General features: G+C 60.3%; 101 protein-coding genes, 3 pseudogenes and 3 riboswitches (2 of these 107 cut by a window edge). Of the genes and pseudogenes, 49 read left to right on the forward strand and 55 right to left on the reverse strand.

Annotation, left to right across the window (positions count from 1 at the left end; all coding sequences use genetic code 11):
- The 3 genes in view from EDF75_RS13690 to EDF75_RS13700 are tightly spaced (at most 14 nt apart) and all read left to right on the forward strand, a layout consistent with a single transcriptional unit that may run on beyond the window.
- Nucleotides 1-838 carry the 3' portion of a protein-disulfide reductase DsbD family protein gene (locus EDF75_RS13690; protein WP_133599801.1) on the forward strand. Its footprint begins 395 nt before the window's first position, so the window shows 838 of its 1,233 coding nt (coding positions 396-1,233); the start codon falls outside the window, past its left edge; its stop codon occupies nucleotides 836-838.
- A gap of 14 nt (nucleotides 839-852) precedes the next feature.
- On the forward strand, nucleotides 853-1,407 hold the full coding sequence (locus EDF75_RS13695; protein ID WP_045855342.1) for a sigma-70 family RNA polymerase sigma factor: 555 nt from the start codon (nucleotides 853-855) through the stop codon (nucleotides 1,405-1,407).
- On the forward strand, nucleotides 1,394-2,023 hold the full coding sequence (locus EDF75_RS13700) for an NrsF family protein (RefSeq protein WP_133599802.1): 630 nt from the start codon (nucleotides 1,394-1,396) through the stop codon (nucleotides 2,021-2,023). The genes EDF75_RS13695 and EDF75_RS13700 overlap by 14 nt, the downstream gene beginning before the upstream one ends.
- On the opposite strand, the gene EDF75_RS13705 is transcribed toward EDF75_RS13700, so the two are convergent.
- From EDF75_RS13705 to EDF75_RS13750, 10 genes and pseudogenes are all read right to left on the reverse strand, one after another.
- Nucleotides 2,020-3,339: a type II toxin-antitoxin system HipA family toxin gene (locus EDF75_RS13705; RefSeq protein ID WP_133599803.1), complete on the reverse strand. Its 1,320-nt coding sequence runs from the start codon at nucleotides 3,337-3,339 to the stop codon at nucleotides 2,020-2,022. The genes EDF75_RS13700 and EDF75_RS13705 overlap by 4 nt on opposite strands.
- Nucleotides 3,339-3,611, reverse strand: coding sequence for a type II toxin-antitoxin system antitoxin HipB (hipB, locus tag EDF75_RS13710; RefSeq protein ID WP_045855339.1), 273 nt, complete (start codon nucleotides 3,609-3,611; stop codon nucleotides 3,339-3,341). Before hipB ends, EDF75_RS13705 begins: the two co-directional genes overlap by 1 nt.
- Nucleotides 3,612-3,803: 192 nt before the next feature.
- Nucleotides 3,804-4,364: an RNA polymerase sigma factor gene (locus EDF75_RS13715; RefSeq protein ID WP_123708426.1), complete on the reverse strand. Its 561-nt coding sequence runs from the start codon at nucleotides 4,362-4,364 to the stop codon at nucleotides 3,804-3,806.
- A gap of 5 nt (nucleotides 4,365-4,369) precedes the next feature.
- Nucleotides 4,370-4,804, reverse strand: a complete 435-nt coding sequence (locus EDF75_RS13720) for a hypothetical protein (RefSeq protein ID WP_133599804.1) — start codon at nucleotides 4,802-4,804, stop codon at nucleotides 4,370-4,372.
- A gap of 139 nt (nucleotides 4,805-4,943) precedes the next feature.
- The gene (locus tag EDF75_RS13725; protein ID WP_133599805.1) at nucleotides 4,944-5,900 is read right to left on the reverse strand and encodes a hypothetical protein; all 957 of its coding nucleotides are present in this window, start codon (nucleotides 5,898-5,900) and stop codon (nucleotides 4,944-4,946) included.
- A 110-nt stretch (nucleotides 5,901-6,010) separates the two neighbouring features.
- A pseudogene (locus EDF75_RS13730) lies at nucleotides 6,011-7,042 on the reverse strand (GGDEF domain-containing protein); the annotation flags it as partial.
- 232 nt (nucleotides 7,043-7,274) lie between these two features.
- A pseudogene (locus EDF75_RS27635) lies at nucleotides 7,275-7,460 on the reverse strand (sensor domain-containing diguanylate cyclase); the annotation flags it as partial.
- Between the two features lie 170 nt (nucleotides 7,461-7,630).
- A complete protein-coding gene (locus tag EDF75_RS13740; RefSeq protein ID WP_133600002.1) occupies nucleotides 7,631-8,737 on the reverse strand; it encodes a DUF4056 domain-containing protein in 1,107 nt (368 codons plus the stop codon).
- 54 nt (nucleotides 8,738-8,791) lie between these two features.
- Entirely contained in the window at nucleotides 8,792-9,751 is a 960-nt protein-coding gene (locus EDF75_RS13745; protein WP_166646178.1) for a hypothetical protein, read from the reverse strand.
- A 14-nt stretch (nucleotides 9,752-9,765) separates the two neighbouring features.
- Nucleotides 9,766-10,893 (reverse strand): BamA/TamA family outer membrane protein, encoded by a 1,128-nt coding sequence (locus tag EDF75_RS13750; protein ID WP_133599807.1) that lies wholly within the window; start codon nucleotides 10,891-10,893, stop codon nucleotides 9,766-9,768.
- A gap of 302 nt (nucleotides 10,894-11,195) precedes the next feature.
- Nucleotides 11,196-11,297, forward strand: a riboswitch (TPP riboswitch).
- A 65-nt stretch (nucleotides 11,298-11,362) separates the two neighbouring features.
- Here EDF75_RS13750 and EDF75_RS13755 point away from each other — a divergent pair.
- From EDF75_RS13755 to EDF75_RS13780, 6 genes are all read left to right on the forward strand, one after another.
- Nucleotides 11,363-12,058 (forward strand): TenA family protein, encoded by a 696-nt coding sequence (locus tag EDF75_RS13755; protein ID WP_133599808.1) that lies wholly within the window; start codon nucleotides 11,363-11,365, stop codon nucleotides 12,056-12,058.
- A complete protein-coding gene (locus EDF75_RS13760; protein WP_123707887.1) occupies nucleotides 12,055-12,783 on the forward strand; it encodes an ABC transporter ATP-binding protein in 729 nt (242 codons plus the stop codon). Before EDF75_RS13755 ends, EDF75_RS13760 begins: the two co-directional genes overlap by 4 nt.
- Nucleotides 12,780-13,520, forward strand: a complete 741-nt coding sequence (locus tag EDF75_RS13765; protein ID WP_041145478.1) for an ABC transporter permease — start codon at nucleotides 12,780-12,782, stop codon at nucleotides 13,518-13,520. The genes EDF75_RS13760 and EDF75_RS13765 overlap by 4 nt, the downstream gene beginning before the upstream one ends.
- Before the next feature lie 27 nt (nucleotides 13,521-13,547).
- Nucleotides 13,548-14,483 (forward strand): ABC transporter substrate-binding protein, encoded by a 936-nt coding sequence (locus EDF75_RS13770; RefSeq protein ID WP_133599809.1) that lies wholly within the window; start codon nucleotides 13,548-13,550, stop codon nucleotides 14,481-14,483.
- A 306-nt stretch (nucleotides 14,484-14,789) separates the two neighbouring features.
- On the forward strand, nucleotides 14,790-16,175 hold the full coding sequence (locus tag EDF75_RS13775; protein WP_041145476.1) for a diaminobutyrate--2-oxoglutarate transaminase: 1,386 nt from the start codon (nucleotides 14,790-14,792) through the stop codon (nucleotides 16,173-16,175).
- A 9-nt stretch (nucleotides 16,176-16,184) separates the two neighbouring features.
- Nucleotides 16,185-17,666 carry a pyridoxal phosphate-dependent decarboxylase family protein gene (locus EDF75_RS13780; RefSeq protein ID WP_166646179.1) on the forward strand — a complete coding sequence of 494 codons (1,482 nt, stop codon included), beginning with the start codon at nucleotides 16,185-16,187 and terminating at the stop codon, nucleotides 17,664-17,666.
- Nucleotides 17,667-17,776: 110 nt separating this feature from the next.
- On the opposite strand, the gene EDF75_RS13785 is transcribed toward EDF75_RS13780, so the two are convergent.
- The gene (locus tag EDF75_RS13785; RefSeq protein WP_133599811.1) at nucleotides 17,777-18,286 is read right to left on the reverse strand and encodes a DUF4865 family protein; all 510 of its coding nucleotides are present in this window, start codon (nucleotides 18,284-18,286) and stop codon (nucleotides 17,777-17,779) included.
- 105 nt (nucleotides 18,287-18,391) lie between these two features.
- On the opposite strand from EDF75_RS13785, the gene EDF75_RS13790 reads away from it, so the two are divergent.
- A complete protein-coding gene (locus EDF75_RS13790) occupies nucleotides 18,392-19,273 on the forward strand; it encodes a LysR substrate-binding domain-containing protein (protein ID WP_133599812.1) in 882 nt (293 codons plus the stop codon).
- Between the two features lie 18 nt (nucleotides 19,274-19,291).
- Here the strand turns inward: EDF75_RS13790 and EDF75_RS13795 are convergent, their stop codons facing one another.
- A complete protein-coding gene (locus EDF75_RS13795) occupies nucleotides 19,292-20,074 on the reverse strand; it encodes an SDR family NAD(P)-dependent oxidoreductase (protein WP_133599813.1) in 783 nt (260 codons plus the stop codon).
- Nucleotides 20,075-20,192: 118 nt separating this feature from the next.
- On the opposite strand from EDF75_RS13795, the gene EDF75_RS13800 reads away from it, so the two are divergent.
- A complete protein-coding gene (locus tag EDF75_RS13800; protein WP_133599814.1) occupies nucleotides 20,193-20,747 on the forward strand; it encodes a TetR/AcrR family transcriptional regulator in 555 nt (184 codons plus the stop codon).
- Here EDF75_RS13800 and EDF75_RS13805 read toward each other — a convergent pair.
- Complete coding sequence (locus EDF75_RS13805; protein WP_133599815.1) at nucleotides 20,744-21,484, reverse strand: glutamine amidotransferase; 741 nt, start codon at nucleotides 21,482-21,484, stop codon at nucleotides 20,744-20,746. The two genes, EDF75_RS13800 and EDF75_RS13805, sit on opposite strands and share 4 nt — an antisense overlap.
- Nucleotides 21,485-21,676: 192 nt before the next feature.
- Between EDF75_RS13805 and EDF75_RS13810 the strand changes: the two genes are divergently transcribed.
- Nucleotides 21,677-22,243, forward strand: coding sequence for a TetR/AcrR family transcriptional regulator (locus tag EDF75_RS13810; protein WP_133599816.1), 567 nt, complete (start codon nucleotides 21,677-21,679; stop codon nucleotides 22,241-22,243).
- Between the two features lie 66 nt (nucleotides 22,244-22,309).
- On the forward strand, nucleotides 22,310-23,056 hold the full coding sequence (locus EDF75_RS13815) for an SDR family NAD(P)-dependent oxidoreductase (protein ID WP_133599817.1): 747 nt from the start codon (nucleotides 22,310-22,312) through the stop codon (nucleotides 23,054-23,056).
- 36 nt (nucleotides 23,057-23,092) lie between these two features.
- On the opposite strand, the gene mrdA is transcribed toward EDF75_RS13815, so the two are convergent.
- From mrdA to EDF75_RS13860, 9 genes are all read right to left on the reverse strand, one after another.
- Nucleotides 23,093-25,018, reverse strand: coding sequence for a penicillin-binding protein 2 (mrdA, locus tag EDF75_RS13820; RefSeq protein WP_166646180.1), 1,926 nt, complete (start codon nucleotides 25,016-25,018; stop codon nucleotides 23,093-23,095).
- Between the two features lie 185 nt (nucleotides 25,019-25,203).
- Nucleotides 25,204-27,000, reverse strand: a complete 1,797-nt coding sequence (gene atzF, locus EDF75_RS13825; protein WP_133599818.1) for an allophanate hydrolase — start codon at nucleotides 26,998-27,000, stop codon at nucleotides 25,204-25,206.
- Nucleotides 26,997-30,602 (reverse strand): urea carboxylase, encoded by a 3,606-nt coding sequence (gene uca / locus EDF75_RS13830; protein ID WP_133599819.1) that lies wholly within the window; start codon nucleotides 30,600-30,602, stop codon nucleotides 26,997-26,999. Before uca ends, atzF begins: the two co-directional genes overlap by 4 nt.
- A 168-nt stretch (nucleotides 30,603-30,770) precedes the next feature.
- A complete protein-coding gene (locus EDF75_RS13835; protein ID WP_133599820.1) occupies nucleotides 30,771-31,406 on the reverse strand; it encodes an urea amidolyase associated protein UAAP2 in 636 nt (211 codons plus the stop codon).
- A gap of 10 nt (nucleotides 31,407-31,416) precedes the next feature.
- Nucleotides 31,417-32,145: an urea amidolyase associated protein UAAP1 gene (locus tag EDF75_RS13840; RefSeq protein WP_133599821.1), complete on the reverse strand. Its 729-nt coding sequence runs from the start codon at nucleotides 32,143-32,145 to the stop codon at nucleotides 31,417-31,419.
- Nucleotides 32,146-32,149: 4 nt separating this feature from the next.
- Nucleotides 32,150-32,929 carry an ABC transporter ATP-binding protein gene (locus EDF75_RS13845; protein ID WP_133599822.1) on the reverse strand — a complete coding sequence of 260 codons (780 nt, stop codon included), beginning with the start codon at nucleotides 32,927-32,929 and terminating at the stop codon, nucleotides 32,150-32,152.
- Entirely contained in the window at nucleotides 32,926-33,741 is an 816-nt protein-coding gene (locus tag EDF75_RS13850) for an ABC transporter permease (RefSeq protein WP_133599823.1), read from the reverse strand. The genes EDF75_RS13845 and EDF75_RS13850 overlap by 4 nt, the downstream gene beginning before the upstream one ends.
- Before the next feature lie 24 nt (nucleotides 33,742-33,765).
- The gene (locus EDF75_RS13855; RefSeq protein WP_133599824.1) at nucleotides 33,766-34,824 is read right to left on the reverse strand and encodes a putative urea ABC transporter substrate-binding protein; all 1,059 of its coding nucleotides are present in this window, start codon (nucleotides 34,822-34,824) and stop codon (nucleotides 33,766-33,768) included.
- 57 nt (nucleotides 34,825-34,881) lie between these two features.
- Nucleotides 34,882-34,980, reverse strand: a riboswitch (guanidine-I (ykkC/yxkD leader).
- A 185-nt stretch (nucleotides 34,981-35,165) separates the two neighbouring features.
- Entirely contained in the window at nucleotides 35,166-35,798 is a 633-nt protein-coding gene (locus EDF75_RS13860) for a LysE family translocator (RefSeq protein WP_133599825.1), read from the reverse strand.
- Between the two features lie 19 nt (nucleotides 35,799-35,817).
- Nucleotides 35,818-35,898, reverse strand: a riboswitch (ZMP/ZTP riboswitch).
- Between the two features lie 358 nt (nucleotides 35,899-36,256).
- Between EDF75_RS13860 and katG the strand changes: the two genes are divergently transcribed.
- On the forward strand, nucleotides 36,257-38,434 hold the full coding sequence (gene katG / locus EDF75_RS13865) for a catalase/peroxidase HPI (RefSeq protein ID WP_133599826.1): 2,178 nt from the start codon (nucleotides 36,257-36,259) through the stop codon (nucleotides 38,432-38,434).
- Between the two features lie 50 nt (nucleotides 38,435-38,484).
- Here katG and zapE read toward each other — a convergent pair whose 3' ends face one another.
- Nucleotides 38,485-39,510: a cell division protein ZapE gene (gene zapE, locus EDF75_RS13870; protein ID WP_133599827.1), complete on the reverse strand. Its 1,026-nt coding sequence runs from the start codon at nucleotides 39,508-39,510 to the stop codon at nucleotides 38,485-38,487.
- A 126-nt stretch (nucleotides 39,511-39,636) separates the two neighbouring features.
- Nucleotides 39,637-40,530: a LysR substrate-binding domain-containing protein gene (locus EDF75_RS13875; protein WP_133599828.1), complete on the reverse strand. Its 894-nt coding sequence runs from the start codon at nucleotides 40,528-40,530 to the stop codon at nucleotides 39,637-39,639.
- Nucleotides 40,531-40,672: 142 nt separating this feature from the next.
- On the opposite strand from EDF75_RS13875, the gene EDF75_RS13880 reads away from it, so the two are divergent.
- The 7 genes from EDF75_RS13880 to EDF75_RS13910 all read left to right on the forward strand — a co-directional run bounded on the left by EDF75_RS13880 (nucleotide 40,673) and on the right by EDF75_RS13910 (nucleotide 48,423).
- A complete protein-coding gene (locus EDF75_RS13880) occupies nucleotides 40,673-41,215 on the forward strand; it encodes a sugar ABC transporter (protein ID WP_133599829.1) in 543 nt (180 codons plus the stop codon).
- Nucleotides 41,202-42,044, forward strand: a complete 843-nt coding sequence (locus EDF75_RS13885) for an MBL fold metallo-hydrolase (RefSeq protein ID WP_133599830.1) — start codon at nucleotides 41,202-41,204, stop codon at nucleotides 42,042-42,044. The genes EDF75_RS13880 and EDF75_RS13885 overlap by 14 nt, the downstream gene beginning before the upstream one ends.
- A gap of 178 nt (nucleotides 42,045-42,222) precedes the next feature.
- The gene (locus EDF75_RS13890; protein WP_133599831.1) at nucleotides 42,223-44,346 is read left to right on the forward strand and encodes a TonB-dependent receptor; all 2,124 of its coding nucleotides are present in this window, start codon (nucleotides 42,223-42,225) and stop codon (nucleotides 44,344-44,346) included.
- An 8-nt stretch (nucleotides 44,347-44,354) separates the two neighbouring features.
- The gene (locus EDF75_RS13895) at nucleotides 44,355-45,377 is read left to right on the forward strand and encodes an ABC transporter substrate-binding protein (RefSeq protein ID WP_133599832.1); all 1,023 of its coding nucleotides are present in this window, start codon (nucleotides 44,355-44,357) and stop codon (nucleotides 45,375-45,377) included.
- Between the two features lie 151 nt (nucleotides 45,378-45,528).
- A complete protein-coding gene (locus EDF75_RS13900) occupies nucleotides 45,529-46,047 on the forward strand; it encodes a ClbS/DfsB family four-helix bundle protein (protein ID WP_133599833.1) in 519 nt (172 codons plus the stop codon).
- Nucleotides 46,048-46,380: 333 nt separating this feature from the next.
- Complete coding sequence (locus EDF75_RS13905) at nucleotides 46,381-47,790, forward strand: MFS transporter (protein ID WP_133599834.1); 1,410 nt, start codon at nucleotides 46,381-46,383, stop codon at nucleotides 47,788-47,790.
- A 207-nt stretch (nucleotides 47,791-47,997) separates the two neighbouring features.
- A complete protein-coding gene (locus EDF75_RS13910; protein WP_133599835.1) occupies nucleotides 47,998-48,423 on the forward strand; it encodes a hypothetical protein in 426 nt (141 codons plus the stop codon).
- Nucleotides 48,424-48,506: 83 nt separating this feature from the next.
- Here the strand turns inward: EDF75_RS13910 and EDF75_RS13915 are convergent, their stop codons facing one another.
- Nucleotides 48,507-49,388, reverse strand: coding sequence for a LysR family transcriptional regulator (locus tag EDF75_RS13915; protein WP_133599836.1), 882 nt, complete (start codon nucleotides 49,386-49,388; stop codon nucleotides 48,507-48,509).
- A gap of 202 nt (nucleotides 49,389-49,590) precedes the next feature.
- Between EDF75_RS13915 and EDF75_RS13920 the strand changes: the two genes are divergently transcribed.
- Together EDF75_RS13920 and EDF75_RS13925 are read left to right on the forward strand one after the other, a co-directional pair.
- Nucleotides 49,591-50,394, forward strand: coding sequence for a helix-turn-helix transcriptional regulator (locus tag EDF75_RS13920; RefSeq protein WP_133599837.1), 804 nt, complete (start codon nucleotides 49,591-49,593; stop codon nucleotides 50,392-50,394).
- Between the two features lie 80 nt (nucleotides 50,395-50,474).
- Nucleotides 50,475-51,095 carry a LysE family translocator gene (locus EDF75_RS13925; protein WP_133599838.1) on the forward strand — a complete coding sequence of 207 codons (621 nt, stop codon included), beginning with the start codon at nucleotides 50,475-50,477 and terminating at the stop codon, nucleotides 51,093-51,095.
- A 48-nt stretch (nucleotides 51,096-51,143) separates the two neighbouring features.
- Here the strand turns inward: EDF75_RS13925 and EDF75_RS13930 are convergent, their stop codons facing one another.
- From EDF75_RS13930 to EDF75_RS13955, 6 genes are all read right to left on the reverse strand, one after another.
- Nucleotides 51,144-53,444, reverse strand: coding sequence for an FdhF/YdeP family oxidoreductase (locus EDF75_RS13930; protein WP_133599839.1), 2,301 nt, complete (start codon nucleotides 53,442-53,444; stop codon nucleotides 51,144-51,146).
- Between the two features lie 225 nt (nucleotides 53,445-53,669).
- Complete coding sequence (locus EDF75_RS13935) at nucleotides 53,670-54,587, reverse strand: bestrophin family protein (protein WP_133599840.1); 918 nt, start codon at nucleotides 54,585-54,587, stop codon at nucleotides 53,670-53,672.
- Between the two features lie 242 nt (nucleotides 54,588-54,829).
- The gene (locus tag EDF75_RS13940) at nucleotides 54,830-55,705 is read right to left on the reverse strand and encodes an oxygenase MpaB family protein (RefSeq protein ID WP_133599841.1); all 876 of its coding nucleotides are present in this window, start codon (nucleotides 55,703-55,705) and stop codon (nucleotides 54,830-54,832) included.
- A gap of 152 nt (nucleotides 55,706-55,857) precedes the next feature.
- The gene (locus EDF75_RS13945) at nucleotides 55,858-56,289 is read right to left on the reverse strand and encodes an OsmC family protein (RefSeq protein WP_041145444.1); all 432 of its coding nucleotides are present in this window, start codon (nucleotides 56,287-56,289) and stop codon (nucleotides 55,858-55,860) included.
- Between the two features lie 94 nt (nucleotides 56,290-56,383).
- Entirely contained in the window at nucleotides 56,384-56,863 is a 480-nt protein-coding gene (locus tag EDF75_RS13950) for a GNAT family N-acetyltransferase (protein ID WP_133599842.1), read from the reverse strand.
- Between the two features lie 34 nt (nucleotides 56,864-56,897).
- Nucleotides 56,898-57,788 carry a LysR family transcriptional regulator gene (locus tag EDF75_RS13955; protein WP_133599843.1) on the reverse strand — a complete coding sequence of 297 codons (891 nt, stop codon included), beginning with the start codon at nucleotides 57,786-57,788 and terminating at the stop codon, nucleotides 56,898-56,900.
- Nucleotides 57,789-57,901: 113 nt separating this feature from the next.
- On the opposite strand from EDF75_RS13955, the gene EDF75_RS13960 reads away from it, so the two are divergent.
- From EDF75_RS13960 to EDF75_RS13985, 6 genes are all read left to right on the forward strand, one after another.
- Nucleotides 57,902-58,753, forward strand: coding sequence for a Vmh family MBL fold metallo-hydrolase (locus EDF75_RS13960; protein ID WP_133599844.1), 852 nt, complete (start codon nucleotides 57,902-57,904; stop codon nucleotides 58,751-58,753).
- A gap of 158 nt (nucleotides 58,754-58,911) precedes the next feature.
- On the forward strand, nucleotides 58,912-59,052 hold the full coding sequence (gene sra / locus EDF75_RS13965) for a stationary-phase-induced ribosome-associated protein (protein ID WP_004861775.1): 141 nt from the start codon (nucleotides 58,912-58,914) through the stop codon (nucleotides 59,050-59,052).
- Between the two features lie 172 nt (nucleotides 59,053-59,224).
- On the forward strand, nucleotides 59,225-60,922 hold the full coding sequence (locus EDF75_RS13970) for an NAD-dependent malic enzyme (protein ID WP_041145440.1): 1,698 nt from the start codon (nucleotides 59,225-59,227) through the stop codon (nucleotides 60,920-60,922).
- A 258-nt stretch (nucleotides 60,923-61,180) separates the two neighbouring features.
- Entirely contained in the window at nucleotides 61,181-61,750 is a 570-nt protein-coding gene (locus EDF75_RS13975) for a M15 family metallopeptidase (RefSeq protein ID WP_133599845.1), read from the forward strand.
- Between the two features lie 149 nt (nucleotides 61,751-61,899).
- Nucleotides 61,900-63,036 carry a hypothetical protein gene (locus EDF75_RS13980; RefSeq protein WP_133599846.1) on the forward strand — a complete coding sequence of 379 codons (1,137 nt, stop codon included), beginning with the start codon at nucleotides 61,900-61,902 and terminating at the stop codon, nucleotides 63,034-63,036.
- 408 nt (nucleotides 63,037-63,444) lie between these two features.
- Entirely contained in the window at nucleotides 63,445-65,157 is a 1,713-nt protein-coding gene (locus EDF75_RS13985) for an ABC-F family ATP-binding cassette domain-containing protein (protein ID WP_133599847.1), read from the forward strand.
- A 55-nt stretch (nucleotides 65,158-65,212) separates the two neighbouring features.
- Here EDF75_RS13985 and EDF75_RS13990 read toward each other — a convergent pair whose 3' ends face one another.
- Entirely contained in the window at nucleotides 65,213-65,812 is a 600-nt protein-coding gene (locus EDF75_RS13990; RefSeq protein WP_133599848.1) for an inorganic diphosphatase, read from the reverse strand.
- 256 nt (nucleotides 65,813-66,068) lie between these two features.
- On the opposite strand from EDF75_RS13990, the gene adhP reads away from it, so the two are divergent.
- A complete protein-coding gene (gene adhP / locus EDF75_RS13995) occupies nucleotides 66,069-67,079 on the forward strand; it encodes an alcohol dehydrogenase AdhP (protein ID WP_133599849.1) in 1,011 nt (336 codons plus the stop codon).
- Nucleotides 67,080-67,121: 42 nt separating this feature from the next.
- On the opposite strand, the gene EDF75_RS14000 is transcribed toward adhP, so the two are convergent.
- Nucleotides 67,122-67,691 carry a hypothetical protein gene (locus tag EDF75_RS14000; RefSeq protein WP_133599850.1) on the reverse strand — a complete coding sequence of 190 codons (570 nt, stop codon included), beginning with the start codon at nucleotides 67,689-67,691 and terminating at the stop codon, nucleotides 67,122-67,124.
- A 293-nt stretch (nucleotides 67,692-67,984) separates the two neighbouring features.
- Between EDF75_RS14000 and EDF75_RS14005 the strand changes: the two genes are divergently transcribed.
- The 6 genes from EDF75_RS14005 to EDF75_RS14030 are packed head-to-tail and all read left to right on the forward strand — an operon-like array spanning nucleotide 67,985 to nucleotide 75,098.
- Nucleotides 67,985-69,607: a TIGR04028 family ABC transporter substrate-binding protein gene (locus tag EDF75_RS14005; protein WP_123707839.1), complete on the forward strand. Its 1,623-nt coding sequence runs from the start codon at nucleotides 67,985-67,987 to the stop codon at nucleotides 69,605-69,607.
- A gap of 10 nt (nucleotides 69,608-69,617) precedes the next feature.
- Nucleotides 69,618-70,562, forward strand: coding sequence for an ABC transporter permease (locus tag EDF75_RS14010; RefSeq protein ID WP_133599851.1), 945 nt, complete (start codon nucleotides 69,618-69,620; stop codon nucleotides 70,560-70,562).
- Entirely contained in the window at nucleotides 70,559-71,410 is an 852-nt protein-coding gene (locus tag EDF75_RS14015; RefSeq protein ID WP_133599852.1) for an ABC transporter permease, read from the forward strand. The genes EDF75_RS14010 and EDF75_RS14015 overlap by 4 nt, the downstream gene beginning before the upstream one ends.
- Nucleotides 71,407-73,011, forward strand: coding sequence for a dipeptide ABC transporter ATP-binding protein (locus EDF75_RS14020; protein ID WP_133599853.1), 1,605 nt, complete (start codon nucleotides 71,407-71,409; stop codon nucleotides 73,009-73,011). The genes EDF75_RS14015 and EDF75_RS14020 overlap by 4 nt, the downstream gene beginning before the upstream one ends.
- Entirely contained in the window at nucleotides 73,008-73,997 is a 990-nt protein-coding gene (locus EDF75_RS14025; RefSeq protein WP_133599854.1) for a putative FMN-dependent luciferase-like monooxygenase, read from the forward strand. The genes EDF75_RS14020 and EDF75_RS14025 overlap by 4 nt, the downstream gene beginning before the upstream one ends.
- A gap of 9 nt (nucleotides 73,998-74,006) precedes the next feature.
- Nucleotides 74,007-75,098, forward strand: a complete 1,092-nt coding sequence (locus tag EDF75_RS14030) for an alkylhydroperoxidase domain protein (RefSeq protein WP_133599855.1) — start codon at nucleotides 74,007-74,009, stop codon at nucleotides 75,096-75,098.
- Nucleotides 75,099-75,140: 42 nt separating this feature from the next.
- Here the strand turns inward: EDF75_RS14030 and araJ are convergent, their stop codons facing one another.
- Nucleotides 75,141-76,292 (reverse strand): MFS transporter AraJ, encoded by a 1,152-nt coding sequence (gene araJ, locus EDF75_RS14035; RefSeq protein ID WP_133599856.1) that lies wholly within the window; start codon nucleotides 76,290-76,292, stop codon nucleotides 75,141-75,143.
- Nucleotides 76,293-76,630: 338 nt separating this feature from the next.
- Here araJ and ppk2 point away from each other — a divergent pair, with 338 nt between their 5' ends.
- Nucleotides 76,631-77,449 carry a polyphosphate kinase 2 gene (gene ppk2, locus EDF75_RS14040; RefSeq protein ID WP_133599857.1) on the forward strand — a complete coding sequence of 273 codons (819 nt, stop codon included), beginning with the start codon at nucleotides 76,631-76,633 and terminating at the stop codon, nucleotides 77,447-77,449.
- A gap of 147 nt (nucleotides 77,450-77,596) precedes the next feature.
- Nucleotides 77,597-78,028, forward strand: coding sequence for a VOC family protein (locus EDF75_RS14045; RefSeq protein ID WP_041145426.1), 432 nt, complete (start codon nucleotides 77,597-77,599; stop codon nucleotides 78,026-78,028).
- Between the two features lie 48 nt (nucleotides 78,029-78,076).
- Here EDF75_RS14045 and fdnI read toward each other — a convergent pair whose 3' ends face one another.
- Genes fdnI through fdnG form a run of 3 tightly spaced genes read right to left on the reverse strand, consistent with a single transcriptional unit; the run spans nucleotide 78,077 to nucleotide 82,669 of the window.
- The gene (gene fdnI / locus EDF75_RS14050; RefSeq protein ID WP_133600004.1) at nucleotides 78,077-78,733 is read right to left on the reverse strand and encodes a formate dehydrogenase-N subunit gamma; all 657 of its coding nucleotides are present in this window, start codon (nucleotides 78,731-78,733) and stop codon (nucleotides 78,077-78,079) included.
- Nucleotides 78,726-79,610 (reverse strand): formate dehydrogenase subunit beta, encoded by an 885-nt coding sequence (gene fdxH / locus EDF75_RS14055; protein ID WP_128878248.1) that lies wholly within the window; start codon nucleotides 79,608-79,610, stop codon nucleotides 78,726-78,728. The genes fdnI and fdxH overlap by 8 nt, the downstream gene beginning before the upstream one ends.
- An 11-nt stretch (nucleotides 79,611-79,621) precedes the next feature.
- On the reverse strand, nucleotides 79,622-82,669 hold the full coding sequence (gene fdnG, locus EDF75_RS14060) for a formate dehydrogenase-N subunit alpha (protein WP_133599858.1): 3,048 nt from the start codon (nucleotides 82,667-82,669) through the stop codon (nucleotides 79,622-79,624).
- A gap of 225 nt (nucleotides 82,670-82,894) precedes the next feature.
- Between fdnG and yddG the strand changes: the two genes are divergently transcribed.
- Complete coding sequence (gene yddG, locus EDF75_RS14070; RefSeq protein ID WP_133599859.1) at nucleotides 82,895-83,773, forward strand: aromatic amino acid DMT transporter YddG; 879 nt, start codon at nucleotides 82,895-82,897, stop codon at nucleotides 83,771-83,773.
- Here yddG and benD read toward each other — a convergent pair.
- The 7 genes from benD to EDF75_RS14105 form a co-directional block, all read right to left on the reverse strand.
- Complete coding sequence (gene benD / locus EDF75_RS14075) at nucleotides 83,770-84,543, reverse strand: benzoate diol dehydrogenase BenD (RefSeq protein ID WP_133599860.1); 774 nt, start codon at nucleotides 84,541-84,543, stop codon at nucleotides 83,770-83,772. The two genes, yddG and benD, sit on opposite strands and share 4 nt — an antisense overlap.
- 9 nt (nucleotides 84,544-84,552) lie before the next feature.
- Nucleotides 84,553-85,569: a benzoate 1,2-dioxygenase electron transfer component BenC gene (gene benC, locus EDF75_RS14080; RefSeq protein ID WP_133599861.1), complete on the reverse strand. Its 1,017-nt coding sequence runs from the start codon at nucleotides 85,567-85,569 to the stop codon at nucleotides 84,553-84,555.
- A gap of 9 nt (nucleotides 85,570-85,578) precedes the next feature.
- Nucleotides 85,579-86,064, reverse strand: coding sequence for a benzoate 1,2-dioxygenase small subunit (gene benB, locus EDF75_RS14085; RefSeq protein ID WP_133599862.1), 486 nt, complete (start codon nucleotides 86,062-86,064; stop codon nucleotides 85,579-85,581).
- Nucleotides 86,064-87,446, reverse strand: a complete 1,383-nt coding sequence (locus EDF75_RS14090) for a Rieske 2Fe-2S domain-containing protein (protein WP_133599863.1) — start codon at nucleotides 87,444-87,446, stop codon at nucleotides 86,064-86,066. Before EDF75_RS14090 ends, benB begins: the two co-directional genes overlap by 1 nt.
- 135 nt (nucleotides 87,447-87,581) lie before the next feature.
- The gene (gene catA / locus EDF75_RS14095; RefSeq protein WP_133599864.1) at nucleotides 87,582-88,508 is read right to left on the reverse strand and encodes a catechol 1,2-dioxygenase; all 927 of its coding nucleotides are present in this window, start codon (nucleotides 88,506-88,508) and stop codon (nucleotides 87,582-87,584) included.
- A gap of 75 nt (nucleotides 88,509-88,583) precedes the next feature.
- On the reverse strand, nucleotides 88,584-88,874 hold the full coding sequence (catC, locus tag EDF75_RS14100) for a muconolactone Delta-isomerase (RefSeq protein WP_041145415.1): 291 nt from the start codon (nucleotides 88,872-88,874) through the stop codon (nucleotides 88,584-88,586).
- A 19-nt stretch (nucleotides 88,875-88,893) separates the two neighbouring features.
- Nucleotides 88,894-90,012, reverse strand: coding sequence for a muconate cycloisomerase family protein (locus EDF75_RS14105; protein ID WP_133600005.1), 1,119 nt, complete (start codon nucleotides 90,010-90,012; stop codon nucleotides 88,894-88,896).
- A 252-nt stretch (nucleotides 90,013-90,264) separates the two neighbouring features.
- On the opposite strand from EDF75_RS14105, the pseudogene EDF75_RS14110 reads away from it, so the two are divergent.
- Nucleotides 90,265-91,151, forward strand: a pseudogene (locus tag EDF75_RS14110) (IclR family transcriptional regulator domain-containing protein).
- Here EDF75_RS14110 and EDF75_RS14115 read toward each other — a convergent pair.
- The gene (locus tag EDF75_RS14115) at nucleotides 91,146-92,645 is read right to left on the reverse strand and encodes an MFS transporter (RefSeq protein ID WP_133599866.1); all 1,500 of its coding nucleotides are present in this window, start codon (nucleotides 92,643-92,645) and stop codon (nucleotides 91,146-91,148) included. The pseudogene EDF75_RS14110 and the gene EDF75_RS14115 overlap by 6 nt on opposite strands.
- 120 nt (nucleotides 92,646-92,765) lie before the next feature.
- Between EDF75_RS14115 and EDF75_RS14120 the strand changes: the two genes are divergently transcribed.
- From EDF75_RS14120 to narI, 6 genes are all read left to right on the forward strand, one after another.
- A complete protein-coding gene (locus tag EDF75_RS14120) occupies nucleotides 92,766-93,365 on the forward strand; it encodes a TetR family transcriptional regulator (RefSeq protein ID WP_133599867.1) in 600 nt (199 codons plus the stop codon).
- Between the two features lie 282 nt (nucleotides 93,366-93,647).
- A complete protein-coding gene (locus EDF75_RS14125; RefSeq protein WP_133599868.1) occupies nucleotides 93,648-95,036 on the forward strand; it encodes a NarK family nitrate/nitrite MFS transporter in 1,389 nt (462 codons plus the stop codon).
- A gap of 68 nt (nucleotides 95,037-95,104) precedes the next feature.
- Nucleotides 95,105-98,845: a nitrate reductase subunit alpha gene (locus EDF75_RS14130; RefSeq protein WP_133599869.1), complete on the forward strand. Its 3,741-nt coding sequence runs from the start codon at nucleotides 95,105-95,107 to the stop codon at nucleotides 98,843-98,845.
- A complete protein-coding gene (gene narH, locus EDF75_RS14135) occupies nucleotides 98,842-100,368 on the forward strand; it encodes a nitrate reductase subunit beta (protein ID WP_133599870.1) in 1,527 nt (508 codons plus the stop codon). The genes EDF75_RS14130 and narH overlap by 4 nt, the downstream gene beginning before the upstream one ends.
- A complete protein-coding gene (gene narW, locus EDF75_RS14140; RefSeq protein ID WP_133599871.1) occupies nucleotides 100,368-101,063 on the forward strand; it encodes a nitrate reductase molybdenum cofactor assembly chaperone in 696 nt (231 codons plus the stop codon). The genes narH and narW overlap by 1 nt, the downstream gene beginning before the upstream one ends.
- Nucleotides 101,060-101,740 carry a respiratory nitrate reductase subunit gamma gene (narI, locus tag EDF75_RS14145; RefSeq protein WP_133599872.1) on the forward strand — a complete coding sequence of 227 codons (681 nt, stop codon included), beginning with the start codon at nucleotides 101,060-101,062 and terminating at the stop codon, nucleotides 101,738-101,740. Before narW ends, narI begins: the two co-directional genes overlap by 4 nt.
- Before the next feature lie 65 nt (nucleotides 101,741-101,805).
- On the opposite strand, the gene nhoA is transcribed toward narI, so the two are convergent.
- The 4 genes from nhoA to EDF75_RS14165 all read right to left on the reverse strand — a co-directional run bounded on the left by nhoA (nucleotide 101,806) and on the right by EDF75_RS14165 (nucleotide 106,132).
- The gene (gene nhoA / locus EDF75_RS14150; protein ID WP_133599873.1) at nucleotides 101,806-102,651 is read right to left on the reverse strand and encodes an N-hydroxyarylamine O-acetyltransferase; all 846 of its coding nucleotides are present in this window, start codon (nucleotides 102,649-102,651) and stop codon (nucleotides 101,806-101,808) included.
- A 79-nt stretch (nucleotides 102,652-102,730) separates the two neighbouring features.
- On the reverse strand, nucleotides 102,731-104,383 hold the full coding sequence (locus EDF75_RS14155; protein ID WP_133599874.1) for an ABC transporter permease: 1,653 nt from the start codon (nucleotides 104,381-104,383) through the stop codon (nucleotides 102,731-102,733).
- Nucleotides 104,384-104,462: 79 nt separating this feature from the next.
- Nucleotides 104,463-105,431, reverse strand: coding sequence for an ABC transporter substrate-binding protein (locus tag EDF75_RS14160; protein WP_133599875.1), 969 nt, complete (start codon nucleotides 105,429-105,431; stop codon nucleotides 104,463-104,465).
- Nucleotides 105,428-106,132 (reverse strand): ABC transporter ATP-binding protein, encoded by a 705-nt coding sequence (locus EDF75_RS14165; RefSeq protein WP_166646190.1) that lies wholly within the window; start codon nucleotides 106,130-106,132, stop codon nucleotides 105,428-105,430. Before EDF75_RS14165 ends, EDF75_RS14160 begins: the two co-directional genes overlap by 4 nt.
- A gap of 211 nt (nucleotides 106,133-106,343) precedes the next feature.
- Between EDF75_RS14165 and EDF75_RS14170 the strand changes: the two genes are divergently transcribed.
- Complete coding sequence (locus EDF75_RS14170) at nucleotides 106,344-106,925, forward strand: flavin reductase family protein (RefSeq protein ID WP_045855270.1); 582 nt, start codon at nucleotides 106,344-106,346, stop codon at nucleotides 106,923-106,925.
- Nucleotides 106,926-107,176: 251 nt separating this feature from the next.
- Here the strand turns inward: EDF75_RS14170 and EDF75_RS14175 are convergent, their stop codons facing one another.
- From EDF75_RS14175 to EDF75_RS14190, 4 genes are all read right to left on the reverse strand, one after another.
- Nucleotides 107,177-107,617 (reverse strand): hypothetical protein, encoded by a 441-nt coding sequence (locus EDF75_RS14175; protein ID WP_241721546.1) that lies wholly within the window; start codon nucleotides 107,615-107,617, stop codon nucleotides 107,177-107,179.
- Nucleotides 107,618-107,854: 237 nt separating this feature from the next.
- On the reverse strand, nucleotides 107,855-108,085 hold the full coding sequence (pptA, locus tag EDF75_RS14180; protein WP_133599877.1) for a tautomerase PptA: 231 nt from the start codon (nucleotides 108,083-108,085) through the stop codon (nucleotides 107,855-107,857).
- A 68-nt stretch (nucleotides 108,086-108,153) separates the two neighbouring features.
- On the reverse strand, nucleotides 108,154-108,771 hold the full coding sequence (locus EDF75_RS14185; RefSeq protein ID WP_133599878.1) for a glutathione S-transferase family protein: 618 nt from the start codon (nucleotides 108,769-108,771) through the stop codon (nucleotides 108,154-108,156).
- A gap of 78 nt (nucleotides 108,772-108,849) precedes the next feature.
- Complete coding sequence (locus EDF75_RS14190) at nucleotides 108,850-109,854, reverse strand: LacI family DNA-binding transcriptional regulator (RefSeq protein WP_133599879.1); 1,005 nt, start codon at nucleotides 109,852-109,854, stop codon at nucleotides 108,850-108,852.
- Between the two features lie 304 nt (nucleotides 109,855-110,158).
- On the opposite strand from EDF75_RS14190, the gene EDF75_RS14195 reads away from it, so the two are divergent.
- Together EDF75_RS14195 and EDF75_RS14200 are read left to right on the forward strand one after the other, a co-directional pair.
- A complete protein-coding gene (locus EDF75_RS14195; protein ID WP_133599880.1) occupies nucleotides 110,159-111,355 on the forward strand; it encodes an L-talarate/galactarate dehydratase in 1,197 nt (398 codons plus the stop codon).
- 201 nt (nucleotides 111,356-111,556) lie between these two features.
- Nucleotides 111,557-112,867 carry an MFS transporter gene (locus EDF75_RS14200; RefSeq protein ID WP_133599881.1) on the forward strand — a complete coding sequence of 437 codons (1,311 nt, stop codon included), beginning with the start codon at nucleotides 111,557-111,559 and terminating at the stop codon, nucleotides 112,865-112,867.
- A 65-nt stretch (nucleotides 112,868-112,932) separates the two neighbouring features.
- On the opposite strand, the gene EDF75_RS14205 is transcribed toward EDF75_RS14200, so the two are convergent.
- Both EDF75_RS14205 and EDF75_RS14210 read right to left on the reverse strand, forming a co-directional pair.
- A complete protein-coding gene (locus EDF75_RS14205; RefSeq protein ID WP_133600007.1) occupies nucleotides 112,933-113,802 on the reverse strand; it encodes a transporter substrate-binding domain-containing protein in 870 nt (289 codons plus the stop codon).
- A 20-nt stretch (nucleotides 113,803-113,822) separates the two neighbouring features.
- Nucleotides 113,823-114,265 carry the 3' portion of an amino acid ABC transporter ATP-binding protein gene (locus EDF75_RS14210; protein WP_041145377.1) on the reverse strand. 337 nt of this gene lie beyond the right edge of the window, so only the last 443 of its 780 coding nucleotides appear in the window; its start codon lies off the right edge, out of view — the gene reads right to left on this strand; it ends in the stop codon at nucleotides 113,823-113,825.

Genomic DNA, 114,265 nt, shown 5'->3' on the forward strand with positions numbered 1-114,265 from the left:
GGCGATCGTCGTCGCCACCCCCTGCGCCGCGCCCTTTATGGCCAGCGCGATTGGCTACGCGCTGGTTCAGCCGCCGGCGGTGTCGTTAACCATCTTCCTCGCGCTGGCGTTCGGCTTCGCCGCGCCCTTTACCCTGGTGTCGCTCTTTCCGGCGCTGGCCAAAATACTGCCGCGCCCCGGCCCGTGGATGGATATCCTGAAACGCGCGCTCGCCTTTCCGATGTTTGGCGCCTGGGCCTGGCTGGTGTGGGTTCTGGCGCAGCAGGCCGGTAGCGCGGCGCTGGCCGCCCTGCTTGCCGCCTCGGTGGTGCTCAGCTTCGCCGCCTGGCTGTACGGCATTGCGCAGCGTCGCGCCTTCCAGGGCAAGGGGCACCGGGCCCTGTTTGCGGTTACCGCCGCGCTGGTTGTGGCGGTCATTGCGCCGCTGCCGGGGCTGGTTAAACCCGCCGCCTCCTCGCCGGATGCCGGGCAAACGGCGGAGGTGTCGTCCCAGCGCTGGACGCCGCAAACCGTCGCCGCCCAGCGCGGTCACGGTAAGGCTATCTTTGTGAACTTTACCGCCTCCTGGTGTATTACCTGCCAGGTGAATGAGAAAACGTCGCTCTCCACCCAGGCGGTGAAAGAGGCGCTGGTAAAAACCGATACCCTCTATATGGTGGCGGACTCGACGAAATTTAATCCGGACGTCGACGATGCGCTCAACCAGTTCGGCCAGGGCGGACTGCCGCTGTACGTGGTTTATCCGGCCGACGGCGGGCCGCCGAAGGTCCTGCCTCAGGTGCTGACGCCGGGGATTGTGGTCAATGCCCTGACCCAGGCCGCCGGCAAAAAAGCGTAATAACAAGGCGGACTATGCAAACAAACGATAGCGCGCGCGAAAGCTGGCCCGCGCTAATGGAGCAGGCCCAGGCGGGCGACAGGCTCGCCTATACCCGCCTGCTTAAGGCGCTGGTGCCGACGATCCGTTCGCAGGTGCGTAAACGGATCGCCGACGAGGCGCTGGTGGAAGACGTTATCCAGGATGTGCTGCTCAGCGTGCATCGGGTGCGTCACACCTACGATCCGGCCTTTCCCTTTCTGCCCTGGCTGCTGGCGATTATCTCGGCCCGCACCGTGGACGCGCTGCGGCGACGCGGGCGCTATCAGCACTGGGAAATTTCTGACGAGGCGCTGCCCGAGGCGGCAGCCGCCGACCCGCCGCGCCAGGAGAGCCGGGAGGAGCTGGCGGGCTACCTGCGTCAGCTTCCCCTGCGCCAGCGTGAAATTGTCGAGCACGTTCATCTGCGCGAAATGAGCCTGGCGGAAGCGGCCACCCATAACAATCTCAGCGTGGCGGCGGTGAAATCGCTGCTGCATCGGGCGCTGAAAAACCTGCGCCGATTTGGAGCCCACCATGACCGATCATAATCTGCTTATTGAAAAACTCGGCCGCGAAATGCGCCCGGTCAAACGTCCGTGGCCGACCGGCTGGCGCGTCGCCGGCTGGCTGGCGGTGGCCCTGCCGTGCGCCTGTGCCGCCAGCCTGCTGGTACCGCGCGGCCTCACCGACTGGTCGCAGCCCGGCGCGCGGCTGGCGATGGTGCAGCTGGTGCTGGCGTTTCTGCTCGGAACGTTAACCATTCGCCGCGCCTTTACCATGAGCATTGCCGGGCGCCGGAGCATCAGCTGGAAGGCCCTGCTGCCCATCGGCCTGATGTGGCTCGGCCTGAGCATCAGCAGCATTCCCGGCGACGCGCCGCCGCTGCACGATGACGACAGCGTCAGCTGCTTTACCTTTTTGCTGGTCGTCAGTACGCCGATGATGGTGCTGACGATCGCCAGCCTGCGGCGCACCCGGGCGCTCTATCCGGCGCGCAGCCTGGCGATGGCCGGACTCGGCGTCGCCAGCCTGGCGGTGAGCCTGCTGGCGTTTTGCCATCCGGTGCATCTGCACCTGCTCGATTTTGCGCTGCACCTGGCGGCGATCGTCACCATCGTCGCGCTGACGGTGATGGTTGGCAGGCGTTGGGTTAGCCTGAGCTAACCCGCTAGCCCGCTCTGCAGGCGGGCATGGTTTCTGAGGGTATGCGAGATAATGGCCTGGTAAACCGTCGGGGAAAAATCCTCCGGCAGCGACGCGCTGACCGCATCGACCGCCCGCGGCAGGTTATCGGCAAAATAGCGCAGGATCTCCAGCATCTGCTGCTGCGCAAATCCCACCTCTTTTGCCGTGGCGAGGAAATGACGCGGATAGATGGTCTGAATCTCCGTTTTCCGCCCTTTCGACGCTTTCAGGCTCATCGACAGCTTAAGGTCGCTGATATGCAAACCCGCGCCCCCCAGCACAGGAAACGCCGAGATAATGTCGTAGAACGGCGTCAGACGGTAGCTGCCGCCGGGCTGCAGGAAAACGGAAAAATTCTTCGCATGACCGTCGGTGGCGCCGATCAGCCATTGAAAAACGATGAACTTCATAAAATCGGCGCGATCCCTCAGCGCCTCGCTGGAGCCGAGCAGAAACGCCATGATGCTGGCGATCCCCGGCCCGCCGTCCGACTCGTACTTCATCGAGGAAGGAATGCCGAACGCCTGGCATAGATCCTCCTGCGGCAGGCGCAGCAGCCGCGTGTTTTCCTGCGCCCAGCGGCGGTCAAAGCGCTCAACGGCCAGCGCCCGGATGCTGCGGGTGGTGATAATTTCCGCATCCGGCACGGCAAAGCCCAGCGCCCGCGCAAGGGCCAGACAGAGATATTCGTTATCGACGCTTTCGCTGAGATCCAGCACCGCGTCCGGCTGCCGTATCTCGCCGATCGGCAGCTTAATAATATGCGTCGTCGGCGTTGTTGCCGTCGGTATGCACCAGCGGTCGCCCATCTTCAGCAGCGCCGTTTTCTCCTGGGCGCCGGCGACCGATATTCTGAACGCCTCCTGGCCGTTAATCATGCCCAGCGGAATATCCGCACGGTAGGCCGTCAGCAGCGCGTCAAGCCGGGCGTCGTCGAGCGCTTCCCAGGTCAGGGCACCGGTGGCCGGAGCGGCGCCCTCGGGCAGAAGAGTGACCGCCCCGACGCTGTCGCGCCCCACCTCGGCCAGCAGATCGAAGGGCTGCTTCGAGCGGGCCTGATAGCGCTTAACAATACGGTCACGCACCAGCGGACTGTCGGGCAGCAGGTTGTCGAAGTAGTTAAACACCGCATCCGAAGTGATGTTGCCGAACTGCAGCGGCAGCGACAGGGAGAGCGGGCGGGCGCGCGGGTTTTGCAGCCAGCGCGGGTCGTAGCGGAACTGATGCGCGCCGTTGGCCAGCTTGACCAGCTCCCCGACGCGTTCATTGTTCATCCACGTCACGAGCGTCGCCATTACCACTCCAGATCCCGTTGGCTATCCTGTTGCTCAGGACCCGACGTCGCGCCCTTTTCGCACACCACCATCGTCATTTCAAGAGATTGTAAAATCTTGAACAGCGTGGTGAGGGTGGTTTTGTCCGGATGGTTTTCGAAGTTCGAGATCGTCGCCTGCTTAATGCCTATCCGGCGGGCCAGATCGCTTTGCGTCCACTGGTTTTTTTGCCGCACCAGCTTGATATGGTTTGCCAGCTGGGCCGGACTGTAGATCGTCGGGGGCGTTATCATGGTCTTATCTATCCTCTTGTGGGGATAAGACCCTATTTATACCCTGATGAGGATAATGTCAACTTTTAGCCGGGATATCCCCGTAAGGGGATAAATGTGTCAATATCCTCTGGTGGGGATAAGGCGTCCAATATCCCCTGTTGCGGATAATGAGTGCGGCCCGATCGCCGCGCTCGGCGATCGGGCGAGGATCTACCCGCTCATCAGCTCATCATAGAGGACGCGCAGGCGCGTACGCAGGTAGAGCACGGCTTTATGCTTGCGCGATAGCAGGGCCTGCTCGCTGGCCCCGCACTCTGCGGCCAGCTCTTTGTAGCTGTAGCCCAGCAGCTCGGTCTTTTCGAAGACCTCCCGCTGGGCGGCGGGCAGTTCGGCTAGCGCCTGGTTCAGCTCCTCCCACAGCAGCTCCTTCAGGTACTCGTCCTCCGGCGTTTGCGGCACCCCGAACAGGGTCTCCGCCAGCTCATCTTCCGGGAACTCACCCTCCTCATCCCCGGTGAAGTAGTCCGCCAGCGGCAGCTCGCGCTTTTTGCGCGCCCGGTCGGTCATTTCGTTGCGCGCGGCGCGGAACAGCCAGGCAGCAACGTTCTCCACCGGCTGCTCGACCGTCATCAACTGCCAGGTCACTTCCTGCAGAATATCGTCAGCCTCGTCGCGTACCGAGGTGCGGCCGCGGATAAAGGCCTTCAGCCGGGATCGGCAGGCGTTGAGCGCCGAAACAAGCAGTGACTCCCCCGCCGCTGCGCCTTTCATTTCGCTCACTCGCTCGGCGTCGTTTTAGACGCATCGTCTGTCGGCTCTGCGGGTTCACTGCGGCGATCGCGCCAGCCGCAGTGCCTGCGATGGTCGCGGCGGTCGCGGTGACCAAAGCGCTGCATAAACTCTTCGCGCTGCTCGGGATTCATCTGCATCCAGCGTTCATGCATGCGCCGACGCTCGCGTCCCATGCCGAACATTCCCGGGCGGAAGCCAAGGCCGCCGAAGAGGATCCGCGACAGCGCCAGCAGACCTAAGGCCTGCCAGAAGCCGATGCTTTTAACGCCAATAATCGCCGGCAGCAGCGCGTTCCACAGCGACATCACCACCAGCCCGAGTAGCGCGACGATCGCCACGCCAACGATCAGCGGTTTGCCCATCCGATGGTGGCCAAAGCCGTAGTGACGGCGGTTTTCATGCATATCAAAATCTCTCATCCTGTTGCTACCTCATGATTGTCGTGAATAGGGACTGCTGATGAGGTAGACGAATGAGCCGGAGAAATATTGCTAACAATTTTAAAAAAGTGGCTAAATATATTCATGCGCTGAATTTTTGGCAGCGAAGTGGCGCGCGCTAAAAGCTCATCGCCAGGCCAACGCCGTAGCCCTGGGTATTCTCACCAAACATATAGCGCGCCACGAGGCGGGTGCGGCTGATAAAAAAGTCATATTTACTGCTATCCAGCTCCAGGCCGATCCCCAGCGAGCTGAGGCCGTTGAAGCCCAGCTGCCCGCGCTGATCGCCCAGATACTCGGTATGGGCCCCTTCGAGGACGTAGCGCACCGGGCTTTTCAGCAGCGTCCAGTCGGCGATCGGCGCCCTGCGGCGAACGTAGAGCCCGAGGTTTTCGGCGCTAGCCTGGCCGCTGACCGCCTCGGGCGTATTGCCGAAGGTCTGCAGGCTCATGGCCGAGTAGCGAAGTTCGATATCAATATCCTGGGCGGGAGAAAACAGCTCGTAGTCCAGCATCAGCGACCCGCCCAGGCCGTAGGCGTTGAGCCTGCCGCCGTCGAGGAATTGAAAATCGGCGTCCCTGCGCCGCTCAATCGCCCAGCTGCCGATACGCACGTCGCTGGCCATCGTGCCGAGCATCACGTTAACGATGGGCCGCAGCACCAGGCTGCCGCCCCACCGGTCTTTATACAGCCGGAAATCCCAGCCGACGCCGCCGGTGGCGGTGAGGCTGTTCCAGCGGGTCGGTATTTTGCGGCTGTCGCTGCCGTCGCTGAGCACAAACTGCGGATCGTAGCGGCTGTAGCCCATCGTGCCCTCAAGGTAAATCGGGACGCTTTCGCTCATCGTCGCGCCGCCGCCGAACTGGGTAATCGACAGCTTGTTCTTCTCGTTGGTGCCGGAGCCGATATTGAGATCGCTGGCGGTAACGTCGGGGACGACGGTATAGCTCATCAGCATTAATACCGCGTTCGCCCGCTGCTTTAAATGGCCGCCGTCGACGGCGAAGGCCGGCAATGAAGCCAGTGCCAGAGCGGCAGCCAGCGTGGAGAAGGTGCGGAATAAGGAAACGCTCATAGCTTAGTGGTCACCTCGTCCGCCGATTAGCGATTAGCCTGACCCAACGGGCCCGTTTGCTATCCAGTATAGCGGCACTCCGGCGCCGCCGGGCGGCATTGCGCCACGCCTCAATATTTTTCAACCAGATACAGCCGCACCTGGTTTCGTCCCTCTTTCTTCGCCGCATACAGCGCCTTATCGACGCGATTGAACAGCTGGTCGATCTCTTCGTCATCCTGCCGGTCGGCGACGCCGATGCTGACGGTCACCGGGCCGGGGTGACCCGCCAGCTGATAGCCGCTAACCGCGAGGCGGATGCTCTCCGCCATCTGCAGCGCCATCTCAATGGACCGCTCCGGCAGAAAGAGCAGAAACTCCTCGCCGCCCCAGCGATATATTTTGTCCTGATGCGTCACCGTCGATTCAAGGATCCGCGAAATAGTCAGTAAAACCTCATCGCCTTTCTGATGACCGTAGCTATCGTTAATGGCCTTAAAGTTATCGACATCAACCAGCAGCAGGCAAAAGCCGGTGGGTTTAAACGAGGCCGAATCCACGATGCGATAAAATTCGCGCCGGTTAAGCAGGCCGGTGAGCGGGTCGTGCGAGGCGGAAAACTCGAGCTCTCTTCTTAAATGCACCTCTTCGGTCACGTCGTGCACGATACAGAGCATCAGGCGAATATTGTAGAGCACCACCGGACCGGCGTAGGTTTGAACGTGGCGAATGGAGCCGTCAGCAAGAATATGGGTGAAGTTGAGCGGCTTATGGCCGCCGGGCAGGCTTGCGACGTTGCGCATGATCGGCAGAACGTCCCGGCCGAGGGTATTAATCTGCCAGGTATGCTTCGCCCGCATCTCATCCGCGGTGTAATTATAAAAGCGCAGCGCGGCAATATTCGCGTCAATAATTCTGCCGTCGCGGTGAGGATCGATTAATAGCATGGGCGCAGAGTTGGTCATAAAAAAGCGCGAGAAAAACCCGTTGCTGCGCCGCTGATAATGCCGGGAGGCGGTATTGACTGATTCATTTTGCTCAAGCAGCTTCACCGCCTCGAATAGAATCAGGGTGTCATACTCTTCTGATTTAATCAGCGTGGTTTTACAATAAATCGAGGTCTGGCCGTCGAGGGAGTTAATTGTCCAGACTTCAAAAACCTCGGCAATATTTTTGAAGTAAGCGCGAGAAAAACCCGTTGCTGCGCCGCTGATAATGCCGGGAGGCGGTATTGACTGATTCATTTTGCTCAAGCAGCTTCACCGCCTCGAATAGAATCAGGGTGTCATACTCTTCTGATTTAATCAGCGTGGTTTTACAATAAATCGAGGTCTGGCCGTCGAGGGAGTTAATTGTCCAGACTTCAAAAACCTCGGCAATATTTTTGAAGTAATAGAGATAATTCTGCAGGCTGACTTCCGGGCAGGTGGAGAATGTCCCTTTGCGCATCTGGTCCAGCGACATATCGCCGCTGAGGGCTCTGGAGGCCGGATTGCCGTAAAGTATGCGCTCTTTAAAAGGATGAACCACCCAAATAGGGGTGGCTAACAGGTCGAAAATAATTAATTCTTTTAATAGCATGCCGCCCTCCACCTGCCATACATCGTCAATCTGAAATCCAGTCACATGAGCATTCATCGCCTGCCGGCGAAAATAAAGCAAATTAAGCAGAGAGTTCAAAGGGATGACGCAGAAGCGCCAATTATAGCCGCATTTTTAATAGCAAACGGTGTCTGAGCTGGCAAAAAACGCTATTTTTCTATGCGCTCAAGCTGGGTTTTATCCGCCCGCGCGGCGCTTTCCGCCAGCCCCTGAAACTGCTCCGGCGTATAGAAGCTCTGCGGAACCGGCAGCGACTGCATATCATGCCCGGGGTGGATCTGCAGCTGCCCGAGGTCGGCAAGCGCAAACCCGGCCACCTTCTCCGGCATCGTCAGCCGATAGGGCTCGGCGCGCTCGAAAGGTACCGGCGTGGGCAGGCGATTGGCGCGCAGATCGTAGTTACGTTTTAACACCAGAAACTTATCCGGCACCCGGCGATGGCTGTTCCACCAGTCGCCGTCAAGCTGGCGGAACATCTTCTCCGTTTCGCTCCTCGGCGCGACCATCAGCTTGACCAGCACCTTTTTCAGCGCGTCGGTCATCGCCCGGTTGTAGTCGTCAACCGACCCGGCACGCCCCTGCAAAATGACGTCGATCGCCAGCCGCGCCCCGAGCAGATTGGAGTAGAGATCTTCCGGCGAAAATGCGGAGATCTCCTCCGAAAAGCCGGGCACCGACTGGAAGCCGTACCACTGGGCGATCTCATGCCACTGGGCAATTTCATACGCCAGATGTCCCGCCAGCCAGGCGGCGATCGTCACCCGCGCGGAAACTGACGCCGGCGGCATAAACGCGTTGAGCTGCACGCGCCTGACGCCAAGCTCCTCGCTATAGAAAATGCGCCCGGACTGCCCGAGGTTAGGGTAGATCCGGCTGTAGAGATAGAAGGTGTAGTCGGCGGTATCACGAACGTGGGCGATATCAATAAAGCCGCCGCGGCGGGTATAGATCAGCCCGTTTTTTTCCTCACTCAGGCCCACCAGGTTTTTCACGGCACCCAGCGCGCTATCGTTGTAGTGATGTTCACCGAGGGTATCGAGGGTCAGCACGTTGCCAATCTGATAAACCGGGATCGGTACGCCAATGGCCCTGACCTGCAGGTCGTAGCCAAACGCGCAGCAGGGTCGCAGAGACTCCGGCGGCGCCAGCTGGCCCGCCACCGGCGTCACCAGAGGATGGGTGATGGTCGGCAGCAGAGGATCTTGCGCGCACACGGAGAACGCCGCCGCCAGCAAAAACAACCAGCCATTACGCATTAACATCGTCTCCAGAACATAAAGCACGCTCGCGGCAAGCGGCAGGTTGAGAGGCTAAAAACGGTACTCTCCGGCAATAAAGAAGCTATTGCGTTCGTTGAAACCAATCTCGGTTAACAGGTTAAAATTCTGCGTGATCTCATACTGGGCGCCTATCAGCATGTTCCACGGCGAAGAGAGCCGCTGCTTAACGTCGAACTTGCCCTGGTCATCTTTATTCACCGCGGCAATCAGCGGCTGCAGCTCGGGCGGCATATGCAGATCCGACAGGTTGCCCTTAAACTCCTGCTGCACGTCCTGATACATGCTGCCGACCCAGATGCTCAAATTCGAGGGTCCGGCGATCCCCTGCATGCTGAAGCGATAGCCCACCCGCGGCGATACGGTGATGGCCGAGATCTTGCCGTCAAGGATATCGAAATCGGTACGGGTATAGTTGGTGTCCACCAGGCCAAACCAGTTGCCGTATCCTCCGGCCAGCGTAAAGCCGGTGCCCCAGGTAGTGCCTTTAAAGTCGAGCGCAAAGTCGATGTTCTGCAGCTGGCCGCTGTCGTGCAGGCGGTGGACGGAGCCGGCAATGATTCGGTCGATACCGGTGTACTTTGACGGGTCGGCATCCACGGAGACGTTGGAAACCGACGAGCCGCGGGTGTGGCCGGCTATCCCGTAGATATTTAAAAATGGAAAGACCCACATATCGAGACGCAGATTCTCGGTCTTACTTTTCTGCCGCGTGTGGCCGGCATCAATGGCAAACATATCGCTCGGAATAAGGTGATTGCCGAGCTTGAGCCCGGAAAAGCTGATGCTGTCGACCAGGATATCCTGACGAATATTCATATAGCTCAGGTTGATCCCAAACGGCAGCGGGATCGCATACCCGCGCGCCCTTGCCTCATCGCCCCAGATCGGAAAGTAGCTGTCGCCGTCGCCGGAAGCCGCGTCACCGCCGCTGGCTCCCCAGGCGCTGCCGGAGGTCAGCAGTAGCGTTATTATGGCTTTAGTCCATCTCATTTTTTCATCTGACCTTAAAGTCCGGAACCCACATTAAAATAGACCGCCTGCTGGTGCTCGCTGAAGGCGACGTCAATGCCCGTATGTAAGCCGTACTGCCGCGCTATCAGGTAGCGAAACCCCGTCCCCCACGCGGTTTCCGTCTGTTCCCACAATCCGTGCGCTTCATCGGCGGCGCTGCCGATACCGACAAACCCCTGCAGGATCCAGCGCGGCCGAAACTCCCAGGCGAGCTGAGTTTGCACCGTGCTGACATAGTCGCCCTGATAGCGATAGCTGGCGATCCCGCGTAGCGCAATATAGGGACGCGCCATCGGGGTGAGATGGCGGTCATGGTGCGTGAGGGACTGATAGTCCCCCGCAAAGGCCAGGGTTAGCGTCCGGCTCAGCGGCATAAAGTATTTACCGTTGAGTGAAAACTGGTTGTACTGATAGTCACCCCCGAGCATGGAACGGTAAAAACGATACTCGCCCTGCAGCGATAACCCCTTTTTAGGGTAGAAAAAGTTATTGGTGGTGTCATATTCCGCCACCACGCCCAGCGCCGACGAGGTGCTCTGCTGGCCCAGTACCCGCTGCCAGACCCGATTGACCAGCGGGCTGTCGTTGGAGATATCGGTTTTGGCGTAGACCTGCGAGGCGCCGACAAAAACCGGGGAATCGCCGACGCGGAACAGCAGCTTTTGCAGGCCGCCGTAGCCTTTGGTCCGCGTACTGATGCTGCGGTTTTGGCTAAATCCCGCCACATCGCCGGAGTAAATATCGAGGTTGATATCGGCATAGCCGAGCATCACCAGGTAGCGAATACGATCGTGATTCCAGCTATGACGGTGGCCGCCGCCGACAAACCAGGTGCCGTTCTGCGTCCCGCCGCCGCCAAACGCCGTCATCGGCGGCGGAATGTAGTTCTCGCCTTCGCGGGTGCCTTTACCGTGCAAAAACAGGCCGAAGAGTCCCCCGCCAAAGCCCACGGCAGGTTCAGTAATCACCAGCGGTACCGGCAAAAATCCGTAGGGGTTGTCCTGCAGATACTGGCTCATATCCAGCATGCTATCTTCAGGATCGAAAAAGTCCCCCGCCGTGGCGGGCGCGGCAAGCGGCACGATCAGCGCCAGCAGCAGCTGGGGGGATAACGGCTTCATGCACTCTCCAGGCGATAAGGGGTTTTAATACCCAGGTCACTGAAGAATAATGGCTTTCAGCTTATGAAAATATATAGTACGCGCCGCGGAAGTACCAATTGCCGGCGGCCGATTTTTTCCTTAATTTTGGATAAAAAAGCGTGCTAAATCACACTAATTACCTATAAAAATTTTCCGGATCCTGCTCGCCGTTCGCTTTTCAGTCTGGCTCCTCGTGACACCGTCACTTAAACCGCGCCAGCGCCGCCGAAGCAATGAGCCGCGGCCGGGATTGTAATCAAAAAGTGAATGTCGTATAACATGGCCCTACCGAGGGGTGTCCCGTGAGGGCTGAGATGGCGTAAGCCGAACCCTTTGAACCTGATCTGGGTCATGCCAGCGAAGGGACGGGTCGGCAATTTTGCCAGTTTTCCGCCATTGCCTGTTCATACTTCTGCACGCCCGGATCTCCCCTTAATCAGGAGGTCCTGTGATTCTTCCCGCATTTACCCAAGGCATCTACGGTCGTCTGCGCCAGCAGGCGGGACGCGACTGGCAGCACTACGTCGCGCATCCCTTTTTACACCAGCTGGCTGACGCCACCCTGCCCGAACCCGCGTTCCGCCGCTATCTGACGCAGGACTATCTGTTTTTGATCCACTTTGCCCGCAGCTATGCCCTGCTGGTCAGCAAGCTGCGCACCCTGCCGGAGATGCGCGCCGCCGCGGCCTCGATGAACGCCATCCTCAGCGAGCTGCCGCTGCACGTCGGCTACTGCGCCGGCTGGGGGCTGGATGAAGCGACTATGGCCGCCGAGCCGGAGGCGTCTGAGACGGTCAACTACACGCGCTACGTGCTGGATATCGGCCACTCCGGCGACGCCCTGGATCTGCTGGCCGCGCTGATGCCCTGCGTGGCCGGCTATGCGGAAATCGGGCTCGGGCTGCTGCACGGTGCGCAGACCCGCCTGAACGATAACCCCTACGCCTCGTGGATCCGCAACTACGGCGACGAAGGCTATCTTAACGGCGTCAACGCAGCGATCGCCCTGCTGGAAACCCTCTGGCAGCAGCGCGGCGGCGAGTCGAGATTCGCTGAGCTCAGCGCCATCTTCACCACCGCCACGCGGCTGGAGGCCAACTTCTGGCAGATGGGGCTGAACGCGGTAACGGAGGCGTCGGCGTGACGCCCCCGGCCATCCACGTCCGGGAACTGGGTTTGCGCTTCGGCTCGCGGGTTGTTTTTGCGGATTTGTCGTTCGATATCCCCGGCGGTCAGTGGGTCTCTCTGCTGGGAGCCAGCGGCGCCGGAAAGACCAGCCTGCTGCGCATCATCGCTGGCCTCGCGGCGCCGACGTCCGGCCAGGTGTACGCCAGCGACGGGCAGCCCGTCGCGAAACGGCTGGCGTGGATGGGCCAGAAGGACTTGCTCTATCCGTGGCTGAGCGTGCGCGATAACGTCGCCCTCGGCGCGCGCCTGCGCGGGGAGCGCGTCGACCGCGCGCGCGTGACAACCCTGTTGCGTCAGGTGGGGCTGGAGCAGTGCGCCGACGATCGCCCGGCGTCGCTCTCCGGCGGCATGCGTCAGCGCGCGGCGCTGGCCCGCACGCTGTATGAAGACCGCCCCGTAGTCTTAATGGATGAACCCTTCTCCGCCCTCGACACCATCACCCGCACGCGTATTCAAACCCTGGCGGCTGAACTGCTGGCCGAGCGTACCGTGGTGCTTATTACCCACGATCCGATGGAAGCCTGTCGCCTGAGCCACCGCCTGCTGGTGCTTTCTCCGTCTGCGGGCGGGATCGACGATTCGCACCATCTGACCGGCCTGCCGCCGCGCGCGGCGGACGATCCCGCGCTGCTGACCAGCCAGGCGGAGCTGCTGCAGCAGCTAATGAGGGCCGACGGATGAGGGGCAAGCTCTTTCGCGGCGCGGTGGTATTTAGCGGCCTGCTGCTGGTCTGGTGGCTGGTGACCCGCAGCGGGATCCCCGCCTTCCTGCTGCCTTCTCCCTCGGCGGTCGCCGGCGCCCTGTGGCTCAACCGGGCGTATCTCGGTTGGCATACCCTGGTGACGCTGAGCGAAATTGTCAGCGGGCTGCTGCTCGGGGTCCTGCTCGGCGTGGTGCTGGCGCTGTGCATGATTATCTCGCCGCGGCTGCAGCGCTGGCTGATGCCGCTGGTGCTGACCAGCCAGGCCATCCCGGTGTTCGCCCTCGCCCCTCTGCTGGTGCTGTGGTTTGGCTTCGGGATGAGCGCCAAGGTGATGATGGCGGTGCTGGTGATCTTCTTCCCCGTCACCTCCGCGTTCTTTGACGGCCTGCGGCGGGTCAATCACGACTATCTCGATCTGGCCCGCACGATGGGCGCCTCCTTTGGCGCCCAGCTGCGCCACGTGCGGCTGATGGCCGCGCTGCCGGCGCTGGGGTCCGGCCTGCGGATGGCCGCCGCCGTCGCGCCGATTGGCGCCATCATCGGCGAATGGGTGGGCTCAGCCGAAGGGCTCGGCTACGTCATGCTCAACGCCAACGCCCGGCTGCAGACCGACATCTGCTTTGCGGCCCTCTTTATTTTAGTGCTGCTGACCGTCCTGCTGTGGCTGGCGGTTGACGCTTTCTTGCACCGGCTGATCGACTGGACGCCGGAATAATGACCTGTACGGATAATAAGGAATACCATGAGTAAACGTATTTTTGCCGGGATGGCCCTTAGCGCGCTTATCAGCGGACACGCCGCGGCGAACGAGAAGCTAACCCTGGTGCTGGACTGGTACATCAACCCGGATCACGCGCCGATTATGGTGGCGGAACAGATTGGCGCCTTTAAGGAACAGGGACTCGACGTCAAAATCATTCCGCCATCCGACCCGGCGCTGCCGCCGCGGCTGGTGGCCGCTCGCCAGGCCGACCTCGCCATCACCTATCAGCCGCAGGTGCATTTTTTCGCCGATGAGGGGCTGCCGCTGGTGCGCGTCGGGACGCTGATTAACTCGCCGCTCAACACCATTATTGCGCTGGACAAGGACATCAAAACCCCCGCCGACCTGAAGGGGAAAAAGGTGGGCTACTCGGTGAGCGGCATCGAGCAGGCGACGCTGGCAACCATGGCGCAGTCGGCGCATATCGACCCGCAAAGCATCAAGCTGATTAACGTTAACTTCCAGCTGACCAGCGCCCTGCTTGCCGGCCAGGTCGACGCGGTTATCGGCGGCTATCGCAATATTGAGGCGCTGGAGCTGAAGCTGCAGGGCAAAGATCCGCAGGTGATGAACGTCGAGGATTACGGCGTGCCGGCCTACGACGAGCTGGTGATTGTCGCCAACCGCGATGAAGCGCACGCGGAGAAGATCAAAAAATTCCTCGTTGCGCTGCAAAAAGGCGTGACCTGGCTGCGCGCTCACCCGCAGGAGACGTGGCAGGCCTTCGCCGCCGCTCACCCTGAGCTCAATACCGAGCTCAACAAACAGGCGTGGCTCAAAACGATCCCGCTGTTCGCCAGCGACCCCGCGGCGCTGGATAAGCCGCGCTACGAAGCCTACGAACAGTTTTTGTTTAACAACAAGTTGGTTAAAAAAATCACACCTTTATCGCAGTACGCTATCGAACTGCGTTGAGTAACCTTACCGCTGGCGGAACTATTTCCGCCAGCGGCGTCAGCGAAGCGGTAATAAAACAGGGTAAAATCCTACACTAATAATTACACTTTTTATGGTTTTATGAACGTTAAAATAACGGATAAAAATCAGCCATTTATCATTAAATTTAACAATGTAAAAATAACGTAAAAATAGCGCAATAAATAAAACGTTGAATGCGGATTTAAAAAGCCATATATTGTGCGCGCTTTATGAATGGCGATTCATTTTCTTAAACCAATTATTCAACCAGGGTTCAACCGTAACGCTGGTTGTGGGAGTGATATGATGACGGATAAAGTCCGTATTGATACTTTAAGTGCAGATTTATTGGACGCAAACAACGAAACCTTTTTGGCCCGTCAGGCCGAATTCGAATCGAACGTCAGGAGTTACCCGCGCAAGCTGCCATTGGCCATTACCAAAGCGGAAGGCGTATGGCTGACCGATGCGGATAACAAACAGTACCTGGACTGCCTTGCCGGTGCTGGAACCCTGGCTCTTGGTCATAACCATCCTGACGTGCTGCAGAGCATCCAAAGTGTCATTACCAGCGGCTTGCCGTTACATACCCTCGATCTGACAACTCCGTTAAAAGATCGCTTCTCCGAATACCTGCTCTCTTTATTACCGGGCGAAGGTAAAGAATACTGCCTGCAGTTCACCGGCCCGTCCGGCGCTGACGCCGTTGAAGCGGCGCTGAAGCTGGCGAAAAAATACACCGGCCGTTCTTCGGTGATCAGCTTCTCCGGTGGCTACCACGGGATGACCCACGGCGCGCTGTCGGTGACCGGTAACCTGTCACCGAAAGAAGCGGTTAACGGCATGATGCCGGAAGTGCAGTTTATGCCGTACCCCCATCAGTACCGCTGCCCGCTGGGTATCGGTGGTGAAGCCGGCGTGAAGGCGCTGACCTACTACTTCGAAAACCTGATCAACGACGTTGAAAGCGGCGTACGTAAGCCTGCGGCGGTGATCCTTGAAGCCGTTCAGGGCGAAGGCGGCGTGAACCCGGCGCCGGTCGAGTGGCTGCAGCGCATCCGTAAAGTGACCCAGGAGCACGGCATTCTGCTGATTATCGATGAAGTCCAGGCCGGCTTCGCGCGTACCGGCAAACTGTTTGCCTTCGAGCACGCGGGCATTGAGCCGGACATCATCGTGATGTCCAAAGCCGTAGGCGGCGGTCTGCCGCTGGCCGTTCTCGGTATCAAGAAGCAGTTTGACGCCTGGGAACCAGGTCACCACACCGGCACCTTCCGCGGCAACCAGCTGGCAATGGCAACCGGCCTGACCACCCTGCGTCACCTGAAAGAGAACGACATCGCCGGTAAAGTCGCGGCCCAGGGCGAGTGGCTGAAAGGCAAGCTGGCCGACATGCAGAAACGCTACCCGGTCATTGGCCACGTTCGCGGTCTCGGTCTGATGATCGGCATCGAAATCGTTAAGCCGAACGAAGCTCAGGATCATATGGGCTGCTACCCGGCAGACGGCGCGCTCTCTGCCCTGCTGCAGAAAAAATGCTTCGAAGCGGGCCTGATCCTTGAGCGCGGCGGCCGTAACGGCTGCGTCCTGCGCCTGCTGCCGTCGCTGCTGATCAGCAACGCTGAGCTGGAAATTTTCTTCGACAAATTTGAACAGGCCCTGCTGGCCGCCGGCGTAAAACCGGTCTGAGTGGAGTAAGTGACCGCCATGTCCCAATTGAATCCGATCCTTGCCGGTTCGCCGCAGAGCATTGAGGCGTATCAGCAGGTTATCGCTCAGACCAGCCAGGCCGTCGCGCAGTGGCTCAAGCAGCCTGAGATGTATCAAGGCAAAAGCGTCGCCGAGCTGCGCGAGCGCATTACCCTTGAGTTCACCGAACAGGGTCTGGGCAACCAGGCGGCGATTGAACGTGCGATCGAGTACTTCCTGAAAGACAGCCTGTCGGTGCATCACCCGCAGTGCGTGGCGCATCTGCACTGCCCAAGCCTGGTGGTAAGCCAGGCGGCGGAAGTGCTGATTAACGCCACCAACCAGAGCATGGACTCCTGGGACCAAAGCCCGTCCGCCACCATCATTGAGATGAAGCTGATCGAGTGGCTGCGCGCCCGGGTGGGCTACCGGGCAGGCGACGCTGGCGTATTTACCAGCGGCGGCACCCAGAGCAACCTGATGGGCCTGATGCTGGCGCGCGATGCATTCTTCGCCCGCCAGGGTCACTCGATTCAGCAGGATGGCCTGCCGGGCGATATCCGCAAGTACAAAGTGTTCTGTTCTGAAAACGCCCACTTCTCGGTGCAGAAGAACATGGCGCTGATGGGCCTCGGCTACCGTTCGGTCACGCTGGTCAAAACCGACCGCTTTGCCCGCATGGACGTCGAAGATCTGAAGGCGAAAATTGCCGAAGCGCAGGCCAACGGCGAGCAGATCATGGCGATCGTGGCGACCGCAGGCACCACCGATGCGGGGGCTATCGACCCGCTGCGCGTGATTGCCGGCATTGCGGCGGAGCATCAGATCTGGCTGCACGTGGATGCGGCCTGGGGCGGCGCGCTGCTGCTTTCCGAGCACTACCGCGATTATCTGGACGGCATTGAGTGCGTGGACTCCATCACCCTGGACTTCCACAAGCAGTTCTTCCAGACCATCAGCTGCGGCGCGTTCCTGCTAAAAGACGCGCGCCACTACGAGCTGATGCGCTATCAGGCGGCCTACCTGAACTCCGAGTTCGATGAAGAAAACGGCGTACCGAACCTGGTATCCAAATCGCTGCAGACCACCCGCCGCTTCGACGCCTTGAAGCTGTGGATGGCGCTGGAAGCGCTGGGGCAGAAGCAGTACGCGGCAATTATCGATCACGGCGTGACGATGGCGAAAAACGTCGCTGAATACGTTGCCAGCCAGCCGACGCTGGAGCTGGTGATGAAGCCGCAGCTGGCAAGCGTGCTGTTCCGTTCTCGCCCGCAGCAGACCGCGGGCAGCGACGATGCCGCCATCGCCCTGCTCAACCAGCGCATCGGCGACGCGCTGCTGGACTCCGGTCGCGCCAACGTCGGCGTCACCGAGCACAACGGCGTCACCTGCCTGAAGCTGACGCTGCTGAACCCAATCGTCACCCTTGATGACGTGAAGGTGCTGCTGAACCTGGTTGAACGCACCGCCCAGGAAGTGCTGGCAAAGTAAGCTGAACGCCCGGATTACGGCGCCTGCGCCCGATCCGGGGTTACGCCCCTTGCCGCCCCGCCCGGGACGTTAGCCTCCCGAAAGCCGATAACTCACCTTATCGGCTTTTTTTACGCCTCTCCTCGCGCCACGTAGCCGATGCGATAGCTCTCTCCTGCCGCCGACGGCGCATCGCCAAAGCTCACCTCCATCAGCTGCCAGCGGCTCACGTCCCATGCGCAGAGCGGCCCCTGCAGCTCGAGGCTTGCCAGATCGCTAAACGGCGCAATGGCGCGTTTTTCAACGCTCAGCCAGGACTTATCCATCACCTCCGCGACCTCCGGTACCCGCAGCGCCAGCCAGCTTTCAATGCGCGGCCAGCCAAAGTTCTCGCACAGGCGGGCAAAACCGGGACTCTGCAGAAAGCGCGCCATCGCCCCGGCGTTTTGCCAGACGTACAGCGGCGCGTAGCGGTTCTCCGCCGCGGGCATCGCGCGGTCATCTCGGCGGGAATAAAGATAGGTTTTAAATACCAGGCCGGGAAAGCCGTCCAGCTTTGCGCCGCCGTCGGCAATGCGGCGCTCAATAATCGACATGTCGTAGTCGGCGGGCAGCGTAAAACGGTATTGCATAACGATCATGGTCACTCCGGAAGGTAATATTGACGTTGGGGCCAGTGTGGTGCCACAGTACCTTCCTGAAAATCGAATAATTCAGGAGTCATCGTCCTGAATAAGAGGATAATTATGGAAAAGCTCACGCCGGCGCTGGATCTCGATGCGCTACGTACCTTTGTGACCGGGATCGAATGCGGCAGCTTTGCCCAGGCGGCGGTGCGCCTGTCGCGCTCCACCTCAGCGGTCAGCGCTCAGCTTAAGAAGCTGGAGATGCAGTGCGAGGCCGGGCTGGTGGTGAAACAGGGTCGCCACCTGGCGCTCACCGCCGAGGGAGAAAAGCTGATGGGCTATGCCCGGCGCATGCTGGAGCTCAACGATGAGACCCTGCGCGCCCTCAAAGGCGAACGGCTGAGCGGCGAAATCCGCATCGGGATGCAGGAGGATTTTGGCGAATCCCTGATGCCGGGGATCCTCGGCCAGTTTAAGCGCCACCACCCGCAGCTGCGGATCGTCGCCAGGGTGGACCGCAATCTGCCCCTGCGTCAGGCGCTGGCCGAACGCACGCTGGATATAGCGCTGCTGTGGCAAACCGACAACGCCGGGCACACCTTCGGCCAGTGCCCGCTGGAGTGGATTTATCATCCGGATCTCGACGTCGCCGCCCTGCTGGCCGCCGGCGAACCGCTGCCGCTGGTGATGTTTGAAAGCCCGTGCCTGATGCGCTCAAGGGCTATCGCCGCGCTCGATGCCGCGGCCATTGCGTGGCAGGTGATGTTTGTAAGCCATAGCCTCAGCGGGGTCTGGGCGGCGGTGCAGGCCGGATTAGGGCTGACGGTGCGAACCAAAATCGGCATGCCGCAGAACCTGCGTGCCGCTGGCGGGCTGCTGCCATCGCCCGGCAGCCTGGCCATCGGCCTCGAAGAGAATCCGCTGCAGGCGCGCAACGCCCCCGCCTGCGCGATGCTCGGACAGCTGATGGCGGAGGCGCTGAGCGGGCTAACGTTCAGGTGACAACGTCACGAAAAGGCGTCAGGCGCGGTAGCGCGGTGCCGGTTCCGACTGCGCGAAGCCGGGCAGCATCGCCTGGCGCGCCGCATTCATGGCGCTCCACTGCGCTTCGTCATGCAGCGGCGGAATAGTGACTAATTCGCGGCGATCGAAACCCGCCAGCGCCGCATCCACCAGTTTATCCACCTCCATCAGGCCGGGAATGGTATCAACGTCTTTGCCGCTGCGCTGCCAAATCTCGGTGCGGGTTGCCGCCGGCAGCACCGCCTGAACGTAGACTCCCCTGGCGGACAGCTCCACGTCGAGCGCCTGAGAGAGAAACAGCACAAAGGCTTTGGTTGCGCCATACACCGTCAGGCCCATTTCCGGAGCCAGTCCGACAACCGAGGCGATGTTGACGATCGCCCCTTCCCCCGCGGCCGCCAGCCGGGGAGCGATAGCGTGGGCCAGGCGGGTCACCGCCGTTACGTTGAGCGCAATCAGCCGGGAGATCTCTTCCCCGTTCTGGTTGATAAAATCGCCGGGAATGGCGGTGCCGGCATTGTTAATCAGAATGCCGATGCGCGTATCTTCCCGCAGATGCTGCTCGACGGCGGCAACGTCGTCATCGTTAGTCAGATCGGCGGTTAAAATGTCGACCTGCACCCCGGCCTCGCTGCGCAGACGCTGGGCCAGCGCGGTAAGGCGTTCGGTATTGCGCGCGACGAGAACCAGATCGTGGCCGCGTTGGGCAAAGCGTTCGGCGTAGACTGCGCCAATCCCGGTCGATGCGCCGGTTACCAGTACGGTTGATTTGCTGCTCATTCGGTACTCTCCTGGATTTATACATGATGGTCGTCATGAATAATGTCACAGGCTGGGTATGCTGTAAATAATGTTATATGATGGTCATCATAAATAATTTTCAGCGCGAGATAACGCCATGAGAGTGAGCAGAAAACAGGTCGAAGAGAATAAGCAGACAATCCTTGCCGCCGCCGGTCGTCTGTTTCGCGAGCGGGGTTTTGATGCGGTCACGGTCACCGATATCATGAAATCAGCGGGTCTTACCCACGGCGGATTTTACGGCTACTTCAAATCGAAGGATGAGCTGATCGCCCTGACCCTGGCGGAGCTGCAGACAGCGAGCGGCGCCGTTGAAAACGGCAGCGCGCCGCAAATCGAACGCTACCTCTCTCCCGAACACCGGGATAATTGTGCCGGCGGCTGCCCGCTGGCGGCGCTGGCGGCGGACACTATCCGCCAGTCGGAACCGGCGCGGAGCGAAATGACCGCCGGGCTCAAGCAGCAGATAGCCAATCTGAGCAAGACGGTTAACGGGGAAGATGACGCGGCGAGGCGCCGCGCGGCCGTCGGCAGCTGGTCGGCGATGGTCGGGGCGGTGATTCTGGCGCGAATGACCAGCGATTCGGCGCTCTCGGACGAAATTCTTCGCGAAACGGCGGCCTGGCTGCAGGAGAAAGCGCCGCAGGCTTAAGCCGTTCGGCGATCCGGGGTCAGATAGTGAGCGACAAAGCGGGTCAAAATCGCCGAGGCCACCGGGCTCTCCTCAACCGCACCGCTCAGCCTGTCCGGGTCAATCCCCTCACTGCGCAGCACCGCCTGGCGGTAGTAAATCAGCGAGCGGGCAATCTCCGGGGTGATTTCGGGGTGGAACTGGGTCGACAGCGCGTGGGCACCGTAGCGAACGATCTGATGCGGATCGTGCTCGGACGAGGCCAGTACCGTCGCCCCCTGCGGCAGTTTGATCACCGTTTGCAGGTGCGTCAGGTGGGCGCTGAAGGGCTCGGGATGGTCGGCAATCAGGCTATCATCACGGCCAGCGGCCGAGAGCGAAATGGTTTTGCTGCCGGTTTCGCGCCCGGCCGGATGGTAATCCACCTCGCCGCCCAGCGCGTGGGCCATCAGCTGATGACCGTAGCAGACGCCAAACAGCGGCATCTCGATGGTCATCGCGGCGCGGATCCACTCCGCGGTCATCTCGCTCCACGCCAGGCGTTCCGTCACCATATCCCAGGAGCCGGTGATCACCGCCACCGTATCGTTATCCGGTGCCGGAAGCGGCTCGCCGGCAAATACGCGCACCGCGCTGATCTGCTCCCGCCACGGCGCCAGCAGGTCGGCGAACCATCGCGGCAGGTCGCCGTGATCGGCGACAATCTCCTGCGGCGGCGTGCCGGTCTGCACAATAAGCAGCTTGTTTCTCAATGCCATTACCTTTTTCCCTCAATGCTTACCCCGACGCTTCACTATGGAGAAAAGCGGCGGTTTCGGCAAATAACCAATATCTATGAGTCACGCCGTGCGGGAATAAAGGTGGCGGATGGCCTACCCCAACCGGAGCCGCACAAAACGGCAAAGCATCATTCTTGACCGTTCAGTCCGGAAAGAACTACAGTGGCGGCTATGGCGAGAAATAAAGCATTCGATGAACACGAGGTGCTGGATCAGGCGATTAAGGTATTTGCCGATCGCGGATTCAGCGGAGCCTCTACAGATACCCTGCTCAAAGCGATGGGCATTAGCCGTCAGAGCCTCTATGACACCTTTGGCGACAAACGTCAGCTCTATCTGCGGGCGCTCTCACGCTATACCGACGATAGCGTGAGCGACATTATCCGCAGCATGGCGCAGGTGACGTCGGCAAAGGCGGCGTTGGCCCATGCGCTGGTTACGTTCGCCCGGCGTCCGGCTGAAGAGGGCTGCCTTGGCGTCAGCGCGATCTGCGAATTTGGCATCAGCGACCCGGACATCGTGGCCACGGGCGAGTTGGCCTCGCGCCGCTTGCTGGCTGCGCTGGAGGCGCGGATCCATCAGGGGCAACAAAGCGGTGAGATCGACGCTCATCTTGCGCCGGATGCTGCAGCCCGCTATCTGGGCACCCTGTTGAACGGTCTGAAGGTCAGCGCCCGCGCCGGCGCGCCTGCGGAAAGCCTGCGACAAATCATCGATATCGCCCTGCGGAATCTGTAACCGCTCCCCTGCGGGGAGCTTTTTTTGGCCCAATTCCGGACTAATCAATCCAGAAAGGAGTAAGTGATGAAAACAGCAGCACTCAGCGGCAAAACGGCGCTGGTCATTGGTGGTTCACGCGGTATTGGCGCCGCCATCGTAGAGAAGCTGGTTGCCGACGGCGCCGCGGTCGTCTTTACGTGGATTACCCCTTCCGCGCAGGTTGAGCAGCGGCTGGCGGATTTTCAGCGGGCGGGGAACAACGTGCAGGCTCTGCAGGCCGACAGCGCCGACCCGGCCGCGCTCGCCGAAGCCGTCAATCGCGCGGCGGCGATCCTCGGCGGGCTGGATATTCTGGTGTACAACGCCGGGATGTTGAAAACCGGCACCATTGACGACTTTTCGCTGAGCGATTTTGACCGCATGTATGCTGTCAACGTTCGTGGCCCGTTCGTGGCGGTGAAGGCCGCCCTTGCTCATCTGCGCCGCGGCGGGCGCATTATCACCACCGGCAGCATTGCCGGCGCAAAAGCCGGGGCGCCGGGCTCAACGGTCTACGGTTTGACCAAAGCGGCGGTGGCGCGCATGGTCAGGGGGCTGGCGTGGGATTTAGCCGAACGCGGCATTACGGTGAATGACGTCCAGCCAGGGCCGGTTATCAGCGATATGACGCCGGGTACCGGCGCTATCGGCCAGTGGCTGCGCGACGCGAACCCACAAAAACGGCTCGGCACCCCGGAGGAAGTGGCAAATCTGGTCAGCTGGCTTGCCGGCCCCGGGTCCTCCTACGTTAACGGCGCCGGACTCAAAGTTGACGGCGGCTTTACCGCCTGAAGTCGCGCCCGGCCGCCGCGGCGGCCGGGCCCTGTCCTACTGCGCGTCGGCGCTATCGACCTGAGGAACGTTAGCCTCTGCGCCACCCTCTGCCGCCGCCGGCGCGTTAGCCGGGTCGAAGATATGGTCAAGAATGGCGCGTGCCGTAGGGCCTGCCACCACGCCGTCGCCGCCGCCGTTCTCAAGAATCAGCGCCATCGCCACCCGCGGATGCTGATACGGGGCAAACAGGGTATAGAAAATGTGGTCACGCAGCCTGACCGGGATCATTTTCGCGTTGTAGGTCTGGTTCTCCTTCAGGCTGAAGACCTGCGAGGTCCCGGACTTCGCGGCAATCTGATACGGCGCGGTATGGAACAGCTTGTAGCCGGTGCCGTTTGGCAGGTTGGCCATGCCGTACATCCCGTTGCGCACAATCCCCCAGTACGGCGATTTCGGATCGCCCACCTGCGCCGCGTTTTGCGGCGGCTGATAGCGCTCAACCTTATTGCCGCGCTTCATGGAGTAGAGCAGATGCGGGTTCTTCACCTTGCCGTTGTTGATCAGCGTCGTCAGCGCTTTCACCATCTGAATCGGGGTGGCAATCCAGTAGCCCTGGCCGATGCCGACCGAGATGGTATCCCCTTGATACCACGGCTTCTTATGAACCCGCTGCTTCCATTCCCGGCTCGGCAGCACCCCGGAATACTCTTCGTTGAGGTCGATCCCCGTCGGCTGGCCGTAGCCAAACTTGCTCAGCCAGGTGTGAATCCGGTCGATCCCCATCTCAAAGGCCACCTGGTAGAAGAAGGTATCCGCCGACTCTTCAATGGCCTTGGTAACGTTGAGCATGCCGTGTCCGGTTTTCAGCCAGTCGCGATAGCGGCGCTGGGTGCCCGGCAGCGTCCAGGTCGGCGCGCCGAAGAAGGTGGTGGTGGGCGTAATCACCCCGGCCGAAAGCGCCGAGAGCGCCATATAGGGTTTAACCGTCGAGGCCGGCGGGTAGAGCCCCTGGGTGACGCGGTTAATCAGCGGCCGGTCGGCGTTATCGAGCAGCGAACGGTAGGCCTGATAGCCAATGCCTTTCACAAAGGGATTGGGATCGTAGCTCGGGCTGGAAACCATCGCCAGCACCCCGCCGTCGCGCGGATCGACCGCCACCACCGCCGCACGCTGCCCCTTGAGCACCGATTCAATATACTGCTGCAGATGCAGATCGAGCGTCAGATAGATATTTTTGCCGGCGACCGGCGGCACCTCTTTCAGCAGCCGCACCACCCGCCCGTGGTTATCCACCTCGACCTCCTGGTAGCCGGTGGTACCGTGCAGCTCCTGTTCGTAATAGCCTTCAATACCCTGTTTGCCGATATTGTGGTCGGCGGCATAGTTCTCGGCCTCGCCGTTTTTGGCCAGCCGCTGCAGATCGCTATCGTTAATTTTCGAGACGTAGCCGACAACGTGCGCCAGCTCGGCGCCGTAAGGGTAATCACGCTGCTGGTAGTTCTCCACGGTTACGCCGGGGAAATGGAATTCGTTCACCGCGAAGCGCGCCACTTCGACGTCGCTGAGCGCGGATTTTAGCGTAACCTCTTTGTAGCGGCTGTTGTGCAGCATATCGTCGCGGAAGCCGGCGATATCATCGGGGGTTAAATCAACGATCGGCGTCAGCTGCTGCAGCAGCGCCTTCATGTCGGCGATTTTGCTGGGGATCAGCTGCAGGCGATAGAGGGTGATGTTCTGGACCAGCGGAACGCCGTTGCGATCGAATATCAGCCCGCGGCTCGGCGCGATAGGCAGCATTTTAATATCGTTCTGGTTCGAGCGGGTCTGATAGAAATCGTGCTGTTTGACCTGCAGCCGATAGAGGTTAACGATCAGAATGCTAAAGCAGACCACCACCAGGATAAAAGCCACCACGGCCCGGCGAATAAACAGCATCTCTTCCGCTGAGTGATCGCGAATTTCATCTCTCAATAGAGTCATTGGCGGTAATTCACCTGAGTTTCAATAAGAAGCCAAAAAATTAAAAGCGGGGAAGGATAGCCTTATCGGCGCGGTAGCCCTACGGAAAGGTTGCTAATGAATTGGCAGAAATGTTTCAGCATGTGAGTAGCGCCGGCCCAGGGCGGGCCGACGCGATTTTTTTCGGGATAATGTGACACCGTCACCTAGCGCGCCAGCCAGGCCCGCCATCCGCCGTAGGCCGTAATATCGGTCGCCCCCTGCAGGCCGTACCCCTCGCAGATAAAGCCGCTGAGCCAGCGCCCGTCCGCCAGCTCCACTTTACCCAATCCCAGCGGAGCCGGAATCGCCGCCAGGAGCGATCCCAGCTCGGCGGAGGGCAGCTCCCACACCTCCACCGCAATGGCCGCCCCGCCGCTTTCGTCCCGCACCATCCCCGGACGCCTGCCGTCGGCCAGCGCGTAGAGGCGATAGCAGGCCGCGCTTTCCGTTGCCGCCAGCAGGCGTCCGCCCCGCTCCCGCAGCTGTCCGTTCAGCGCCAGCCCGTCGAGATGTGCGCCGCACACCACCAGCGCCTGGCGATCGTGGCTGGCTACGCTCGCCGGCGGCGCAGGCGCTATCTGCGCCCCGCCGGCAAGCGGCAGCGGCTGCGCCCGCTGGAAGGCATCGGCCAGCCCGAGGAGATACTGGTCGGTAAACGCCCGGCCAAAGAGCGTTACGCCGGAAGGCAGACCGTTCGCCAAAAAGCCAGTCGGCACGCTGACGGCCGCATAGTCCAGTAAATTCATAAAGTTGGTGTAATAGCCCAGATCGGCGTTGCGCTTCACCGGCTCCGCTTCCAGCTCCGCAAGGGTGACCGGACGCGGATAGGTCGGCGTCAGGACGCAATCCACGCCGTCGAGCAGCGCGTCGCCCTGCGCTTTATAGGCCTGCAGCTGATACATGGCCTTAAACGCGGCGACCGCATCGGCCTGCGGCGCCTTCGCCAGCACGTCGCGGATCACCGGCAGAACCGCCTCCGGCTGCCGTTCAATTAGCGGCCCCGCCACCGCGTAGCGCTCCGCCACCCAGGGCCCGTCGTACAGCAGGCTGGCGGCGGCGAGAAACGGCGCCATATCGATATTCACCGCCACGCCGCCGAGGGCCTGCAGCCGCGCTTTGGCCTGTAAAAACAGCGCTTCACTCTGCGCGCAGCCGAGGAAGTTGAGCGTCAGCGGAACGCCGAAGCGAAAGCCCGGCGCCGGCGCGCCGAAGGCCTGCTCCCCGTTCCACTGCGGATTGCGTCGGCTGTAGGCATCGCGCGGATCGACGGCGGCGGTCAGCGCCAGCAGCCGGCTGGACTCGGCGGCGGTGGCGGTAAAAAAGGTCGTGCAATCGAGCGTCCTGCAGGCCGGCACCACCCCGGCGGTAGAGATCAGCCCTTTGCTGGCCTTCAGCCCCACCAGGTTATTTAACGATGCCGGAACCCGCCCGCTGCCGGCGGTGTCCGTACCGAGCGCAAAGCTGGCGACGCCGAGCGCCACCGCCAGCGCCGAACCGGCGCTCGAACCGCCCGACGGATACGCCGGGTGCACGGCGTTACGACAGCGTCCGTACGGCGATCGCGTGCCGTTGAGGCCGGTGGCAAACTGGTCGAGGTTGGTTTTACCGACCGGAACCGCGCCCAGCGCAATCAGCTGAGCCACAATCGTCGCGTCCCGCTCGGCGGTATAGGCGAACGCCGGACACCCGGCGGTGGTGACGATCCCGGCGAGATCGATATTATCCTTAATCGCAAACGGCACGCCGTACAGCGGCAGGGTCTCCGGCGCCACGCCGTCCAGCGCCGCCAGCCAGGGCTCCTGCTCCTCTGCCGTCAGAATATGAATAAACAGCTGATACTCTGGATTGAGCGCGCTGGCGCGCTGGCGCAGCTCCGCCATCAGCGCCCGGGGCGTCAGCCGACCATCGCGATAGCCCGTCGCCAGGGTACTCAGGCGTAAATCAAAACTGTGCTGATTCATACGTTTTCCTCCATTATTACCGCCACCCGCTGCCCGGCACGAACCGAGGCCCCCGGCTGAACGTTAACCTCGGCGATCACCCCGTCGCAGGGGGCCAGCAGCGGAATCTCCATTTTCATCGACTCCAGCACCAGCAGAACGTCCCCGGCGCGCACCCGGCTGCCCGGGGCGGTTTGCACCTGCCACAGGTTGCCGGAAACGGGGCTTTCTACCCCCTGCTGCCCGTGCTGCAGCGGCGCGTCCTCACCCTCTTCGATCGCCGTCTCCTGGCTCTCGAAATGCGCCTGGCCGCTGGCTATCCAGCGATCGCGCTCCTCATTAAACGCGCGCTGCTGGTGCTGGCGGAAAGCGTCAATGCTCGTGGCCTCGCGCGCAAGGAACTGCTGATACTCCGCCAGCCGCAGGGTGCTGTGCTCAATGCGCAGCGGATAGCGGCCGAGCGGAAAATCACGACGGATCTGCAGCAGCTCTTCGGCAGAGACCGGATAGAAGCGCAGCTGGTCGAAGAAGCGCAGCAGCCAAGGCTTGCCGGCAAAATCAGCCACCTCGTGATAGCGATTCCACATTTGCAGCGTGCGGCCGACAAACTGGTAGCCGCCTGGACCTTCCATGCCGTACACGCACAGGTAGGCGCCGCCAATCCCGACCGAGTTTTCCGCCGTCCAGGTGCGCGCCGGGTTGTATTTGGTGGTCACCAGCCGGTGGCGCGGGTCGAGAGGCGTAGCCACCGGCGCGCCGAGATAGACATCCCCCAGCCCCATCACCAGGTAGCTGGCGTCAAACACCGTATCCCATACCGCCCGTTCGTCGGGCAGATCGTTAATCCGCCGGATAAATTCAAGATTGCTGGGGCACCAGGGCGCGTCGCGGCGAACGGTGGTCATATATTTATCGATCGCCTTGCGGCAGGCCGGATCGTCCCACGACAGCGGCAGGTGCACCACCCGCGTGGGAACCTCAAGGTCATCGCTGACGCACACCGTCGCCCATTCCGCGCGCACCCATGCCAGCAGCGCATCGAGGGGCAGAGTTTCCGGCTGGAAGTGAACCTGTAAAGAGCGGATCCCCGGCGTCAGGTCGATGACGCCCGCCCGGGCCTGGCCCTCCAGCGCCTGCATCAGCGCGTGGATGCGAAAGCGCAGCACCAGATCCAGCTCAGCCTCTCCGGCCTCCAGCAGCAGATGGGTATCGCCGGAGAGTCGCGCCACCAGCCGCTTATTGGCTTCCCCGCAGGACATCACCACCGGCGACGCCAGCGGCGCAGGCTGCCAGGCGATAGCCGCGGGCTCAAGGGTTGCCAGCTCTTCGCGGCGGCCCTGCGCCAGGCGACGGGCGGTGGCTAAATCGACCGCCACAAAGCGCACCTTATCCCCGGCTTTCAGCTGGCCGAGCTGCCACAGGTCGGCCTCAATCACCGTGACCGGGCAGACAAAGCCGCCGAGGCTCGGGCCGTCCGGGCCGAGGATCACCGGCATGTCGCCGGTAAAGTCGACCGCGCCGATAGCATAGGGATTATCGTGAATATTCGACGGATGCAGCCCCGCCTCACCGCCGCTGTCGCGGGCCCACAGCGGCTGCGGGCCAATCAGCCGCACGCCGGTACGACTGGAGTTGAAATGCACTTCCCAGTCGGTGGCAAAAAAGGTGGCGATGTACTCTGCGGCAAAGAATTCCGGCGCGCCGTGGGGGCCATAGATGACCCGCAGCGTTCGCACCGCGTCCAGCGAGGTCTGCAGCGCGGCGGGCAGCGCAGCGCCGACGCTGTCCGCGCTGCGGGAGGCCAGGTGCAGAACGTCTCCGCCGCGCAGCGCGCGTCCGGCGTGGCCGCCAAACTGTCCGAGAGTAAAGGTGCTTTTACTGCCTAAATAGTCCGGCACCTGAATACCGCCGCGCAGGCAGAGATAGCTGCGCACGCCCGCGCCGGTCACCGGGCCTATTTTCAGCGTCGCGCCGGCGGGAATAGTGAAGACGCGGTTCATCGGCTGAGCCACGCCGTCGAGGGTCACCGCAGCCGCTGCGCCGCATATCGCGGCCTGGGCGAGACAGTTAAACTTCAGCGTTGGCCCGCTGAGGGTGATTTCCAGCGCCGCTTCGCCCTCCGGGTTCCCAAGTAGCCGGTTACCCAGGCGCAGCGCCCGGTCGTCCATCGGCCCCGAAGGCGGTACGCCCACCGCCCAGTATCCGAGGCGCCCCGGATAGTCCTGAACGCTGGTCTGGGTCCCGGCGCTCAGGACTTCGACGGTCGCCGCCTGATAATCCAGCTGCTCAAGGCAGCGGGTCCAGGGTTCGCCGTCGGCAAAGGGGGCGAAAGCCAGAATCTGCTGCAGATAGAGACGATTGGTTTCCACGCCGTACAGCCAGGTTGCCGCCAGGGCTTCGCCGAGGTGGGCAATGGCCCGATCGCGGTCTGGCTGCCAGGCGATGGTTTTTGCCAGCATCGGGTCGAAGAACGGCGGCACCTCGCAGCCGGCCTCCACCCAGCGGTCAATCCGCAGGTTTACCCCATCCGCCTGCGGGAAGATCGCTTCGCTGAGCAGCCCCGGCGACGGCTGGAACTGACGGCCGGGATCTTCGGCGTAGATCCGCGCCTGAATCGCGTGGCCGCGCGGCTGCAGATCCGCCATCAGCCGGGAGAGCGGCGGCAAATCCCCCGCCGCCAGGGCTACCATCCAGCGCACCAGATCGACGCCCCAGACCTGCTCGGTCACCCCGTGCTCAACCTGCAGGCGGGTATTAACCTCAAGAAAATAGAAGCGCTGCGCCAGGCTATCGTAAACAAATTCCACCGTCCCGGCGCTGCGGTAGCTCACCGCTTTGCCCAGGGCGATTGCCGCCTCGCACAGCGCCTGCGCCATCCCCTCAGGCAGGTTGGGGGCCGGCGTCTCTTCGATAACCTTCTGGTTACGTCGCTGAATCGAACAGTCGCGCACGCCGAGGGCGATAACCTCCCCCTGCCCGTCGCCAAAGATCTGCACTTCGAGGTGACGGGCGCGGGAAATATATTTTTCGACGAACACGCCGGCATCGCTAAAGTTGTTCTGCCCGAGGCGGCGAACGGTTTCAAAGGCCTCCGCCAGCTCGTCGGCATCGTGACACACCCGCATGCCGATCCCGCCGCCGCCGGCGGTGCTTTTCAGCATCACCGGATAGCCAATCTCCTGCGCGGCGCGGCACGCCTCGGCGCTATCGGCCAGCAGCCCGGTGCCTTCCAGCAGCGGCAGGCCCTGCGCTTTAGCCAGCGCCCTGGCGGTATGTTTAAGGCCAAAGGTCCGCAGCTGCTGCGGCGTCGGGCCGACGAATACCAGCCCGGCGGCTTCGCAGGCTTCGGCGAAGGCGGCGTTTTCCGACAGGAAGCCGTAGCCGGGGTGGATCGCCTCGGCGCCGCTTTGCCGCGCGGCGGCGATGATTTTCTCCACCACCAGATAGGTTTGCGCCGCCGGGCCGTCGCCGAGGCTAAGCGCTTCATCGGCCTCGCGGATATGCAGGCTGCTGAGATCGGCATCGGAATAGACGGCGACGCCTTTAACCCGCATAGCGCGCAGCGTGCGCAGAATGCGGCAGGCGATAGCGCCGCGGTTGGCAATAAGTAGCGTGTTAAACATAAGCGGGACTCACATCAGGGCGGGTCGTCCCGCAGCAAAATAGCGTTCTTCCCGGGGTCGTCCCCGGGGCGCATCGGCGTCAGAATTTGCGCGACGGCGTACCGTTCAGACGATCGGCACGGACGGCAAACAGGCGATAGGCCATCAGCCGCCAGCGCTGCCAGCGGGTCAGTTCCATACCAGCACCTCTGCCGGGGTTGGATTCCAGCCGTTGCAGGGGTTATTCAGCTGCGGGCAGTTGGAAATCAGCACCATCGCGTTACACTCCGCGCGCAGCTCGACGTATTTCCCGGCGGCGGAGATACCATCTTCGAAGGTCAGCCCGCCTTCTTCCGTCACCGGCACGTTCATAAAGAAGTTGATATTGGCGCCGATATCGCGCTTGTGCAGGCGGCCGTCGTGCAGGCAGGCGCAGAGGAAGTTGTCCCGGCAGCTGTGCATATAGCGCTTATCCGCAGCGTAGCGCACGGTATTGCTCTCCTGGGCGCAGGCGCCGCCGAGGGTGTCGTGGCGCCCGCAGGTATCGGCAACGATGGTCAGCAGCGGCCGACCGAGATTGGAGAACAGCACGCTGCCGGTCGTCAGATAGGCATTCCCCTGGCGACGCAGCGTGCGCTGCGGATCGTAGCGTTCACGCGGGTTATCGGCGTTATAAAACAGGGTATCGATAGCCTGGTTGCCTTCAAGATCGAGCAGCCGCAGGGTTTGCCCTTTCTTCACTTCGAACAGCCAGGGTTCGCCCGCCGGGATCACGTGACGATAAACGGCATCAGCCGGGTTGCGGGGACTGGTAACAAGGCTCATGATCGGCTCCTCAGAGGGCAAAAAGTTGGGTATTGGCAAACGCGCGCTGGTTTTCATCGCGGGTCAATAGCGAGGCGACCGCCGCCGCTTCATCATCGGCCTGGTACCAGCTCAGCTGGACCGGACGCGGCGCATATTCCGTGGCGGGGTCCTGCGGATGCGGCAGCGCGGTGAGGACAATCAGCACGTCCATCGGCGCGAACAGCTCGACGTAGCGCCCGGCGCTGGAGGGTGCGGCGCAGAAATGGAAGCTGCCGTCGGCGGCGACGGTGACCTTGCTGAAGAAGTTGACCACCATCAGCAGATCTTCCAGGCCCAGATCCCATTTGCCCATTTCAACCAGCAGGTTATCGACGCCGTTGCGGTAGTAGCCGTTACGCAGCTCCTGGTAGCGTCCCGCGCCGTACTTTTCTAAGGTCTCTTCGGCGTTGAGCACCCCACCGAACGGATCGTGCCAGCCGCTGCTATCGGCGACGATCCCGGCCAGCACGCGGCCCATATCGGAGTAGAAACAGTGCCCGGCCGTCAGGCGCGCGGTATGCTGACCTTTCAGCGTATCCGGCAGGTTCAGGCGTTCGCTCTTTTCATGCGGATTGAGCATCATCATGCTGACGTTGGCATCGCCGTCGATATCGGTCAGGCGCAGAATTTGCCCGCGGCGCAGAATAAACGAGGTATGGCCGCCGCCCGGGACAAGCTCTTCGCGCAGGCTCGGTGCGGAGTGAAAAAGTGGCTTCATCTGACTATCTCCTTAATGCATAAACGTTGTTATCGCTGCCGGTACCGAGCATCTGCGACATGCGGGATTCGTTAAGCGGTATGTCGTAGGTTATGCGCGCGCCCCAGGCGTTGGGCGCCTGCGGGTCGTGGCGCACCTTGTCAAAGACCAGCAGCCGGGTCCCGAGATTGAAGCCCTCGGCCAAATCGTGGGTCACCATAAAGACCGTCATCCGCGTTTCGCTCCACAGCTGCAAAAGCAACGCGTGCATATCCTTGCGGATACCCGGATCGAGCGCGCCAAACGGCTCATCAAGCAGCAGGATGCGCGGCTGCATCACGAAGGCCTGGGCGATAGCCAGCCGCTGCTGCATGCCGCCGGAGAGCTGCGCCGGGTACTTATCCAGCGCGTGGGAGAGGCCGACTTTCTCCAGCATCTGCGCCGCCCGTTCGCGGGCGTTGCGCCTGCGGGCGCCAAAAAGACGGCCAAGCAGCGGCGAGGCCGGCAGCTCGAGGCCCACCGCAACGTTATCCAGCACGTTGAGATGCGGAAATACCGAATAGCGCTGGAACACCACGCCGCGGCTGCGGTCCGGCTCGGCGGCCAGCGGCTGGCCGTCAAGGGTAATTGCGCCGCGGGTCGGTTTTTCCTGGCCCAGCAGCAGGCGCAAAAAGGTCGATTTTCCGCAGCCGGAGGCCCCGACCATTGAACAGAACTCCCCCTCTCTGACCTCGAGATTGATGCGCTCCAGCACCACGTGGTCGCCGTACTCCTGCCAGATATTTTTAATAGCAATAAAGCTCATGCCCGGCCTCCTTCCGCCCACGGGAAGCAGGCTTTGTGCAGCTGCCGCAGGGCCAGATCCATCAGCCAGGCCAGCAGGGTTATCCAGATGACGTAGGGGATGATGACGTCCATCGCCATGTAGCGGCGGACAAGGAAAATGCGGTACCCGAGACCGGCGGTGGCGGAAATGGCCTCCGCCGATATCAGAAACAGCCACGCCGAGCCCAGCAGCAGGCGCAGGGAGACGATCAGGCGCGACAGCAGCTGCGGCAGCACCACCCGCAGCACCAGCGTCCAGCTGTTGGCGCCGAGGGTCTGCGCTTTAATAAACAGCTCCGCCGGAATTTCCCGCGCCCGCTGTTCCAGATCGCGCGCCAGCATTGGCGTCACGCCGATCACAATCAGCATCACCTTGGAGAGCTCATCGAGACCAAAGACGATAAACAGCACCGGCAGGATCGCCAGCGGCGGGATCATCGAAATCACGGTCATCAGCGGCGACAGCGCGGCGCGGTAGAGCGGAAAAACGCCGGCGGCGATACCGATGCACAAGCCAATCAGCGAGGAGAGCGCCAGCCCGGTCAGCAGGCGCCCCAGGCTTATCAGGGTGTCGGCCCACAGCAGGTACTCGCCGCTGCGTTTGTCCGGCGTGAACGCCATTCGCTCGATGGCCGCAACCATTTGCGACAGTCCGGGCAGCAGCTTGTCCTGCGGATTGGCCTCCAGCCGCACCGCAGAGCCGATAACCCAGGCGGCGATCAGCAGCACGAAGGGCATCAGCATCAGCATCATTCGCATGCCCTGCTGCGGATGGCGGTTAATTTGTCGCATGGCGTTGACTCCCGTCAGCAATCATTACAGCTGGCCCGCAGCGGCCATCTTCAGGTAGCTATCGTCGAAACGCAGCCTGACGTTCCCCGCGTCGCCGACGGCGACCTTGCCCGGGAAGCTCATGCCGATAAAGTCGGCGCTCTGGGCGTCCTCGCCCAGCAGCCCTTTATCGAAGGAGAATTGCGCCACGCGCTGCATGGTTTTTGCCAGATCGGGGCTGGAGATGAACCTCAGCGCGTCGGCAGCGGTCCAGAACAGATGGGTGGTTTTCAATTGCCCCTGATAGCCGGCGAGGTCGGTGCCGGAATCCGCCGCCATCGCGCTCAGCGCCGGCTTATCTCCGGCCTGCATTTTGCTCATCATTTCAAACCACGCGCCGGTCAGCGCCTTGCCGAGCGCCGGGTTGTCCTTGAGGGTTTGGCTGTTGACCACCATCATGTCGATGATCTCGCCAGGTACCTGGGATGAACTAAAAACTTCGCTGGTTTGTGGGGTATTTTTGATAACCGACAGCTGCGGGTTCCACGCCACGGCGGCGCGCACGCTGCTGGTGCCGAAAGCGGAAACGATATCGGCGTCAGAGGTATTGACCACTTTGACGTCCCGCTCCTGCAGCCCGGCCTTTTCCAGTCCGCGAACCAGCAGATAGTGGGAAACCGACAGTTCCGGGAGGTAAACCTGCATCCCTTTCAGGTCGCTCAGCTTTTTGTCCGCGCCCTTCAGCACCACGCCATCGTTGCCGTCAGAGTAGCTGCCGGTAATCAACGCGGTGGTATCCACCCCGCCGGCGGCGGGAATGGTCAGGGCATCCATATTGGTCATGGTGCAGCCGTCGAACTGGCCGGCGGTATACTGGTTAATCGATTCGATGTAGTCGTTGAGCTGCACGATATTGATCTTGATACCGTACTTACTGGCCCATTTATCGATGATTTTTTCGTTGCTGATGGCGCCCCAGGGCATCCAGCCGGCATAAATCGTCCAGCAGACGTTGAACTCTTTTTTCACCGCGGCAAAGGAAGGGAAACTGGCCAACAGCGCCAGTGACAGAACAAAAGAACGGAGTAGTGGCGATCGCTTCATGATGAACCTCTGGTTGGCACAAAAAACAGGAGCAGCGCGACACCTACTGGTGCTGCTGTCTCCCGGGCTTTTGTCCCGCCGTGTAACCTCGCAGAGGTCGCCAGCTCTCGGACCAGTCATTCACCTGGGTGAACCGGAACCCTAGCCAGCTATTTGATCGTCTAAATTGTATGGTGCGCTGCCTTCTGTTTTTATCTTGCAAAGCATATGCCAAAACAATAATTAGCATAAAATCAAAAGGATGGAATATTTCCCGGCGCCAGCACACCAGGATGGGGAGTCGTTTTGGGGCAATGCGTAGATTTGGTGCAGAAGAAGGCAGGCTCGCGCCTGCCCGGGCGCTATTTACGCGTCTCAAAGGCGATTTTAACCGCCATCCCTGCCAGCACCGTCGCCATCAGCCAGCGCTGAAAGCGCTGCCAGAGCGGACGAGCGGTAAGAAACAGCGAAACCTCACCGGCCATCACCACAATCAGCGCGTTGACCGCCACGCTGATCAATGTCTGGGTGAAGCCGAGCACCAAAGACTGGCTGAGAATGCTGCCGTGGCCGGGGGAGATAAACTGCGGTAAGAGCGACAGATACATAATGGCGATTTTAGGATTCGCCAGGTTGGTAATAAAGCCCATCAGAAAGAGCTTACGGCCGCTGTCTGCCGGCAGGTCGCGCACGGCAAAGAGCGAACGACCGCCCGGTTTTATCGCCTGCCAGGCCAGGTAGAGTAAATAGACGACCCCGCTGATGCGCAAAATATCGTAGGCATAGGGCACCGCAAAAATCAGCGCGGTAATCCCCAGGGCCGCGCACAGCATATAAAAGACAAACCCTAGCGCCACGCCGCCTAATGAGATCAGGCCGGCGCGTTTGCCCTGGCAGATCGAGCGCGAGGTCAGGTAGATCATATTCGGCCCAGGGGTCAGCACCAGCCCCAGGGCAACGAACGCGAATGTCATTAACGAGCTCAATTCAGGCATAGCTTATCTCCACCAGACAAAGTTATGCCCAGGCGCGCGGCGGTCGCGACCATGCTCCCCGACAGTATTCTGTCTCAAGGCGCCAGTTACATGGCCATGAATAGTAATAGCCTGTCGCTCACCGCTCAGCAACCCCTCAAATTTCGCCGCTGATGCCCGGCTTCGCGTCATGGGTAATGCCCATGTTGCCCGCCGCCGCTGATGCATAAGATTTTTGCTGGTGGACTGGCGCTTTTATCGCCAAACGTGCCGCGACGATTTCCTAAACTAATACGTTAATACTATGGTTAGTAAGTCGCTTTTACGTATTTTGCGCTTTAACCACAAATAACATATGGATTTCTTTATCACCCGCTGTTAAAAGGATATAACTATTAATTCCGTAGATTTATTCAAGTATCGCTTATTGGAAGCAGTGTATATCGTAATGGCATTCACAAAAGTAAACGGAGCCTGATATGAGCACGTCTAACGATTCATCTAACAACGCGTCCGCAGGGAAGTGTCCTTTTCATACCGCGACGCCCACGCAAAGCGCCGGCGGCGGCACAGCTAACCGAGACTGGTGGCCAAACCAGCTGCGTGTGGATCTGCTGAACCAGCACTCCAGCCGCTCCAATCCGCTGGGTGAAGAATTTAACTACCGGGAAGAGTTTAAAAAACTCGATTACTCCGCGCTAAAAGCCGATCTGAGAGCCCTGCTAACCGACTCCCAGGAGTGGTGGCCGGCAGACTGGGGCAGCTACATTGGGCTGTTTATTCGTATGGCCTGGCACGGTGCCGGTACCTACCGTACCGTTGACGGGCGCGGCGGCAGCGGCCGCGGTCAGCAGCGTTTCGCTCCGCTGAACTCTTGGCCGGACAACGTCAGCCTGGATAAGGCCCGCCGCCTGCTGTGGCCGGTCAAACAAAAATATGGCCAGAAAATCTCCTGGGCCGACCTCTATATGCTGGCGGGTAACGTGGCGTTGGAAAATGCCGGTTTCCGTACCTTTGGCTTCGGCGCCGGACGTGAAGACGTGTGGGAACCGGACCTCGACGTTGACTGGGGGAATGAAAAAGCCTGGCTTGAGCACCGTCATCCGGAAAGCCTGGCGCAGCAGCCGCTGGGCGCAACCGAAATGGGCCTGATTTACGTCAACCCGGAAGGCCCGAACGCCAGCGGCGAGCCGCTCTCTGCGGCGTCGGCGATTCGCGCCACCTTTGGCAACATGGGGATGGACGATGAAGAGATCGTGGCCCTGATTGCCGGCGGCCATACGCTGGGTAAAACCCACGGCGCGGCGGTCACCAGCCACGTGGGCGCCGAGCCGGAAGCGGCCGGCATCGAGGCTCAGGGCCTTGGCTGGTCCAGCACCTACGGCAGCGGCGCCGGGGCGGACGCGATCACCTCTGGCCTTGAGGTTGTCTGGACCCAGACGCCGACCCAGTGGAGCAACTACTTCTTCGAAAACCTCTACAAATATGAGTGGGTACAGACCCGCAGCCCGGCCGGCGCCATTCAGTTTGAAGCCACAGACGCGCCGGACCTGATCCCCGATCCGTTTGACCCGGAGAAAAAGCGTAAGCCAACGATGCTGGTTACCGACCTGACGCTGCGCTTCGACCCGGATTTCGATAAGATTTCCCGCCGCTTCCTCAACGATCCGCAGGCCTTTAATGAAGCCTTTGCCCGCGCCTGGTTCAAGCTGATTCACCGCGATATGGGGCCAAAATCCCGCTACCTCGGACCGGAAGTCCCGAAAGAAGATCTGATCTGGCAGGACCCGCTCCCGGCTGCTGTCCACAGCCCGAGCGAGGCGGATATCGCCACCCTGAAAATCGCCATTGCCGATGCGGGCCTGTCGGTGAGCGAACTGGTTTCCGTTGCCTGGGCTTCGGCTTCCACCTTCCGCGGCGGTGATAAGCGCGGCGGGGCCAACGGCGCGCGTCTGGCGCTGGCGCCGCAGAAAGACTGGCCGGTCAACGCCATCGCGGCGAAGGTTCTGCCTACCCTGCAGGCGATTCAAAAAGCCTCCGGGAAAGCATCGCTGGCCGATATTATCGTGCTGGCGGGCTCGGTCGGCGTTGAGCAGGCCGCCGCTGCCGCAGGCGTAGCGGTCACCGTACCGTTTGCGCCGGGCCGCGTGGACGCCCGTCAGGATCAGACCGATATCGAATCCGTCGGTTTGCTCGAGCCGCTGGCGGATGGTTTCCGCAACTATCGCCGTATTGAAGGGGGCGTGTCTACCGAGACGCTGCTGCTGGACAAAGCCCAGCAGCTGACGCTGACCGCGCCGGAGCTTACCGTGCTGGTCGGGGGGTTACGCGTGCTGGGGGCTAACTTTGACGGCAGCCAGCACGGCGTCTTCACCGACCGCCGGGGCGTTCTCAGCAACGACTTCTTCGTCAATCTCCTGAGCATGGCGACCGTCTGGAAAGCCACCGACGAACGGGGCGAACTGTTTGAAGGCCGCGATCGTAAGAGCGGCGAGAGCCGGTTCACCGCCACCCGCGCCGACCTGGTGTTTGGTTCTAACTCGGTGCTGCGCGCGCTGGCAGAAGTTTACGCCAGCCAGGATGCGCAGCAGAAGCTGGTCACCGACTTCGTGGCGGCCTGGACCAAAGTGATGAACCTCGACCGTTTCGATCTGTAATCACCCACCCCGGCAGGCTTCTCGCCCGCCGGGGCTTCTCTCTTCCCGCCCTATTCTTTCCTCAGCTGCTGCAGCCGACTGTAGGTTCGCTGAATATCTTCCCGCTCAACTCCCGCGACCAGCTCGGGTAATCCGCATTCGCTCACCAGCACCAGCCGACACTGCTTCTCATAGAGCACATCCACCAGGTTGATAAACCGCTGCTGCGCCGCCGGTCCCGCGTGACCCAGAGGCGGCACCGCGTCCAGCAGCCAGCATGAATGGCTCTCGCATAGCGTCAGGTAGTCCATCACCGACGTCGGGCCCTGGCACAGCTGGCTAAAGGTAAAATGTAAGAAAGCCGCCGGCGCGGAGGCCACCTCAAGGGTGCGATACCCGACCGGCAGCGTCAGCGCCCTGGCGGCGGGCTCGGGTAAAGCATGCCGCCTGCGGGTGTGGTCCGACGGCTGGACCAGCAGCAGCCCCTGGCAAAACGGGCTCTCCGCCGGCGCATGGCGCGCCCGGTAGTCCTCTTCGCCGTCGAGCGCGACCACCGTCATATGCTGTTTAATTAACGCAATCGAGGGCAAAAAGCGCGCATGGTATAGCGGATCTTCCAGCAGCCGTTCCGGGGGGTAGTTGGAGGTTACCATCAGGACGACGCCGCGCTGAAACAGCTGCGCCAGCAGCGGCTTAACCAGCATCGCATCCGCCGGATCGTGAAGATGGAACTCGTCAAAACAGATCAGCCGGCAGCCGTCGGTCATCTGCGCGATAGCCTCCGGCAGCGACGGCGAAGTGGGCGCGTTCAGGCGCTGATGCAGTTCGCGAAAAAAGGAGTGGAAGTGCACCCGGCGCCTGGCCGCCAGCGGCAGGCCGGCAAAGAAGCTATCGACGAGCAGGCTTTTGCCGCGCCCGGTGCGTCCCCAGACGTAAAGACCTTTGCCGGGAGCGGCGCTTTGCGCCAGCAGCCTCTGCCCCAGCGCATCAAGCCGCGCAACCAGCGCCTGCTGGTCGCTATCAAGGCTCAGAGCCAGCTCCCGGGCGCGCTGCGCCATCAGCGCGGCAAAACTAAAATCGCTCGTTCCTTGCGTCATTATTGTCTCTTCCCAGGGTCAGCGGCGGCGGTTCAACGACGGCAGTGTAGGCACAATTACCGCCGTTGACCACTCTACGATCGGCGAAAGCGCGTTAACCGCACCGGCGGCAAAAAACGGCGCCCGCTATGCCGGTTCGCCGCTGATTTCCGCCAGCAGCCAGCGCTCAAAATCCTCTAATGCGCTTTCGTTAATCCCCGTTTCAACCGGCTTGACCAGGCAGAAATTTTTGTTCAGCCGCGCGGAAACCGGCCAGGGGGCAACCAGCGCCCCGCTGCGGAGCTCGTTTTCGACGTACACCTGCGGCAGCAGCGCAACGCCAAGCCCGGCCTGCACGGCGGAGATGGCCATCTCATGCAGATCGTAGCGCACGCCCCGGGACGGATTGTCCAGCGCGATGCCGCTCTCCTCGGCGTAGCGCTGCCACGCATCCGGATTTTGCCGCCGGTGAATACGCGGCAGCGCGTTCAGCTGCTCGCCGCTGTCCCGCGCGGTCAGCAGCGAGGGATGGCACACCGGGACCAGCTTTTCCTGGAGCAGAAAGCGGATACGCATTCCGGCCCACGCCGGGTGCTCAAAATGAACCGCCGCGTCAAACCCGCTGCCGGTCAGGATAAAGGGGTCCGTGCGGACCGCGATATTCAGCGTGATGTCCGGGTGCCGGCGGTTAAAACCGCTGAGGCGCGGGATCAGCCAGCGGCTGGCGAAGGTCGGCAGCGCGGCGATCTCGAGGCTGCGGCTGCCGTCGGCCATTCCCGTTAAGTACTGGGTGTCCCGGTCGAGGCGCTCAAGCGTCTCGCGCACCCGGTGGGCATAGCGCGCGCCGTTAGGGTTCAGCCGCACGCGGGTTCCGGTGCGGTCGAACAATCGGCAGTTCAGCAGGGCCTCAAGTCGCCCAATCTGCCGGCTGACGGCGCCTTCGGTCAGGGAGAGCTCCTCCGCCGCGCGGGCAAAATTACCGTGCCTTGCCGCCGCGTCAAACGCCTGTAACGACGCGCTGCTGGGCAGTTTTCTTCGCATAATTGCGCCCCTGGATATGAATACGTTCAGTGACGAAATGTCACTACACGATGAGATAATATCGATTCAGGCGGCTAAATACAGCCAGTAACATGATGAAATATCAGCAATGCGCTGTTCACCTTCATGCAGAGGCCCGTTTATGCTTTATATCGTTGAATGCACCTATACCGACCCGACCAGCGAAGCCGAATGGAATGATTTTTACACCCGGGTGAAGCTCCCGGCGCTGCTGAGCGTTGACGGCTTCAGCACCTCCCAGCGCTTCAGGGCCCTCACGCCGGGCTGCCCGGTCTGGCTGGCCATTCACACCGTTCGCGACGCCGCGGTTCTCACCGGCGCGGAGTACCGCCTCAAGGGCGGCGGCAGCTTTGCGCAGTGGCAGGCCAGCATCGGCGACTGGCGACGCGGTCTTTATCAGTGCGCGGAGCCGGCTCCGGCGGTGTCCGCAGAGCAGATCCTGCTGCTCGCCGCGCGGCCCCTCGATGTTCTTGACCGCGAGCTGGGCTACCGGCCGTGGCGGCTGCGGGCCGCCGGCCTGGATAGCGCCCCTGAAGGCCGGCTGGCGTACGTCATTCCGCCAGACAAGGCCCGCCTGCTCGCCGCTACCGCCGACATCTGCCTGTACCAGCCGCTAACCGACCAGCTGTATCCCCTCCAGGGAGGCGTTCATGAGCATAATTAACGCCATCAGCCGTCGGGTTGGCGATTATCGGGTGACCGCGCTGAGCGACGGGAATATGTCCGTCAGCCTCGGTATCCTCTCCGGCATCGATCCGGCAGAAGCCGACGAAAGGCAGCGCGCGGCCGGAATAGCTGACCCGCAGGTGCTGCATATCAACGCCTATCTGATCCGCGGCCAGGGACGCACGATCCTCGTGGATGCCGGCACCGGCGGGCGGAATAACGCCGGAGGTGAGCTCCCCGCGCGCCTTCGTGAGCTGGGTATCGCTCCGGCCGACGTCGATACGATCCTGCTGACCCACGGCCACCCTGACCATATTGGCGGACTGCTCGATGCCGACGGCAAGGCCGTCTATAAAAACGCCCGGCTGCATCTGCACCCCCGCGAGGTCGCATACTGGCAGGATGACGCCCTGTTGATGCGGGCCAGCGAGCGGGTTCAGGGCAATTTCACGCTGTTTCGCCGCACCCTTGCGGCCTATGAGGAGCGGGTTAACCTGCTAACGGACGATGAGGTGCTCCCCGGCATTCGCCCGGTCTGGCTGCCCGGGCACACGCCGGGTCACAGCGGGTTTCGTATCGCTGCCGGGGATGAGCCCCTGCTGATCTGGGGCGACATTGTGCATTTCCCGCATATTCAGTCGGCCCTGCCGGCCGTCGCAGTCGCCTTTGACGCCGACCCCGCCGAGGCGGCAGAGACCCGGAGACGTATTCTGGCGCAGGCGGCCAGCGAGCAGTGGCTGATTGCCGGCATGCACCTCGCCAGCGCCGGCTTTGCGCGGCTTAAGGCCGTCGAAGGCGGTTACCGAATGGTCTATCAGCAGGCCTGAAAATCGGGCGACATTCTGCCCGGCCTCGTTTTTATTAAGTAAAGAAACCATTCGTTATATATTGACATACATAGCGAATGGCTCTATCTTTTTGTCATACAAATAAAACCCGTACCCTTCAGACAGAGGCGAGATTTTTCTCGCCTCATTCCGTTTTCATTCGTCTGAAATTAACTCAATGCGCTCATATAAACTCGTTCTATTAACCGGGATGATCCCCTGTTCCTCTCTGCTGATGACCCTGCCGCTTCAGGCCGCAGAAACCATGGTCGTCACCGCTGCTACACCGACCGAAACGCTGGATAGCGCCACGCCCGCCGCCGAACAGCAGGCTACGCTTGGCAGCCTCGGCAAACGCAGGCTGATTGACGTCCCGTGGTCGGTACAGACCCTGTCGGATTCGCTCACCCGCCAGGTACAGGCCGGCAGCGTGAAGGACGTCTATCGCTACCTGCCCTCGGTTCAGGGCGACGGCGTTCGTCCGCAGACCCGCGGCATGCAGGGCAGCGTGGTGCAGAACAGCACCATCGACGGGCTGAACGTGGTCTCCACCACCGAGTACCCGGCCGAGCAGTTTCAGCGCGTTGAGGTCCTGAGCGGGATGGCCGGCGCGCTGTATGGCCCGGCAAACCCGGCGGGCATGTTTAACCTCGTCTCTAAGCGCGCCAGCGACGTGCCGCTGCGGCGGGTCACGGTGGGCGGCGGAACCGGCTCCGGCGCCAACGCCGCGCTGGATCTCAGCGGCCCGCTGGACGCCGGTGACAGGGTAAAATATCGCCTGAACCTGATGAGCCAGGACGGCAACGGCTACACCCACGGCAGCCGTCAACGCAACCAGTACGCGGGCCTGGCGCTCGATTTTCAGCTCACCGACCAGACGGTTCTGGAGAGCAATTTTAGCTACTATCACTTTTATCAAAAGGGGCTGCCCGGCTCCTTTGCTTTAGCCAAAGGCACCCGTTTCCCGTCGCCGCTTGATCCGACCAAAAGCAAGTACGGCCAGTATTACGCCGGCAACGACGACGCCACGACCACCGGCAGCCTGCATATCAAACACGACTTTGACGGCAACTGGCTGCTGGACGTTGGCGTCCTGCGCCAGATTGCGGATCGCGAATCCACCACCGTCACCAACACCTTAACCGATAATAACGGCAGCTATACCACCACCACCTCAAACTCCGCCGCCAGCCGCTTTACCATCAATAGCTATCTCGCCAACCTGACCGGCAGCGTTGATACCGGCTGGCTGCAGCATGACCTGGCGATGGGGGTACGCGGCTTCGTGTGGAAGAACTACAACCCCCGCGATGGCGGGACGCAAAAGCTCGGCAGTTCGACCCTCGAAGACAGCCCTGACTACGAGCGCCCGGATTACCCGGACTTCACCGATCGCTATCATTCAGCGACCACCACCCAGCACGTCTTTCTGCTCAACGATACCCTGACCTTCAGCCCGCAATGGAGCCTGCTGCTCTCCGGCAGCGAAAGCCTGTTTACCGTCGACAACTACGGCAAGAGCAGCCAGCGCAGCAGCAGCCACGATGACCGCGGTACCAGCGGATCCGCCAGCCTGATGTATAAGCCGGTCGATAATCTGACGCTCTATACCACCTGGGCCAACAGCATGCAGCAGGGCGACACCGCCCCGGCCGGCGCCAATAACGCCGGCGAGGTTCTCAATCCCTACCGCAGCCGCCAGCTTGAAGGCGGGGCCAAGTATGCGGTGCATAACGATCTGCTGCTCACCGCGGCGCTGTTCCAGGCCGAGCGCCCGTTTGCCTACACCAACGACAGCGGTGATTTCGCCGAAGACGGAACGCAGAAAAACCGCGGGCTGGAGCTGATGGCCGATGGCCGCATCACGCCCGCTCTGCGCGTGTTCGGCGGCGGCACCTGGCTCGACCCGCGTCTGCACAATACCGCCAGCGCCAGCGCTGACGGCAAACAGGTGGTCGGCCTGCCTCGCTTCACCGCCAATATGCTGGTGATTTACAGCATCGATGCGCTTCCGGGGCTGGACATGAACAGCAGCGTTCGCTACGTCGGCCGCCGGGCCACCGATAGCGCCAACGACGGCTGGGTCGGCAGCTATACCACCGTGGATGTCGGCAGCAACTATCGCACCCGGCTGTTCGGGACCGACACCACCTTCCGGTTAGCAGTCACTAACGTGACCAACCGCCGCTACTGGACCAATATCGTTCCGGGCGCCCTTACCGGCTACACCGGCACCGGCTACGCCAGCTCGCAGCTCGGCGCACCGCGCGAAGCGACGGCCTCGGTACAGTTTGATTTCTAAGGATCATAATGAAAAAAATCGCTGCCGCCTTACTTTGCGCCTGGCTCACGTTTCCGGCTCTCGCCAGCCGCCAGCTGACGGACGACGCCGGGCGTAGCGTCACGCTGCCGGATCGCGTTGATCGTATCGCCGAGGGGTGGTTTGCCCACCACTCGCTGCTGATGACCCTCGGCGCGGGAGATACCATCGTTGCGACGGTAAATCGACCGGACAGCCGCCCGTGGATGTTTCACCTCACTCCCCGCCTCAACCAGGCGCTTATCAGCCGCGGCCCGCACTTCACCAGCGAGGCGCTGCTGGCGCGCGGGGCCGAGGTGGTGTTTGTCGCCCGGGGCAACGGCGATGCCGAAGCGTACCGCCAGGCCGGTCTGCCGGTCATGGAGATGAGCTTTACCGATTACCCGTCGCTGGCGCGTTCCGTCACCACCACCGCCGAGGTGCTCGGGACGCCGCAGGCGCTGGCCAGAGCCCAGGCCTACAACCGCTATTTACAGCAGGCTATCGCGCGTATCGGCCAGCGCACCGCCGCGCTGACCGACGCCGAACGCCCGCGCGTGCTGCATATCCAGTCGCTGAAGCCGCTGAAGGTCGACGGCGGTCATACGCTGATCGACACCTGGATCCGCCTGGCCGGCGGGCAGAACGCGGCCGTCGGGATCGAAGGCAATATGCAGGAGATTTCGCCGGAAAAGGTGCTGGCCTGGCAGCCGGATGTGATTATCCTTGGCGCGGGATGCGGTGATTTAGCCCACTCCGCCTATCGTGACCTCTTCTCCACCCTGCGGGCGGTCAAAAATCACCGGGTGCTGCAAAACCCGGCGGGGGTTTTCCCCTGGGATCGCTACGGGAGCGAAAGCGCGCTGCAAATTCAGTGGGCGGCAAAGCAGCTCCAGCCTCAGCGCTTCGCCGAGATTGATATGCTCGCGGTCACCCGCGACTTTTATCAGCGCTTTTTTGACTATCCGCTGAGCGAAGCTGAGGCCAGCAGAATACTGCAGGCGCTCCCTCCGCAGCGAGAGGACGCAAAATAGGCCACAGCGCCTGGGGAAAAAAAGGTACGGCATTGACAAATGCGTGACCTCAGCGTGCCCCCGGGCTCATTTTCAGCGCTACTATCCCCTTAACGAGCCGGGAACTTGTCTTAATGCGCATATACCGAACTTACGTGAGAGGGAATTCTTTATGAGCGTGCCGCAAACAAAATCTGAATTACTGAGCGCTATCGATAAAAACTTCGACAAATTAATCGGCTACCTGCATGCCATACCGGCAGAGCTTACCGCAGAGCGCGCAATGGATGGGCACGCCAAAGGCAGCCAGATGAGCATTCATGACCTCGTTTCGTACCTGCTGGGATGGAATGTGCTGGTCGTAAAATGGATCGTTTCTGATGCTAAAGGGCTGGCCGTCGATTTTCCGGAGACCGGCTATAAATGGAATCAGCTTGGCCTTCTGGCGCAAAAATTTTACTCAGACTACAGGGACTTAAGCTACGACTCGCTAATCGCTGAGCTGCAGAGGGTAAAAAATGAGATAGTCCAGCTGATTGACGAGCGCAGCGATGACATTTTGTACGCCAAACCCTGGTACACAAAATGGACGATGGGGCGAATGATCTCGTTTAACACGTCGTCACCTTATGCGAATGCCTGCGGACGCTTAAGAAAGTGGGCGAAAGAGAGTGATATCCGCTTAAAGTAAACGCCTGAGCGCAATGAGTGTGGATAAGTCATTCCCCGTCCGCCGCCGGTGGCGTTAACGCGGGGCGTCATCGATAACGACATCGATACGCTTCGCGACGCCGTTCCCCTATCCCGTCTTCTCCACCCGAACCCGATCCTGCGGCCCGCGTTAGTCATTTCATTCAAATCCAAGCCGCCCGATCGCGAAAAACCAGCGTATTCCACAGCCCATGAGGAAATTAACCAGATATCCATCTGAAGAATAGATATAGAGCGGGCGATTAAAAATTTAATACTATTAACAATCAATTAACATTAGCAGGCAAACATTTTATCTGAGGAAAATAATAATATGTCTACCACCCACGTTCTGGGGGATGCGCCCTTTGCCCCCGCAGGACAGCCCCACTCCAGCCTGACCAGCCGCATCGATGCCCTGCCTGCCTCCTTCGGCCTGTGGTCATTTATCACCCTGCTGGCGCTCGGTGGTTTCTTCGAGCTGTACGATCTTTTTCAGACCGGGTACATCAGCACCGGCCTGCTGGCGGAGAATATCTTTCACGTCGGCGAGCAGGGCATTTTCGGCATATCGGATCAGGCCGCCTTCGCCTCGGCGACCTTTTTCGGCCTGTTTATCGGCGCCAGCCTCCTCGCGCCGCTGGCGGATAAGCTCGGCCGCCGCCTGACCTTTATGTTTGCGCTCGCCTGGTACGGCGTATTCTCGCTGCTGATGGCCTTTCAGAGCAGCGCGGAGGGGGTTATTTTCTTTCGTTTCCTCGTCGGCATTGGCCTCGGGATTGAGCTGGTCACCATCGACACCTACTTAAGCGAATGGGTTCCGACCCATCTGCGCAACAAAGCCTTCGCCTTTGCCTTTTTCATTCAGTTTCTCTCGGTGCCCGCCGTGGCGCTGATGTCATGGATGCTGGTACCCATCACCCTGTTCGGCCTGAGCGGCTGGCGCTGGGTGATTATCTTCGGCGCGCTGTGCTCGCTGGTTATCTGGGTCATCCGCAAGAAGCTGCCGGAGTCGGCCCGCTGGCTGGAAGTCAAAGGCCGCAACGACGACGCCCATGCGGTGATGTGTGAGATGGAGCAGCGCTGCGGGATTGCCCCCTCGCCGCAGCACCGCACGGAGGCCGGGACCGCTAAAACGCAGACCGGCACCTTTAAGGAGATTTGGGCGCCGGAGTATCGCAAACGCACCATCATGCTGATGGTCATGAACTTCTTCCAGGCGATCGGCTTTTTTGGCTTCGGCAACTGGCTGCCGGCGCTGCTGTCAGGCCAGGGCGCGAGCATAACCCACAGCCTGCTGTACGCCTTTTTCATTACCCTCGCCTATCCGATTGGCTGCCTGTTCTGCACCCGCTTTGTTCATCGCTTCGAGAACAAATGGCAGATCGTGCTCTCCGCGCTAATGACGGTGGTGTTCGGCACCCTTTTCGCCCTGCAGAATAGTCCGGTGATGCTTGTTATCTGCGGCTTTATGATCACCTGGTCCAACGCCTGGCTGACCATCAGCTATCATGCCTATCAGGCCGAGGTGTTCCCGACCCACATTCGCGCCCGGGCGGTCGGCTTCTGCTACTCGTTCAGCCGCCTCTCGACGGCCATTACCAGCATTCTGATCGGCATCATTCTGCAGTACGCCGGTGCGCCGGGAGTGATTAGCTTTATCGTGGCCAGCATGCTGATGGTGATGCTCTCGGTCGGTATTTTTGGGCCGAAAACCCGCGGTATCAGCCTCGAAAAAATCTAGCCGCACGCCTTGCCGCCGGGACGCTTCCGGCGGCAACGGCAGAGCCCGCGTCTTGATTTATAAAACCCTCGTCACCAATATAATAAAAACAATCCATTCATGGACTTGATAAATATGAATGGCAAAGCGGATAATTAACGCTATTCATTGATCGCTATTTTTTCACGTGCTATAGATGTCCAATGAATTATTTATGGCTCAAGCCCGATGCTTAAAAAATCAAGACTCATTATACGATTACTTATTACGCTATTAATAACGTGCTCGGCTGAGTCAGCCAGCGCAAAGATTGAATTACCTGATGCTGTAAAAACGATCGCCAGCACGCAGTATTTTTCCACCGGTTATAACGGCTTTATCGCGCATAAAAGCGCCGGGGAGCAGGCGTTAAGAACGGTGGCCTCATCTCCGGACGCTACGGGAAAGCTGCTCGATATCGCCCGTTCCTCATCAACAACGCTGGCAGGCAGGCTGTATGCAGCCTGCGGTTTAAAGCAGCAAGAATATAACGACATGGATATCATCTTCACGCCGTTCTTTCACTTTACCGTTTCGGTGCTGCGGGGTGATGTACTGACGCAAGAGTCGTTCCAGGATCTTTATGGCAGAATAGCCGCCTACGGCTGTAATTAATTACGCAAAGGTTTTGCCATGATATGAATTAACGCCCCGGTTTCCCCGGAGCGTTAATTCATACATTATATTCTGTTAAACAATTAGCCAAATATCGCCTGCGCGTCGGCGAAGCATTTTTCCGCCAGCGACGACACCGGCTCTTGATTGCGCATAATCAGCGCCAGCATCGAATCCACTGCCGTTTCGGCTATCGGGATAATCTCCAGGTTGTCGCTCAGGGCCTCCAGACCGTTGTTGAGCGGCATAATGGCGCAGCAGATGCCCGCCTGCACCGCCTGTATGATCTGGAACGTGGAGTCGCTTTCAAAGACGTATTTTGGCGACAGCCCTTTGCCCTTAAAGCTCATTTCGATCGATTCGCGGTAGTACATCCCTTTGGTGAGAAAGCCGAGCGGCAATGCGGCCAGCGCATCCCAGTCGGGGATCCCCGCAGCGAACTGAAAGTGGCGCCTATCGTGCAGCAGCCCCATCCGGGTCGCCGGGAGCCACTGCACGTTGAAAAGCTGGCTATCGACGTGGTGCAGGTAGCAGATCCCGAGATCGAGCTGGTTACGGCTCACGCCGTCGATAATCTGCTCCGAGGTCAGCGACAGCAGGCTAAACTGCAGCTCGGGATACTTCTCCGTCAGGGGCTTAATCAGCTGCATCGGGTTGAGGCTGGCCAGCGGCACCATGCCGACCCGCAGCTGGCCAACCATCTGCCCGCGGCAAATGGCCGCCTCCGCTTCCAGCCCGTCGTGGGCGGCGAGCAGCGCCCGCGCCCATGCCAGAATGCGTTCCCCTTCGGGAGTAAAGCCCTCGAAGCGCTGCCCGCGCTGGATCAGCACGAGATTTAGCTCCTCTTCCAGGCTGCGAATGCGCATCGAGAGCGTCGGCTGGGTGATATGACAGGCCGCCGCCGCCTGGCCAAAATGGCGGGTCCGATCGAGGGCGATCAGATACTTGAGTTGTTTTATATCCATGATTGATCCACTCTATTTGCGCCCGCGCACAAAGGTGCACCGGCGCGATACAGAGCGCTAGTGTAGCTCAAATATGTTAGCTAAATGTTATTTTAAGGCCGCAAAATGCCCGCCGCCGGCGCCGCCAAACGCGCCGCGCGCTTGATTTCGGGGATGACGCTGCCAGACTGGATACAGGGCTATCGGTAAACGGAGGGGCAAGGTGAAGCGCTATGTACATCAGGTTCAGCAGCACAAAGTTCCGATCGCCGGGCTCGAAGCGCTGTCGCTACTCACCGAGCACAGCTTCTCCCGCCACTCTCACGACCGGTTCGGCATCGGCGTTTTTACCCACGGCGCCCAGCGTTCGTGGAGCCATATCGGCAAAGTTGACGCCGCTGCCGGCAACGTCATTATGGTCAACCCCGGCGAAATTCACGACGGCGCGCCGCTGCACGGCCCTCGCGGCTGGCAGATGCTGTATATCGATCCCCTGCTGGTCGAGCAGGCGCTCCCCGTGGGCTCAAAGGCGGAGGATATCATCCTGCGCCCGGTCGTTGAGGATCCTCGGCTGAACGGGCTGATGGCGCGCATGTTCAGCGAAATCCGCGCCGCGTCCCCCGACGGCGGCGCCGTAGAGGAAGCCTTTCTTCTTTGCCTGATGCAGATCTCCCGCCGCCACCTGCTGGTGAAGCCGCCGGGAGAGCCCGGCTCGCCGGGCATCGCTCTGGCAAAAGAGTATCTCGACGATGCGCCGGAAAATAAGATAACCCTCGAGCATCTCGCCGCGCTTTGCGGTATCAGCCGTTTCCAGCTGATACGCGGCTTCGCCCGCGCAACCGGGATTACCCCGCACGCCTATCTGATCCAGTCCCGCGTGCGTCTGGCCCGCCGGCTGCTGGCGGAGGGGAACGGCCTGGCCGAAGCGGCGCTGATGGCGGGCTTCGCCGATCAGAGCCACTTCACCCGCGCCTTCCTGAAACAGTTCGGGATGACGCCGGGATACTACCTCTCCGCGATCGGCTAGCCTGCCTGCAATTTTGTTCAATACGCGCCGGCTTCGCTGCGAAATACTCAGGCTCTTTCTCCCTAAACGAAGAGCATGCTATGTCGCTTATCACCCCTGAATTTCTTATCACCTCCCTGATCGTTGTCGTCGCCCCCGGCACCGGCGCGCTCTACACCATTGCTACCGGACTCTCCGCCGGCAGCAGAATGAGCTACGCCGCCGCGCTGGGCTGCACGCTGGGGATTATTCCTCATATGCTGGCGGCGGTAACCGGGCTGGCGGCCATTCTCCACGGCAGCCCGCTGGCGTTTGAGGGCGTGCGCTACCTCGGCGTCGCCTGGCTGCTGTATCTGGCGTGGATAACCCTCAGGCAGCGCGGCTCGCTGCGCCTCGACGCGCCAGACACCGCGCGGAGCGCGGGTAAAATCATCGCTCACGCGGTATTGATAAACCTGCTTAATCCCAAGCTTCCGCTCTTTTTTCTGGCATTTTTACCGCAGTTTATGCGCAGCGAGTCCCCCTCGCCGACGGAAGATATGCTGCTGCTGAGCGCCATTTTTATGCTGATGACCCTGCTGGTGTTTATGCTCTATGGCGCCTTTTCCGCCGCCATGCGCCGCCACGTCCTCACCCGCCCGGCGATCCTTCGGGGTTTGAACCTGGCCTTTGCCGCGGGTTTTGTTGCGCTGGGCATCAGGCTTATTCTGACGCCGCGCTGATGCGGGGCCTCGCCGCCGGCGGCTGCCGACGACGAGGCGCAGGAGGCGTTAGCGTAGGCCCGCGACGGGCAGGATCTCTTTCGAGCGCAGGGTCAGGCGAATCGGTACCGATTTGTAGGACGGCGTCCCGCTCTCTTGATCAAGATAGTTGAGCGGAACCAGAACGTTAGCCTCCGGGTAATAGGCGCCCACGGTGCCCGGCGCGATGCTGTAGGCCACCACCGTAATGTCCTCAAGACGCTGGTGGCTGTCCGGCAGCGCGGTGCTGATATCCACCCGATCGCCGTGCTCCAGCCCCATATTTGCCATGTCCTGCTCGTTCATAAACAGCACGTCGCGGCGGCCAAAGACGCCGCGATAGCGGTCATCGAGGGCATAAATCGTGGTGTTGTACTGGTCGTGACTGCGCAGCGTCACCAGGCGCATAACGTCCTCCCCGTCCACCTGCACGTTTTCATGAACGCCGTGGAAAACCGAGAACATCGCTTTGCCCGTTGGCGTCGGCCAGACACGCTCGGTGGGCGGCAGCGGCATGCGGAAGCCGCCCGGATGACGAATGCGCTGGTTGTAGTTTTCAAAGCCGGGAACGGTGCGTTCAATCAGCTCGCGGATGCGATCGTAGTTTGCCACCAGCGCCAGCCAGTCAACTTTGGTGTTCGCCAGCGTCGCCATCGCCATCCCGGCCACAATGGCCGGCTCGGAGCGCAGCTGCGGCGAGGCCGGCTTCAGCTTACCCGACGAGGCGTGGACCATCGACATCGAATCCTCAACGGTAATCGACTGGCGGCCGCTTTCCTGGACGTCGAGCTCGGTTCGTCCCAGACAGGGCAGAATATAGGTCTCTTTAGCCACCAGCAGGTGCGAGCGGTTGAGCTTGGTGCCAACGTGCACGCTCAGCTCCAGCCCCTGCATCGCCGGGAAGGCCTGCTGACGATCGGGCATGGCGACGGCAAAGTTGCCGCCGAGGCACAGCAGCGCCTTCGATTTCCCCGCAATCATCGCCTCCAGCGCCTTCACCGCATCGTGGCCATGCGCCTGCGGCGGAACAAAGCCGAACTCACGCTGCAGGCTGGCGAGGAAGCTGGCGCTCGGCTTTTCGGTGATCCCAACGGTGCGGTTGCCCTGCACGTTGGAGTGCCCGCGCAGCGGACAGATCCCGGCGCCCGCTTTGCCAATATTGCCGCGCATCAGCAGCAGGTCGGCGATCAGGCGCACGTTTGAGGTGCCCTTGTTATGCTGGGTGATCCCCATGCCGTAGGTGACGATGGTGGCGTTGGATTTAGCATAGGCCTCGGCGACGCGCTGCAGGTCGTCGCGGGTCAGGCCCGATTCGCGCTCGATGTCGTGCCAGCTGGTCAGGCGCAGATCGTCAGCAAAAGCGGGAAAGTTCTGCGTATGCTCGGCAATAAAAGCGCTGTCGAGGACATTATCCAGATCGTCATCCATCTGCAGCAGCGCCTTGGCAATACCCTTCAGCGCCGCGGCATCGCCGCCGGCCTTGACCTGGAAATAGGTCGAGGCGATGTTGGTTGAGCTGTAGGTCGCCATTTCGATCACGTTCTGCGGGTCGGCAAAACGCTCCAGTGCCCGCTCTTTTAGCGGATTGAGAACAATTATCGGCACGCCGCGCCGCGACAGCTCGTGCAGGGTTCCCATCATCCGCGGGTGGTTGGTTCCCGGGTTATGGCCGATGGAAATAACCAGCTCAGTTTGCTCAAAATCATCCAGCGAAACCGTCCCTTTGCCAATGCCAATCGACTGCGGCAGCCCGACGCTGGTTGCCTCGTGGCACATATTGGAGCAGTCCGGGAAGTTGTTGGTGCCGAGCTCCCGGGCATACAGCTGGAACAGCCAGGCGGCTTCGTTGGAGGCGCGTCCGGAGGTGTAAAATTCAACCTCATCCGGCTGCATGCCGCTGACAATCTCGCCGATTCGCGCAAAGGCGCGCTCCCAGGAGACCGGACGCAGGGTGTCGCTGGCGCGATCGTAGACCAGCGGATCGGTTAAGCGACCGTAGCCCTCGAGCTCAAAATCGCTTTTCGCCAGCAGGGAGCTGACCGTATTGGCTGCCAGAAATTCGGCGGTGACGCGCTTGCTGGTCGCTTCCCAGGTCACCGCCTTGGCGCCATTCTCGCAAAACTGGAAGGTCGATTTGTGTTCTTTATCCGGCCATGCGCAGCCCGGGCAGTCAAAACCGTCCGGCTGATTGGTGCGCAGCAGCGTCGCCGGGGCATCGAGGGCATCCATCTGGGTGCGAACGGCGATGGCGGTGGCTTTCAGCGCGCCCCAGCCGCCGGCCGGGCCGTCATAGGGATGAACACCCGGCACTGCGCGTCTTTTCTTGTTCATGCTAGCTCCTGAATGCACCGTCGATAAGCAGGTAAATGCGTGCGTCAGACCGCCTTATCAGAGCGATCGGCACTGTTTTTGGCCGCTCGCCGGTGCGGGGCGAATATCCGCCGCCGGCGAGGGTTTTGTTAACGAAAGAATAACAATCGAGGCCGAAGCTGTATAATCAATGTTATCTATCACGCATTAGATTTAACTTATTTAACATTAGCAGCGCGGCGGGGATCAGGTCAGGTTGTAGTACCTGTCGGGCTGAATTTTTTCCGGCAGCGGATGCTGTCCGGTCATGTCCAGCAGATTGCGCTCGATGGTATTGCACATCGCGTTGAGCGGCAGATCGTTGGCGGCGACGCCGAACGGATCCTCCAGCTCTTCCGCCAGCGAATCCCATGACAAAAAGGTGTAGGAGATAAAGACCGAGACAAACGGCGTCATGTAGTGCAGATCGCCGACCAGCGCAAACGGCAGCAGCGTGCAGAACAGGTAGACGGTACGTTGTAAAATCAGGGTGTAGGCAAAAGGCACCGGCGTGGTCGCTAAACGTTCGCAGCCGCCCAGCACGTGCGCCAGCTCGTCGAGCTTATTATCCATCAGGCCATAGGTGATATCGCTGACCTTCCCCGCTTCGCGCAGCTGGCCTAGCTCATGCCCCACCAGCAGCAGGATCCGGTTGGTCGGCATCGAGCTGGCGATAATTTCCGCCACCGCATCGCGCGGCAGCAGGCGGTAAAGATCGGCGCTGGGATCGGTTTTTCGCAGCTGGTGCTTCAGGCTCCAGCTAAAGGCAATCAGGTAGCTGGCCATTTTTTTATGCGTTTCTGCGGCGGCCGGCAGAATATTTTTCAGCTGCCGCATCAGCGTGCGCTCGGCAATTAATACCGTTCCCCACAGGTTGCGCGCCTCGACGAAGCGGTTATAGCTGGCGCTGTTGCGAAAGCCGAGAAAGATCGCGATAGCGATACCCAGCAGGCTAAACGGCGCAACGGTTAAATGGATCCCCAGCTGCTCGTACCACTGGTAGCTAATAATCGCGATAATCGACATCAGCACGTTGAGCAGCAGGCGAAAGACGATTTTTGACAGCACCGAACCGTGCCAGTCAAACAGACGAAGAAACCAGTGTTGTTCTGGTCGGATAATCATTGTACTACTTCCTGATGAATGCCATTGCGCATGGCTTAATATTATCTATTACGCCACTGGCTTATTTTATTGAGCACTAACACGACAAGGCGTTAATTATCTACCACGCACCAGCGATGGATTAATGGCCGGCTGATTATGGTCTCTTTTTATTTACCCGGCAATATGCGGTCCCGGCTCCGGGCAATAATAAAACCGCGGCGCCGATAACCACTATATTAATCTGGTTAATGGTTATCGGTTTACAAAACGCCGCCGTTCATCCGCCGCATCGCACAGTGCCAGGCGCCGTTGCGCACCGAGGCGCGCAGCACGCGGGCAATGCCGTGCACCGCCAGCCGCGTGGATTGCCGCTGCAGGGGGTTCATCCTGAGGGAGAGCATCTCCTGCGCCCAGGGCGGCAGCAGATCGACCCCCGCGCGCATCATCAGCTGGCCCACGGGCTGGCTCAGCCGTCCGGGCAGGCGGGTAGCAAACAGCACCTGGGCAACCTCCTGCGTGCGTTCGTCGCAGCGCAGGCGCGGACGCATATCCTGCAAATACTCCGCCACCTGCCGCGGCGTGAGCGGAATATCCCGCGCGCCGAGGCGGCGGGCAATCTCTCCGGCCTCGGCGAAATACTGCGCCTGGCGCGCTTCGCTCACCACCGTTCGCCGGTAGCGCAGATGCGAAGCCATAAAGCTGCTGCACTCGGCCACGTGCACCCAGGTTAATAGCGCCGGATCGCTGGCTGCGTAAGGCGTGCCGTCGCGGTCCTGCCCGCTCACCCGCAGATGGATAGCCTTTATCTTCGCGATCAGCCGCTCGGCGTCATCGGTGGTGCCAAAGGTGGTGGCAGAAATGAACTGGCTGGTGCGCCGCAGGCGGCCAAAGATGTCTTCGCGGAAGTTAGAGTGATCCCAGACGCCGGCCAGCGCCAGCGGGTGGAGCATCTGCAGAAGCAGCGCGCTGATGCCGCCGCAGAGCATTGAGGTAAAGTCGCCGTGCACCGGCCAGATAGCCGAGCGTGGGCCAAACAGCCCGGGCTCGCCGAGCGGGCGTTCAAAATCAATCTCTTTTAGCGCCATGCCGGTTAAACCCAATACCTGCGCTTCAATCATACCGCGTATGCTGGTCATTACTGTGCCTGCTCCTTTTCGTCACAGGCAAAACATACCATTAATTGACGGCGGACTCATTTGCCGGCAGCGGCTTTTAGGCACGATGCGCGGTGCCCGCAGGCTGCGGGCACGCGGTGGCGTAAAGCCGGGAATAGCACAGGAATGGGCGTTTACGGATTGAGCTTATATTCCAGGCTCACTTCGGCATTGAGCACCTGCGAAACCGGGCAGCCCGCTTTCGCTTTGTGAATGATGCTTTCAAACGCCGCATCGGCAATGCCCGGCAGCACGATCTGGCTCTGGAGCGCCACCTTAGTGATGGCGAAGCCGCTGGCGGATTTATCGAGGGTCACCACGGCGACCGTATCAATCGAGGTTGGCGTATACCCTTCTTCCCCCAGCATCAGCGAGAGCGCCATCGAGAAGCAGGCCGCATGGGCCGCGCCGATGAGCTCTTCCGGGTTGGTGCCCTTCACGCCTTCAAAGCGGGTGTTGAAGCCATAAGGTTGCTGGTTCAGCGCCCCGCTCTCCGTTGAGACGGTTCCTTTACCGCTTTTCAGATCCCCTTCCCAGTGCGCTTGACCTTTCTTATGAATTGCCATGGATTCGCTCCTTTTTTGACGTTAAAGGAGTAAGTATAGGAGCGGATAGCGGATTCGGCCTGCACCATTTACCCCGGGAGGTGATTTTGCCCCGCTACCCGGCGTCGATATTTTTACTCATATTGATACCGGTGACCCCAAAGCCGCTGGCCTCGTACAGGCGACGGGCGCGCGCGTTATCCCCGGCGACCCGCAGCTTTATCTGCGCAAAACCCTGCTGCCGGAGATCGTTTTCCAGCGCCGCCATCGCCCGTTTGCCCAGCCCCTTCCCCTGACTGTCGGGGTGAATATAGAAGTCGCAAATAAAGGCGGAGCGCATTTTGGCGTCCGGTTTGTACCACAGGTAGCCAACCTGCCGCTCCTCGTTGCCGACGCGTTCAATCAGGCAGAGTAAAACCTGACCCGGCGTGCCCGCGCCTTCAGGGAGACTCTCGACAATCTCCTGCTGCGCCTGGGCGCGGGCGGCCGGAGCGGAAAGGCCATAGTTATCCGCAATTTCAGCGGCGTAATCGGGGATAAAATAGGCGAGCCAGGCCGCATAGTCGGCCTCCTGCATCGGTCTGAATATCATCATCGTTCCATTCCTTGAGTGAAGTGTTTAACGGCTGCTAGCCGTTCGCAGGCTGCGCCAGCCGCTGCTGTATATCGTCGAGAAACAGCGGCAGCGCGCTGGGCTGGTAGTCGCGCGAGAGATAAAGACCGAAAACGCTCAGCGGCTTCGGCGTCCAGCCCGGCAGTATCTGCTGCAGCGCCCCGCCGCTCAGCGCGCGCTGCGCCTCAAGCTCGGGGAGCATCGCGATGCCGCAGCCGGCCACCGCGGCCTCCAGCAGCAGGGAGGAGATCCCGGCGCTTAAGTTTCCCGAAACCGCCACCGCCGCGCTCTCCCCTTCAGGCGAGATAAACTGCCAGGTCTGGGTGGCGAAGTGGCTGTAATGCAGGCAGTTGTGCTGGCTCAGGTCGTCAGGCGTCTGCGGCTGCCCGTTCAGCTGCAGCCAGCGCGGCGAGGCGCAGAGCACCGACCGGCAGACCCCCAGCCGGCGGGCGATGGCCCCCGGCTCCGGGTTATCGGTAATGCGGATTGCCACGTCGATGCGTTCGCCGATCAGGCTGACCGGATGGTTGTTGATATCCAGCTCAAGCCGCAGCTGCGGATAGCGGGCGAGAAAATCCGGCAGCAGCGGCGAAATAAGCTGCATCGCCGTAAAATGGGCGCAGGCCACCCGCAGCGTACCGCTGGGCACCGCCCGCTCGGTCTGCCCGGCAATTTCGTCCGACAGCTGCGTCAGGCTGCGCGTTTTTTGCAGCACCTTCTCCCCGGCGGCGGTAAGCGTTAGCCGGCGCGTGGAGCGGTGGATCAGGCGGCTGCCGGCCCAGTGCTCCATCTGCTCAAGATAGCGGCTGACCATCGGCCGCGACATGCCCAGCGCCCGCGCGGCGGCGCTGAGGCTGCCCAGCTCGCAAATGCGGATATACACCCTGGCGGCGATAATTCTATCCATACGTCGTTTCCATCTGCACGTTTTATGAAACTCAGCATCTCTTTTTTCAGGAATTTTCGCAAATCAGGAAATACGTAAAATAGCGTTATTCACCCGACATTGAGAAAACAATCATGAAACTTTCGACCCTTGCCATCGCCACCGCCCTGTTCAGCAGCGCCGCCTTCGCCGCGCCGCTGCAGCTGCAAACCTACAACCCGCAGGATAAAGGGATTTTCGCCGTCAACTCAACGCTGGCCTCCGGCCCTCACGAAGCGGTGCTGTTTGACGCCCAGTTCAGCGTCAAGGACGGCGAGAAGCTGGTAGAGATGATCCGCAAAAACGGCAAGCCGCTGAGCCGGATTGTGATCACCTCCGGCGATCCGGATTTCTACTTCGGCCTTGAGCCGCTGGTTAAAGCCTTCCCGCAGGCGAAAATTGTCGCGACGCAGGAAGTCGTCAATCACATTAACGCCACCAAAGCCGCGAAGCTGGCCTACTGGGGACCGCAGATGAAAGATGGCGCCCCGCAGCAGGTCTATGCTCCGCAGGTGATTGAAGCCCACACCTTTACCATCGACGGCGAGAAGGTTGAAATCCGCGAGCCGGATAGCTACGCCGCCTTTGTGTGGATCCCGGGCAACAAGGCCATTCTCGGCGGTACCGGCGTCGCCTGGGACATGCACGTCTGGACCGCCGATACCCAGACCGCCGAGAGCCGACTCCAGTGGCGTAAAACCCTCGACGATATGGCCGCGCTGCATCCGCAGCAGGTGATTCCGGGACACTATCTCGGCGCGCCGCCGGCGGGCGACCGGGCGATCGTCTTCACCCGCGACTACCTGCAGCAGTTTGAGCAGGCGCTGCAGAACCATAAGGATTCCGCCGGCGTGATCAAAGAGATGAAGCAGCGCTGGCCGAAGCTGGCGGAAGAGAGCTCGCTGGAGCTGAGCGCGAAGGTCAACACCGGCGAGAGGAAGTGGTAGCCGCAGACTGTTCCTAATCCGCGAACGTGAGGTTGCCATTGGTGAAAATATAGCCCACCATAGAGTGCGCGGTTCGGTTAACGGGCCGCCGTTAGGGTTATATTTCGTCCGGTTTCGCCGGGCTTGTCCTTGAAACAGAAGTGGATTAAGGAGTAAGAATGAAATCGAACCATCAGGCACGTCATCTTCTCGGTCTGAACTATAAGCTGTCCCAGCAGAAAAAAGTGGTGCTGGACGGCGATGTGGAAACCACCATCAACCACGCGCATGCCACCGGCCGCAAACGCCGCGCGGGCTAATTTCTCGATTGAGTGATGATAAAAACACCGTCCTTTTGCCAGGATGGTGTTTTTTTAACGCTATCCCCCCTCTTTAACAGCAACTGCTCTATACTCTGCCCGCAGCATTCCCTGCCAGCCCGCTCGTCTATCGCCGCGCCGGGCCTGAAGCGATTATCAAGGAGTTAGTGCGATGCAATTCACCCATAAAAAAAACCGTTCCCTGTATATCCCCTACGCGGGCCCCGTCCTGCTTGAGTTCCCGCTTCTCAATAAAGGTAGCGCCTTCAGCATCGAGGAGCGCAGCAGCTTCAACCTGCTGGGCCTGCTGCCGGAAGTGGTTGAAACTATCGAAGAGCAGGCAGAGCGCGCGTGGATCCAGTATCAGGGGTTCAAAACCGAGATCGACAAGCACATTTACCTGCGCAATATCCAGGACACCAACGAAACCCTGTTTTATCGCCTGATTGGCAACCATCTGGAAGAGATGATGCCGGTCATCTATACCCCGACGGTCGGCGCCGCCTGCGAACGCTTCTCCGAAATCTACCGCCGCGCCCGGGGCGTATTTATCTCCTATCAGAACCGACATAACCTCGACGATATCCTGCAAAACGTGCCTAATCACAACGTTAAGGTGATCGTGGTTACCGACGGCGAGCGTATCCTCGGCCTTGGCGATCAGGGCATCGGCGGAATGGGCATCCCTATCGGGAAGCTGTCGCTGTACACCACCTGCGGTGGGATCAGCCCGGCCTATACGCTGCCCGTGGTGCTGGACGTCGGAACCAACAACCAGCAGCTGCTCGACGATCCGCTGTATATGGGCTGGCGCCACCCGCGTATCACCGATGACGAGTACTATCAGTTCGTTGATGACGTTATCCAGGCCATTAAGCACCGCTGGCCGGACGTGCTGCTGCAGTTTGAAGACTTTGCGCAGAAGAACGCCATGCCGCTGCTTAACCGCTACCGGAATGAAATCTGCTCGTTCAACGATGATATCCAGGGCACCGCTTCGGTCACCGTGGGTACGCTGATCGCCGCCAGCCGCGGCGCCGGCAGCCAGCTGAGCGAACAGAAAATTGTCTTCCTCGGCGCCGGGTCCGCCGGCTGCGGTATCGCCGAGCAGATCGTCGCCCAGATCCAGCGTGAGGGCCTGAGCGAGGAAGCGGCGCGCCAGCGCGTCTTTATGGTCGATCGCTTCGGCCTGCTCACCGACGCGATGCCGAACCTGCTGCCGTTCCAGAGCAAGCTGGTGCAGAAGCGGGACAACCTGCAGCAGTGGGATACCACCAGCGACGTCCTCTCTCTGCTGGACGTGGTGCGCAACGTCAAGCCCGATATTCTGATCGGCGTTTCCGGCCAGCCGGGGCTGTTCACCGAAGAGATTATTCGCGAGATGCATAAGCACTGCCCGCGGCCGATCGTCATGCCGCTGTCGAACCCCACTTCCCGGGTGGAAGCGACGCCGCAGAACATTCTTAGCTGGACCGACGGCGAAGCGCTGGTCGCCACCGGCAGCCCGTTTGCGCCGGTGACGCTGAAAGGCAAGCAGTACGTGATTGCCCAGTGCAATAACTCCTACATCTTCCCGGGCATTGGTCTCGGGGTGATCGCCTCCGGCGCTTCGCGGGTCACCGAGGATATGCTGATGGCCGCCAGCGAAACGTTAGCAAAGCACTCCCCGCTGGTGAACAACGGCGAAGGCCCGGTGCTGCCGGAGCTGAAGGATATTCAGACCGTGTCGCGCGCCATCGCCTTTGCGGTGGGTAAAGTGGCTCAGGAACAGGGCGTGGCGGTGAAAACCTCCGCCGAGGCGCTGCTGCAGGCGATAAGCGATAACTTCTGGCAGCCGGAGTATCGTAACTACCGCCGGACGTCGATTTAATTGCTATGACCAACGGGCCTGAATCTCAGGCCCGGCTTAGTATCAGAGCAGCATATTATGCTATTCTGCTCGCATAAGGATAATTTAGTATCTTTTACATTCATAAAAGCATGGTCATTTATTCATGTTACTGGTTATATTTTAGATTTATAAAAGCATAAATGATTTTATTTATCGGGATATTGCAAAAAATTAAATTTTTAATCTATTCTATCAGTGTCATCTTCGAAACGCTAGCAAGCACTGATCGGAGGCATAATGAATAAGTATCTTGAACTGATAGATAAACCTCAAGTTAATAGTGTGAATGTTGGTCTTAGTCCACCGAAATTGTCCACATTGAGAAGTCTTCTTGGAGAACCCAGAAATAATTACACAGGTGATTGTCAGCCTGTTATTGGTCCCTTTAAAAATAGAATCGTTACGCAGTCAGTAGGTCCATTTGAGTGTACGGGCATTGATGTGGCACTGAAGTCATTGATCGATATTTTAGCTTCTGTAAAAAATGAATTACCAGACCTTTACGCAATACTAGGTACGGCTGGAATGTTATGTGCCCGTAAAGTCAAAATTAAGCGGAAAGATGGCACTCTTCACCTTGGTGACAATCCTTCGAATCATTCCTGGGGTTTAGCAATAGATATCAAATTATCAGGTATACTTGATAAACAAAGTGATGATAAGTGTCTCCGTGGCCTTCTAATTCTCTCAAAATATTTTAATGCCGGAGGATGGTATTGGGGAGTAAGTTTTTCAAATGAAGATGCAATGCATTTTGAAGTGGCCGAGTCCACATTAATAAAATGGCGAAATGAAAATTTAATCTAGCTCTTACATAACAAATTGAGTTTTAAACATTAATTAAATATCAATCTGCATTTTAGTTTTTATTTATAATCGCAGCATTATAAACCCAATGAGTAAACCAAGTTGATGTCATCATGATAGCTTATTATTTCAATGCACTAAGAAATACCATGTCAAATATTTTACAACGCATATTTTCATTTAAGGAAATAAAAAAAGACGATCCTTTGTTTGATCTCCATTTTTCTATGAATTTTCTTTATCCGCTACTCATCAGTGGATTAACAGGTATAATTTTAATTTGCATTCCTCAACTGCATATAATGAACCTCGGTGTGTTGCTATTATGGAGTATGGCATGTATTTCACTTGGGACAGCTTTAGGTTTTTTATTTGGATTCCCGCGCTCTGGGAAATCCAAATCAGAAAATGACAAAGCTTCAGCAAATACTGGCAGAAACAGAGACCCTCAACCGAACACAAATCTTGAGGAAATATCAGACTGGTTAACAAAAATTATAGTTGGGTTATCACTTGTTAATGCAAAATCAATTGGTGAACTTATTATCAATATCAGTAATAGAATTGAATTATCACTCATTCCATATACAAACGATATCGCAAAAAAAATAGGACTACCTTTGGTGCTGGGCTGTCTTATTATTGGTTTTTTCTATGGCTATTTTTATACTCGACTTTATTTGCAACAAGCTTTCAACACTTCAGATAAAAAATTAATCTCAGAATTTTTTAATAATGTAATTAGTGCTACGGCAAGCCAAACATCAAGTAGTGATGGTCCTTTGCTTCCATCAAAAGAAGAGAAAGAAAATGCTGAACGTATAGCAGGGTTTATTCCACCAGGAAAAGCAGAGTCAACAATCATGGATAAAATACACGATCTGGCCTCAGACTATGACAAAACTCGTTATGAGATGCCATCAAGTCCCCAGAGAACAAAACGCATGACAGAAATTGCAAGCAGCATGCGTCAATTAGGTCAAGCTGCTTTTTTTATGCTACCTAAACTTACAGCTAGCCATCTTGCTGGCGAGCGGCTTGCTGCGATATGCATATTACAGATGAGCTTCGATTCTAATTATATTGACTGGTTGGCAGAGCGAATAAATCTCGAAAAACCTTTTATAGCTTATCATGCAGCCAGTGCACTATATGGAAGAATGCTAAATACACACATGACAGAACGGAAGCGCATACGTTCGGCTGTTCAGGATGCTAAGTCAAGATTAACTTACCCAGAACAAGGAAGAGATCATGTCATTGATAGAATACTTGAGCTTGAGTAAAGCACTCATAAAAATGAGCAAGGTAAAAATTAAGTTACTTATATTACCTGGCGCCATATAATAACCGCTCACCATTTTGAGCATCAGACCGATATGTCATATGCAATTAAATAGAACAATACGTTAAAGTTCATTTAACTAGCCAAAACGCTTTGCTTCATCTACACTGCCTGCACCCATCAACTAACTGAGTAGAAAAGGAGGATCCCATGCCGTACTGTGAAATGTTTAATTTTTCACATACATTTGGCGATCGCACCCCCTCAAGCGTTATCGGTATCGTGCTGCGATAACTTTAGCTTGAGCGAAGAAACCAAACCTTAATCCCCTTCCCTCGGGCTTACCGGGTTATCGTCAGCGATGTTTGACGAGGCATTTCCATGCCTGTAACTCTTGAGTAAGTTCACAATGAGCACATTCTTAACCGCACAATCTCTGTACGTTGAAACGGCATTTGGCCCCTTATTCAACGATCTCTCCTTTACCCTCAAAAAAGGCGACCGCGTTGGCCTGATTGGCTATAACGGCTGCGGAAAAAGTACCTTGCTGCAGGTGCTCGACGGCACGCTTACGCCCAATTCCGGCCGCGTGGCGCTGGCTAACCACTGCCTGATGGCCCGCGTGGAGCAGCATCTGCCGCAGGCGGTATTAGCACAATCGCTGGTGCAGGCGGTGCTTGCTCGCCTCCCCGCCGCGGGCCGGGAAAACCATCGCTGGCAGGCGGAGCGCCTGCTGGCTGAAATGGGCTTTGACGACGGCAGCTTCGAGCAGCAGGCGGCCACCCTCAGCGGCGGCCAGCATACCCGGCTGCTGCTGGCGCGAGCCCTGATTCAGCAGCCTGACCTGCTGCTGCTTGATGAACCCGGCAACCATCTCGATCTGCCTACCCTGCTGTGGCTGGAAAGCTTCCTGCAAACCTGGCAGGGGAGCTTCGTCGTGGTGTCGCACGATAACCTCCTATTGGATGCTGTAACTAATAGCAGTTGGATCCTGCGCGACAACAGCCTGCACGCCTTCTCTCTTCCCTGCAGCGCCGCTCGCCGGGCGCTGCAGGAGCAGGACGAAAGCGACGCCCTGCGCCATAGGGCCGAGCAAAAGGAGATCGACCGCGTCACCGCCAGCGCCAGGCGGTTAGCCACCTGGGGCCAGGTCTATGACAACGAAGATCTCTCGCGCAAAGCCAAACAGATGGAAAAGCAGGTGCTGCGTCTGCAGGAGAACCAAACCAGCGTGACCGCCGGAACGCCGTGGCGGCTGGCGCTGCACGGCGACGCGGTGCAGGCCGACCGGCTGCTGGAGATGGAAGGACTGCCGGTCCCGCCGGCGCCGGGCCTGCCCGCCCTCTTTACCACCGGGCTGGCGCGGCTGAAAAGCGGGGATCGGGTCGCCATTATGGGCCGCAACGGCGGCGGAAAATCGTCGCTGCTGCGCCTGCTGTGGCGGCAGCTGCAGCAGCCGACGCCGGACGCCGGGCTGCGCCTGCACCCCCGCCTTAGCCCGGGTTACTATGACCAGACGCTGCATCAGTTGGATGACAATCACGGCCTGCTGGAGGCGCTTGAGGCCTTCGCTCCGGCGCCGGAGGCGCGCAAGCGCGCGCTGATTTTCGCCGGCTTCGGCTGGGCTCGTCACGCGCAGAAAGTCAGCACCCTCAGCGGAGGCGAGCGCTCCCGGCTGCTGTTTGTCGGGCTGTCGCTGGCGCGCTATAGCCTGCTGCTGTTAGATGAGCCCACCAACCATCTTGATATGGAAGGCAAAGAGGCGCTGGCGGATACGCTGCGGGACTACCCCGGCGGCCTGCTGCTGGTCAGCCATGACCGCCAGCTGATCGCTCGCAGCTGCAACCGCTTCTGGCTTATCGACGACCAGGGCCTCAGCGAATGGCACGACGTTGACGAGGTCTATGCCCGGCTGGGCAATACGACCGGCCGCGGCGAGCGGCCAGCGCAGGCGCCGGCAGCGGTAACGCGCGTAGAGGAGAGCGACGCGCTGCTGGAACGGTTGATTAGCCTGGAGCAGCGCCTGGCCGAGGATATGGCGCGCAAGCCTAAGCATCAGAAACCGCAGCAGCAGGCGCGGTGGCAAGAGGAGATCGCGGAAATCAATGCCAGACTGAGTTAACACCCAACCCGCCCGGCCCACGGCGTCAAGCCTGGGCCGGGCGGCGTGTGGCAGATTACTGCGGCTGCTTCGCTTTCCAGGCATCCCATGCCTGTTTAATTTCCTGCTTCGCCGCCGCGGCGTCGTTAAAACCGTTCAGCTCGACCTTTTTGCGGCCCTCCGGCAGCTGCTTATAGACCTGGAAGAAGGCCTGCAGACGCTCCTGCTCCATTTTCGGCAGATCGCTGATATTCTTAATATCATCATAGGTCGGGTCAATTTTGCTGGCCGGCACGGCGATGATTTTATCGTCCTTCTCGCCGCCATCAATCATCTTCAGTACGCCAATCGCCCGCAGCTTAATCAAGGTGCCGGGCGCCATCGGCGCGCGGGTATAGAACACCACGTCAAGCGGATCGCCATCGCCGGCCAGCGACTGGGTCAGCGAGCCATAGTTGGCCGGATAAGCCACCGGCATCGACTGGAAGCGATCGGCGATGATAAACCCGGTTTTGGCGTCAGTTTCATATTTGATAATGCCGCCGGTCGGAATTTCAGTAACCGCATAAAACTCCTCCGGATTGTTTTCCGGCTGCGGGAAATCCAGCACGTTGTGGGCCTGAGCGGCGGCGGAGAGGAGCAGCGTTGCGGCGAGGATGCTTTTTACCAGATGCATTGGGTTATCACTCTGTTGTTATAAGAAATTGTCCGCTAACAGCCTGCCGGTCGGCCATGAAAGGAATATGACCAATTCATGACGCAAATATTAATAGCCATAATATTGACTAAAAAACGAGCCTTTCGCTATCCGTGCTGATTGATACCACATTTTTCACTATCAAACTTGCATTGCGCGGCATAAGAGTTAATCCTTAATGAGTATTATTCACAAAGAACGAGACGTAATTTGTCACTAATATCAAGGAGAAAACATGAAAGCTGCCGTTGTGACTCACGATCATCAGGTCAATGTAACGGAAAAAACGCTGCGTCCCCTGCAACATGGCGAAGCGCTGCTGAAAATGGACTGCTGTGGCGTCTGCCACACCGACCTGCACGTCAAAAACGGCGATTTTGGTGATAAGACCGGCGTCATCCTCGGACATGAGGGCGTCGGCGTGGTTCTGCAGGTCGGCCCCGGCGTCAATTCGCTGAAACCCGGCGATCGCGCCAGCGTGGCATGGTTCTTTGAAGGCTGCGGCCACTGTGACTACTGTAACAGCGGCAACGAAACGCTCTGCCGCTCGGTAAAAAACGCCGGCTATACCGTTGACGGCGGCATGGCGGAAGAGTGTATCGTCACCGCCAACTATGCGGTAAAAGTGCCGGATGGCCTCGACTCTGCGGCGGCCAGCAGCATCACCTGCGCCGGCGTCACAACCTACAAAGCGGTGAAGGTCTCCCACGTCAAGCCGGGCCAGTGGATCGCGATTTACGGCCTCGGCGGCCTGGGCAATCTGGCGCTGCAGTATGCGAAAAACGTCTTCAATGCCAAAGTTATCGCCATCGACGTCAACGACGAGCAGCTGAAGCTGGCCGCAGAAATGGGCGCCGACCTGACCATCAACTCCCGCAGCGAAGATGCGGCGAAGGTGATTCAGGAGAAGACCGGCGGCGCCCATGCCGCGGTGGTCACCGCCGTCGCGAAGGCCGCCTTCAACTCTGCCGTTGACGCAGTGCGCGCCGGCGGCCGCGTGGTGGCCGTTGGCCTGCCGCCGGAAGCCATGAGCCTCGACATTCCGCGACTGGTGCTGGACGGCATCGAAGTGGTGGGTTCGCTGGTCGGTACCCGTCAGGACCTGATTGAGGCCTTCCAGTTTGCTGCCGAAGGGAAAGTCGTGCCGAAAGTGACGCTGCGCCCGCTGGGCGATATCAACGCCATCTTTAAAGAGATGGAACAGGGGCAGATCCGCGGCCGGATGGTTATCGACTTCCGCCGCTAGCCCCTGCGCCTCTCCCGAATCAGGGAGAGGCGTCTGCTCAGGCTATACGCACGGCCCGGTCGCGCAGCCGTACATCATGTACAGCGGGAACAGCGGCACCAGCGGGATCAGCGCGATGGTTCCGAGAGTAGAAAGGGTTTGCGTTCGATCGTTGATCGAGACTACCACCGGGCTGGAGAGTCGCCAGGACTCTTCCAGTTCGTTCGGATTCCCTGCCGTCCAGTAGCCGGAAGCTTTAAACAACACGCCGAGATGTTCACTATCCAACGCCGTCGCTTTATATTCATGGGTTAATATCGCCTGCTGCGCCGCGTCCAGCTTACGCTTATCAAGCACCACCAGATATTCCGCCACCACCTCATGCTGCTCAACCGCAAAATTTACCCGCACGCCCGCGGCGACTTTATTAAAACGCTGGTAGAAGCTGCTGTAGCGCTGATACTCCTGCGGAGCGCCGTCGCGATAAAAGCGATAGGTGTATTTATTGGACACCGCAATAATACCGGCCGAGATCGGCTTAACTTTCGTGATGGTATCGGTCGGCGGTAAATTCGGCGCCGCGGTACAGCCGGTCAATACCGCCACTGCCAGCGCCAGTAAATATTTCAGCATTACCCTTTTCCCGTTTAGCAACATTCACTTATCAGCCATTAATCTATCAACCTTAAGTATCATCTCAATCTTTTTATTAAATAATGGGATTAGTGCCAGCCGACAAAATAAAAAATCCTTAACGCATTCGCCCTTTAGTAAAGCGGCAAAAGAGGATCCCGCCAACGCCGGCGTCATTTGAATACTAAAGCGGATTAATGCTTTTTACGCACATGCTTAGCGCAATTCCTTCGTTCCTTTGTCAATAACCGCGCCGGATGATGACAACACAATAGATAACAAAGGAATTCACCATGCAAAGCCGTTTTCGCCTGCCCGCGCTGGCAGCACTCTTTTTATCAGGCGCCTTTTCCGCCTGGGCCGCCGATACGCCGGTTAAAGGCGGCACCCTGATCTATCTTGAGCAGCAGCCGCACACCAACCTTTATCCGCCCGCCGGCGGCTTCTACCCCAACGGCGGGATCCTCAACCAGATCACCGACAAGCTGACCTGGCAGAATCCCAAAACCTTAGCGGTCGAGCCGTGGATTGCCGAAAGCTGGACCACCAACGCCGACAAAACCGAATATACCTTCAGGCTGCGCCCCGGCGTCACCTTCTCCGACGGCACCCCGCTGGATGCCAACGCGGTCGCGAAAAACTTCGATACCTACGGCCTGGGGAATAAAGCCCACCGCCTGCCGGTCTCGGAGGTGATAAACAACTACGATCGCAGCGAGGTCATCGACCCGCTGACGGTAAAGTTTTATTTCAAAAAGCCGTCGCCGGGCTTCCTGCAGGGCACGGCGACCATCGGCTCGGGGCTGGTGTCGCTTAGCACGCTGCAGCGCAACTTCGAAGAGCTCGGCGACGCGCGCAATATTATCGGTTCCGGACCGTTCAGCGTTAAAGATGAAAAGCCGGGACGCGAGCTGACGCTGGTTGCCCGCAAGGATTATCAATGGGGGCCCAAAAATCTGCCGCAGCAGGGGCCGGCGAACCTCGACGGCATTACCTTTATCGTCACCCCGGAAGATAGCGTGCGCATCGGCGCCCTGCTGGCGGGCCAGGCCGACTTTATCCGCCAGGTGCAGGCCTACGATGAAAAGCAGACCACCGACCAGGGCTTTACCATCTACGCCGCGCCAACGCGCGGAGTGAACGACAGCCTGAGCTTCCGCCCGGACAACCCGCTGGTTTCCGACCTGCGCGTGCGCCAGGCGCTGCTGCATGCCACTAACGCAAAGCAGGTCGTCGATACCCTGTTTTCCGCCAACTACCCGCAGGCTACCTCGGCCATCGCCAGCTCGGCGGCTGGCTATGTCAACCTCAGCGACAGGCTAACCTTCGACCCGGCTAAGGCCAACGCTCTACTGGACGAAGCGGGCTGGAAGGCGGCCGCCGACGGCATCCGCGCTAAAGACGGTCAGCGGCTGGCGCTGACGGTCTACGAATCGCTGCCGCAGCCGCAAAATAAAGAGGTGCTGCAGCTGGTTGCTCAACAGTGGCGGCAGGTCGGCGTGGCGCTCAGCGTCAAGGCCGGCGACGCCGGCAGCCGCACCCTCGATAATCTCGATCCGCTGAAAACGCCGCTCACCGTGTCCGAAGTCGGCCGCGCCGACCCTGACGTAGTGAAAAGCATGTTCTTCCCGGGCAACCGCGATGCCCTGCTGCAAAAAGGCGGCTCCAGCGACAAGGTGCAGAGCTTCCGCGACGATAAGCTCAACGCCCTGCTCACCGCCATCTCTGCCGAGGTTGACGCGCAAAAGCGCCTGCAGCTGACCGGCGACGCCCAGCGCTATCTGCTGGATAACGCCTACGTGATCCCTATCTTTGAGGAGCCGCAGGTGTTTGCCGGAGCGAAATGGGTGAAAGGCGTCAGTTTTGAAGCGGTTGGCCGCCCGTCGTTCTACGGCGCGTGGCTCGACAAGCGCTAAGGAGCCGACGATGAGCCACTATCTTCTCAGCCGGCTGGGCCAGGGTGTCCTGGTGCTGTGGGCGGCGTTCACCCTCTCCTTCGTGCTGCTGCAGGTTCTGCCGGGAGATGCGGTGCTGATCAAGTTCCAGAATCCGGACCTTGGCCTCAGCCCGGCGCAAATTGCCGAAATGCGCCTCGCCTACGGCGCCGATAGCCCGCTGTGGCGGCAGTACCTGCACAGCCTGCTGGCGATGCTGCGCGGAGATTTTGGCTACTCGCTGCAGGCGGGGATCGCGGTCAACGCCCTGCTCGCCAGCAATCTTCCGCAAACTCTGAGCCTCGCGCTCCCGGCCTTTATCGCGGCGATCGCGCTGGCGTTTACCCTCGCCTTCGCCGCCCGGCTGCCGGGGCTACGCTGGCTGAGTAACGCCCTGCAATCGCTGCCGGTGCTGTTTATCTCCCTGCCCACCTTTTGGCTCGGCATCGCCCTGATTCAGCTGTTCTCCTTCCAGCTGCGCTGGATCCCGGTGATCAATCCCAGCCCGCTACAGGGGCTGATCCTGCCGATTATTGCCGTCGCGGTGCCCATCTCCGCGCCGCTGGCGCAAATACTGCTGCGCAGCATGGACCAGGTTGCCGCCCAGCCCTTCGTCGCCGTCGCCCGGGCCAAAGGAATGAGCGAAACCGGCGTGCTGTGGCGACACGTCATCGGCAACGCGCTGCTGCCGGTGCTGAACATCGCCGGCCTGCTGCTGGGCGAGCTGATCGCCGGGGCGCTGATTACCGAAACCGTATTTGGCCGCGGGGGCCTCGGACAGCTCACCCAGCAGGCGGTGAATAATCAGGATATCGCCGTCCTGCAGGCGGTGGTGATGATCTCGGCCCTCGGCTTCGTGCTGATTAATCTGCTGGTCGATCTGCTGATGCCGCTGTTCGATCCTCGTTTGAAACCGCTTGCCGGAGGTGCCCTATGAGCCTGGTCGATTACGCTATCGCCGCCCGCCGCCGGACGTTTAGCCGGCGCAGCCTGCGCCTGCAGCCGGGGCTATGGCTGGCCTGGGCGGTCATCGTTACCGCCGTGCTGCTGGCCGTCGCGCCGCAGCTCTTTACTCCCTATAGCCCGCTGGAAGGGATACCCGGCGCCCAGCGCCTGGCGCCGCAGGCCGGACACTGGCTCGGCACCGACCAGCTGGGACGCGATCTGTGGGCGCGGATTGTTTACGGCGCCGTGCACTCCCTCAGCGCGGCGCTGGCGGCGGTCGCCATCGGGCTGATCGTCGGCAGCGCGCTCGGCACCCTTGCCGGGGCCGCCGCCGGACGCGTGGAGTCGGTGGTGATGCGGCTGGTTGACGTCCTGCTGGCGATCCCTTCGCTGCTGCTGTCGCTCACGGTGATCATCATCCTCGGCTTCGGCACCGTTAACGCCGCCGTGGCCGTTGGCGTCGCCGCGATTGCCAGCTTTGCCCGCCTGGCGCGGGCGGAGGTGGTTCGCGTGCGCCATAGCGATTATGTCGAGGCGGCTTACGGCAGCGGCGGGACCTTCTTCGCCGTCTTCTGGCGACATATTCTGCCGAACTCGCTGACCGCCGTGCTGGCCTTCGCCACCCTGCAGTTCGGTCAGGCGATCCTCGCGCTCTCAACCCTGAGCTTTCTCGGCTACGGCACCCCGCCGCCGGTCCCTGAATGGGGGCTGCTGATTGCCGAAGGGCGTAACTATCTTTCAACCGCCTGGTGGTTGACCACCTTCCCCGGCGTGACGGTGGTGGCGGTGGTGCTCGCCGCCAACCGCATCAGCCGCCAATTTAGCGGAGAACGCGCATGAACGTATTAAGCGTCGAAAACCTGCGCATCAGCTACCGCTCCCGGCAGCAGTGGCGCGAGGTCGTGCACGGCGTCAGCTTTAGCATCAGGCGCGGCGAAATGCTGGCATTTGTCGGCGAGTCCGGCTCCGGCAAGACCACCACCGCCCAGGCGATTATCGGCCTGCTGGCGGATAACGCCCGCCGCGACGGCGGGAAGATCCTCATTAACGCCGAGGATATCAGCGGCTGGTCGGGTAAGCGGCTCGATAGCCTGCGCGGCGCGCGCATCAGCCTGGTGCCTCAGGACCCGGGCAACTCGCTGAACCCGGTGCAGACCATCGGCGCCCAGGTCGGGGAGATCCTCCGCCTGCATCAAAAGCACGGCGCCGCCGAGCGCAAGAGTCAGGTGCTGGCGCTGCTGGAAAAAGTCGGCCTGAGCCATCCCGAGCAGCGCTTTAACCAGTATCCGCACCAGCTCTCCGGCGGCATGAAGCAGCGGGTGCTGATCGCGATAGCCATCGCCCTGAAGCCGGATTTAATCATTGCCGACGAGCCTACCAGCGCCCTCGACGTCACGGTACAAAAGCGCATTCTCGACCTGCTCGATACCCTGCGCCGGGAATCCGGCACCGCGGTGCTGTTTGTCACCCACGATCTGGCGCTGGCGGCGCAGCGCGCCGACCGCCTGCTGGTGTTTCGCCACGGCGAGATTCAGGAGCAAGGCGCAACGGCAGAGGTGATCCGCACGCCGCAGCACGCCTACACCCGCCAGCTGCTCAGCGACCTGCAGGGGCAAAACCTCACCATCGCCCCGGCAGGCGGGCGCGGGATGGCGACGCCGGCTATTCGCCTGGAAGGCGTCAGCAAACGCTTCACGCTAGGCCATTCGCATCTGCAGGCGCTGGACAGCGTGAGCTTCGAGGTGCGGCGCGGCAGCACCCACGCGCTGGTCGGCGAATCCGGTTCAGGGAAAACCACCCTCGCGCGGATCCTGCTCGGCTTTGAGCGCGCCGATAGCGGCGAGATTGCCATTGACGGCATCAATGCCGGACATTTAAGCCGCGAAGCGCAGCGCCAGCTGCGGCGCAAAATTCAGTTCGTCTACCAAAACCCGTTCGCCTCCCTCGACCCGCGCCAGACGCTGCAGGAAATTATCGAGGAGCCGCTGAAAAACTTTGACCGGTTCAGCCCGGCCCAGCGGCGCGCCCGCGTCGAGGCGGTTGCCGCCAGGGTCGCCCTCGCCCCCGAGCTGCTGGGGCGAACCGCCCGCGAGCTCTCCGGCGGCCAGCGCCAGCGGGTGGCGATTGCCCGCGCGCTGGTGCTGGAGCCGACCATTCTGGTGCTGGATGAAGCCACCTCGGCGCTCGACGTCACGGTGCAGGCGCAAATTCTCGCCCTGCTGCAGCAGCTCCAGCAGCAGCTGGGGCTGACCTATCTGTTTATTACCCACGATCTGGCCACGGTGCGCCGCATCGCCCACAGCGTGACGGTGCTGCGCGCCGGCCTGGTTGTCGAGCACGGTGAGGTTGGCCGCCTGTTCGCCGCGCCGCAGCATGATTACACCCGCGAGCTTATCGCCGCTATTCCCCACTTTTCCACCTCAAGCAAGGAGGTTGCATGACGCGTAAACGTCTGGGCTTTTTCACCCGTCTGCTGGACGACGCGGCGCCGAAGGAGCGCTATCGCCTGGCGACCGAGCAGATCCGCCACGCCGAACGACTCGGCTTCGATAGCGCGTGGATTGCGCAGCACCATTTTCATGAGCATGAGGGCGGCCTGCCGTCGCCGCTGGTGTTTCTCGCCCATGCCGCCGCGCATACCGAGCGTATTCGCCTTGGCACCGCCATCATAACCCTACCGATGGAGGATCCGCTGCGCGTTGCCGAAGACGCGGCGGTGCTGGATCTGCTCGCGGACGGGCGGCTGGAAGTGGGCTTTGGTTCGGGCGGCACGCCGACCTCGTTTTTACCCTTTGGCCTCACCAGCGAACGGCGGGGAGAGGTCTTCGCCGAACACCTGCATCTGATTCAGAGCGCCTGGCGCGGCGATTCGCTGGCCCATCCGGATAACCATCTCTACCCGCCGGCGCCGCAGCTCGCCGAGCGCATATGGATTGCCACGTTCTCCGCCGAAGGGGCTATCCGCGCGGGCCAGGCCGGGCACGGACTGATGCTCTCCCGCACCCAGCCGCGCCCCGTCGGTCAGCCGCAGCTGCCGCTGGACGCCATCCAGAATCCGATTATCGACGCCTACCTCAGCGCGCTCCCGGCGGGGGTCGCACCGAGGATCCTCGCCTCACGCACCGCGTTTGTTGCCGACAGCCGGCAGTACGCCCTGCAGGTGGCGGAGCCGGGCCTGCGTCGTCAGGCAGCGGCGCACCGCGCTGCCGGACATCAGCTTGTTGGTGACACCGTCACAGATTATCTCTCCCAGCTGGATGCCCACGTCGGCGAGGTCGAACAGGTGAAGGCTTCGCTGGCGCAGGATAGCGTGCTGGCGCGGGTAACCGATATTTCGTTCCAGGTCCACTCCGTTGAACCTTCGCATCGCGACACGCTGCGTTCCATTGAGCTGATCGCTCAGCATATTGCCCCGCAACTACAGTAAGGAGTCACCATGACACTGAGTCAGGATATTTTGGCTGAGCTGGCCGATATTGCCCCGAATTCCGCATTGGCCGAGGCCCGCGCGGTGCGTGAAGCGGCCACCCGCCATGCCCAGGGCAGCTATGAAACGCTGTTCGGTCAGGAGGAGGAGGATTTCCCCCTGAGCGAGCGTTTCGCGGTGGCCGCAAAGGTGGCCAAGCTGCACCAGGCCGACGCCCTCGCCGCCCACTACGCCGGATTCGGTCTTGCCGACCCGACCTCGCCGCGGCTGATCCCGGCGCTGGGATTTGCCCGCCTGCTGACCTTTACCCCGATCGAGGCCACGCCAGCGGCGCTGCAGACGTTAACTCACGCCGGCTGGAGCCTGCGGGCGGTGGTCACCCTCGCCCAGCTGATCGCCTTTGTGAGCTTCCAGAGCCGGCTGATCGCCGGGCTGCGGCTGCTAAACGGTAAGCCGGTGGTCAGCGCGGAGACGCCGGTGGTTGCCGGCTTCTGGCATACCGCGCCGCAGACGGTCAGCGGCAGGCGTGCGCCGGTGCACTTCACCCGCGACGAGCTGAGCTGGGAACCGTGGATCGCCGCCAAACCGCTGGAGGAATTCAGCGAGGAGGAACGCAACATCCTGGCGAAATATGGCCACAGCGACTCGCCCTACTTTCGCCTGCTGGCCCGCAACCAGCCGCTGCTGGAGCAGCGCACGCTGACCGACAAGGGCATCTTCTACACGCCGGGCGGGCTGCCGCGCGCCGAAAGGGAGCTGGCAGCTACGGTGGCCAGCAAAATTAACGGCTGTATTTATTGCGCCTCGGTGCACGCCCGCAAGGCGGCCCAGCTGGCAAAAGAGGAGACGGCGGTGGAAACCCTGCTGGCGGTGACGCCGGGAGATAACCTCGGCGACGGCCAGTCGGCGCGCTGGCAGGCGGAAATTGATTTTGCCGCGGCGATCTCGGTCACCCCGTCGGCGCTCGGCCCCGGTCATCTGGCCGCCGTTGAACGCCAGGGGCTCGATACCCTCGCCCAGCTCGACCTGCTGCAATCCGCGGCATTTTTCGCCTGGGCAAACCGTCTGATGTTGACCCTCGGCGAGCCGTTTACGGATTGACTCTTCGGCCCCGCGCGCCGCACCAGGCACGGCGCGCGACGGCTAGCGAAGGCTGCGCTGATAGCGAGCGTAAATCAGCAGCGAGCTCATGGCGAGGAAGGAGAGCCCGGCGGCAGGCAGCACAACCGAGCTCCAGCCAAAGCCCCAGGTCAGCATCATTCCTCCGCACAGGGCGCCAATCGCGCTGCCGAGGTTAAAGGCAATCTGCCCCCCCGCCGCCCCCAGCATCTCCCCGCCGCGGGCGTTTTGCAGCAGCAGGATTTGTAGCGGCGCCGCCAGCGCAAACAGACCGGTACAGCAGATAAAGGCCAGCAGCAGCGCCGCCGGCTGACGATCGCCGAAGATAAACATCAGCAACAGCACCACGGCAATCATGCCGTCGGTGGCGGCGGCAATGCGCAATGGGCTAAAGCGGGCGGAAATTTTGCCGCTGAGCACGTTGCCCAGCACCATTCCCAGACCCACCAGCATCATAATAAAGACGATCGCGCCTTCGGAAAAACCGGCAACGTTAATCATAAACGGCTTGATATAGCTGAACCACGCGAATACGCCGGCATTACCAAACAGCGTCGCGGCAAATATCAGCCACGGTGCCGGTGATTTTAAAAAGTAAAACTGTTCACGCAATCGCGTCGTGGCTTTATCAAACAGCGTCGGCACCCAGCGGATAATAGACAGGAAGACCGCGACGTTAAATAGGGAGAGGGCCATAAAGGTGTCGCGCCAGCTAAACTGGTGCCCGAACCAGGTTCCGGCAGGTACGCCAATGAGATTCGCTACCGTCATCCCGCCTATCATCCCGGCGACCGCCGCGGTGACTTTTCCCGGCGGGGCTATTTTCGACAGGATAATCGCGCCAACGCCAAAAAAAGCGCCGTGGGGAAAACCGGAGACCAGCCGACCGACCGCCAGCATGGAATAGCTCGCAGAGAAGGCAAAAATGGCGTTACCGATAATGCTGAGCGCGGCGAGAAATAGCATCACCGATTTTAACGAAAAGCGGCTCGAAATCAGCGCCATCACCGGCGCGCCGATCACCACCCCGCAGGCGTACCAGGAGATCATATTGCCGGCGACGGGGATCGAGATCCCCACGTCGTGGGCCACTTCCGGCAGGACGCCCATGATGCCAAATTCCGCCATTCCCAGACCAAAGGTGCCAAGCGCTAACGAAAAAATAGTCTTTTTCATACTTCTGAACCTTAAATAACCCAGGCCTGCCCGGGCCGCAAACGGGCGCGACGGCAGGCCGGGCAACGTGGCAAACAGGTCAATCCCGGGCGGTATAACCCTTTGTTTTTACTTTCGGTCGGCATTATTGACCATTCGACGGCGGCAGGCCAGCCAAAAACGTAAAGTGACATTTTTATCCATATAACGGCGCGATCGCTGCATGAATATCGCCTCTGGCGCTTAATTAGCGGGCAGCGCGGCTGCGGTGAATGAATATTTTCCGTCGGCCGCTGGCGCCGTTATTACACTTCATAGTAGAGCGCTGACCCGGCGCTATACACGACGGAGAAGAGCCCATGGGAAACAAGAAAAAGAGCAAAGCCATCGATCGCGTCGGTAAAACCGAGCCGCTCGGCGAAAAAGAGTATCAAAAGGCGTTACGCAAGCTGCACGTTGAGCTGGTCAAGCTGCAGCTGTGGGTCGTCAGCCAGGGGCTGAAGGTCTGCATCGTGTTTGAGGGTCGCGACGGCGCGGGGAAAGGCGGCACCATCAAAGCCATCACCGAGCGGGTCAGCCCGCGCGTGTTTCGGGTTATCGCCCTCCCGGCCCCCACCGAGCGCGAGAAGAGCCAGCTCTACTATCAGCGCTATATTCCCTTTTTACCCGCAGCCGGAGAGATAGCAATCTTCGACCGCAGCTGGTACAACCGCGCCGGCGTCGAGCGGGTGATGGGCTTTTGTACCCCCGAGCAGACGGATAAATTCCTTGAAGGCGCGCCGATGGTCGAGCGGGCGATGGTCGAGTCCGGGATCATTTTGCTGAAATACTGGCTGGAGGTCACCCCGGAGGAGCAGGAGCGCCGCCTGCGCGACCGCATCAACGACGGGCGCAAGATCTGGAAGCTGTCGCCAATGGACATCAAGTCGTTTAACCGCTGGGACGACTACACCGCCGCCCGGGACGCGATGTTTGCCGCCACCGATACCGCCTGGGCGCCGTGGTTTGTCGCCCGCTCGGAGGAGAAGAAGCGCGTTCGCCTGAACATCATTACCCACCTGCTGGCGCAGATCCCCTACAAGGATCCGCATATCGATCCGGTTAAATTGCCCAAGCGCAAAACGGGCAAGAGTAAGTCCAGCGAGTACCCCTTCCGTTTTATCAAGGAACATTTCTAGTCTCTCCCGCCGGCTCCCGCATCGGCGGGAGCCTCCTGGCCCTACCCCTTTTGGCGATCGCCAATGGCACAATTCGCGCTTTACCTCAGGTTAACCTGAGGTATTACCGTTGTCGGCAGAACAAAACGACCTTACAGGAGCAGCATGATGCAGGAAGTAGACAGCGGTTTTACCCACGTCGCCTTTATGGTGCGCGATCTGCAAAAAAGTATCGATTTTTATACCCGCTACACCGCAATGCAGGTGATCCACCGGCGCTCGCCCGATCTGCCCTCCGCGCGCCACGTGGCGTGGCTGAGCGACCGCACCCGCCCGTTTGCCCTGGTGCTGGTGCAGACGGATAGCCACACCGATACCCCGCTTGGGCCCTTCGGTCACCTCGGGGTAGCCTGCGCGACGCGCCAGGAGATCGATGAAAAAACCGCGATAGCGCGCCGCGAGGGGGTGCTGCGCAGCGAGCCTGAGCAGCTCGGCGAGCCGGTGGGCTACTACGTGTTCTTTGCCGACCCGGACGGCAATACCCTCGAGCTCTCTTACGGCCAGCGGGTGGGGCTGGAGGTCCTGCGCGGCGAAGGCTAAAAAAAATGGCGCGACATCGGTCGCGCCATGCAGAATTCCTCGGCAGGCCTATTTTATCCCCTGCGAACTCTCTTTCTTCGCCTCCAGGCGCTCGACGTCGCGGTACCAGCGCGGGTGGTGTTTTTTCGCCCAGCGGCGGCTCACCTTGCCTTCAACCATGCCCTTAATCGACCCCTTCACCCAGAACGCCATATACATATGGATCAGGATGGCGTGGATCAGCACAATCGCCGACGCCGCGTGGATCAGCAGGCCGTAGCGGATGACCTGAATCGGGAAATAGTGCGCAAACCAGGGCCGCCAGATAATCACCCCGCTCACCAGCAGCACAAAAATCATGCTCATGATGGTCCAGAACATCATCTTCTGCCCGGCGTTATATTTCCCGACGCGCGCCACCTTATGCTCGTTGCCTTTCAGCACCTCAACAATCCCCTTCAGCCATGGAATATCCTGCCTGTCGGGGATGTTGTGGTGCACAAAACGGACGAACATAAACATCAGGGCGATAAAAATCACCACCCCGAAGAAGGGATGCAGAATGCGCCCCATCTGCGGCGTACCGAAGGTTTCCGTCAGCCACTGCAGGGTCGGGAAGAAGAACGAGATCCCGGACAGTGACACCAGAAAGAAGCAGATAACCACCGTCCAGTGACAGGCGCGGTCGATAAACTTCGTGCGCACAATCATCTTCGATTTACTCATCATGTTCCTCCTCATCGTCATCCACTTCCTTGTTCGGTCCGATACCGATGTAGTGATAGATAAGCCCGGCAAAGGTGGCGACAAAGCCCAGCGCCGAGAGCGGCTTCAGCGCCCCTTTCCACAGATTGATGCTGGTATCAATTTTCGGCTCGTTCGGCAGCTTGTGGTACAGCTCCGGCCGGTCGGCGTGATGCAGGACGTACATCACGTGCGTGCCGCCGACGCCCGGCGGGTTGTACACCCCGGCATGCGGATAGCCGCGCGCCTTCAGCTTGTTGACCCGCTCCTGCGCCACCTCCAGCATCTCTTTCTTGCTGCCGAAATGAATCGCCCCGGTCGGACAGGTTTTCACGCACGCCGGCTCCTGACCGACGCTAACGCGATCCACGCAGAGCGTGCATTTATAGACCCGGTTATCCTCTTTATTGAGGCGCGGGACGTTAAACGGACACCCGGCGATGCAGTAGCCGCAGCCAATGCAGTTTTCCTGCTGGAAGTCGACGATGCCGTTCGCGTACTGAATAATCGCCCCGGCGGAGGGGCAGGCCTTCAGGCAGCCCGGATCTTCGCAGTGCATGCAGCCGTCTTTGCGGATCAGCCACTCCAGCCTGCCGTTCTGTTCGGTTTCGCTAAAGCGCATCACCGTCCAGGATTTGGCGCTGAGATCCGCCGGGTTATCGTAAACCCCGACGCAGTGCCCCACCTCATCGCGGATATCGTTCCACTCGGAGCAGGCCACCTGGCAGGCCTTACAGCCCACGCAGGATGACACATCGATAAGCTTGGCGACTTCCGCCTTAAAGTCCCGCGCGCGGGGCGCGGGAGTGATAGGGTTAGTCGCGGAGCGTTTAATAATGTCCTGTGTTTCCATCGCCATTGAATCGCCCCTTACGCTTTCTCGATGTTGACCAGAAACGCCTTATACTCCGGCGTTTGCGAGTTGGAATCGCCGACGTTCGGCGTCAGGGTATTGGCGATGTAGCCTTTACGGGCCACCCCTTCAAAGCCCCAGTGCAGCGGGATCCCGACGGTTTCCACCTGCTGGCCGTTGACGTTGAGCGTCTGCAGGCGACGGGTCACTACCGCCACCGCGCGAATAAAGCCGCGCATGCTGCTGACCGTCACGCGATCGCCGTTGGTAATCCCCTTGGCTTTCGCCAGCCCCTCGCTGATTTCGACGAACTGCTCCGGCTGCGCGATGGCGTTAAGCAGCGCGTGCTTGGTCCAGGTGTGGAAGTGCTCGGTCAGGCGATAGGTGGTGCCGACGTACGGGAACCTGTCTTTCTTACCTAAGCGCACGGCATCCTCTTCGTACAGACGCACCACCGGACTGGAGATAACGTTCGGGTGCAGCGGGTTGGTTCCCAGCGGCGTCTCCATCGGCTCGTAGTGCTCAGGGAACGGACCTTCCGCCAGCTTATCAAGCGCAAACAGCCGGCCGAGGCCCTCCTGCTGCATGATAAACGGACCGGTTTTGCTCCCCGGCGGCGCGGTGTTGAAGTCCGGAATGTCGTTCCCGACCCACTTAGCGCCGTTCCACTGGATCAGCATCCGTTTCGCATCCCACGGCCTGCCGTTGACATCCGCCGATGCGCGGTTATAGAGCACCCGGCGGTTTAGCGGCCACGCCCAGGCCCAGCCCAGGGTGTTGCCAAGGCCCGACGGATCGGCGTTGTCGCGGTTGGCCATCTGGTTGCCCTGCTCGGTCCAGCTGCCGGTATAAATCCAGCACGAGGATGAGGTTGAGCCGTCGTCGCGCAGCAGCGCGAAGCTGTTCAGCAGCTGGCCTTTTTTCGCCACCAGCGCGCCGCTGGCGTCGTAGAGATCCGCCAGCGCGTAGCCGTTGTTCTCTTTCGCCACCTCTTCCGATTCCGGACGATCCGGCTGCTTGTAGTCCCAGCCCATTTTCAGCAGCGGCTCGACGCCCTTGCCGCCCTCGGCGCGGTACATTTCGCGCAGACGATGGTAGATCCCGGCAAGGATTTCGCCGTCGTTGCGCGCTTCTCCCGGCGCATCCTGGCCCTTCCAGTGCCACTGCAGCCAGCGTCCGGAGTTGGCGATAGAGCCATCTTCTTCGGCAAAGCAGGTGGACGGCAGGCGGAAGACTTCCGTCTGGATAGCTGCCGGGTCAACGTCGTTGGACTCGCCGTGGTTCTGCCAGAAGACGGAGGTTTCGGTCACCAGCGGATCGATAACCACCATGTACTTCAGCTTGCTGAGGCTGCGCACCACCTTGTTTTTGTCCGGGAAGGACGCCACAGGGTTAAAGCCCTGGCAGATGTAGCCGTTGACTTTGCCGCCATCCATCATGTTGAAGTACTTGATAACGTCGTAGGCCTGATCCCATTTCGGTAACCAGCAAAAGCCCCAGTCGTTCTCTTTTTGCGCCGCGTCGCCGTAGAAGGATTTCATCAGGCTGACGAAGAACTTAGGATAGTTGCTCCAGTAGTTCACCTGCTCGTCCAGCGTCGCTTTTGGCGTGTTGGCCTGCAGATAGCTGCGCAGGTCCGTCTGTTTTTCCGACGGCAGCGTCAGATAGCCGGTCAGGCTGGTCGACAGCAGCCCGAGGTCGGTCAGCCCCTGGATATTGGAGTGGCCGCGCAGCGCGTTGACCCCGCCGCCCGCCATCCCCATATTGCCGAGCAGCAGCTGGATCATCGCCATGGTGCGGATGTTCTGCGCCCCGACGGTGTGCTGCGTCCAGCCCAGCGCATAGAGGAAGGTCGTGGTACGATCCGCCGCGCTGGTGGAGGCCAGCACTTCGCACACCTTGAGGAAGTCCGCTTTTGGCGTCCCGCAGATGTTCTCCACCACCTCCGGCGTATAGCGGGAGACGTGCTGTTTCAGCAGGTTCCAGACGCAGCGCGGATGGGTCAGGGTTTCATCGCGTTTGGCAAAGCCGTTCTCATCAAACTGGTAGTTCCAGGAGGACTTATCGTACTGGCGTTTTTCAGCGTCGTAGCCGCTGAACAGGCCGTCATCGAAGGCAAAATCATCGCGCACCAGCAGGTTAGCGTTGGTGTAGTGCCTGACGTATTCGGCGTTAATTTTGTTATTTTCAATCAGGTACAGCAGTACCCCCGACAGGAAGGTAATGTCGGTGCCGGAGCGGATCGGCGCATAGATATCGGCCACCGATGCCGTACGCGTAAAGCGCGGATCGACGACGATAAGCGTCGCATCATTGTTGTTCTTCGCTTCTAACGCCCAGCGGAATCCCACCGGATGTGCTTCAGCGGCGTTGCCGCCCATCACCATCACCACGTTAGCGTTTTTGATATCAACCCAGTGGTTGGTCATCGCACCGCGACCAAATGTTGGAGCAAGACTTGCTACCGTTGGTCCGTGTCAGACGCGCGCCTGGTTGTCTACCGCCAGCATGCCGAGCGAGCGCACAAACTTCTGCGTCAGCATGCCGGTTTCATTACTCGCCGCGGATGCGCACAGCATCCCGGTGGAAAGCCAGCGGTTAACCGTTACACCCTGTTCGTTGTTCTCAATAAAGTTGGCGTCACGGTCGGCTTTCATTAGTTTGGCAATGCGATCGAAGGCCTCATCCCAGGAAATACGCTGCCACCTGTCGGAGCCCGGCGCGCGGTATTGCGGGTAGCGCAGGCGGTTTTCGCTGTGCACGTAGTCCAGCAGGCCTGCCCCTTTCGGGCACAGCGCGCCGCGGCTCACCGGGTGATCCGGGTCGCCTTCGATGTGATAAATTGCTTCTTTTGCGTTCTTCGCGCCGTCGCCGAGGCTATACATTAATAGCCCGCAGCCCACGGAGCAGTATGTGCAGGTGTTGCGGATCTCTTTGGCGCGCAATAGCTTGTAGTTACGCGCCTGAGCCAGCGCCATTTTGGGTGCAAAACCCAGGGCAGCAGCTGTTGTTCCGGCCATACCGCCTGCGCAGATTTTGAAAAACTTTCTGCGGCTGACGTCCATTGATTTTCTCCATGCAGGAATTTTGTTCATCGCGGGGAGGAAACTAACAGCAATGTCCCTGTTTTTATTGCGTCAAATCAATGTCGAAAACGCTCGCCCCCTTAATAGTCAGGCCTGGCGAATTTGATTACTCCCTTGGTATTAACAGCTGAAGAAAATATCGGTCCGGCGGAATAGAAAAGTGTTATAAATCGAAGCTGAATGTGGATTGGCATCAGGTTTAAAATGGAAAAGAAAAAGGCAACGTTAACCGGACTGGTGGCTATTGTGCTGTGGAGCACCATGGTCGGTTTGATTCGCGGGGTGAGCGAAGGGTTAGGTCCGGTAGGCGGCGCGGCAATGATCTACAGCCTCAGCGGTATATTGCTGGTGTTTACCGTCGGCTTCCCGCAGCTGCGGCAGATCCCGCGCCCCTATTTACTGGCCGGCAGCCTGCTGTTTGTCAGCTATGAAATCTGCCTCGCGCTCTCTCTGGGCTTTGCCGGCACCCGCCAGCAGGCGATCGAAGTGGGTATGGTCAACTATCTGTGGCCCAGCCTGACGATTTTATTCGCCATTCTCTTTAATCAGCAGAAAAGCACCTGGCTGGTTATTCCCGGCTTATTTATTGCGCTGTTTGGCGTCGTTTGGGTATTAGGCGGTGAGCATGGCCTGAATATTGATGAAATTATCAGCAACGTCGTCTCCAGCCCCCTGAGCTATATATTGGCATTCGTCGGCGCCTTTATCTGGGCGGCCTATTGCACGGTGACCGCCAAATATGCGAAAGGCAAAAACGGTATCACCCTATTCGTATTATTAACGGCGCTGACCCTGTGGCTGAAATTTCTGTTCAGCGATCAGCCGCCGATGATCTTTAGCTGGCCGGTGGTTATCAAGCTGGTGATGGTCGCGGTGGCCCTGGGGCTGGCCTACGCGGCGTGGAACGTAGGGATCCTTCACGGCAACGTCAGCCTGCTGGCGGCGGCATCATACTTTACGCCGGTGCTCTCATCGGCGCTGGCGGCGGTACTGCTGAGCGCGTCCCTGTCGTGGTCGTTCTGGCAGGGAGCCGGCATGGTGTGCGCCGGCTCCCTGCTCTGCTGGTACGCGACCCGACGCTAGCCGAGATCGCCCCCGGCCACCGGCAGCGTAACGCCGGTGATATAGCTTGCCTCATCGCTGGCGAGAAACAGGATCGCGTTTGCCTGTTCCGCCAGCGTCCCGTAGCGATGCATCAGGCTGCTCTGCACCGTTTGATCGACCACCTGCTGATACCATCCCTGCTCCTGCGCCGTCGGCGTCTCGCTATTGCGCGGCGTCAGGCGCGCCGGGGCCTCGGTGCCGCCGGGCGCCACCGCGTTGATGCGAATGCCGCTGTCGCTGTACTCCATGGCAATAGATCGGGTCAGCGCGTTGACCCCGCCCTTGGCCGCCGAATAGGGAACCCGGTTGACTCCCGCGGTCGCCACGGACGAGACGTTAACGATAGCGCCCTTGCCCTGGCGTAGCATCCACGGCAGCGCCGCCCGGCAGCCCCACAGCGTCGGAAACAGCGACCGGCGGATCTCCTGTTCAATCTGCTGCGGCTGATATTCGGCGAAGGGCCGCGCCCAGATGGTGCCGCCAATATTGTTGATCAGCACGTCGAGGCGGCCGAAATGGGCCACGCCTTCGGCAAAAACCTGCTCGCTGCTCGCCCACTGCTCAAGGTCGGCCTCCAGCGCCAGCACGTCGCAGCCGGACTCCGCCAGCGCCGCCGCCAGCTCGTGTACGTAGCGGGAGCGGTCGATCAGCAGCAGCCGCGCGCCCTCGCGCGCCGCCTGCTCGGCCGTTTGCCGACCGATTCCCTGGGCCGCGCCGGTGATCGCCACTACCTTATCCTGAAATCGCATGCTCTCTCCTTATGCCGCCGCGCTCTGGCTGGCGATAAACTTTTCATACCAAAAACCGGCCGGCTCGACGCCGCGGTCGCGAAGCGCGGAGGAGACCGCGTTAACCATCGGCGGCGGACCGCAGAGGTAGATATCAACATCCCCGGCGTTAAGCATGGACTCATCGAGATGGTCAGTGACAAACCCACGCTGCGGACAGCCGCTTTGCGGGTCGGCCACTACCGGCAGCCAGCGGTAGCCGGAGAGCTGGCCGACGAAGGCGTCCAGGGCCTCGGTTTTGACCAGATCGCTATCGCGGGTTACGCCGTACACCAGGGTCACCGGGCGGGTGCTGCCCTGCTGCACGAGGGTGTGCAGCATCGACAACAGCGGCGCCAGGCCGGTTCCGCCGGCGAGCATCAGCAGCGGACGCTCGCCGCCGCGCAGGTAAAAGCTGCCCATCGGCCCGCTGAGGATCAGCCGCTCGCCGGGCCGCGCGCGCTGCGTCAGCCACTGGCTCATGATGCCGCCGGGCACGTTGCGGATCAGGAAACGGCCCTCGCGCGCCCCGGAAAGGGAGCTAAAGGAGTAGGCCCGCACGTGGGGGGTACCCGGCACCTGAATATTGATGTACTGCCCCGGCAGAAACGCAAGCGCTTCGTCAAGCGCGACCACCAGCTCAAGGGCGCTCTCCGACAGGGCGTTCACCGCCACCACCGCCGCGCCGACGCTGGCCAGCGCGGTTTTGCACTGCGCCGCCGCCACCGGCACGTCAATCACGCAGTCGCTGGTCGGGATCATCTGGCAGGTCAGCACCTGGCGCGCGGCGGCCTCCTCGTCGCTCAGCGCCTCTTCAAGATAGTCATCGCCCAGAGCATAATCACCGCTGGCGCAGCGGCATTTGCAGGTGCCGCAGACGCCGTCCGAGCAGTCCATCGGCAAATTCACCTTCTGCCGATAGGCGGCATCCAGCACCTTCTCCCCGGGGTTGCAGTGGATAAAGCGGGTGATGCCGTCCTCAAAATTGAGCGCAATATTAAAGGTCATAAGCCCCTCTTAAATATGGTAAACGTCGATGACCTGACGGATGTAGTCGTTGTTCAGGCGCACGGTTTTTCGCACAATCTGCGGCCTGCCGTCTTCGACGGTGAGGGTGCAACAGGTCGAGCCAAAATAGGCATCGGTCTGCTGGTAGCGATGGCTCCAGGTCACCCAGCTGTAGCGCACCTCCAGGCCCTGCTCGCCTTCGCCCATCAGTTCCACGTTGCTTATCATGTGCGTGGTCCGCGGCTCCGGGGTGCTGGCGCCGGAGCGTTCCGTTTTGATGCGGTACACCCGGTCCTCAAGCCCGTCGCGGTTGGGGTAGTAGATCAGCGAAATCTCGCGCTGCGGGTCGCGGGTGAGCCGGTCGTCATCGCCCCACGCCGGCATCCAGAACACCACCTTCGGGCTGTAGCACGTCAGCCATTCGTCCCACTGGCGGTCGTCAAGCAGGCGGGCTTCGTAGTAGAGAAACTGGCGAACCTGTTCAAGCGTCAACATTACGCCACCTCCACGCGCTGGGTAATCGACTGGTCGTAGCGCTGCTTCTCTTTATCAAGCGCCGCCAGCATCACGTTCTGCCAGTGGTGGTGATGGGCGATGTACAGGGCTTCATCCTCCGACTTGACTCCGCTCAGCAGCGGCGTAAATCCGGCGTGCCGGGCGTGCTCATCCGCGCCATCGACCCAGTGCAGCGCGCCGCGGCTGAGGTCGCTCCACGCAAGGCTCTCGCCGAGGTAGCCGCGCTGGCAGGCGCTGAACTCTTCGAGGTCATCCGGGGTGCCCATTCCGCTGACGTTAAAGAAATCCTCGTACTGGCGAATACGCAGGGCGCGGGCCTCGTCGGGCTCCCCTTTTGGCGCGAAGCACCAGATGGTCACTTCGGTTTTGTCGACGGCGATCGGGCGGATCACGCGGATCTGAGTGGAGAACTGATCCATTAAGTAGACGTTAGGATAGAGGCACAGGTTGCGGGTTTCGTTGACCATCTGGTCGGCGCGCAGCTCGCCAAACTCCGCCTGCAGGCGCGCCCGGTGCGCGTAAACCGGACGCACCTCCGGATTGAGCGCGCGGGTCCACAGCAGCATATGGCCGTTTTCAAAGCCGTAGCCGCCGCCGAGGCTTTTCGACCAGCCGTTGGCGTCCACCGAGTGCGTCCCTTCCGCTTCGTAGTTGCGCCGCGACATCGTTGAGGCGTAGTTCCAGTGCACCACGCTGACGTGGTAGCCGTCGGCGCCGTTTTCCGCCCCCAGCTTCCAGTTACCCTCATAAACGTAGCTCGAGGAGCCTTTGAGGACCTCCAGCCCTTCGGCCGCCTGATCGACCATCAGATCGATAATCTTCAGGGTCTCGCCGAGATACTGCTCCAGCGGCTGCACGTCGTCGCTGAGGCTGCCGAACAGAAAGCCGCGGTAGGACTGAAAGCGCGGGAGCTTTTTCAGGTCATGGGAGCCCTCGTGCTTAAACGTCTCCGGGTAGCCGCCGGTGCTCTCGTCTTTCGCTTTTAGCAGCTTGCCGCTATTGCCAAAGGTCCAGCCGTGGAACGGACAGGTGAAGGAGTTTTTATTCCCGGTTTTGCGCCGACACAGCATGGCGCCGCGGTGCGCACAGCTATTAATAAGCGCATGGAGCTGGTTCTTTTTATCCCGGGTAATAATCACCGGCTGGCGTCCGAGGGTCAGGGTATAATAATCTCCGGCCTCGGCAATTTGACTTTCATGGGCGAGGAACGCCCAGTTGCCTTCGAATATATGCTTCATTTCAAAATCAAATAGCTGGCTGTCGGTAAATATTGAACGATGACAGCGATAAATATGCTTTTCACGGTCAACAATTAATGCGTTGCTAATTTTAGCTTTTAACGTTGCGTACGTTTTTTGCATGAGTCAGGTCCTCCTGCATGATTCAGGATTAAAAGGCGGTGGCGAGATAACGACGACGCGGTACGGATTAATTAAGGCGATGGTACCGGTAGCCCGGACAGGGCGCGACGCCGCAGTCCGGGTTAAAAGAGCGGCTTACTCCTGCGCGCGCAGGCGGGTGCCGCGCTGCTCTTCATCGGCGTTTAGCGCCGGGCAGAGGGTGAAATCAAAGCACACTTCGGTATGCGCGCCGTCGAGCTTACGCTGCTGGATAAGCTCGCGATCGGTGATTTTAACCGGGTCGGCGATCAGCCCGTCGCGGGTAGCAAATGCGAAGTCGTCCCACAGGTATTTATCGCCATTGAGGTTAATCTGACTGGTTAAATGCCTGTGGCCCGGAGCCGAAACGAAGAAGTGTATATGCGCCGGGCGATTGCCGTGGCGCCCCAGCTGGTCAAGCAGCTTCTGGGTCGGGCCATCCGGTGGGCAGCCGTAGCCGGAAGGCATGATGCTGCGCACGCTGTAGCGGCCGTCGGCGCCGGTACGAATGCGGCGGCGCAGGTTATACTCCCCCTGGCTCTGGTCGAAGAAGGAGTAATTCCCGAGGGTGTTGGCGTGCCAGATATCGACCACGGCGTTCGCTACCGGGCGCCCCTGGGTGTCGCAAACCTGGCCATGCAGCCACATGACCTCTCCCGCATCTTTGCCGTCATCCATCCGCGCGTAGCCGTCGCTCAGCGGCGCGTTGGCGACGTATAGCGGCCCCTCAATCGTGCGCGGGGTGCCGGTCTCCCGGTGCTGGGCGGCTTCAATAGCGTCCTGGCGCAGGTCGAGGAAGTGCTCGATTCCGAGGCCCGCCGCCAGCAGCGCCGCCTCCTGACGCCCGCCCAGCTCGTGGAGATAGTTCACCGCGTGCCAGAACTCTTCCTGGCTAATATTGTAATCATCGATCAGGGTGCACATATCTTCGAGGATGCGGTGGACGATGGCTTTAAAGCGCTCGTTGCCGCCGGGAACGTTCAGGCCGGCGCTTTCACGTAATAATTTCTGCACGGCTTCTTGTTGTACGAAAGAATTTTTCATAACGATTCTCACTTATTGCTTGCAGCTTATTTGTAGGGTTTACGCCGATATAAACCGGCGCGAGGTTAATTATTATTATTTATCGTCTTCACGAATCGATGATGGATGACGGCAGAGCGCCTCCACGCGTATTTCCATAAACGGGTACAGCGGCAGTCCCATTAATATCTGATGCAGCTCTTCGGCATCCCGCACGTCAAAAATACTGACGTTGGCATACAGCCCGGCGACGCGCCAAATATGCCGCCATTTACCTTCCCGCTGCAGCTGCTGCGAATAGGCCTTTTCGCGCTGCTTGATCTCCTCAATTTCGGCGCCGGGAAACCCCAGCGGAATATTGACGGTCATATCCACTTTGAACAGCATTTCTCTCTCCTGTGCGCGCTTACGCTTTACGGGTATAAAACTGCAGCTTATCTTCATCGAGCTCGACGCCGAGCCCCGGCGCCTGCGGCAGAACGACCTGCCCCTCGGCGAAGGTCAGCGGCACGCTGATGATGTCGTCCTTCAACAGCAGCGGGCCAAACATCTCGGTTCCCCACTGCAGCGGCAGCGTTGACCAGGCGTGCAGCGACGCCACCGTGCCGACGCTCCCTTCCAGCATGGTGCCGCCGTACAGGCCAATGCCCGCCGCCTGCGCCACCCGCGCGAGGGCCAACACGCTGGCCGGACCGCCGGCTTTAGCAATCTTCAGCGCGTAGGCGCCGCTGAATCCCTGCCGGGCCAGGCGGTAGCCGTCATAGTGGGTGGCGACGGCTTCATCCGCGAGGATCGCGGTCTCGACGCGGTGGCTAAGGCGCACCAGGGCAGCGTTATCCTGCGCGCTAACCGGCTGTTCGATAAGGTCGACCCCCATCGCCGCCAGCTCGCGGCAGCCCCTGGCCGCGGCGGTGGCGTCCCACGCCTGGTTGACGTCAACCCGGATGCTGGCCCGGTCGCCCAGCGCCTCGACGATCGCGCGGGTGTGCCTGAGGTCGGTAGCCAGATCCCGGGCGCCAATTTTAAGCTTGAACGCCTGATGGCGGCGTTCGCTCAGCAGCCGTTCGCCTTCGGCAATGTCCTTCGCGGTATCGCCGCTCGCCAGCGTCCACAGCACCGGCAGCGAGGTCTGCAGCGCCCCGCCCAGCAGCGCCGAAACCGGCAGCCCCAGCGCCTTGCCCTGGGCATCGAGCAGCGCGGTCTCAATCGCCGATTTGGCAAAGGTATTGCCTTTAACGGCGCCGTTCATGCGCTCGGTGAGCGCGTTGAGGTTATCCGCCGGCTGGCCCTTGAGCAGCGGCGTCAGATAGTGGGTAATGGCGGAGACGATGGCCTCCGGGCTTTCGACGCCATAGCTCAGGCCACCAATGGTGGTCGCCTCGCCGATCCCACAGATGCCGTCGGAGCGCGTGAGGCGAATAATCACCAGCGTCTGGCAGCCCATGGTGGCCATTGAGAGTTTGTGCGGGCGAATGGTCGGGACATCAACCAGCCAGCTTTCAATGCGTTCTACGGTCGCGGTCATCTTCTGTTCCCAATCGTGAAATAGCCTGACCCGGGCTCGTTCGCGCAGCGCCCGCTGCGGCCCCGGTAAGGTGGCCAGGCGCGGCGGCTGCATAAACGCTATCGGGTATAACTTTTTGTGCCCCCAACCATAACGGGAGGTGACGATGCCTTTGACAATAGGGGGCAGTCACCGGCACGGTCAACGGCGATAATCGAAATGTTGTGCGATTATCGACGCGCTTGTTAAATTGAGGTTAATAATGTGATCCGAGTGGGAAAACGCGCACATTCCGCCGCCCCCCGCTGTGCGCAGGGTATAGTGGTGCCCGCGAGCTTTGTCTTCGAATGGAGAGGAATTCAATGAGCGATAGATCCCCGACCACCCTCAGCGCCAGGCAGGCCGAACACGACCCAAACTTTATGCTGTCGCTGGCGCGCGGGCTGGAGGTGCTCAACGCCTTTACTCCCCAGCGCCAGCGGCTGACCATTTCGCAGCTCAGCCAGAAAACGCAAATTTCTCGCGCCGCCGTGCGCCGCTGCCTCTATACCCTGGCGGCGCTCGGGATGGTGCACAGCCCCGATGGCCGCGGCTACGAGCTGCTGCCGCGCGTGCTGGCGGTAGGCCACGCCTACCTTGCCGGCACTCCGCTGGCAAAAGTGGCGCAGACCGCGCTGGATACGCTGGGCAAAACGCTGGGCGAGTCCTGTTCAGCCGCCACCCTGGATGGGGATAACGTGCTCTATATCGCCAGAGCCGCGATCAACAACCTGCTCAGCGTCGACATCGGGCGCGGCAGCCGCCTGCCCGCCTGGGCCACCTCGATGGGCCGGGTGCTGCTCAGCGCGCTACCGGAAGAACAGCTGGAAGTGACATTGTCACGAGCCGTGCTAATGCGCTACACCCCGCATACGGTCTGCGATCTGCCGGGATTGCGCGAGGAGATTGCCAAAGTCCGCATGCAGGGATACGCGCTTGCGGACAGGCAGATTGAGGTTGGGCTGTGCTCGCTGGCGGTGCCGCTGCTGTCGCGCGGCGGCCAGGTGGTGGCGGCGCTCAACGTTGGCGTGCCTGCGGCCGCGATGAGCGCCGGGGAGCTAAAAGAGCTGGCCCTGGCGCCGCTGCGCCGGGCCGCCATGGAGCTCTCTCTCCAGCTATAGGACGTCACTCACCGGCGGCGCCTTCGCGAGGCTGCGCCAGATCCCCATTGCCAGCAGCAGCAGCAGGACGCCGGCGGTCGCCAGGACGATACTGTGGGCGCTGATAAACGCCGTTTTGGCCGCCTCAACCAGCGCATGGGCCGGAATAGCGGGCATCGACTGGGCCAGATTTATCGCCTCGCTGATCGAGGATGCGGCCTGCTCCGCCGCGCCGCCGTCAATACCGTTCGGTAATACAATCGACGCGCCGTAGCTGCGGGTCAGGATCAGGCCAAAGAGCGCTATGCCCAGCCCGGCGCCGAGCTCATAGGCCATCGTTTCAATCGCTCCCGCCGCGGCCGCCTTCTCTTTTGGCGCGGCGGCCATAATCGCCGAGCTGGAGGCCAGCAGCGCGCTGGCAACGCTGAAGCCCAGCATCGTCATCAGCCCCCACGCCAGCCACGGCTGGCTGCTAAAGTCGGTCATCGACAGCCCGAGGAAGCTGAACGCGCTGAGCAGCATCCCGCCGGTGGCGACCTGACGCAGGCCGAGGCGCGAGACCATCATCCCGGCAATCGGCCCGCTAAATCCGCTGGCCACCATCAGCGGCAGCATAAACAGCCCGGCCTCGAACGGCGTTTTACCGTGCACAAACTGTAGCTCCTGCGCCATCAGCAGTTCGAAACCCACCAGCGTAATCAGCGCCGTCATCGCCATCATCACGCCGCTTAGAATAATGCGGTGCGTGAAGAGGCGCATATCCACCATCGGCCTCGCCGATGAGAGCTGCCGGCGTACGAAGGAGAACAGCATCCCCGCCCCGGCAAGAGCCACCAGCCCGGTGATCCACAGCTCAAGCTGCCCTTTCAGCGCCGTTTTGGCGCTAAAGACCAGCATCAGGATCGCCGCGATCAGCATCAGCGCCTGCAGCATATTCAACGGCTGCTCGCGTCGCGCGGGCTGGCGCGGCACCATTCGCGCGCTGAAGGCCATAACCACCAGCACGATGGGAACGTTGAGCAGGAAGACCGATCCCCAGTAGAAGTGCTCCAGCAGCATTCCGCCCACCAGCGGGCCGAAAGCCGCACCGCCGGAGCCAATCGCCGCCCACAGGCCCAGCGCCATGTTGCGGTGGCGGGCTTCGGCGAAGGTGTTACGAATGCCGGCCAGCGTCGCCGGGACGATCATCGCGGCGCCGATGGCCAGCAGCGCCCGGGAGGCAATCAGCGCCATCGCGCTGGGGGAAAAGGCCGCCGCCAGCGACGCGACGCCGAAAATCCCGCTGCCGAGCAGCAGCAGGCGCTTAAAGCCAATTTTGTCGCCCAGCGCGCCCATCGGCAGCACCATTCCGGCCATCACTAATGAATAGATATCAATGATCCACAGCAGCTCATTGCTGCTGGTTCCCAGCGATACGCTAAGCGTTGGCGCCGCCACGTGCAGCACCGTGGCATCGATCGCCACTGGAAGATAAACCAGCAAAATCGCTATAAGCGTTAACCATTGCCGAGACATACTACATTTCCTCAATTAACTAAATTGGACACGCGTCCAGGAATGCGATCCTGCCGGATTGTTGAACGACTGTCCAACTTTTTGTTACTATCGATGAAAACCACTCTGCGGCGGGAGCATATGAACTATTTAAGTCGGGAAGATCGGCGGGAAGTTATCCTGCAGGCGGCGATGCGCGTGGCCCTGCGCGGCGGCCTTGGCGCAATGACCGTTCGGCAGATAGCCGGCGAAGCCGGCGTCGCCACCGGGCAGCTGCACCACCACTTCACCTCCATCGGCGAGCTGAAGGCCCACGCCTTCGTCCAGCTGATTCGGGATATGCTGGCCATCCAGCTGGTTGACGATGCGGCGAGCTGGAACGAGCGCCTGTTTTCAATGCTCGGCAGCGAAGATGGCCGGCTGGAGCCCTACATTCGCCTGTGGCGCGAGGGGCAGCTGCTTTCCAGCAGCGACAGCGACATCAAAGCGGCCTACCTGCTCACCATGAGCCTGTGGCACGACGAGACGGTCAACATTATTCAGCGCGGAACCGCGGCCGGGGAGTTTCATCCCGGCGACAGCGCGGAGAATATTGCGTGGCGGCTCATCGCCCTCGTCTGCGGATTAGACGGTATTTACGCGCTGGGAATGAAGGAGATTGATGACGCCGCCTTTAGTCGATATATAAACTATTATATAACGATGGAACTTCTACGTTCGCCTGAAAAGCCCCAGACCTGACGCCCCGCCGCCGCCTGCGGGAGGCGGCGTAGACCTTTCACCCGACGAGGCTCTTCTGTGGAAGCGGCCGCAAGCCCCTTAACTTCACAACTATTTTACATTTTGTAACAAATAACAACCCTCTATTCACAGCGTGTTTTCTTCTGCCGCGCTTTTTTTATCTATTCTTTCAAACATTACAATAATTAAAACGACCAGCCTTCATAACAACCGCTGTTTTATTTTCTATTTTCCGCTTTTCCGATCTCTATTTTCTTTGGTTACGGTGCAATCGAGGGCAATATGTCAACTAAAAATGAGAAAGATAATCATTACCTTTTAAAAGACTGGCGACCCGAAAACCCGGCATTTTGGGAAAACAAAGGCAAAAAGATCGCGCGAAGAAATCTTTGTATTTCAGTTACCTGCCTGCTACTCGCCTTCTGCGTCTGGATGTTATTTAGCGCAGTAGCAGTCAATCTTAATAAAGTCGGATTTAATTTCACTACCGACCAGCTGTTTTTATTAACCGCCCTTCCTTCGCTTTCCGGGGCAATATTACGCGTGCCCTATTCGTTTATGGTGCCAATATTTGGCGGACGCTACTGGACGGTGATCAGTACCGTTATATTAGCGATCCCGTGCCTGTGGCTCGGTTTCGCGGTGCAGGACCCGGCGACGCCGTACTGGATATTTATCGCCATCGCCCTGCTGTGCGGTTTCGCCGGCGCCAACTTTGCCTCCAGCATGGGCAATATCAGCTTTTTCTACCCGAAGGCTAAGCAGGGCAGCGCGCTCGGCGTTAACGGCGGGCTGGGCAACCTCGGGGTCAGCGTGATGCAGCTGCTGTCGCCTATTTTCGTGTTCCTGCCGCTGTTTACCTTCCTCGGCGTGCGCGGCACCGAACAGCCGGATGGTTCGATCCTCTGGCTCGGCAACTCGCCGCTGATCTGGGTTCCCCTGCTGCTGATTGCCACCGCCGCCGCCTGGTTCGGCATGAACGATATCGCCGGTTCCAAAACGTCAATTCGCGACCAGCTGCCGGTGCTAAAACGTCCGCATATGTGGCTGTTGAGCCTGCTGTACCTGGCGACCTTCGGCTCGTTTATCGGCTTCTCCGCCGGCTTTGCGATGCTGGCAAAAACGCAGTTCCCGGACGTCAATATCCTGCAGCTGGCCTTCTTCGGGCCGTTTATCGGCGCCCTGGCCCGTTCGTTTGGCGGCATTATCTCAGACCGCCTCGGCGGGGTTAACGTGACGCTTGCCAACTTTGTCCTGATGGCGCTGTTTACCGGCCTGCTGTTTCTCACCCTGCCGGGCTCCGGCTCCGGCAGCTTCCTCGCCTTTTACGTGGTGTTTATGGGGCTGTTCCTGACCGCCGGCCTCGGCAGCGGCTCCACCTTCCAGATGATCGCCGTGATCTTTCGCCAAATCACCGTCGATAGCGTCAAAAAACGCGGCGGGACCGACGAACAGGCCCAGCATGAGGCGGTGACCGATACCGCCGCCGCACTCGGCTTTATCTCCGCCATTGGCGCGGTTGGGGGCTTCTTCATCCCCAAAGCCTTTGGCACCTCGCTGGCCATGACCGGCTCTCCGGTCGGCGCCATGAAGATCTTTTTTGTGTTTTACGTGGTTTGCGTGCTGGTGACCTGGCTGGTCTACGGGCGCCGCAGGCCGGCAACGAAATAAACAGAACAAGAAATACATGTTGAGCAGTGTAACCACGGGGGCGCAATCCCCCGTCAGGAGATAATGTCATGAGCAAACTACTGGATCGCTTTCGCTACTTTAAGCAAAAAGGCGAAAGCTTTGCCAACGGCCACGGCCAGGTGTACAACACCAACCGTGACTGGGAGGATAGCTACCGTCAGCGCTGGCAGTTCGATAAGATTGTCCGCTCCACGCACGGCGTAAACTGTACAGGCTCATGTAGCTGGAAGATCTACGTTAAAAACGGGCTCGTCACCTGGGAAACCCAGCAGACCGACTATCCCCGCACCCGTCCTGACCTGCCGAACCACGAGCCGCGCGGCTGCCCGCGCGGCGCCAGCTACTCGTGGTACCTCTACAGCGCCAACCGCCTGAAGTACCCGCTGGCGCGCAAGCGGCTGATTGAGCTGTGGCGCGAAGCGCTGACGCAGCACCCGGACCCGGTGAACGCGTGGAACAGCATCATGCAGGACCGGCAAAAATGCCTGAGCTACAAGCAGGCCCGCGGCAAAGGCGGATTCATTCGTTCGACCTGGAAAGAGCTCAACCAGCTGATCGCCGCCGCCAACGTCTGGACCATTAAAAACTACGGCCCGGACCGCGTGGCCGGCTTCTCGCCCATTCCGGCAATGTCGATGGTCTCCTACGCCGCCGGTACCCGCTATCTGTCGCTGATCGGCGGAACCTGCCTGAGCTTCTATGACTGGTACTGCGACCTGCCGCCCGCCTCGCCGATGACCTGGGGCGAGCAGACCGACGTGCCGGAATCCGCCGACTGGTACAACTCCAGCTACATTATCGCCTGGGGCTCTAACGTCCCGCAGACCCGTACGCCGGACGCCCACTTCTTCACCGAAGTGCGCTACAAAGGCACCAAAACCATCGCCATCACCCCGGACTATTCGGAAGTCGCCAAGCTCTGCGATCAGTGGCTGGCGCCGAAACAGGGTACCGACAGCGCGCTGGCGATGGCGATGGGTCACGTGATCCTCAAGCGCTTCCACCTCGATAGCCCCAGCGATTACTTCCTCAACTACTGTCGCCACTACACCGATATGCCGATGCTGGTGATGCTCGACAGGCGCGACGACGGCAGCTGGGTGCCCGGGCGCATGCTGCGCGCTTCGGACCTGCTGGACGGGCTGGGCGAAAGCAACAACCCGGAGTGGAAAACCGTCGCCTTCAACGCCGAAGGGGAGCTGGTGGCGCCCAACGGCTCGATCGGCTTTCGCTGGGGCGAAAAAGGCAAGTGGAACCTCGAGCAGCTGGCGGCCGGCAGGGAGACCGAGCTGCGGCTCTCCCTGCTGGATATCAAGGATTCCGTCGCCGCGGTGGGCTTCCCCTACTTTGGCGGTAACGAAAACCCGCACTTTCGCAGCGTGAAGCAGGAGCCGGTGCTCATCCATCAGCTGCCGGTGAAGCAGCTGGCGCTGGCAAACGGTGAAAGCGGCCTGGTGGCCAGCGTTTACGATCTGGTGCTCGCCAACTATGGCCTCGATCGCGGCCTCGATGACGCCAACGCGGCGCAGGATTTTGACGATCTTAAGGCCTACACCCCGGCCTGGGCCGAGCAGATCACCGGCGTGTCGCGCCGACACATCGAGCAGATCGCCTGGGAGTTCGCCGATACCGCGCATAAGACCCACGGGCGCTCGATGATTATCCTCGGCGCCGGCGTCAACCACTGGTATCACATGGATATGAACTACCGGGGGATGATCAACATGCTGGTGTTCTGCGGCTGCATCGGGCAGAGCGGCGGCGGCTGGTCGCACTACGTAGGTCAGGAGAAGCTGCGCCCGCAAACCGGCTGGCTGCCGCTGGCCTTCGCCACCGACTGGAACCGCCCGCCGCGCCAGATGAACAGCACCTCTTATTTCTACAACCACTCCAGCCAGTGGCGCTACGAAAAGCTCACCGCCCAGGAGCTGCTGTCGCCGCTGGCCGACGCCAGCCGCTTTAGCGGCCACCTGATTGATTTCAACGTCCGCGCCGAGCGCATGGGCTGGCTGCCGTCGGCGCCGCAGCTGAGCGTCAACCCGCTGACCATTAAGCAGCAGGCCGATTCCGCCGGACTCTCTCCCGCCGACTTCACCGCCCAGGCGCTGAAATCCGGCGATATCCGCTTTGCCAGCGAGCAGCCGGATAACGGCAAAAATCATCCACGAAACATGTTTATCTGGCGCTCCAACCTGCTGGGCTCGTCCGGGAAAGGCCACGAGTACATGCTCAAATATCTGCTGGGTACCGACAGCGGTATTCAGGGCGATGAGCTGGGGGCAACGGACGAGGTGAAGCCGGAAGAGGTGGAGTGGCAGACCGCCGCCATTGAGGGCAAGCTCGACCTGCTGGTGACCCTCGATTTTCGCATGTCGAGCACCTGTCTGTTCTCCGATATCGTTCTGCCGACCGCCACCTGGTATGAAAAAGACGATATGAATACCTCGGATATGCATCCGTTTATCCATCCGCTCTCCGCCGCCGTTGACCCGGCCTGGGATGCGAAAAGCGACTGGGAAATCTACAAAGATATCGCTAAGGCCTTCTCCGAGGTCTGCGTCGGCCATCTGGATAAAGAGACCGACGTGGTGCTGCTGCCGCTGCAGCACGACTCCCCGGGGGAGCTGTCGCAGCCTTTTGACGTCTTCGACTGGCACAAGGGCGAGTGCGATCTTATCCCCGGGAAAACCGCCCCGACCATCGCCGTGGTTGAGCGCGACTACCCGGCGACCTGGGAGCGCTTCACCTCCCTTGGCCCGCTGCTCGACAAGCTGGGCAACGGCAGCAAGGGGATTTCGTGGAACACCCAGGATGAGGTCGATTTCCTCGGCAAGCTGAACTACGTCAAGCTCGACGGCCCGGCCAAAGGTCGTCCGCGTATCGACAGCGCGATTGACGCCAGCGAGGTGATCCTCAGCCTGGCGCCGGAGACCAACGGCCAGGTGGCGGTGAAGGCCTGGCACTCCCTCGGCGAGTTTACCGGGCGCGATCACACCCACCTGGCGCTCAACAAAGAGGATGAGAAGATCCGCTTTCGCGATATCCAGGCCCAGCCGCGCAAAATCATCTCCAGCCCCACCTGGTCCGGCCTTGAGAGCGAGCACGTGTCGTACAACGCCGGCTATACCAACGTGCATGAGCTGATCCCGTGGCGCACGCTCTCCGGCCGCCAGCAGCTCTATCAGGATCACCCGTGGATGCGCGCCTTCGGCGAAAGTCTGGTGGTCTATCGACCGCCGATAGATACCCGCAGCGTCAGCCATATGAAGGAGATCCCGCCCAACGGCTTCCCGGAAAAAGCGCTCAACTTCCTGACGCCGCACCAGAAATGGGGCATCCACTCCACCTACAGCGAAAACCTGCTGATGCTGACCCTGTCGCGCGGCGGACCGATCGTCTGGCTCAGCGAAGCCGACGCTAAGGAGCTGGGAATTGAGGATAACGACTGGATTGAGGCGTTCAACGCCAACGGCGCCCTCACCGCCCGCGCGGTGGTCAGCCAGCGCGTGCCGCCCGGAATGACCATGATGTACCACGCCCAGGAGCGAATCATGAACATTCCGGGTTCTGAAGTCACCGGCAGGCGCGGCGGGATCCATAACTCCGTCACCCGTATCTGCCCGAAACCGACCCATATGATCGGCGGCTACGCGCAGCTGGCCTACGGCTTTAACTATTACGGCACCGTCGGCTCTAACCGCGACGAGTTCATCATGATTCGCAAAATGAAAAACATTAACTGGCTGGATGACGAAGGTCGCGATCAGGTACAGGAGGCGAAAAAATGAAAATACGCTCACAGGTCGGGATGGTGCTGAACCTCGACAAATGCATTGGCTGTCATACCTGTTCGGTCACCTGTAAGAACGTCTGGACCGGGCGCGAAGGCATGGAGTACGCCTGGTTTAACAACGTCGAAACCAAGCCCGGCATCGGCTATCCGAAAAACTGGGAAGACCAGGAGGAGTGGCAAGGCGGCTGGATCCGCGGGATCACCGGCAAGCTCACGCCGCGCCTCGGCAGCCGCGTCGGCGTGCTGTCTAAAATCTTCGCCAACCCGGTGCTGCCGGGGATCGACGACTATTACGAGCCCTTTACCTACGACTATCAGCATCTGCACACCGCCCCCGAAGGCCAGCACCTGCCCACCGCCCGCCCGCGCTCGCTGATCAGCGGCAAGCGGATGGATAAAATCACCTGGGGCCCCAACTGGGAGGAGCTGCTCGGCGGCGAGTTTGAAAAGCGCGCCCGCGATCGCAACTTCGAGGCGATGCAGAAAGAGATGTACGGCCAGTTTGAAAACACCTTCATGATGTATCTGCCGCGCCTGTGTGAGCACTGCCTCAACCCGAGCTGCGCCGCCACCTGCCCGAGCGGCGCCATCTACAAGCGTGAAGAAGACGGCATCGTGCTGATCGACCAGGACAAGTGCCGCGGCTGGCGCATGTGCATCAGCGGCTGCCCGTACAAAAAAATCTACTTCAACTGGAAAAGCGGCAAGTCGGAAAAATGCATCTTCTGCTATCCGCGCATCGAATCCGGCCAGCCGACGGTGTGTTCGGAGACCTGCGTCGGGCGTATCCGCTATCTCGGGGTGCTGCTGTATGACGCGGACCGCATCGAAGAAGCGGCCAGCACCGAGCATGAAACCGACCTCTACGAACGTCAATGCGACGTATTTCTTGACCCGCACGATCCGGCGGTAATTGAGGAGGCCCTGAAGCAGGGGATCCCGCATAACGTCATCGACGCCGCGCAGAAATCACCGGTCTATAAGCTGGCGATGGACTGGAAGCTGGCGCTGCCGCTGCATCCGGAATACCGCACGCTGCCGATGGTCTGGTACGTGCCGCCGCTGTCGCCGATCCAGTCGGTTGCCGACGCCGGCGGCCTGCCGAACAACGGCAGCATTCTGCCGGCGGTCGAAAGCCTGCGTATTCCGGTGCAGTATCTGGCCAACCTGCTGAGCGCCGGTGACACCGGGCCGGTGCTGCGCGCCCTGAAGCGTATGATGGCGATGCGCCACTACAAGCGCTCCCAAACCGTAGAAGGCGTCACCGATACCCGCGCCATCGAAGAGGTCGGCCTCAGCGTCGAGCAGGTAGAGGATATGTACCGCTACCTGGCGATCGCCAACTACGAAGACCGCTTCGTGATCCCCACCAGCCATCGCGAAATGGCGGAGGACGCCTTCCCGGAAAAAAACGGCTGCGGCTTCACCTTCGGCGACGGCTGTCACGGATCGGATACCAAATTCAACCTGTTTAACAGCCAGCGCATCGATGCGATCAATATCGGGGAGAGAGACTAATGCGCATCCTCAAGGTAATCGGTCTGCTGCTGGAGTACCCGGACGCCGTGCTGTGGGACAACCGCGAGGAGGCGCTGGCGCTGGTCAGCGCCGATGCGCCGGCCCTGCTGGCGTTTGTTGAACCGCTGCTGGGTGCGCCGCTGCTCGACCGTCAGGCCGAGTGGTGCGAAGTCTTTGAACGCGGGCGCGCCACCTCGCTGCTGCTGTTTGAGCACGTGCACGCGGAGTCCCGCGATCGTGGTCAGGCGATGGTCGACCTGATGAATCAGTACGAACAGGCCGGCCTGCAGATCGACTGCCGCGAGCTGCCGGACCATCTACCGCTGTATCTGGAGTATCTCAGCACCCTGCCGGCGGAGGGCAGCCGCGAAGGATTGCAGAACGTCGCGCCGATTCTGGCGCTGCTCGGCGGGCGGCTGAAGCAGCGCCAGTGCGAGTATTATCAGCTATTTGACGTGCTGCTGGCGCTGGCAGGCAGCAAACTCAACAGTGACAGTGTCACTAAGCAGGTGGCGGGTGAAAAGCGCGATGATACCCGCCAGGCGCTGGATGCGGTGTGGGAAGAGGAGCAGGTGAAATTTATCGAAGATAAAGCCACCGCCTGCGACAGCTCCCCGCTGCAAAACTATCAACGACGCTTTAGCCAGGACGTCGCGCCGCAGTACGTCGACGTCCGTGCCGGAGGCCCGAAATGATACAGTATCTCAACGTCTTTTTTTACGATATCTACCCCTACCTCTGCGGCACGGTGTTTGTGCTCGGCAGCTGGCTGCGCTACGACTACGGCCAGTACACCTGGCGCGCCTCCTCGAGCCAGATGCTCGACAAGCGCGGTATGGTGCTGTGGTCAAACCTGTTCCACATCGGCATCCTCGGCATCTTCTTCGGCCACCTCTTCGGCATGCTGACGCCGCACTGGGTCTACTCGTGGTTCCTGCCGATGTCGCAAAAGCAGCTGATGGCGATGATCCTCGGCGGCGCCTGCGGCGTGCTGACGCTTATCGGCGGCGCGGGCCTGCTGGTCCGCCGCCTGACCAACCCGCGCATTCGCGCGACCTCGTCGACGGCGGATATTCTGATCCTCAGCATCCTGCTGATTCAGTGCCTTCTTGGCCTGACGACGATCCCCTTCTCCGCCCGGCATCCGGACGGCAGCGAGATGCTCAAACTGGTGGACTGGGCGCAGGCGGTGGTGACCTTCCACGCCGGCGCTTCGGCGCATCTTGACGGCGTGGCGATTATCTACCGCGTCCATCTGGTGCTGGGGATGACTATTTTCCTGATATTCCCGTTCACCCGCCTGGTCCACGTCTGGAGCGCGCCGATCGAGTACCTGACCCGCCGCTACCAGGTGGTGCGTTCAAGGCGCTGAGTCTCTCTCACGGGAGAGCAGCAGCGTTAAGCGCCGGCAGCAATGCCGGCGCTTAAACGACATCGCTATTTACCCGCATCCGGATGGGTGTCGAACGCCGCCATCACCGCCGCGAGTTCCGCCTCGCTAAAGCCGTGCTTCGCGTCGTTCACCCCGAGGCCAAATCGCGTTTGCAGCGTTTCATACAGCGCGGCGACGTCGGGCAGATCGACCTTCTCCACCACCCGGCTGTTATCCCAGTGGGTGAAGTGGAAGTTGGTTAAGGTCATCTTCCCGCCGTCAGTCAGGTGGCGGCACAGCAGAAGGTGGTGGCGGAAATGCGACTGCGGCCAGTGGGCCGACCAGAAATTACCCATCACGTAATCGGCGGCAAACTGACGGCCTAAATCGAAATGGTACATCGACTGCCAGTGCTCATGATGGCTGAACTGCAGCGTCCAGCTCTCGCCTTCATGCAGCAGACGGTAGGTGCCGTGCGGAGTTTGCTGGGGAACGTCCGCCAGCAGCCTGATAGGCGCCGTCAGCGTTTGTCCGCCGAAGCCGACGTCGGCAATCCAGCGCTCGCCCTCCACCTCAACCAGCAGCAGGCGGTGGGTTCGCGGCGGCATCTGCGGCGGATTCGCCAGCACCACGCGCCCCAGCAGGCTGCGTACCGAGAAGCCAATTTCACTCAACGCCCGCTCGAGCAGGCCGTTCTGCTCGAAGCAGTAGCCGCCGCGGCGGGCGTTAATCAGCTTCTCCTCCAGCGACCGATCGTCGAGATGAATCTCCCGCGGCAGCAGAACGTCGAGGTTCTCAAACGGGATCGCGCTGTTGTGGTGGATATGCAACGTCCGCAGGGTGTTAATCGAGGCATCAGGGGTTCCCGTCCAGCCCAGACGAGAAAAATAGGCGCGTAAAAATGGGCTCATCAATGTCTCCAGCATTCGGTGTGCGTCATTTATAGCGTATTTTTCCCGTCCCACCGGTATTTTTGTGCGATCCTGCGGCTCAGCGCGCGCTGCGCTGCATCAGCGCCAGGGCGCTCAGCATCAGCGTCAGACCGGTCAGCAGGGTCAGCGTCGCCATCGCCATGCCCTGTCCCGCCGAACCCTGCTCAAACTGACGCCAGATAAACACCGCCACGGTCTGGGTGCCCGCCGGAGCCAGCAGCAGGGAGGTCACCAGCTCCCGCGAAGCGACCGCAAACACCATCAGCATCGCCGCCAGCAGCGCCGGAAACACCAGCGGCAGGACGATCAGGCGCAGCGCCTGCAGCGGCGAGGCGCCGTGCACCCTGGCCGCCGGTTCCAGATTATTACCGAGCTGGCGCAGGGCGCTGCCCACGTAGCGCACCGGCCACGGCAGCAGCAGGCAGCAGTAGGAGAGCAGCAGCATAAACCAGGTGTTATACGGCGAAACCGGCCAGAACGGGCGGTTCCACAGCAGAATCAGCCCCACCCCGACCACCACGCCGGGCAGCGCCGCCGGCATCAGCGACAGCGCATCGACAATGGCGCTACCCCTTATTTTTCGGATCAGCACCAGCCACGCCGCCACCAGCCCCAGCAGGCCAACAATCAGCGCCGAAGCCAGCGCCAGCGAAAGGCTGGTCCCCAGCGCCGAAAGCGCGTCGCCCTGCTGGTTAAACAGCGCGATAAAGTGGTTAAAGGTAAAATTATCCGCGCTGATTCCGCCCGACAGCGTGCCCATCAGGCTGGTGACCACCGTCGACGCCACCGGCAGCACCACCGCCAGCCCGGCGACCGTCGCCATCAACAGCAGCGCCGGGAGGGTAAACCAGCCCGCCGTCGCCCCGCTATTTTCACCCGGTTTGCCGGTCACGCTGGTCACTTCTTTATCCCCCACCAGCCGGCGCTGCAGCCACCAGGCCAGCAGCGCGACGACGATCAGCAGCAGCGAGAGCAGCGACGCGCCGTTGAGATCGATGGGCCAGTCGGCGAGCTTCTTCTCGATCCCGACGGTCAGCATCACCACGCCCGCCCGGGAGCCCAGCGCCGCAGGAACGCCGTACTCCTCAATCGCCAGGGTAAACGCCAGCAGCATGCCCGCCGCCAGCGCCGGAGAGAGCATCGGCAAGGTAATATGCCAGAAGGCGCGCCAGGCGCTGGCGCCGTGCACCCGCGCCACGATAGCCAGCCGCTGCCCGCTCGCCAGCAGGCTGCGGGAGACGGCAAAATAGACCACCGGGAAAATATTCAGCGCCATCACCAGCACGATCCCGCTGCGGCTGAACAGCAGGTCGTTGAGATCCCAGCCGGTGAGCTGCTGCAGATAGCCGTTGCTTTGCAATACCAGCATCCACGACAGGGCGGCGATATAGGGCGGCGTGAGAAAAGGAATTAAGAACAGCAGGTCCCAAAGGCGCGGCAGCGGCAGGTTGAACAGCCCGCGCAGCACGCCGAGCGGGAGCCCGATGGCGACGCTGACCAGCGCCACGCCGCAGGCAATCCACAGGGTGCCGCCGAGCATCGCCGGCAGCTGCGGGTCGGCAAACAGCGTCGCGACGCCGCTAAAGGCCCCGGCCAGCGAACCGGCGCTGAAGTGGGGAAATATCGCCTGTAAGACGATAAAAAACAGCGGCAGCGCCACCAGCACCAGCAGCGCCGCTAGCGTAGCGCCAGAAATAAGTTTTTGATTCACCGTATGTACCTGCAAGCGAGGGATTCCCCCCGCCGCGCTCGGGCCAACGTCAGGCCGGCACGGCAAGGGGAAAGGCAGATTACTGCGCGAAGAGCGTGTTGAAGCGGGCCAGCACCGCGCGGCGTTCGCTGCTGCCGTCGCCGCTGGTCGGCAGGACCTTCAGCTCGTTAAGCAGCGGGCGCTTCGCCGGGACGTCGGACCGCGCCGGCATCAGCCAGGCATCGGCCACCATCGCCTGACCTTCCGGCGACAGGACGTAGTCGACAAAGGCTTTGGCATCATCAGCGTGCTGGGTCGTTTTCAGGATCATCATCGGGCGCGGCGCAATCACCGTTCCGCTGGCCGGGAAAATCACCTTCAGCGATTCGCCCTGGCTAATATTGCCGTAAGAGACGTAGTCCACCGCGCCGAATACCGCCGCTTTTGCGCCCTGCATCACCGGCGTCACCGCCTGCGCATTCGGCCCGCTGACCACCATCCCGTTCTTTTTCAGCGCATCGAACAGCGCCCAGGCCTTATCGCCCATCCCGTTCTGCAGCCCGATCAGCAAATCCAGGGATGCGCCGGACAGCGCCGGGTCCGGGGTGGTCACCTTATCCTTAAACGCCGCTTCCGTCAGGTCGCGCCACTCCTTCGGCTCCGGCGTGCCGCTTTTGCTGTTCCAGACGATCCCCAGCGCCGAAATGCCCTGCGCCACGTAGTCAGCCGATTTCAGATTGGCCGGGACCTTATCGGCGTTGGTGCTTTGATAGGCCAGCAGCCAGCCGCGGGCATGGAGATCTTCCGCGGTGTCCCACGAGGCGGAGATCAGCACGTCCGCCTGCGGGTTGGCCTGCTCGGCCTCAAGGCGTGCCATCACCTTGCCGGTGGTGGCCTGGAAGATATTGACCTTCACGCCGGTTTTCTTTTCGTAACCGCTGGCGAGACCTTTCGCCAGCGTGCCGGGACCGGCGGTGTAAACGGTTAGCGCGTGGGCGCTGGAGATCATCGTGGCCGACAGCATCATCGCGAGCGCTGCTCCTTTCTTAAAGGTCATAACGGATTTCATGCGGGTTCCCCTGAGGATGAAGTAACAATGCGGACGGCAGCAACGCTGCCCGCCGATAAATGCACAATGCGGTCAGCCAGCAGCTCCGCTTCGCGGCGGTCGTGGGTGACGTAGACGGCGGTGATGCCAAGCTGGCGCAGCAGACGGCTCATCTCGATGCACAGCGACTCGCGCAGCTCGCTGTCAAGGTTGGAGAGCGGTTCATCAAACAGCAGCACGCGAGGTTCGGCGACAATGGCCCGCGCCAGGGCGACGCGCTGCTGCTGCCCGCCGGACAGGCCGGAGGGTTTACGCTCGGCGAAGCCGGTCAGCCCGACCCGCGCCAGCGCGGCGTTGACCCGCGTCTGGCGTTCGCCGCGCGGCACCCCGCGCATGCGCAGCGGAAAAGCGATGTTTTGCGCCACGGTCATGTGCGGCCACAGGGCGTAATCCTGGAAAACCATGCCGATATCGCGCTGCTCCGGGGCCATCCCCCAGCCGGCTTTCGCCACCAGGCGGTCGCCAAAGCGGATCTCGCCGCTGGCGGGAACAGTGAGCCCGGCCAGCAGGCGCAGCAGCGTGCTTTTGCCGCAGCCGGATGGCCCCAGCAGCGCGACGATGCTGCCCGCTTCGATATGCAGATCGATATTAGTGAGAACGGTGTTGGCGCCGAAAGCGAATGAAACGCCGTCAAGCTTGATGCCGGTAAGCGCGCGCATTATCGCCCTCCCCGTTGGGAAAGCGATGCTCTACCGGCGGTTGAAACCCGCCGGGCGGCGCCCACCTGCGATAAATACAGGGGAGCTAACATGTTGTTATCCTCTTTGGGACTTAGTGCCGCCAACTATAGGGAGCCTGGATGACGTATTGATTACATTTTCATTGCGGCTTAACGTGTTGTCTGGCATCAGACCCATTTACCAAGGAACGCATATGAGCCGCTTTCGCCACGTCGAACTTCAGTACGCCAGTCGCCTGCTCAATCACGGCCCCACCATTCTGATAACCAGCTACGACGCTCAGTCCGGGCGCCGCAACGTGATGGCCGCCGCGTGGTCGATGCCGGTGGAGTTCGCGCCGCCCCGCGTCGCCATCGTGGTCGATAAGAGCGCCTGGACGCGGGAGATAATTGAGCGCAACGGAACCTTCGGCATCGTGGTGCCGGGCGTGGCCGCCGCCAGCTGGACCTACGCGGTCGGCAGCATCAGCGGGCGCGATGAGGATAAGTTCAACGCCTACGGCATTCCGGTGGTGAACGGTCCGGAGCTAGGCCTGCCGCTGATTGAGGAGAAGTGCCTGGCGTGGATGGAGTGTCGGCTGCTGCCGCCCACCGCCGCTCAGGAGCAGTACGATACCCTGTTTGGCGAAGTGGTTTCCGCCGCCGCCGATGAGCGGGCTTTCGTCACCGGACGCTGGCAGTTCGACGATGATAAGCTCAATACGCTGCATCATCTCGGCACCGGCAACTTTGTCGCCAGCGGCCGGCACGTGCGGGCGAACACGCCGGAAGAGTAGCCGTCATGCACGGCAGGAGCGAACGGCCCGCCGCCGGAGGTAGCGGGCGGGCTACGCCCGCTACGAGTACAGTTAATCTGCCGAAGGAATGAAAAAGAGGCCTTCGGTAGCCAATCGGGCGATTGGCCACAGGATGCTCGATACCCAGTAGATCCTGAACGCGGATATGGTGCTTTATCGTCAATACTGCAGCTCTAAATTTTACAATCTCCCCTTATCCATGAGCGCGTATTCATGCCGTAGTTCTATACTTATTTCAAGGCGTAGCAGTCAAGGACACGCCCCGCGAAATGAACCAGGCTCACTGCATAAAAAATATAACACACGATAAATATTGGCGATTTTTTAATGATCATTACCGGAGATGCCCTCTCTTTTTCAACGGACTGTAGTTCATAAAGCCTGGCCATCCGGGTATCACCGGAAAGAGATGCCTCAATTTTATTCTCGATATCTTTTTTTATTTGTCTAAATGTACGCTTATCACAAGCCTCATCGTTAATGAGAAAAACGAAAATAAGTAATAATGAAAGAGCGGCTATCATCTGAATCCAGGGAGCGTTAACCCCCCAACAGCCGAGCGTTGCGGTAAATAACCATATTCCCTGGATGTTTGACTGATACCTAAAGTTATTAATATTTTTATTATAAAAAGCAATATCCATTACTACTCTTGCATTTTCAACCGACACGTTTACCACTCCTTTTATAAGATAAGAAACAACCTAAACAAACACCCAGAAAATATAACTGCCATTACTTTCTAAATCCATATTATTTTTTATTATTTATATTTAGAAAAACTTAATTTATTTTAAATGGAGTGAAGCAAGAGACGTCAGAAAGATAAACGGTAATGCGGAGGCAGTGATGATATTTTAGCGCGCTCCGGAAGGCAGCCTTTACGATACCGCCTTCCGGGACAGGGTTTACGACATGCTGTAACCGGGCTTTTTAATCAGCTGCTCCATCTGCGGGGCGATTTCGCTGTCCCACACCTGCTGCCAGTCGCTCGGGTCAACCTGCTTCAGGGCCACGCTCACCGAGCCGTCCTTACTGTTCAGGTGCTGCACCAGTACGGCGGCGATATCGGCGGCCAGCGCCGCTTTTTGCTCATCATTCAGCTCGCGAGGAAAACACTTAATATCAACATGCGGCATAGCGGACTCCTTATTGTCAGAACGATAAAACTACCACAGCCCGGGCGCGCCGGTTTTCATTTTGTGCTTTAAATCAGCTCGTTGCGCCGCAGCACCGCCTCCAGCTCGGCGCGTTGATATACCGCATCCGCGACGGCGAAGAATTTCGGCGTGTGCGCTTCAAACCACTCCCGCCCCGGCCCCCACGAACACATGACCGCAATATAGCAGTCCAGCAGGCTTATCCGTTCGCCCAGCGCGTAGGGCCCGGCGACGAGCTGCGGCTCCAGCCACAGGTAGAGCGACCGGCGATAGTTCACGCAGTTTTCCCGCAGCTGCTGCGGGGCATCCGCCGTCCAGCGCTCGGGGTAATCCGCATAGGTGAAGGTGGGATAGACGTTGGCGACCAGCCAAATCAGCAGGTGCTGGAACCGATGGCGCTGCGGCGTCCCGGGCTCTGGCGCGAGATCCGGCCGCTGGTCGAGGATCGTTAAGGCCATCGCGGCGGATTCGCTCATCACGCTGCCGTCCGCCAGCTTAAAGGTGGGTACCTGACACAGCGGGTTTATCTGCATCAGGCTGTCACGCTGGGGTCCGGGTTTATCAAAACCCTCAACGTTAACAAAGTGGTACGGGATTTCGGCCAGCGTCAGCATCAGCTCGCTGATTGCCGACCCCCAGCCCGGTACGCCATAGACGGTGATCATGTTCGGCCTCCACGGTAAACGTCGGGTGTCGGGTGAAAGCCGGAAAAAATGTCCGTCGCGCGCTATTTAACGGCGTGCCTACGCCGACTCTCGCTCCAGCAAATGATAGCCCAGATCGATAATTGCTTCCCCTTCCCCCACGCCTTCAATGCGGTCGGCGAGGAGGGTTGCCGCACGTTCGCCAATCGCATGGCGATCGACGCTGACGGTGGTAATCGCCGGTCGGTTGCTGGCGGCAAAATCCAGATCGCCGAAACCCATCACCGCTAAATCCTTCGGCACGCGCAGGCCGCGGCTTTCGGCCTCCATTATCGCCCCCTGCGCCAGGGTATCGGAACTGCAGACGATAATATCGAACTCGCCGGCGTCAAGCAGCTGGGCCAGGCCGCTGCGTCCCAGCGCCAGCGAGGCCGGAAGCGGCACCGCCACCTGAGGCACATCGCTCATACCGCCTTTGACCAGCCGGGTGCACAGCCCCTGCTTACGCAGCGCCGCTCGCGCATCCCCTGCCCACAGCAGCCCCGGGCGCCGGTAGCCCTTGTGCAGCAAAAATTCGCCTATCGTCTCGCCAACTTTCTCATGTGAAAAGCCCACCAGCATATCCAGCGGCGTTGGGGTCAGATCCCAAATCTCCACCACCGGAATGGCGGCGTTGAGGATGGTTCTCTTTAGCGCCGGCGCATGCTGAATGCCGGTCAGCACGACCCCGTCCGGGCGACGGGAGAGCAAGGTTGCCACCAGCTCCGCTTCGGTCTCCCGACTGTAGCCCGCAACGCACAGCAGCATATGGTAGCCGCGCGCCGCGAGGGTATCGCTCAGCGCCTGGATGGTGTCGACAAACATATTGTTGTTGATTTGCGGAACCACGACGGCAATCAGCCGGCTGCGGCGCGAAGCCAATCCGCCGGCCAGCGCATTGGGAATGTAGCCCGTGGCCTGCACCGCCTGCAGCACCTTTTCCACCGTTTTAGGCCGCACCAGCTGCGGCGTATTCAGCGCCCGACTGACCGTCATGGATGATAAACCCGCCGTGCGGGCAACATCATCCAGCGTCGGCACGCGCGTCGGTTTTCTGCTTTTCACGGCTAAGCCCCTGTGTTGAGTCGTTCCCAGCGGGCATTATTGATGATGCCCCAGCCAATTGCCAGCACCCGCCCGCGCATCCGCATGAGAATCAACAACCTGAGAGATAAAATGTTATCGCTATCATTAATATTTGTGCTATTTCACAGACTGTTTTGGATCGTGATGTCACCTGCATAATTTTACCACTAATAACCTAAAGTTGTGATCGTTTGTACAAATTAAACGCACTCCTGTGGTCGAAACGCAAAAGCTGGATTAGAAATGTTAGCGCAAACATTTTATAAATCGTAAGGAACATGCCATGACCACCAGCGCCAATTCCAGCTCCGTGACCTACGCCAAAACCACCGGCGTCAAAACCGCCGCCGAAACCGGCGACCGCATTGAGCACGTTAAGCTCTCCCTGGCCTTTCTCCCCTTAGCCACGCCGGTCAGCGATGCCAAAGTCCTCACCGGGCGGCAAAAACCGCTCACCGAAGTCGCGATTATTATCGCCGAAATCCGCTCCCGCGACGGTTTCGAAGGGGTAGGCTTTAGCTATTCCAAGCGCGCGGGAGGCCAGGGAATTTACGCTCACGCCAAAGAGATTGCCGATAACCTGCTTGGCGAAGATCCCAACGATATCGACAAGATCTACACCAAACTGCTGTGGGCGGGCGCCTCCGTCGGGCGCAGCGGCATGGCGGTACAGGCCATCTCTCCGCTTGATATTGCCCTGTGGGATATGAAAGCCAAACGCGCCGGACTGCCGCTGGCGAAGCTGCTCGGCGCCCACCGTGATTCGGTACAGTGCTACAACACCTCCGGCGGCTTCCTGCATACGCCGCTGGAACAGGTGCTGAAGAACGTCGCTATCTCCCGGGAAAACGGCATCGGCGGGATCAAGCTGAAGGTGGGCCAGCCGAACACCGCCGAGGATATCCGTCGCCTGACGGCGGTGCGTGAAGCGCTGGGCCCGGATTTCCCGCTGATGGTTGACGCCAACCAGCAGTGGGACCGGGAAACCGCCATTCGCATGGGGCGCAAAATGGAGCAGTTTAACCTGATCTGGATTGAGGAGCCGCTCGACGCTTACGACATTGAAGGCCACGCGCAGCTGGCCGCCGCGCTGGACACGCCGATTGCGACCGGGGAGATGCTGACCAGCTTCCGCGAACACGAACAGCTGATCCTCGGCAACGCCTGCGACTTCGTGCAGCCGGACGCCCCGCGCGTCGGCGGTATCTCCCCCTTCCTCAAGATTATGGATCTGGCGGCGAAGCATGGCCGCAAGCTGGCCCCGCATTTTGCAATGGAAGTGCATCTGCACCTCGCCGCCGCCTACCCGCTCGAGCCCTGGCTGGAGCATTTCGAGTGGCTGAACCCGCTGTTTAACGAGCAGCTTGAGCTACGCGACGGGCGGATGTGGATTTCTGAACGCCACGGGCTGGGCTTCACCCTGAGTGAACAGGCGCGCCGCTGGACCCAGCACAGCTGCGAGTTTGGCCAGCGCCCCTGATGCTTGTGCCGGCTATTTTCCCGGACCGGGAGCGAACGTGCCGGGTCCGGGCTGGCGGATAATCGATTCCTCCACCATCCCGTAGTCCGGTCAGCTTATGACCGGGGATATGTTATTAACGACCGGCGGGAACACCCTTGTCGCCCCTCCCGCCCCTGACTCGCTGTACCCACATACCCAACCCTGCAATGGAGTTGAAAAGTGAATACACCAATAAAACGCAGCAACGTGCGTTACGGTATTTTATTATTTCTTTTTTTGGCTACCGTATTTAATTATGCCGACCGCGCGACGCTATCGGTCGTCGCACCGATTATGAGTAAGGAACTAGGATTCGACCCGGAAGCTATGGGTCTGGCTTTTTCCGTCTTTGGTATTTCTTATGTGATAATGCAAATTCCCGGCGGCTGGCTGCTGGATAAATACGGTTCGCGGCTGGTATATGGCTGCGCGCTGATCGGCTGGTCGGTAGTGACTATGTTCCAGGGGACGATCTTTCTGTTTGCCAGCCCGCTGGTGGTGCTGGTTATTCTGCGTCTGATGATGGGCGCGATAGAAGCCCCGGCCTTCCCCGCCAACAGCCGCCTCAGCGTGCAGTGGTTCCCGAATAAAGAGCGCGGGTTTGTCACCTCGGTATATCAGGCGGCGCAGTATATCTCCCTGGGTATTATCACGCCGCTCATGACGATCATCCTGCATAATTTAAGCTGGCATTATGTCTTCTATTATATTGGCGCCATCGGGGTGGTCCTGGGGATATTTTGGCTGGTTAAGGTCAAGGACCCTTTGCATCATCCGAAAATAAACCAGCAGGAGCTTGAATATATTCGCGAGGGCGGCGGCGAACCGGAATTAGGCAGCCAAAAAACGCAGCACAAATTAACCCTCGCGCAGATCAAAAGCGTGTGCGTAAACCGCATGATGATCGGCGTCTATATCGGCCAGTTCTGCGTCACCTCGATTACCTGGTTCTTCCTGACATGGTTCCCGACCTACCTCTATCAGGCGAAGGGGATGTCGATACTGAAAGTCGGTTTTGTCGCCAGTATTCCGGCGATTGCCGGGTTTATCGGCGGCCTGCTCGGCGGGCTATTTTCCGACTGGATCCTTAAGCGCGGCTATAGTCTGACCACTGCCCGCAAGATACCGGTGATCTGCGGTATGCTGCTCTCCTGCGTCATCGTCGTCGCTAACTATACCGCTTCTGAGGTGGTGGTTATCGCCGCCATGAGCCTGGCCTTCTTTGCAAAAGGCTTTGGCAATCTCGGCTGGTGTATCCTCAGCGATACGTCGCCCAAGGAGATGCTGGGCATCGCCGGCGGGGTCTTCAATATGTGCGGTAACCTCGCGAGCATCATCACGCCGCTGGTCATTGGGATCATTATTGCCAATACCCACTCGTTTGATTACGCCATTCTGTACGTCGGCTCGATGGGCGTACTCGGTCTGCTCTCCTATCTGTTTATTGTCGGGCCGCTGGATCGCATCAACCTGACGCCTCGCGCGGCCTGATTACCTAACCTGGCGAGAGTTCGCCCCCGCTGTTTCGCAACACACTCCTGCGAAGCAGCGGCTTTTTAGTAGGTAATCCCCGGCGGATTGACCACCGACTGCGTTACCGCCTCCCCCTGTTCCCCCCAGCGCGCCAGCACCTGCTGGTACTCGCCGCGGGCTATCGCCCCGTCGAGCGCCGCCTGCAGCGCGTACACCAGGCCGCTGCCCTTTTTGGTGGTGGTGGCAACGTAAGCCTTTTTCGGCCCCAGGCCGACGACTTTGGTCGTGCCGGTCAGCGCCGCTTTGTAGGCCGCCACCGACTGCGGGCCAAAGAACACGTCGGCGCGTCCGGACTGGATATAGAGATTACCCGAGGCGTCGTCGGTGAGGTACACCGGCAGCGCCGGCTGGCGCCCCGCCGCTTCGTTCTCGGCGTTCCAGCCGAGCAGAATACGCTCCTGGTTGGTGCCGGAGCCGACAATCACCTTCCGCCCGGCAAGATCCGCCGCGCCGCTGACCCTGGCTATCGGGCTGGTGGATTTGACGGAAAAGGCCAGGGAATCGACGCGGTAGGTGGCGAAATCGAATTTCTGCTTGCGCTGCTCGGTCACCGCGATATTCACCAGCGCCACGTCATAGCGCCCGGAGGTGATGCCCAGCGGCCAGTCCTCCCACGCCGTCGGCACCAGCCGGAGCTTGAGCCCAAGGCTGCCGGCCAGCAGGCGGGCGATATCCGGATCGCTGCCGATGCGCGTGCGGTTATCGCTCGCCAGCAGCGCCAGCGGCGGTGAATTCAGCGCCGAGATAGCCACCGTCAGCGTCCCGGGCTCAACAAAGCGATAGTTCGCCGGGATCCGCGCAATCGCCTGCTTGTCCACCGTCACCGGCAGCGGCCGCTCGTTGGCCCGCAGGTCAATTTCCGCCTGCGCCCCCGCCGGGATAATGCCGATCATTAACGCCAGAAGTCCTTTTCTCATGCCGGAAGCACCTTCGATAAAAATTGCCGCGTACGCTGATGCTGCGGATGGTTAAGGACCTCATCGCTGCTGCCCTGTTCAATGATTTTGCCATCGACCATAAAGACCACCTGGTCTGCAACCTCGCGGGCAAAACCAATCTCATGCGTCACCACCACCAGCGTGGTGCCGGAACGCGCCAGCTTCTTGATAACGTCAAGCACTTCGCCCACCAGCTCCGGGTCCAGCGCCGAGGTTGGTTCGTCAAACAGAATCACCCGCGGCTTGAGGGCCAGCGCCCGCGCGATGGCAATGCGCTGCTGCTGACCGCCGGAGAGATGCCGCGACCAGGCGTCGGCTTTGTTGCGCAGCCCCACCACGTCGAGCAGATCGTAGGCCTGCTCGATAGCCTCCTTGCGGCTGGCCCGCCCGTGGGCAATCGGCGCCTCAATCAGGTTTT

This window comes from Klebsiella sp. BIGb0149, assembly GCF_004362605.1.
GTDB classification, from domain to species: Bacteria; Pseudomonadota; Gammaproteobacteria; order Enterobacterales; family Enterobacteriaceae; genus Klebsiella; species Klebsiella terrigena.

Bases quoted from the DNA above. Each gene is read 5' to 3' on its own strand.
- EDF75_RS14000 (WP_133599850.1), bottom strand. From the start codon at position 67,691: ATGCTGAAATATTTACTGGCGCTGGCAGTGGCGGTATTGACCGGCTGT.
- araJ (WP_133599856.1), bottom strand. From the start codon at position 76,292: ATGAAAAAGACTATTTTTTCGTTAGCGCTTGGCACCTTTGGTCTGGGA.
- EDF75_RS13745 (WP_166646178.1), bottom strand. From the start codon at position 9,751: ATGAGATGGACTAAAGCCATAATAACGCTACTGCTGACCTCCGGCAGC.
- katG (WP_133599826.1), top strand. From the start codon at position 36,257: ATGAGCACGTCTAACGATTCATCTAACAACGCGTCCGCAGGGAAGTGT.
- EDF75_RS14120 (WP_133599867.1), top strand. From the start codon at position 92,766: ATGAACTATTTAAGTCGGGAAGATCGGCGGGAAGTTATCCTGCAGGCG.
- EDF75_RS14125 (WP_133599868.1), top strand. From the start codon at position 93,648: ATGTCAACTAAAAATGAGAAAGATAATCATTACCTTTTAAAAGACTGG.
- yddG (WP_133599859.1), top strand. From the start codon at position 82,895: ATGGAAAAGAAAAAGGCAACGTTAACCGGACTGGTGGCTATTGTGCTG.
- EDF75_RS13810 (WP_133599816.1), top strand. From the start codon at position 21,677: ATGGCGAGAAATAAAGCATTCGATGAACACGAGGTGCTGGATCAGGCG.
- EDF75_RS13705 (WP_133599803.1), bottom strand. From the start codon at position 3,339: ATGGCGACGCTCGTGACGTGGATGAACAATGAACGCGTCGGGGAGCTG.
- atzF (WP_133599818.1), bottom strand. From the start codon at position 27,000: ATGAATCAGCACAGTTTTGATTTACGCCTGAGTACCCTGGCGACGGGC.
- EDF75_RS13950 (WP_133599842.1), bottom strand. From the start codon at position 56,863: ATGATGATATTCAGACCGATGCAGGAGGCCGACTATGCGGCCTGGCTC.
- EDF75_RS14030 (WP_133599855.1), top strand. From the start codon at position 74,007: ATGACACTGAGTCAGGATATTTTGGCTGAGCTGGCCGATATTGCCCCG.
- fdnI (WP_133600004.1), bottom strand. From the start codon at position 78,733: ATGAGTAAATCGAAGATGATTGTGCGCACGAAGTTTATCGACCGCGCC.
- ppk2 (WP_133599857.1), top strand. From the start codon at position 76,631: ATGGGAAACAAGAAAAAGAGCAAAGCCATCGATCGCGTCGGTAAAACC.
- EDF75_RS13800 (WP_133599814.1), top strand. From the start codon at position 20,193: ATGAGAGTGAGCAGAAAACAGGTCGAAGAGAATAAGCAGACAATCCTT.
- EDF75_RS13930 (WP_133599839.1), bottom strand. From the start codon at position 53,444: ATGAACAAGAAAAGACGCGCAGTGCCGGGTGTTCATCCCTATGACGGC.
- EDF75_RS13955 (WP_133599843.1), bottom strand. From the start codon at position 57,788: ATGGATAGAATTATCGCCGCCAGGGTGTATATCCGCATTTGCGAGCTG.
- hipB (WP_045855339.1), bottom strand. From the start codon at position 3,611: ATGATAACGCCCCCGACGATCTACAGTCCGGCCCAGCTGGCAAACCAT.
- narW (WP_133599871.1), top strand. From the start codon at position 100,368: ATGCGCATCCTCAAGGTAATCGGTCTGCTGCTGGAGTACCCGGACGCC.
- EDF75_RS13885 (WP_133599830.1), top strand. From the start codon at position 41,202: ATGAGCATAATTAACGCCATCAGCCGTCGGGTTGGCGATTATCGGGTG.
- adhP (WP_133599849.1), top strand. From the start codon at position 66,069: ATGAAAGCTGCCGTTGTGACTCACGATCATCAGGTCAATGTAACGGAA.
- EDF75_RS13925 (WP_133599838.1), top strand. From the start codon at position 50,475: ATGTCGCTTATCACCCCTGAATTTCTTATCACCTCCCTGATCGTTGTC.
- EDF75_RS13775 (WP_041145476.1), top strand. From the start codon at position 14,790: ATGATGACGGATAAAGTCCGTATTGATACTTTAAGTGCAGATTTATTG.
- EDF75_RS13985 (WP_133599847.1), top strand. From the start codon at position 63,445: ATGAGCACATTCTTAACCGCACAATCTCTGTACGTTGAAACGGCATTT.
- EDF75_RS14205 (WP_133600007.1), bottom strand. From the start codon at position 113,802: ATGATCGGCATTATCCCGGCGGGGGCGCAGGCGGAAATTGACCTGCGG.
- benC (WP_133599861.1), bottom strand. From the start codon at position 85,569: ATGACCTTTAATATTGCGCTCAATTTTGAGGACGGCATCACCCGCTTT.
- EDF75_RS13785 (WP_133599811.1), bottom strand. From the start codon at position 18,286: ATGATCGTTATGCAATACCGTTTTACGCTGCCCGCCGACTACGACATG.
- EDF75_RS13980 (WP_133599846.1), top strand. From the start codon at position 61,900: ATGTCAAATATTTTACAACGCATATTTTCATTTAAGGAAATAAAAAAA.
- EDF75_RS13815 (WP_133599817.1), top strand. From the start codon at position 22,310: ATGAAAACAGCAGCACTCAGCGGCAAAACGGCGCTGGTCATTGGTGGT.
- benD (WP_133599860.1), bottom strand. From the start codon at position 84,543: ATGCGATTTCAGGATAAGGTAGTGGCGATCACCGGCGCGGCCCAGGGA.
- EDF75_RS13845 (WP_133599822.1), bottom strand. From the start codon at position 32,929: ATGAGCTTTATTGCTATTAAAAATATCTGGCAGGAGTACGGCGACCAC.
- EDF75_RS14105 (WP_133600005.1), bottom strand. From the start codon at position 90,012: ATGACCGCGACCGTAGAACGCATTGAAAGCTGGCTGGTTGATGTCCCG.
- EDF75_RS14010 (WP_133599851.1), top strand. From the start codon at position 69,618: ATGAGCCACTATCTTCTCAGCCGGCTGGGCCAGGGTGTCCTGGTGCTG.
- EDF75_RS13840 (WP_133599821.1), bottom strand. From the start codon at position 32,145: ATGAAGCCACTTTTTCACTCCGCACCGAGCCTGCGCGAAGAGCTTGTC.
- EDF75_RS13765 (WP_041145478.1), top strand. From the start codon at position 12,780: ATGAGGGGCAAGCTCTTTCGCGGCGCGGTGGTATTTAGCGGCCTGCTG.
- pptA (WP_133599877.1), bottom strand. From the start codon at position 108,085: ATGCCGCATGTTGATATTAAGTGTTTTCCTCGCGAGCTGAATGATGAG.
- EDF75_RS13975 (WP_133599845.1), top strand. From the start codon at position 61,181: ATGAATAAGTATCTTGAACTGATAGATAAACCTCAAGTTAATAGTGTG.
- EDF75_RS13740 (WP_133600002.1), bottom strand. From the start codon at position 8,737: ATGCGTAATGGCTGGTTGTTTTTGCTGGCGGCGGCGTTCTCCGTGTGC.
- EDF75_RS13940 (WP_133599841.1), bottom strand. From the start codon at position 55,705: ATGACCAGCATACGCGGTATGATTGAAGCGCAGGTATTGGGTTTAACC.
- EDF75_RS13725 (WP_133599805.1), bottom strand. From the start codon at position 5,900: ATGAGCGTTTCCTTATTCCGCACCTTCTCCACGCTGGCTGCCGCTCTG.
- EDF75_RS13715 (WP_123708426.1), bottom strand. From the start codon at position 4,364: ATGAAAGGCGCAGCGGCGGGGGAGTCACTGCTTGTTTCGGCGCTCAAC.
- EDF75_RS14160 (WP_133599875.1), bottom strand. From the start codon at position 105,431: ATGAAATCCGTTATGACCTTTAAGAAAGGAGCAGCGCTCGCGATGATG.
- EDF75_RS13750 (WP_133599807.1), bottom strand. From the start codon at position 10,893: ATGAAGCCGTTATCCCCCCAGCTGCTGCTGGCGCTGATCGTGCCGCTT.
- EDF75_RS14025 (WP_133599854.1), top strand. From the start codon at position 73,008: ATGACGCGTAAACGTCTGGGCTTTTTCACCCGTCTGCTGGACGACGCG.
- EDF75_RS13850 (WP_133599823.1), bottom strand. From the start codon at position 33,741: ATGCGACAAATTAACCGCCATCCGCAGCAGGGCATGCGAATGATGCTG.
- EDF75_RS13970 (WP_041145440.1), top strand. From the start codon at position 59,225: ATGCAATTCACCCATAAAAAAAACCGTTCCCTGTATATCCCCTACGCG.
- EDF75_RS13790 (WP_133599812.1), top strand. From the start codon at position 18,392: ATGGAAAAGCTCACGCCGGCGCTGGATCTCGATGCGCTACGTACCTTT.
- EDF75_RS13905 (WP_133599834.1), top strand. From the start codon at position 46,381: ATGTCTACCACCCACGTTCTGGGGGATGCGCCCTTTGCCCCCGCAGGA.
- narH (WP_133599870.1), top strand. From the start codon at position 98,842: ATGAAAATACGCTCACAGGTCGGGATGGTGCTGAACCTCGACAAATGC.
- EDF75_RS14020 (WP_133599853.1), top strand. From the start codon at position 71,407: ATGAACGTATTAAGCGTCGAAAACCTGCGCATCAGCTACCGCTCCCGG.
- narI (WP_133599872.1), top strand. From the start codon at position 101,060: ATGATACAGTATCTCAACGTCTTTTTTTACGATATCTACCCCTACCTC.
- EDF75_RS13700 (WP_133599802.1), top strand. From the start codon at position 1,394: ATGACCGATCATAATCTGCTTATTGAAAAACTCGGCCGCGAAATGCGC.
- EDF75_RS13915 (WP_133599836.1), bottom strand. From the start codon at position 49,388: ATGGATATAAAACAACTCAAGTATCTGATCGCCCTCGATCGGACCCGC.
- EDF75_RS13835 (WP_133599820.1), bottom strand. From the start codon at position 31,406: ATGAGCCTTGTTACCAGTCCCCGCAACCCGGCTGATGCCGTTTATCGT.
- EDF75_RS13805 (WP_133599815.1), bottom strand. From the start codon at position 21,484: ATGGCATTGAGAAACAAGCTGCTTATTGTGCAGACCGGCACGCCGCCG.
- EDF75_RS13855 (WP_133599824.1), bottom strand. From the start codon at position 34,824: ATGAAGCGATCGCCACTACTCCGTTCTTTTGTTCTGTCACTGGCGCTG.
- EDF75_RS13695 (WP_045855342.1), top strand. From the start codon at position 853: ATGCAAACAAACGATAGCGCGCGCGAAAGCTGGCCCGCGCTAATGGAG.
- catC (WP_041145415.1), bottom strand. From the start codon at position 88,874: ATGCTGTTCAAAGTGGATATGACCGTCAATATTCCGCTGGGGTTTCCC.
- EDF75_RS13945 (WP_041145444.1), bottom strand. From the start codon at position 56,289: ATGGCAATTCATAAGAAAGGTCAAGCGCACTGGGAAGGGGATCTGAAA.
- benB (WP_133599862.1), bottom strand. From the start codon at position 86,064: ATGTTGACGCTTGAACAGGTTCGCCAGTTTCTCTACTACGAAGCCCGC.
- EDF75_RS14090 (WP_133599863.1), bottom strand. From the start codon at position 87,446: ATGCAAAAAACGTACGCAACGTTAAAAGCTAAAATTAGCAACGCATTA.
- EDF75_RS14015 (WP_133599852.1), top strand. From the start codon at position 70,559: ATGAGCCTGGTCGATTACGCTATCGCCGCCCGCCGCCGGACGTTTAGC.
- nhoA (WP_133599873.1), bottom strand. From the start codon at position 102,651: ATGAGCCCATTTTTACGCGCCTATTTTTCTCGTCTGGGCTGGACGGGA.
- EDF75_RS13935 (WP_133599840.1), bottom strand. From the start codon at position 54,587: ATGATTATCCGACCAGAACAACACTGGTTTCTTCGTCTGTTTGACTGG.
- sra (WP_004861775.1), top strand. From the start codon at position 58,912: ATGAAATCGAACCATCAGGCACGTCATCTTCTCGGTCTGAACTATAAG.
- EDF75_RS13880 (WP_133599829.1), top strand. From the start codon at position 40,673: ATGCTTTATATCGTTGAATGCACCTATACCGACCCGACCAGCGAAGCC.
- EDF75_RS14185 (WP_133599878.1), bottom strand. From the start codon at position 108,771: ATGATCACCGTCTATGGCGTACCGGGCTGGGGGTCGGCAATCAGCGAG.
- EDF75_RS13770 (WP_133599809.1), top strand. From the start codon at position 13,548: ATGAGTAAACGTATTTTTGCCGGGATGGCCCTTAGCGCGCTTATCAGC.
- EDF75_RS13795 (WP_133599813.1), bottom strand. From the start codon at position 20,074: ATGAGCAGCAAATCAACCGTACTGGTAACCGGCGCATCGACCGGGATT.
- EDF75_RS13910 (WP_133599835.1), top strand. From the start codon at position 47,998: ATGCTTAAAAAATCAAGACTCATTATACGATTACTTATTACGCTATTA.
- EDF75_RS14170 (WP_045855270.1), top strand. From the start codon at position 106,344: ATGAGCCGCTTTCGCCACGTCGAACTTCAGTACGCCAGTCGCCTGCTC.
- EDF75_RS13890 (WP_133599831.1), top strand. From the start codon at position 42,223: ATGCGCTCATATAAACTCGTTCTATTAACCGGGATGATCCCCTGTTCC.
- EDF75_RS13875 (WP_133599828.1), bottom strand. From the start codon at position 40,530: ATGCGAAGAAAACTGCCCAGCAGCGCGTCGTTACAGGCGTTTGACGCG.
- zapE (WP_133599827.1), bottom strand. From the start codon at position 39,510: ATGACGCAAGGAACGAGCGATTTTAGTTTTGCCGCGCTGATGGCGCAG.
- EDF75_RS14045 (WP_041145426.1), top strand. From the start codon at position 77,597: ATGCAGGAAGTAGACAGCGGTTTTACCCACGTCGCCTTTATGGTGCGC.
- EDF75_RS13895 (WP_133599832.1), top strand. From the start codon at position 44,355: ATGAAAAAAATCGCTGCCGCCTTACTTTGCGCCTGGCTCACGTTTCCG.
- EDF75_RS13960 (WP_133599844.1), top strand. From the start codon at position 57,902: ATGAAACTTTCGACCCTTGCCATCGCCACCGCCCTGTTCAGCAGCGCC.
- EDF75_RS13860 (WP_133599825.1), bottom strand. From the start codon at position 35,798: ATGCCTGAATTGAGCTCGTTAATGACATTCGCGTTCGTTGCCCTGGGG.
- EDF75_RS14115 (WP_133599866.1), bottom strand. From the start codon at position 92,645: ATGTCTCGGCAATGGTTAACGCTTATAGCGATTTTGCTGGTTTATCTT.
- fdxH (WP_128878248.1), bottom strand. From the start codon at position 79,610: ATGGCGATGGAAACACAGGACATTATTAAACGCTCCGCGACTAACCCT.
- EDF75_RS14005 (WP_123707839.1), top strand. From the start codon at position 67,985: ATGCAAAGCCGTTTTCGCCTGCCCGCGCTGGCAGCACTCTTTTTATCA.
- EDF75_RS13990 (WP_133599848.1), bottom strand. From the start codon at position 65,812: ATGCATCTGGTAAAAAGCATCCTCGCCGCAACGCTGCTCCTCTCCGCC.
- EDF75_RS14130 (WP_133599869.1), top strand. From the start codon at position 95,105: ATGAGCAAACTACTGGATCGCTTTCGCTACTTTAAGCAAAAAGGCGAA.
- catA (WP_133599864.1), bottom strand. From the start codon at position 88,508: ATGAAAAATTCTTTCGTACAACAAGAAGCCGTGCAGAAATTATTACGT.
- uca (WP_133599819.1), bottom strand. From the start codon at position 30,602: ATGTTTAACACGCTACTTATTGCCAACCGCGGCGCTATCGCCTGCCGC.
- EDF75_RS14195 (WP_133599880.1), top strand. From the start codon at position 110,159: ATGACCACCAGCGCCAATTCCAGCTCCGTGACCTACGCCAAAACCACC.
- EDF75_RS13720 (WP_133599804.1), bottom strand. From the start codon at position 4,804: ATGAGAGATTTTGATATGCATGAAAACCGCCGTCACTACGGCTTTGGC.
- EDF75_RS13900 (WP_133599833.1), top strand. From the start codon at position 45,529: ATGAGCGTGCCGCAAACAAAATCTGAATTACTGAGCGCTATCGATAAA.
- mrdA (WP_166646180.1), bottom strand. From the start codon at position 25,018: ATGACTCTATTGAGAGATGAAATTCGCGATCACTCAGCGGAAGAGATG.